A 112586-nucleotide genomic window follows, 5' to 3' on the forward strand; every position below is an offset into this window, starting at 1 on the left:
GGTGCTGGCCACCGCTGTGGCGGTGCACGGGCTGGGGCACTGGCGGTTGCGCCGCGAGGTGGCCGGCCGCCGCGAGCTGGAGCAGCGTCTGGCCGAGGTGACCGACAACCTGCCTGCCATCGTCTACCAGGCCCGCCGCGAAGCGGACGGTACCTTGAGCTTTCCCTTCATTGCCGGCGATGTGCAGTCGATGTTCGGCATCAGCCGGCAGCAGGCGGAGGCGGACGGGCAAGCGCTGCTGGCCTGCATCGATGCCGATGACCGCGAAAAGGTGTTGCGTGCGATGGAACTGGCGGCGCGCAATTTCGCACCGCTTTCCTTCGAGTTCCGTATCCATCGTGACGGAGGCGTGCCTTGCTGGGTGCGCAGCCAGGCCCATCCGTATTCAACCGAAGCGGGCGCGGTGACCTGGAGTGGTTACTGGGTGGACGTGAGCCAGGCGCGCGCGCAGGCCGACGCGCTGGCGGCGGCGATGGTCGAAGCCGAACAGGCAGCGGCAGCGAAGTCGCGCTTCCTGGCCACCATGAGCCATGAAATCCGCACGCCGATGAGTGGTGTGCTGGGCATGCTGGAAGTGCTGGCGCATTCGCCGTTGGACGCCGAACAGCAACGCATCCTCGGCGTGATCGAAGACTCGGCGCAGATGCTGCGGCAGATCCTGGACGACATCCTCGACTATTCGCGAATGGAAGCGGGCGCGCTGCGGCTGGAGCCGGTACCGCTGCCAGTGCGGCCACTGCTGGAGGGGGTCCATCGGTTGTTGTTGCCGCAGGCCACGGCGCGCGGCCTGGACCTGCAGCTGGACATCGACGAGCAGCTGGCCCAGGCCCATGAAGTGGATGGCGTGCGTTTTCGACAGATCGTGTTCAACCTGCTCAGCAATGCCATCAAGTTCACCGTGAAGGGCTCGGTGCGGCTGCAGCTGGAGGTGCTGGGGCCCACTGCGGAGGATGGCAGCCAGCCGCTGCGCCTGAGTGTCACCGATACCGGCATCGGCATCGCTCCAGAGCAGCTGCCGACCCTGTTCGAACCCTTCACCCAAGCCGGTGCTTACATCCAGCGCGACCACGGTGGCACCGGGCTGGGCCTGAGCATCTGCCGGCGCCTGGTGCAGAAGATGGACGGCGAGCTGAAGCTGGAAAGCACGCTGGGCGAAGGGACGCGGGTCGAAGTGCTGCTGTCGCTGGTGGAGGCGCGCAGCGAGGATGTGATGGCACTGCAGGCCGAGCATCAGCAGATCGCGCTGTTGCCCCCTGATCTGCGCCAGGCGCGGGTGATGGTCATTGAGGACCATCCCACCAACCAGGCGATGATGGCATGGCGCCTGCAGCAGCTGGGCGTGCCGCATGTGCTGGTCGATGACGGGCAGCAGGCCCTGGACCGGCTGGCGGAGGAATCCTTCGATCTGGTCATCACCGATTGCCGCATGCCGGTGCTGGATGGATTCGGCTTCACCCGCCTGCTGCGCGAGCGCGAGGGGCGCAACCTCCAGCCGCGGATGCCGGTGCTGGCGCTGACCGCCAGCGTGCTCGACGACGACGCACGCCGGTGCCGCGAAGCCGGCATGGATGACGTGCTGGCCAAGCCGTTGTCGTTGGCGACGCTGCGACAGGCGTTGCTGCGCTGGCTGCCGCGCGCCGACGGCGTGGAGGATGACCAGACCGCCATGGACAGCGAATGTGAGCCCGATGGCGATGAGGGACTACCCGACCTGGCAACCCTGCAACGACGCTTCGGTTCGCGCGAAATCGCCCAGCAGCTGCACGACAGCCTGATCAGGGCCAGCAACGAAGACATCGCGGCCCTGCAGCGCGCGCTGCAGGAAGGCGACCGCGTGACGGCCGCGCTGCATCTGCATCGGCAGGCGGGCGCGCTGGGTGCGGTGGGTGCACGGGGCCTGGCCGATCGCGCCAACGCGCTGGTCGAACGGTTGCAGGCCTCAGGTGATGCCGAGATCGCAGCGGCGATCGCTGATGCCGGACAGTTCGTGGAGCATCTGCAGCACCAGCTGCAGCACCTGGCTCACTGAGCCGCGTATTCCTGCAGGTAGGCGATCACCAGTGCACGACGCTCCGCGCTCGGGAAGGCGTTGTACATGCGCGTACCGGGCACCAGATGGGTGGGCGACTGCAGGAAGGTATCCAGCGTCTGCGCACTCCACACGAAGTCGGCGCGGCGCATGCCTTGCGAGTATCCGTAGTCGGGCAGGCTGCCCGCACGGCGGCCGATCACCCCATGCAGGTTGGGTCCGAAGCGGTGGATGCCGCCGGCCTTGACGGTGTGGCAGCCGGCACACAGTTCGAACGCTTGCTGCATCGCCTGCTGGCGTGCCTGTTCCGGCGTGCTGGGCGCAGCCGGTTGGCGCTGGCACGCGCTGGCGGCCAGGGTCATGGCAACAACAAGAAGCAGATGAAAGGCGCGCATGGCGGGCAGGATAACGGTCGCACGCAACGTGGAGCTGCGACCAGCGGTCGCAGCCCCATCACCGGTCACATGCCGGAGTAGTTCGGTCCGCCGCCGCCCTGCGGGGTCACCCAGACGATGTTCTGGGTCGGGTCCTTGATGTCGCAGGTCTTGCAGTGCACGCAGTTCTGCGCATTGATCTGCAGCCGCGCATCGTTGCCGTCGCCGACGAACTCGTACACGCCCGCCGGGCAGTAGCGTGCTTCCGGGCCAGCGTACTCGGCCAGGTTCACCTTCACCGGGATGCTCGCATCCTTCAGCGTCAGGTGGCTGGGCTGGTTCTCGTCGTGGTTGGTGCTGCTGAGGAACACCGAGCTGAGACGGTCGAAGGTCAGCACGCCATCGGGCTTGGGATAGGCAATGCGCGTGTGCTTCGATGCCGGCTCCAGGCAGGCATGGTCCGGAATGCTGTGGCGCAGGGTCCACGGCGGATTGCGCACGCCCAGCTTCGGCAGCAGCCACTGCTCGATGCCGGTCATCAGCGTGGCCACGGTCTGGCCCTTCTTGAACCACTGCTTGAAGTTCTTCGACAGCTTCAGTTCGTCGTGCAGCCAGCTGGTTTCAAAGGCGGCCGGGTAAGCGCTGAGCTCGTCGTGCTGGCGATCGGCCACCAGCGCGTCGAAGGCGGCATCGGCGCACAGCATGCCGGTCTTGATCGCCGCGTGGCTGCCCTTGATGCGGCTGACGTTGAGGTAGCCGGCCTCGCAGCCGACCAGTGCACCGCCGGGGAACACGGTCTTCGGCAGCGACATCAGGCCGCCGGCGGTGATCGCACGCGCGCCGTAGCCGATGCGGGTGCCACCTTCCAGGTGCTTGCGGATCGACGGATGGGTCTTGAAGCGCTGGAATTCCTCGAACGGGCTCAGCCACGGATTCCTGTAATCCAGGCCGACCACGTAGCCGATGGCGACCTTGCCGCCGTCGGCGTGGTACAGGAACGCACCGCCGTAGGTGTCGGTGTCCAGCGGCCAGCCGGCAGCGTGCACCACCAGGCCCGGCTCGTGCTTGGCCGGGTCGATCTGCCACAGTTCCTTGATGCCGATGCCGTAGGCCTGCGGGTCCTTGCCTTCGTCCAGCTTGAAACGGCTGATCAGCTGGCGGCCGAGGTGGCCGCGCGCGCCTTCGGCGAACACGGTGTACTTCGCCTGCAGCGCCATGCCGCGTTCGAACGCCGGGCCGATGCTGCCGTCCTTTTCGATGCCCATGTCGCCGGTGGCAACGCCGATCACTGCGCCGTCATCGCCGTACAGCACTTCGGCGGCGGCGAAGCCGGGGAAGATCGCCACTTCCAGCGCCTCGGCCTGCTGCGCCAGCCAGCGGGTGACCTCGCCCAGGCTGATGATGTAGTTGCCTTCGTTGTGGAAGCACTCGGGCAGCAGCGCGTGCGGGGTGGTACGCGCGCCGGTCTCGCTGAGGAACAGGAACTCGTCGCGGGTGACCTTCTGCTTCAGCGGTGCGCCGCGCTCGGCCCAGTCCGGGAACAGTTCGGTCAGCGCGCGCGGGTCCATCACCGCACCGGACAGCACGTGCGCGCCGGGCTCGGAACCCTTCTCCAGCACGCAGACCGACAGTTCACGACCGGCTTCGATCGCGCGTTGGCGCAGACGGATCGCGGTGGCCAGGCCGGCCGGGCCGGCACCGACGATGACCACGTCGAATTCCATGACTTCACGCGGGGGAAGGGCGTTGGCTTCAGCACTCATCGATTGCATGACTCGTGGGTAGTGCCGGCATCGGGGCCACCGGCGGTTGCCTGGGAATCGCGCGTGCAGCCACGGGCGAAACGGTTGTTTGAATGTTGTCAGGGTACCGGGCTGCGCGTGATCGAGCTAGATCGGCGATGTTCACACCGCGATTGCTGCAATGCAGCGTGCGTGGCTTCGGTAGCCGCCAACCTTGGTTGGCGTCCACTGAAACCCCAGCGCCGACCAAGGTCGGCCTCTACCGGCACACCAAACCCACCCGGATGACCGACAATGGCCAGGTCCCGACTGCGTGTGAGTGCCATGGCTTTGGATCCGTACGACCTGTTCGATGTCCGTTCCCTGCTCAGCGAGGAAGAGCGCGCGGTACAGGAGAGCGTGGCCCGCTTCACCAACGAGCGCGTGCTGCCGATCATCGGCGATGCCTTCGACCAGGCGCGGTTCCCGTCGGAACTGGTGCCGGAGATCGCTTCGCTGGGTCTGCTCGGCGCCACGCTGCCGGCCGAGTACGGCGGCGGCGACCTTGGCGCGGTCAGTTACGGGCTGATCTGCCAGGAGCTGGAGCGCGGCGATTCGGGCCTGCGCAGCTTCGTGTCGGTGCAGAGCTCGCTGTGCATGTATCCCATCTACGCGTACGGCAGTGAAGAACAGCGCCAGCAGTGGCTGCCGGCAATGGCGCGCGGCGAACTGATCGGCTGCTTCGGCCTGACCGAGGCGCACGGCGGTTCGGACCCGGCCAGCATGAAGACCCGCGCGGTGCGCGATGGCAGCGACTGGCGCATCAGTGGCAGCAAGATGTGGATCACCAGCGGCCCGGTGGCCGACCTGGCCATCATCTGGGCGCAGACCGAAGACGGCATCCAGGGCTTCGTGCTGGAGAAGGGCATGCCCGGTTTCACCACGCAGGAAATCAAGCACAAGATGAGCCTGCGCGCGTCGCTGACCGGCGCGCTGTTCTTCGACGACGTGCGCGTGCCTGACAGCCATCGCCTGCCGAACGTGAAGGGGCTGAAGGGTCCGCTGGGCTGCCTGACCCAGGCGCGTTTCGGCATCAGCTGGGGCCCGATCGGCTCGGCCATCGCCTGCCTGGATGAAGCGCTGGGTTATGCCAAGGAGCGCGTGCTGTTCGGCCGTCCGTTGGCCGCCACGCAGAGCGCGCAGATCAAGCTGGCCGAGATGGCCCGGCGCATCACCATGGCGCAGCTGCTGGCGCTGCAGCTGGGCCGCCTGAAGGAGGCCGGGCAGGTGCAGCCGCAGCAGGTCAGCCTGGCCAAGTGGAACAACTGCCGCATGGCGATCGACATCGCCCGCGAGTGTCGCGATCTGCTGGGTGGCGCCGGCATCACCACCGAGCACGTGGCGATCCGCCATGCGCTGAACCTGGAATCGGTGATTACCTATGAAGGTACCGAAACCGTGCACCAGCTGGTGATCGGGCGTGAGCTGACCGGCATCAACGCGTTCTGACAGCAATCCACGCATGGCGTGGATCTACCGGGATGGCGGTAGTCGCCAACCTTGGTTGGCGCTCCCGTGCCGACCAAGGTCGGCATCTACCAGACGATCATCCACGCGTGGCGTGGATCTACCGGGATGATGGTAGTCGCCAACCTCGGTTGGCGCTCCGGTGCCGACCAAGGTCGGCATCTACCAGACGGTCATCCACGCATGGCGTGGATCTAACCGGGATGGCGGTAGTCGCCAACCTTGGTTGGCGCTCCCGTGCCGACCAAGGTCGGCATCTACCAGACGATCATCCACGCATGGCGTGGATCTACTGGCCGCCGGCAAACCCGTGCTGGCGCCACGCTTCGTACATCACCACCGCAACGGTGTTTGACAGGTTGAGGCTGCGGTTGTCCGGCCGCATCGGCAGGCGCAGGCGCCGACCATCGGGCAGGGCATCGAGCACCTCCTGCGGCAGGCCACGGCTTTCCGGGCCGAACAGGAAGGCATCACCGTCTTCGAACGCCACGCTGTCATAGCGGACGCTGGCACGCGTACTCAGGGCGAACAACCGCTTCGGTGCGATCCGCGCCAGCGCAGTGTCCAGGTCGGGATGCACCTGCAGGCGCGAGTACTCGTGGTAGTCCAGGCCGGCGCGCTTGAGCTGCTTGTCTTCCAGTGCGAAGCCGAGCGGCTCGACCAGGTGCAGCTGCGCGCCGGTGTTGGCGCAGAGCCGGATCACATTGCCCGTGTTGGGCGGGATTTCCGGTTGGAACAGGATCACGTGGAACTGGGGCGCGGCATTCATCGGCGCAGTGTACCTGCGACTGCCGCCGCCTTTACGACGCACGCCCTGCGATGGGCAGGGCGGACGTCGCTTACGGGCGCAGCAGGACCTGGGCGGTTTCGGCAGCGAAGGCCTGCAGCTGGGCGGCGCTCGGACGCACCTGCAGGGCCGGCAGGTTGACGATCACCTGGTTGGCGACGCTGGTGGCGGCGGCGGCCAGGGTGGCGGCGTAGCGCTGGGCTTCGTGCTCGGCAGCCAGGGCGACACGCTGCTCCAGGCTCGGGCGGACTTCAACCGAGGCCAGGGTGGTGATTGGCAGCGCGGCGGCGACCGGGGCAGCGATGAAGCCGTCGCGCTCGCTCAGCTGGTCTGCGCTCGGGCGCACTTCAACGGTGGCCAGGGTGCGGATGCCGCTGGCCTGTTCCCAGGCCTGCTGGACCAGCTGGTCGGCGGCCGGGCGGACCTGCACGGTGGACAGGGTCTTGATGGATTCGGAGGCCTGCACCGACGAAACAACCGCGGTGCCGGCGATCAGGGCGATGGCGATGGCAATGGTCTTGGCGTTCATGACGGGGCCTGTTTAGTGTTGGTGAGCGGTGGTGTGGTAGTAAGGTAGAACACCAGTTCTGGGGATGCAAGCGGAATTTTCGATTTCCTGCTTTTGTTCAGTCTTCAGTCAGGTTTTGTCTGAAGCCCTTGCTGGCGCAGGAAGGACAAAGCAATCCCCGTGCCAACTTTTACTTATTGATTCATAAGGGTTTTATGGCTTCTGAAAAGTGTCCGCTGGGCGGACACCTGTCCATTCGCGGTGCAGCGGACACTGTCCGGACGTGAATCACCGCGGTTCGTGACCCCGAAAAGCCGATCGCGATGGCCGATGTGGCCGATCACCCCCAGTGACTGGTGGCCGATACCGGTGGCCGCACGCCCGCGCTAGGATCGGGATTCACCTATGTGACCAAGGACCCGGATATGTCGCTCACCCTGCGCCCGCGCGCCGCGCTGCTCGCTGTTGCTCTCAGTACTGCTCTCGGCACGCTCGCGCCGACCTACGCGCTGGCGGCCAAGCCGGCTGCGACCAGCAAGGTCGACATCCCGTTCGAGCAGTTCACCCTGCCCAATGGCCTGCGGGTGGTGGTGCATACCGATCGCAAGGCACCGATCGTCGCGGTCAACATCTGGTACCACGTCGGCAGCAAGGACGAGCCCGCCGGCCGTACCGGCTTCGCGCATCTGTTTGAACACCTGATGTTCCAGAGCAGCGAGAACCACGACGGCGAGTACTTCGAGCCCTTCAAGCAGGTGGGCGCCACCGGCCAGAACGGCACCACCAACACCGACCGCACCAATTACTTCGAGAACGTGCCGACCACCGCGCTGGACATGGCGCTATGGATGGAGTCGGACCGAATGGGCCATCTGGTTGGCGCGATCGACCAGGCTGCGCTGGACGAGCAGCGTGGCGTAGTGCAGAACGAGAAGCGCCAGGGCGAAAACCAGCCCTATGGCCAGGTGTGGGAACAGCTCAACCGCGCGCTGTACCCGGTGGGCCATCCGTACCACCACAGCGTGATCGGCTCGATGAACGATCTCAACGCCGCCTCGCTGGATGACGTCAAGACCTGGTTCCGCACCTGGTACGGCCCGAACAACGCAGTGCTGGTGCTGGCCGGTGACATCGATCTGGCCACGGCCAAGGAAAAGGCCGCCAAGTACTTCGGCAGCATCCCGGCTGGCCCGACCATGGCGCAGCCGAAGGTCGACGTGGCCAAGCGGCCAGCCGACACCCGCGAGGTGATGACCGACAAGGTGCCGCAGGCGCGCATCTACCGCGCCTGGAACGTGGCCCAGGTCGGCACCACCGACGTCGACCAGCTGCAGCTGCTGGCCTATGTGCTCGGCGGCGCCAAGTCTTCGCGCCTGAGCCAGCGTCTGCAGCACCAGGACAAGCTGGTGGACAACATCAGCGCCGGCGCCTACGCCTCGCAGCTGGGTTCCAACTTCATGGTGATGGCCACCGTGAAGCAGGGCCAGGACCCGGCCAAGGTCGAGAAGATCATCGATGAGGAAATCGAACGCCTGCTCAAGGATGGCCCGACTGCCGAAGAACTGGCACGCGCCAAGACCGGCTCCCGTGCCGGTTTCATCCGCGGTATCGAGCGCATCGGCGGCTTCGGCGGCAAGGCCGACGCGCTGGCCGAATGCACGGTCTACACCGGCGACCCGGGCTGCTTCCGCACCTCGCTGGCCAACATCGACAAGGCCACTGCTGCCGACCTCAAGCGCCTGGGCACGCAGTGGCTGGACAAGGGCAGCCACACCCTGGTGGTCGAGCCGGGTGAACGCGTCGCGCTGAAGGAAGATCCTTCGCAGGCGCCCAAGCCGTTCAACGTGCCGGCCGTGGACAGCAAGTACAGCACCCTGCCCGAGCAGGTGGACCGCAAGGCCGGCGTGCCGCAGACCCGCGAGTTCCCGCAGTTGAAGTTCCCGGCACTGCAGCGCGCCACGCTGAAGAACGGCACCCAGGTGGTGCTGGCCGAACGCCATGAAATTCCGGTGGTGCAGTTCAGCTACCAGTTCCCAGGCGGCTTCACCGCTGACCAGGGCCGCAAGCCGGGCACCGCCAACTTCACCATGAGCCTGATGACCGAAGGCGCCGGCAAGCTGGGCTCGCTGGCCTTCGCCGATGCGGCCGATGCGCTGGGTGCGAATCTTGACGCTTCCGCGGGCCTGGATTCGGTGGACGTGGAACTGTCCGCGCTGAAGGAGAACCTGGTGCCGTCGCTGGCGCTGTATGCCAGCCTGCTGCGCGAGCCGCGCTTCGAGCAGAGCGAGATCGACCGGGTCAAGGCGACGTGGATCGCCGGCATCCAGCAGGAGAAGGTCAACCCGGGTGCGGTGGCGATGCGCGTGCTGCCGCCCCTGCTGTACGGCAAGGGCCACCCCTACGCGATCCCGTTCACCGGCAGCGGTGACGAAGCGGCGATCAGCAGCCTGGGCCGTGAGGACCTGGTCGACTTCCACCGCGACTGGCTGCGTCCGCAGGACGGCACCCTGATCGTGGTCGGCGATACCAGCCTGGCCGAGATCGTGCCGCTGCTGGACAAGCAGCTGGGCGACTGGAAGGCCACCGGTGATGCGCCGACGATCAAGGCCACCACCGCCGTGGCGCTGCCGAAGAGCCCGCGCGTGTTCCTGATCGACCAGCCGGGCGCGGTGCAGGCCAACCTGTTCGCCGGCCAGGTCGTGCCGCCGTCCAGCGACGCCAGCTCGACCCGCTTCGACATCGCCAACGGTGTGATCGGTGGCGACTTCACGTCGCGCCTGAACATGAACCTGCGCGAGGACAAGCACTGGTCCTACGGCGCCCGCACCAGCGCCAGCAACACCGTGGGCCAGCGCCCGTGGATGGCGATGGCACCGGTGCAGATCGACAAGACCGGCCCGGCCATGGCGGAAATGCGCAAGGAGATCGCCGAGTTCGCCAACGGCAGCAAGCCCGCGACCGACGCTGAAGTGGCGCGCATCCGCAACATCCAGACCCTGAGCCTGCCCGGTGCCTACGAGACCGCCGCCGCGGTGGCCTCGACCATCGGCACGATCGTGCAGTTCAAGCGTCCGGATGACTACGTGCTGCGCCGCAAGGCCGAGATCGAAGCTATGACCCCGGCACAGGTGCAGCAGGCAGCAGCGGAGATCAAGCCGCAGGCGCTGACCTGGGTGGTCGTGGGTGACCTCAAGCAGACCGAAGCGGCCGTGCGCGCCTTGAACCTGGGCGAAGTGACCGTGATCGATGCCGAAGGCAACCCGGTCAAGAAATAAATAAGGCAATACGCCGGCCAGGGGTCGGATCCCTCCCCCAGGGAGGGCTCCGACCCCGTCGTACTCTGGGGTCAGAGCCCCCTGCGGGGGATCCGACCCCGTCCCGGCTATCCCTGATTCAGACGGTTCAGGCACACTCCTGACATTCCCTTCCAGGATCCTGCCCATGCGCGTTCTGCTGCTGTCGTCCCTGTTGCTCACCGTCACCGCCTGTACCTGGGTGCCGATCGAACCGGCCGGCAAGGCGACCCGCGTGCTGCCGGCAGGCCCGGTACCGGCCGGGTGCATCTCCAAGGGCGAAGTGGTGGTGACCGTGAAGAGCAAGGTCGGCTTCTACAACCGCAACCCGCTGCGCGTGCAGGAAGAGCTGGAAACCCTGGCCCGCAATGAAGCCCCGACCACCGGCGCCAACGCCGTGCAGGCCGCTGCGGCCCCCGCCGATGGCAGCCAGCGCTTCGCCGCTTTCCAGTGCCCGCCGCGCTGAATCCTTCACCATACGGCCAAGGCTGAATTCGTAAAGATGCGGTGAAGGCCCGGGGGGTTATAGAATAGCGCCCCCTTTGCCTGAGCCTTGGCGCTAACCTCGATGCTCTTCAAGAATGTCTCGATTGCCGGCCTGGCTCACGTTGATGCGCCGCACACGCTGACGACCAAGGAAATCAACGAACGGCTGCAGCCGACGCTGGATCGCCTTGGTATCCGTACCGATGTCCTCGGCGATATCGCCGGCATCCACGCGCGCCGCCTGTGGGACAACGGCGTACTGGCGTCCGACGCGGCCACCATGGCCGGCCGCAAGGCACTGGAAGACGCAGGCATCGATGCGACGCAGGTGGGCCTGTTGATCAACACCTCGGTCAGCCGTGACTACCTGGAGCCGTCCACCGCGTCCATCGTGTCCGGCAACCTCGGTGTCAGCGACGAGTGCATGACCTTCGACGTCGCCAATGCCTGCCTGGCCTTCATCAACGGCATGGACATCGCGGCGCGCATGCTCGAGCGCGGTGAGATCGACTACGCGCTGGTGGTGGATGGCGAGACCGCCAACCTGGTGTACGAAAAGACCCTGGAGCGGATGACCGCGCCGGACGTCACCGCCGACGACTTCCGCAATGAGCTGGCGGCGCTGACCACCGGTTCCGGTGCGGCCGCGATGGTGATGGCCCGTTCGGAGCTGGTGCCCGACGCGCCGCGCTACAAGGGTGGCGTGACCCGTTCGGCCACCGAGTGGAACCAGCTGTGCCTGGGCAACCTGGACCGCATGGTCACCGACACCCGCATGCTGCTGATCGAGGGCATCAAGCTGGCCCAGAAGACCTTCACCGCCGCCAAGATCGCACTGGGCTGGGCGGTGGAAGAGCTGGACCAGTTCGTCATCCACCAGGTCAGCCAGCCGCACACCGCTGCGTTCATCAAGAATTTCGGCATCGACCCGAAGAAGGTCATGACCATCTTCGGCGAGCACGGCAACATCGGTCCGGCCTCGGTGCCGATCGTGCTGAGCAAGCTCAAGCAGCTGGGCAAGCTGAAGAAGGGCGATCGCATCGCGCTTCTGGGCATCGGCTCGGGCCTGAACTGCTCGATGGCCGAAGTGGTCTGGTAAGACCCTTCTGCCAGACTCCCTGTAGAGCCGAGCCCACGCTCGGCTCACGCGCGCAGCGCGGTTCTTCCGCGGCCTGACCGGAGAGCAGCCGAGCATCGGCTCGGCTCTACACTGCGCCGCGATTCTTCCAAGGTGCTCCGCATGCGCGATCTTCCCGGTTACCCCGCCCACCCGCAGCGTTTCGAGGTTCGCCCCGGCCTGTCGATGAACTATCTCGACGAAGGCCCGCGCGACGGCGAGGTGGTGGTGATGGTGCACGGCAACCCGTCGTGGAGCTATTACTGGCGCACGCTGGTGGCCGGCCTGTCGGACAGGTATCGCTGCATCGTGCCGGACCATATCGGCATGGGCCTGTCGGACAAGCCCGACGACAGCCGCTACGAATACACGCTGCAGTCGCGCGTGGATGATCTGGATGCGCTGCTGAAGCATCTGGGCATCACCGGCCCGGTGACCCTGGCCGTGCACGACTGGGGCGGCATGATCGGCTTTGGCTGGGCGCTGTCGCACCACGATCAGGTCAAGCGCCTGGTGGTGCTCAACACCGCCGCGTTCCCGATGCCGGCGGCGAAGAAGATGCCGTGGCAGATCGCGCTGGGGCGCCACTGGAAGATCGGTGAGTGGATCATCCGCACCTTCAATGCGTTCTCCTCCGGCGCGTCGTGGCTGGGCGTGGAGCGGAAGATGCCGGCCGATGTGCGCCGCGCCTACGTGTCGCCATACAACAGCTACGCCAACCGCATCAGCACCATCCGCTTCATGCAGGACATCCCGCTGTCGCCGGCCGACAAGGCGTGGTCACTGCTGGAGCGCGCCGGCAAGGCGCTGCCGTCCTTCGCCGATCGCCCTGCCTTCCTCGGCTGGGGCCTGCGCGACTTCGTGTTCGACCACCACTTCCTGAAGGGCTTCCAGGCTGCACTGCCGCAGGCGCAGGTACATGCGTTCGAAGATGCCGGTCACTACGTGCTGGAGGACAAGCATGAAGTGCTGGTGCCGGAGATCCGCGCGTTCCTGGACGCGAATCCGATCTGATCGGATCCGGGGTCGGATCCCTCTCGTAGAGAGGGCTCTGACCCCGTCTGTTACGGATCCCTTCGGTAGCGCCGGGCCATGCCCGGCGTTGTTGTATCCGGGGTCAGAGCCGTTCCCGTACCGGAAACGGATCCGGCCCCGCCTGTCATGCCGCGATCGGGGCCTGCGGCGAGGGGCTGTTGCCGTTGTCGTCCGGGTGGTCGTCGTCGTTGCCTGCTTCATCGCGCCAGCGCCAGTCGGCCAGGGTCAGCGGATCCAGGCCATAGGCGATGCGCGCCTTGTCGCACTGCGCGCTGGCCTTGCCGTATTCCCATGACGCATCCACTTCGCGGCACACGCTGGGCCGGTTGGGATGGATCGTGCAGCGCGAATAGACGCCGATCTGCGCATCCAGCGCCACGCAGCGCACCGGCTTGGAATGGGTGCCGCGCATGCACAGGCGGTGCGGGTCGAGCACTTCGGTGAGCTGGTGCGGCACGCCGCCGGGGGTGACCTCGTCCGATTCCATCCAGTGGAAGGCCACGCGGTATTGGGTGCAGCAGGCGCCGCAGGTCATGCAGGGATGTTGCATGGGCAAGCCGCCTCGGGCGGCATCGGGGAAGGGACGAGGATGCGGATTTTCCACGCTGGCGGCCGCCGCGCAAGAAATTCCGTAAGCGGCGACAATGAACGGATGAACCGATCCTGCAACATCGCCGCGCGGCTGCCCGAGCTGGCGCGTGAACGCCCCGACCAGATCGCCATCCGCTGCCCCGGCCGACGCGGCGCCGGCAACGGCATGGCGGCCTACGACGTGACCCTCGATTACCGCCAGCTGGACGCCCGCAGCGATGCGATGGCGGCCGGCCTGGCCGGCTACGGGATCGGCCGCGGGGTGCGTACGGTGGTGATGGTGCGGCCGTCGCCGGAGTTCTTCCTGTTGATGTTCGCCCTGTTCAAGCTGGGCGCGGTGCCGGTGCTGGTCGATCCGGGCATCGACAAGCGCGCGCTGAAGCAGTGCCTGGACGAGGCACAGCCGCAGGCCTTCATCGGTATCCCGCTGGCCCACGTGGCGCGGCTGGCGCTGCGCTGGGCGCCTTCGGCGACCCGCCTGGTCACCGTCGGCCGTCGGCTGGGCTGGGGCGGCACCACCCTGGCCGCACTGGAGCGTGCCGGCGCCAACAGCGGCGCGATGCTGGCCGATACCGATGGCGAGGACACGGCAGCGATCCTGTTCACCAGCGGCTCCACCGGCGTGCCCAAGGGCGTGGTTTACCGGCACCGCCACTTCGTTGGCCAGATCGAGCTGCTGGGCAGCGCCTTTGGCATGGAGGCGGGCGGGGTGGACCTGCCGACCTTCCCGCCGTTTGCCCTGTTCGATCCCGCGCTGGGCCTGACCTCGGTGATTCCGGACATGGACCCGACCCGGCCGGCACAGGCCGACTCGGCGCGCCTGCATGACGCCATCCAGCGGTTCGGCGTGACCCAGCTGTTCGGTTCGCCTGCGCTGATGCGGGTGCTGGCGCGGCATGGGCGGCCGCTGCCATCGGTGACCCGGGTGACCTCCGCCGGTGCACCGGTGCCGCCGGACGTGGTCGCCACCATCCGCAGTCTGCTGCCGGCCGATGCGCAGTTCTGGACACCGTATGGCGCCACCGAGTGCCTGCCGGTGGCAGTGGTCGAGGGGCGCGAGCTGGAGCGTACGCGCGCGGCCACCGAGGGCGGTGCCGGCACCTGCGTCGGCAGCGTGGTCGCTCCGAACGAAGTGCGCATCATCGCCATCGACGACGCGCCGCTGCCGGACTGGTCGCAGGCGCGCGTGCTGGCCGTGGGCGAAGTCGGCGAGATCACCGTGGCCGGGCCAACGGCCACCGACAGTTACTTCAACCGTCCGCAGGCGACGGCGGCGGCGAAGATCAGCGAAACCCTGGCCGATGGCAGCGTCCGCATCGTGCATCGCATGGGCGATGTCGGCTACTTCGATGCGCAGGGGCGGCTGTGGTTCTGTGGCCGCAAGACCCATCGCGTGGAAACCGCGCACGGGCCGCTGTACACCGAACAGGTCGAGCCGGTGTTCAACACCGTGCCCGGGGTGGCACGCACCGCGCTGGTCGGTGTCGGCGCCGCCGGTGCGCAGGAGCCGGTGCTGTGCGTGGAGCTGCAGCGTGGCCAGTCCGACAGCCCTGCCTTGCGCGAGGCGCTGCATGCGACGGCCGCTGCGCGTCTGCCCGAGATGAAGCTGGAACACGTGCTGATGCATCCGGCGTTCCCCGTCGATATCCGTCACAACGCCAAGATCGGCCGCGAGAAGCTCGCCGTCTGGGCACGCGCCGAACTGGAGAAGCGCGCATGAAGATCCTGGTCACCGGTGGTGGTGGTTTCCTTGGCCAGGCGCTGTGCCGTGGCCTGGTCGAACGTGGCCACCAGGTGCTGGCGTTCAACCGCAGCCATTACCCGGAACTGCAGGCGCTGGGCGTGGGCCAGATCCGCGGCGACCTGGCCGACCCGCAGGCGGTGCTGCATGCGGTGGCCGGCGTCGATGCGGTGTTCCACAACGGTGCCAAGGCCGGCGCCTGGGGCAGCTATGACAGCTACCACCAGGCCAACGTGGTCGGCACCGACAACGTCATCGCGGCCTGCCGCGCACATGGCATCGGCAAGCTGGTCTACACCTCAACGCCCAGCGTGACCCATCGCGCCACGCACCCGGTGGAAGGACTGGGTGCGGACGAAGTCCCCTATGGCGAGGATTTCCAGGCGCCGTATGCGGCGACCAAGGCGATTGCCGAACAGCGGGTGCTGGCTGCCAATGACGCCACGCTGGCGACGGTGGCGTTGCGCCCGCGGTTGATCTGGGGCCCGGGTGACCAGCAGCTGGTGCCGCGCCTGGCCGAGCGTGCACGCGCTGGCCGCCTGCGTCTGGTGGGCGATGGCAACAACAAGGTCGACACCACCTACATCGACAACGCCGCGCTGGCGCATTTCCTTGCCTTCGAGGCGCTGGCACCGGGCGCGGCCTGCGCCGGCAAGGCGTACTTCATTTCCAATGGCGAGCCGCTGCCGATGCGTGAGCTGGTCAACAAGCTGCTGCAGGCGGTGGGTGCTCCAACCGTGGACAAGGCGATCAGCTTCAAGACCGCGTATCGCATCGGTGCGATCTGCGAGCGGCTGTGGCCGCTGCTGCGCCTGCGTGGCGAGCCGCCGCTGACGCGCTTCCTGGCCGAGCAGCTGTGCACGCCGCACTGGTACAGCATGGAGCCGGCACGTCGTGATTTCGGCTACGTGCCGCAGGTCAGCATCGAAGAAGGACTGCGACGGCTGAAGGCGGCATCATGACGGCGGCATCACCGCGCTGAAGCCTTCATTACGCGCAGAGATCGCCATCACCGGTTGCACACCGGCAGATGCGCAGGATGGACACAACGCCACCCACGGCCGACCACCTGCGAGGAGCACCATGCTGCATTACGCCGTCATCTTCTTTGTCATCGCCATCATCGCCGCCGTGCTCGGCTTCTCCGGCATTGCCGGTGCCGCCAGCAACATTGCCTGGATCCTGTTCGTGGTGTTCCTGGTGCTGGCCGTGATCTCGATGTTCCGCAAGCGCACATGACCGCTTGAGCGGTAGTGCCGGCCAGCGGCCGGCACTACCGAAGCGCGGTCAACGCACCGCGCTATGCAATCCGCGATCGGCTTCGTGCCGTTGCAGCGCTAGTTCGATCAGGCGTGTGATCAGCGTGGTGTAGTCCACGCCACTGGCACCCCACAGCTTCGGATACATGCTGATGCGGGTGAAGCCGGGCAGCGTGTTCACTTCGTTGATGACGATCCGCCCGTCGGCAGTGAGGAACACATCGACCCGCGCCATGCCAGCGCACTCCAGCGCCTGATAGGCCCGCAACGCGATCTCCCGGATACGCGCCTGCGTTGCCGCATCGATTGCGGCCGGCACCACCACTTCAGCACCGTCTTCGTTGATGTACTTGGTGTCGTAGGCGTAGAACTCGTCGTGCAGTACAACCTCGCCACAGACGCTGGCCTGGGGCCGCTCGTTGCCGAGCACTGCACATTCGATCTCGCGGCCGACCACGGCCGATTCCACCAGGACCTTGTGGTCGTAGCGCAACGCGGTCTGCAATGCCTCGGCGAAACCATCGGCGTCCTTGACCTTGCTCACGCCCACCGATGAGCCCTGGTTGGCCGGTTTCACGAACAACGGCAGGCCAAGCACTTCGATCAGCGCCGCAACATCGATCACATCGGCCTCATGGCGACGGATGCATACCCACGGCGCCACCATCAGGCCCGCATCGCGCAGCAGGCGCTTGGTCACGTCCTTGTCCATGGCCACCGCCGAGCCCAGCACCGGCGAGCCGACGAAAGGCAGGTTGGCCATGCGCAACAGCCCCTGCAGCGCACCGTCCTCGCCCAGCGGGCCGTGCACGATCGGCAACACCACATCGATCTGCCCCAGCGCGCTGCCCGCATCGGTCGGTTGCAGCTGCGCCTGCTCGGTGCCGGGCAGCACCGCCAGCGCGGTACCGGAAGCATGCAGGGCAATGCGCGCCGGATCATCTGCATTGAGCAGGAAGGTGTCCGGCTGGCTCAGGTGCCACTGGCCCTGTTTGTCGATGCCGACCAGCACCGGCTCGAAGCGCTCCCGATCCAGCGCATCGAGAATGTTCTTCGCCGACTGCAGCGAAACTTCGTGTTCGGAAGACCTGCCACCGAAGATGATGCCGACCCGGGTCCGTGCCATGGCGTTGCGATGTCCTGTGCGTTGCGTGGCTCCATAGCATGAACCTTCGTCGGCCTTCCGCGTGAGGCACAGATGAACCAGAAATCCAGTCGCGCGTGTCATCCACGCATGGCGTGGATCTGCGTGTCGACCAAGGTCGACACCCACCTACAGGAGCAGTCGACACCCACCAACAGCAGCAGCCGACCCCGCGCCGTTCCGACAGATCGCGGGGAACTGTCGAAGTCGGGGTGGGAGGGGCAGGCGGGACCGCAGGCGCCATGGATGGCGCCTACGAGCCCCCATGGATGGGTTTACGGCGTGTCCCGCCTGCCCCTCCCACCCCGACTCCCTCAGCAGACTGCTTCTGACGTTGACCTTGCATTTGCGGGTGCCGGGCGGCAGCCCGGCCCAAGCTCACCACCCACGCAGGTAGAATGCGCACATGGCTCTTTCCCTGCTCAAGTCCCTCAAGCCGGTCGCTGGCCGCGCCCTGCAGACCGCCCTGAACCGCGCGCTGGCGCTGGATCCGGATACCCGTCATGCCCTGGCCAGCCTCGACGGCCGCCACATCGACCTGACCCTGGACGCCCCGTCGCTGGCGATGCGCATCAGCGTCGACGGCAACCAGTTGCGGGTTGGCCCGGTGGATGCACAGGAAGCCGACCTGGCCGTGCGCAGCAGCCTGGCCGGCGTGCTGGCGCAGCTGCCGCTGCTGGCGCGTGCCCGCCAAGGCACTGACAACGGCAAGGGCCGCGTACGCGTGGCCGGCGACGCCGAACTGGCGCGTCGCCTGCAGCAGCTGGCCAAGGGCTTCGATCCTGACTGGCAGCAGCCGTTCGTCAGCGTGTTCGGCGAAGTGCTGGGCGTGCAGGTGGCCAATACCCTGCGCAGTGCCCTGCAACACGCCCGCCAGGGCGCGATCGATCTGGCGCACAGCGCCGCTGAATTCATCACCGAGGAATCGCGCGACGTGGTGCCACGTGCCGAACTGGATGCCTTCCACGACGATGTGGACGTGCTGCGCGATGATGTCGAGCGCCTCGGCGCACGCGTGCAGCGCCTGCGGGGTGCCGCATGAAGGCCCTGCTGCGGGCCAGCCGCATCGGCCGGGTGATCCTGCGTTACCGCCTCGACGACCTGCTGCAGGACACGCCGGCCGAGCGCTGGCTGCGCCTGGCCAAGCCGTTCGTACCGCGCGCTTCGGCCGACATCGCCGCACAGTCGCGCGGTGCGCGCCTGCGCCTGGCGCTGCAGGACCTGGGGCCGATCTTCGTCAAGTTCGGGCAGATCCTGTCGACCCGCCGCGATCTGGTGCCGCCGGATGTGGCCAATGAGCTGACCCTGCTGCAGGACCGGGTCAAGCCCTTCGACGGCGACGCCGCGCGCCGCATCGTCGAGGAAGCGCTCGGCCTGCCGGTCAGCGAAGCCTTCGCCAGTTTCGATACCGAACCGCTGGCCTCGGCCTCGATCGCGCAGGTGCACGCGGCCACCCTGGCCGATGGCCGCCAGGTGGTGGTCAAGGTGCTGCGCCCGGGCATCGAGAAGCAGATCGACGCCGACATCGCCCTGCTCAACTCGCTGGCAACGCTGGTCGAGCGCACCCATCCGCGTGCCGACAAGATCCGCCCGCGCGAAGTGGTGGCCGAGGTCGAGAACACCCTGGCCGCCGAGCTGGACCTGCAGCGCGAGGGTGCCAATGCCAGCGTGCTGCGCCGCTTCTGGGAAAACAGCGACGACCTGTACGTGCCGGAAGTGATCTGGAGCCACACCGCCGAGCGTGCGTTGACCCTGGAGCGCGTTTGGGGCATTCCCTCCGATGACGTCGCCGCACTGGACAAGGCCGGCATCGACCGCAAGGCGCTGGCCGCCAAGGGCGTGCGGGTGTTCTACACCCAGGTGTTCCGCGACAACTTCTTCCACGCCGATGCGCACGCCGGCAACATCTGGGTCGACACCGATCCGGCGCGCCGCGACAACCCGCGCTTCATCGCGCTGGACTTCGGCATCATGGGCCAGCTCTCGCAGGAAGATCAGTATTACCTGGCCGAGAATTTCATGGCCATCTTCAACCGCGACTATCGCCGCATCGCCGAACTGCACGTGCAGGCGCGCTGGATGCCCGACAACGTGCGCATCGATGATCTGGAAGCGGCGGTGCGCTCGGTGTGCGAGCCGTACTTCACCCGCCCGCTGTCGCAGATCTCGCTGGCCGAAGTGCTGATGAAGCTGTTCCGCGTGGCCCAGCGCTACCAGCTGACCCTGCAGCCGCAGCTGATCCTGCTGCAGAAGACCCTGCTCAACATCGAAGGCGTCGGTCGCCAGCTCGATCCGCAGATCGACATCTGGGCCGTGGCCAAGCCGGTGCTGGCGAAGATCCTGCGCGAGCGCTACAGCCCGCGCCGTGTGGTGCGCGAGATCGGCAAGCGCCTGCCGGAAATCATGACCCATGCGCCGGACATGCCGCGCCTGGTGCATGCCTGGCTGACCCAGCAGGTGGAAGGTCGCCATGAACTGGCGATGCGTTCGCGCGATCTGGTCGCGCTCGATGCCAGCCTGCAGCGGCTGCAGAAGCGCGCGGTCGGGGCGATCACCGGCGTTGGTCTGCTGGCGATTGCCGCATTGATGTACGTGCTGCAGCCGCCGGGCTGGTACTGGGGCGAGGTACCGGCGTGGAGCTGGGTGTCCGGTGCGGTTGGCGCATTCGCGCTGGCGCGTGCCTGGTGGCGATGACCGCAGCCTGCTGAAACAGCGACGACGGCGGACCGTCGTCGCCGGCTGGATTACCAGCGGTAGCCCAGGCCCACCTGCGTATGCACGCTCTGGAAGCGATCCAGGCGCGTCTTGTGCCAGGTCTTGCCCAGTCCGACGTCGAGTACCAGATGCTCTCCCAGTGGCTGGCTGCGGCGCAGGAACACGCGCTTGGCATCGTGCTCGCGCAGCAGCAGCGGGTCGGCGTCGGCGGTATAGCCCGACGTGCCACTGCCCAGCCACAGCTGCGTCGAGCCATGACCCTGGCGATCCTTCAGGCGCAGCGACACGGTGCTGCCATGGCCATCAGGCCCGTTGGACTGGCGATGGCGCTCATGCTTGACCGATGCCGTGACCCGCGGGAAGTAGTGGGTGGCACCGACCGACCAACCGCTGACGTAGCCGCTGCCGTGGTACTCGGCGTACTTGCCGCCCACGCTCAGCACGGTCTGCCCGGCGACCTTCCACAGGATGTCCTGGTTGATCTGGCGGTTGACGAAGACCGGATCGTCGTTGGACGCAATCACCGACGTACGCGTGGCGACGGTGGCTGACCAGTCGTGATGCAACGAACCCTGCACCCGGTTTCCGCTGTAGCGCGAAGTACCGTAATCGCGCTCACCGTGGGCCAGGCCCAGGTGCCAGCGGCTGGCGCCGGTACGACCTGCCACATCCACTGTCTGCACGTCGCGCTTGCCGAAGCCTTCGTTGTAGTCGGTGTGGTCCAGTTGCAGGGAAACACGATCGACACCGGCATGGGCGCTGGCCGCAGCCAGCAGCAGGGCGCACGGCAGCGCGCCACGATTGATGAATCGCATGGTGATTACTCCAGGGGTTGGGAATGCAGGTGTTGCAGCAGGCGATAGCGGCCTGCCGGGAGGTTCCGTTCCACGGTGATCCGCGGGCCGAACTGGCTACCCGGTGCGACGATGCGACCGGGCAGGATGATCACGCCGACGCCCAGAGCCGCACCTGCGCCGACCCACGCGCCGAGCTTGTCGCGCTGGCTGTCGATGATCTGGCCATCGACATGCACGGCGATCGACGCGCCGTCCAAGCGATGGTTGCTGGTGCGCACAAGGGCGCCAAGATAGGCGTCGTCGTCGATGCGGCTGTCGCCGATGAAGCACTGCGGACCGATGCTGACCCGTTGGCCGACCACGGTGTTCTTGAGCTCGCTGGCAAAGCCGATGCGGGTGCCATCACCGATGCGCAGCGGACCACGCAGCAGCGCATGGTTGCCGATCAGGCAGTCGCGTCCGATCGACACTGGTCCCTGGATATGGGCGCCATCGCAGATTCGGCTGCCGACGCCGACGTGCACCGCACCGCGTATCGTCGCCTGTGGCGATATGTCCGTACGTGGATCGAGGCAGGGCTGCAGCGATGTCAGTTCGCCGGCCATTGCTTCCAGTTCACTCCACCACATGCGGATACCTCGTCGGCTTGTCGCGTGCAGGCTCGCGGCCGGTGAACAACCCCTTCAGTCCGTGGATCAACCAGACCGCATAGGCCAGCAGCACATACAGCACCGAGAACGCTGCGGCCGGCACCAGCCATGGACGCCGGTGATGCACGGCACTGACCACACCCAACGCCATCACGATGCCGATCCAGACCAGCGGCACCACCGCCACTACCAGGCCAGCGGGGCCATGCACCGTAGCGGCGCCAAATCCCACCTGCAGCCCAGCGGCGATCCCCAGCAGCGCCAGCAGGATCATCGGCAGGATGCTGAAGAGGCCGAAGCGGGTCAGCAGTAACCGCCGATGCAGGCGCATGCACACGGCGTAGCCGACGATCCAGCGCCGCCAGCGTCGCCATTCCTCCACCGGCGTGCTGCATTCCTGCGGGTAGACCACGCAGCGGATGCTCTGCCGTACCCGGTAGCCCTGGGCCACCAGCGACCAGGACATGTCCAGGTCCTCGACCCGGGTGCGGTCGGAAAATCCGACCTTGCGCAGTACGCTGGTGCGGAACAGCCCGCAGGAGCCAGAGACGATGAACGGCGCTCCGCCCAGCCACTGCTGGAAGCTGCGCTTGATGACGATCATCGGCAGCTTCAGGCTGGCTCGTACGTGCGGAAGAAAGCCGGCGCCCTGCAGGCATGACGATGGCACGCCCCCCACCGCGTCGGCGCCCTGTTCGATTTCCGCCAGCAGGTGGCCCAGGCCGGTACTGCGCGGATCGACGCGGGTGTCAGCATCGGTCAGGAATACCTGGGCGGTGGTCACATGCTGCAGCCCGTGCATCAGCGCACCGCCCTTGCCGGTGTTGGCCTGGTGCACGGCAAGCAGGCGACCAGGCCACTCCAGCTGCAGCGTGTCCAGCACCTGCGCGGTGGTATCGGTGGAGCCATCGTTCACGCAGATCACCCGCGCGATGTAGGGGTTCTGCAGCAGATCGGTGAGCGAACGTCGCAGACACGGTGCTTCGTTGTAGGCCGGCACGATCGCATCGATGCTGCGCAGCTTCACACTGGGCCTGCGCGTTGCGTGGACCAGCAGACGCACGATGATGAAGGCGCACATTGCCAGGAACAGCAGGGTTTTCATCACAGCACCAGCCGATGGGGCAGGAAGCCCTCGCTGGGGCCGATACCCACCTGTTGGCCGCGGAACTGGGCATGGCAGCGCAGGTGGCTTTCCTGCATGTAATGGCGATCCCCCTGGCTGGCGTGCTCGCGTAGTGCGCGGATCTTCAACTCCAGCTGCACGCTGATGTCTTCAAACACCTGCGGTGCGAACTGCGGCAGCGTGCTTGGGCTTTCGTAGCACAGGATCTGCGGGACGCTGCGGCAGGCAACGATCGAGGCTTCATGGACGGTGCGATGATCCTGGTGATGGTCTTCGCCGCACATCGTGTAGACGCGTTGCGGTTGGATGGCTTCGCACGCCTGTTCCAGCGCGCTGATGATGGCGTTGCGGCAGGACGGAAAACAGGTGTCCGGGAAATCATGCTGCAGCACCTGGCGGGCGCCGAGTTGCCGCAGCGCGCGATGCGATTCGTCGCTGCGGTCAGCGCCATCGTGGCAGCCGCGTCCACCCCGGCTGAGTACCAGGGCGTGGATGCGGGCGCCGGCGAAGGCGAGCTTGGCCAGGCTGCCGCCACAGCCCAGTTCGATGTCATCAGGGTGGGCGCCGATTGCCAGGATGTCGTGGGCCATGGCCATGTCCTTGCGGGAATCCAGAGGGAATGCGGCAGACGCGTTGAACGCACTGCTGCGGGCGCGGACTATCGCAATGGCCAGGTGAAAAAGGACCTAGGAACATTACGAAAATGGGTCGATGCTCCGACCAGGCCTTGCCGCGCAACAACGTGGCGTGACAAGGCATCGACCACCGGCAGTTGGCGAAGGAATCCAGGGAGGCCGATGACGTCAATGTGCAGATACGGACACGCGCTGTGGAAGCAGCGAGAATGGTGCTGGCGCATCGCCATCCGGCGTTTGCCCGTACCGCGGAGATCGAGCCGATGGATCTGGCTGCACTTAAAGATGAACTGGCCCGCTTCGGCACCCACAACGACGCTCGCGAATCCGAGCGCGGCCGGCGCATGCTCAACATCACCGCCGATACCGGGGAACTGCTGTCGGTGCTGGTGCGTTTCGGCAACGCGCGGCGCGTGCTGGAGATCGGCACGTCCAATGGCTATTCCACGCTGTGGCTGGCCGAGGCCGCCGCTGCCATTGATGGCAGGGTGACCACGCTGGAGTTCGCCGCCGACAAGGTGGCGATGGCCCGTGCGAATTTCGCCCGCAGTGGATTGGGTGAACGCATCGAACTGGTCCACGGTGATGCAGGGCAGTGGCTGGCGCACGCCGATGAGGGCTGCATCGACCTGCTGTTCCTGGATTCGGATCGCGGGCAGTACGCAGGCTGGTGGCCTCAGCTGCGCCGCGTACTGCGCCCCGGTGGCCTGCTGGTGGTCGACAACGCCACCTCGCATGCCGCTGAGATGGAGCCGCTGCGCGCCCTGCTGGCCGCCGATGCGGCGTTCACCACCAGCCTGGTGCCGGTGGGCAATGGCGAACTGCTGGCGCTGCGCAGCGCCTGACTGCTTTACAGGTAGGTGCCAACCTTGGTTGGCACGCTATTGCCGGTCGCGCGGAGCAGCCGAGCGTGGGCTCGGCTCTACAGAGGACAGGCCTTTATAATCGCGCGGTGAGCACCGAACCTGACACCCTCGCTGCGGTCGAGATTGAAACCGCGCCCCTGCAGCTGCTGCACCTGGATGAACGCCTGGCCGTGGTCAACAAGCCGGCCGGGCTGATGGTCCACGACAGCAAGCTGGCCCGTGGCGAAGATGATTTCCTCGCCGATCGCCTGCGCGAGCAGCTGGGTCGGCCGATCTTCCTGGTCCACCGCCTGGATCGCGCCACCAGCGGCTGCCTGCTGCTGGCTTTCGACCGTGACGCCGCCAGCATGCTGGGCAAGGCGCTGATGGGCGGCGAAGTGAGCAAGGATTACCTGGCGATCTGTCGCGGTTGGCCGGCCGAGGAGACCTGGCAGGTCGACCATGATCTGGACGGCGGTCCGGGCAAGCCGGTGAAGAAGCCAGCGGTGACCGACTTCCAGCGTCTGGCGGCCGGCGAACTGTCGGTGCCGGTGGGGGAGTTCGCCAGTTCGCGTTACGCGCTGCTGCGCTGCCAGCCGCAGACGGGGCGCTTCCGGCAGATCCGCCGGCATCTGAAACACCTGTCACACCACCTGATCGGCGATACCAGCCATGGTGATGGCCGGCACAACCGCAATTTCCGCATGCAGGGTGTACACCGCATGCTGCTGCATGCCGAGCGGCTGCGCTTCCCGCATCCGGATGGCGGCACGGTGGACGTGCGCGCCCCGGTCGACGGTGAGTTCCAGAAGGCGCTGGACCTGTTCGGCTGGAGCCAGGACCTGTAGAGCCGAGCCCACGCTCGGCTGCGCTTCCCGGCGCTGCGCGCCGCCGCCCGAGCATGGGCTCGGGCGCTACGGAAATCCGGGTTGCCGGCCAGCGGCCGGCGCTACCTCACTTTTTTTCCGGCTCGTTGACGATCGCTTCCAGATCCTTCTGCAGATCGGCGAACAGCGGCTGCATGCGCGTCTGGATCGCCACCATCACGTTCTGCATCAGTGCCGGAGTCTTGTCGAGCAGGCTCTGGCCAGCCGGGCTCTCGTAGAACTCGGCCATGGCCAGCACGTCTTCCTTGCTGAAGGTCTTCTTGTACAGGTCCACGTACATCGGCCGCAGCTGCTGCCACGACAGTGCCTGGCGCAGGGTCTGGCTGGTACGCGCCTGGATGCGCTGCAGCTGTTCCTGCTGCTGGGCGTTGAGCTGGCGCTGTGCGGCCACCTGCTGGAACTGCTGCTGCTGCATCGCTTCGATCTGCGGCAGCATGGTGTCGATCATGCTCTGCGCACGCGAGGCCGACAGCAGGCGGTTGATGTCGCCATCGGTGGGCGCTGCGGCCAGCACCGGCGCGCTTGCTGCGGCCAGCACCAGCAGCAGAGTCGCGCGGCGCAACAGGGAGGGGAGCAAGCGGGTCATGCGGAGCGTCCTGCAGTACACGGGACGGCAAGCATACCCCCGGCAAAGGCGAAGGCGGCGTGTTCGGTGCCTGATCGGCGGCATACGGTGCGCGATGGCAGCCACGGCAACGCGCCTGCCGCTACAATGCGCGGATGGGCAACGGACCGGTCACCATCAGCGCGCAGCTTGAAATCCCCGACGGCGAGATCGTCGAGCGTTTCGTGCGTGCCAGTGGCGCCGGCGGCCAGAACGTCAACAAGGTCTCCACCGCGGTGGAACTGCGTTTCGACGTGGCCGGTTCGCCCTCGTTGCCCGAACCGTTGCGCGAGCGCCTGCTGGCGCGGCGCGACCGGCGCATGACCGGCGAAGGTGTGCTTGTCATCGACGCGCAACGTTTCCGGACCCAGGATCGCAATCGCGAGGATGCGCGCGAGCGGCTGGCGGCCTTCATCCAGGCCGGGCTGAGCGTGCCCAAACCACGCAAGGCCACCAAGCCGACCTTCGGGTCGAAACTGCGTCGTCTGGACGCCAAACGCGGGCGCGCGCAGATCAAGCGCGGGCGCTCATCACGTGACTGGGAGTGATTGCTTGAACAACCCGACGCCGTTGCTGCCGGCCATTCCGCCGAACATGCCGCAGGTCAAGCCCAACCGTTTCCTGCGCTGGCTGGCGCGCTGCACGCTGCGCATGGGCGGCTGGAAAGTGACCGGAACCCTGCCGGATGTGCCGAAAGTGGTCTTCATCATCGCCCCGCATTCGTCCAACTGGGACGGGCTGTGGGGCATGGCCGCGAAGATCGCACTGGGCATGAAAGTGAAGGTGCTGGGCAAGGCCTCGCTGTTCTGGTGGCCACTGGGCCCGCTGCTGCACAGGCTCGGCGTGATCCCGCTGGACCGCAGCTCGCCGCAGGGCACCGTGGGCCAGGCCGTGGACCTGCTGCGCAACAACGAGAAGATGTGGTTCGCGATCACTCCGGAAGGCACCCGCAAGGCCGTCAAGGAATGGAAGGCTGGCTTCCTGAAGATCGCGCGGATGGCGGACGTGCCGATCCTGGCGGCCTATTTCCATTACCCGGAGAAGATCATCGGCATCGGTCCGCTGTTCACGCCGACCGGCGATGATGCCGCCGACATGGCGACCATCCGCGAGTTCTACCGGCCGTGGATCGGCAAGACCCGCGGCACGGTCTGAGCCGGTCGCTGCCCGCAGCGTAGACGCCACGTCCGGCACATGCCGGGCGCCTGCGACAGGAGTAGGGTGGACGGCTGCCATCCCGTACCGTCTGCCCAAGGAGCGTTTTACATGTCGCGTACCGTAGTCCTGGCCGCCGCCATCAGCCTGGCGCTGGCGGCCTGTTCCGGCAAGGAGTCCACCCCCGTGTCCGAAGCCCAGAATGCACCGGCCCAGCAGCCGGCCGAAGCCTCCACCAACCCGCTGCTGGCCGCCAGCAGCCTGCCGTTCCAGGCACCGCCGTTCGACAAGATCAAGGACAGCGATTACCTGCCGGCCTTCGAAGAAGGCATGCGCCTGCATCTGGCCGACGTGCGCAAGATCGCCGACAGCGCCGAACCGGCCACCTTCGACAACACCATCGTGGCGATGGAGCGCAGCGGCGAGACCCTGACCCGCGTGTCGCGCATCTTCTTCGGCCTGGTCCAGGCCGATACCAACGATGCCCGCCAGAAGATCCAGGAAGAAGTAGCGCCGAAGCTGGCCGCGCACCAGGACGAGATCAACCTCGATCCGAAGCTGTTCGCGCGGGTGAAGTCGCTGTACGACCAGCGCGAGACGCTGGGCCTGGATCCGGTGCAGAAGCGCCTGGTCGAGCATTACTACGATGGCCTGGTGCGCTCGGGCGCACAGCTGTCCGACGCCGACAAGGCGAGCCTGCGCAAGCTCAACGTGGAAGAAACCACGCTGTCCACCCAGTTCCACACCCGTCTGGTGGCTGCAACCGCCGCTGCCGCAGTCGTGGTGGACGACAAGGCCAAGCTGGCCGGCCTGGACGACGACGCGGTCAACAATGCCGCCGCCGCCGCCAAGGACCGCAAGCTGGACGGCAAGTTCCTGCTGCCGCTGCAGAACACTACCCAGCAGCCGGTGCTCGGCTCGCTGACCGACCGCGACCAGCGTGCGGCCGTGCTGAAGGCTTCGGAAACCCGTGCCGAGCGCGGCGATGCCAATGACACCCGGCAGACCGTGCAGCGCCTGGCCCAGCTGCGTGCGCAGAAGGCCAAGCTGCTCGGCTTCGACACCTTCGCCGACTACCAGCTGGGCGACCAGATGGCCAAGACCCCGGCGGCCGCGCTGAAGCTGCTGACCGACACCGTGCCTGCCGCCACCGCCAAGGCACGTGCCGAAGCCGGCGAGATCCAGAAGGTGATCGACGCCCAGAAGGGTGGTTTCCAGGTGGCTGCCTCGGATTGGGACTTCTACGCCGAGCAGGTGCGCAAGGCCAAGTACGATCTGGACGAGTCGCAGATCAAGCCGTACTTCGAGCTGGACAACGTGCTGCAGAACGGCGTCTTCTACGCCGCCACCCAGCTGTACGGCATCACCTTCAAGCCGCGCACCGACATTCCGACCTACAACCCGGACATGAAGGTGTACGAAGTGTTCGACAAGGACGGCACCTCGCTGGCCCTGTTCTATACCGACTACTTCAAGCGTGACAGCAAGTCCGGCGGCGCCTGGATGGACGTGTTCGTCGAACAGGACGGCCTGACCGGCGCCAAGCCGGTGGTCTACAACGTCTGCAACTTCACCAAGCCGGCCGCTGGCCAGCCTGCGCTGATCAGCTTCGACGACGTCACCACCCTGTTCCATGAGTTCGGCCATGCACTGCATGGCATGTTCTCGAACGTGAAGTACCCGTCGATCGCCGGCACCGCCACCTCGCGTGACTTTGTCGAGTTCCCGTCGCAGTTCAACGAACACTGGGCGCTGGACCCGAAGGTGTTTGCCAACTACGCCAAGCACTACAAGACCGGCGAAGCGATGCCGCAGGAACTGGTCGACAAGATCCTCAAGGCACGCAGCTTCAACCAGGGTTATGCGACCACCGAGTACCTGTCGGCCGCACTGCTCGACCTGGCCTGGCACACGCAGAAGGCCGATGCGCCGCTGCAGGATGTCGGCGCCTTCGAAGCCAGCGCGCTGAAGAAGTTCAAGGTCGACCTGCCGCAGGTGCCGCCGCGTTACCGCACCACCTACTTCGACCACATCTGGGGTGGCGGTTATTCGGCCGGCTACTACGCCTACTTCTGGGCGGAAGTGCTGGACCATGACGCCTACCAGTGGTTCACCGAACACGGTGGCCTGACCGCCGCCAACGGCCAGGAATTCCGCGACAAGATCCTCTCGCGCGGCAACAGCGTGGAATTGTCGACCCTGTACCGCGATTTCCGCGGCAAGGACCCGTCGGTGGAACCGCTGCTGAAATTCCGCGGCCTGAAGTAAGCGCGGCCTGAAGTACGAAAGAAAAAACGGCGGGGGCAACCCCGCCGTTTTTTTTTGCGTCGATGCCATCGACAGATTCCGCAGTTTGTCGCTCATCCACGCACGGCGTGGACCCATGTGTCGACCAAGGTCGACACCCACCAAGAGCAGACCATGCCATTCCGACAGTTCGCGAAAATCTGTCGAAGGCGGGGTGGGTCCGGTTGTGGGGGCGTGAGCGCCATGGATGGCGCGACCGAGCTTACAGGGACGTACTTGCAGCGTCCCCCGCAACCGGACCCACCGCGCCATCCCCCAGGAAACCGGCTTTGGCTGTCGCTGTTGAGGTTGCCGGCCAGCGGCCGGCACTACCGGGTGCCGGCCGCAGCCCGGCCATCAGGTCCCTACATGCACCCGGTTCGCCTGCTCGGCCAACCCCAGGTGATCCAGCGCGATATCCAGCGCCAGCACGTAGCTCTGCGCGCCATAGCCGGCCGCGATCCCCAATCGCTGGCCCACGCCTGCCGGCAGGCACGGCTCCGCCACTGCGCCGTCGTCATGCACTTCCACATAGGCGTTGTGCAGGTACGGCAGCAGCCGCTGCAGACGCAGGCTGTCGGCGCATGCGCCCGGATCGAGCAGCGTCACTTCGCCACGGCTGTGGTCGGCCACGCGCAGCGCGTCCAGCAGTTCCTGCTCCGAACCGCAGGCGCGGATCGCCACGCTGGTGCCCGCATCGATCGCACGATGCACCAGTGATTTCAGTACCGGCGCCGGCAGCGGCGCGGCAGTACGGATCAACGCGCCAGCCGCTTCCGGGCCACGGATGATGAAGATCGACATGGCTCAGCCCTCCCGTGCCAGGCGGCGGCCGACGATGGCCAACGACAGCGGATAACCCGCCTGCTGGCTGCGCTGGTCGACCACCACGGCGGCCGGGCCATGCTGCAGGCGCAGGCGCGCTTCCAGACCAAGCTGATGGGGTGACTGCAGTTCGATGTACTCCCCCGGCAGACCGTCCAACGCCGCCTGCAACGCACCGCTCTCGGCACACCATTGCGCCTCGTCGGCCGCGCCGACATCAAGCAGCACCCAGTCCGCGCTGCGCGCCTGCGGCTGGCACAGGCACTGGCGCACATCGGCCAGGCTGGCGCAGTCGGTGCACAGCACCGGATGGCCGGACAACTCGGCCGGCAGCAGCGGACGCGGCACCGACGGCGACGCATGCCGGATCACCAGGAGGGTCATACAACACCTTGCGGAAAGCGCCCTGCGGCGCGGTAGGCACACGATGCGCGTGGTGGCCGTAAAGGTGCGATGCCCCGTGCCGTGCCTGGGCGTAAAACCTGCGTAACCCTGCATCGGTAGCGCCGGGCCATGCCCGGCTGCCGTTCCGTAGCGTCGAGCAATCGGCTCTACAGGATGCGGGCGCGGGAACCTCTTCGGGCCGGATGTGGTCTGATGCCGATACCACTGACTCCGGAGCCTGACATGGATGCTGTTGCCCGTCCGCCGTTCGCAGAGCGCGCGCTCATCTGGCTGAAGAAAGAAGCGCTGCCCCTGCTGGTGATGCTGGGCCTGCTCGCCGCCGCCCGCGACACCCTCGCCAACCACTACGTCGTGCCCAGCGGTTCGATGCAGCCGACGCTGCAACCGGGCGACCGGGTGGTGGTGGACATGCGTGCCTATGGCCTGCGCCTGCCGTTCACCAGCAAGGAACTGCTGGGTACCGGCACGCCGCAGCGTGGTGAAGTGGCCGTGTTCGATTCACCGGCCGACGGCACCCGCTTGATCAAGCGCGTCGCTGCCGTGGCAGGCGATCACGTGCAACTGCGCGCTGGCCACCTGAGCATCAACGGCCAGCCGCTGCAGATCGCTGACCTGGCCGACACCGAAGCCTTCGGTGAGCGCCGCGCCAGCCTCGACCTGGACAGGGGCGGTGGCCCGGACATCGCGGATCTGCAGGTGCCCGCCGGCAAGGTACTGGTGCTGGGCGACCATCGCGGCAACAGCTTTGATGGCCGCTTCTTCGGCTTTGTCGATGCGGACAAGATCTACGGCCGCGCAGTGGCGGTCTATTACCGCCGTGGCGACGGCTTCGAGTGGCAGCGGTTGTAAGCTGAATCGATATGCCAGAAGTATCAATCCTGACATATCAGGTTATGGATCGACTGGATGGACGGGCCTAGTCTGAGGCCCGTCCTCTCCATTCCGGCCGCCCCCACGGCCCACCGCCCCCATGACTGGCGAAACTCCGGCGGCCCTCGCCGACCGTCCCCGCACTGACCACGCTGCCGCCGACACCCGCATCCAGCAGGGAACGCCGGCCTTCCGCCGCACCGCGCTGGCGCTGTTCCTGGCCGGCTTTTCGACCTTCGGCCTGCTGTACACGGTGCAGCCGCTGCTGCCCGAGTTCAGCCGCCACTTCGGCGTGTCCGCTGCGGGCAGCGCGATGTCGCTGTCGCTGACCACCGGCACCCTGGCCGTGGCCATGCTGCTGGCCGGCCTGCTGTCCGATGTGGTGGGCCGGCGCCCGCTGATGATCGTTGCGCTGCTGGCCTCGGCCACGTTGTCGCTGTGCACGGCACTGGTTGATGACTGGTCCACCCTGCTGGTGCTGCGCACCCTGCTGGGGCTGGCGCTGAGCGGCGTACCGGCGGTGGCGATGACCTACCTGGTCGAGGAGATGGACAGCCGCGCGCTGGGCCTGGCGATGGGCCTGTACATCGGCGGCAACGCCATCGGCGGCATGAGCGGGCGCCTGCTGGCCGGCATCATTGCCGACCACTGGGGCTGGCGCTGGGGCATCGGCGTGGTCTCGATCATCGCCGTGGCCAGCACCGTGCTGCTGTGGCTGCAGCTGCCGCCGTCGCGCCACTTCCAGGCGAGCCGCAGTGGCCTGCGCCAGCTGCCCGCGCGCTGGCGCACGCTGTTCGCCGACCCTGGCCTGCCGTGGTTGTTCGCCACCTCGTTCGTGCTGATGGGCGTGTTCGTCACCCTCTACAACTACCTCGGCTACCACCTGCTGGCGCCGCCGTACCACCTCAGCCAGACCGTGGTCGGGTTGATCTTCAGCGTGTACCTCGTCGGTACCTTCAGTTCGGCGTGGATGGGCCAGCAGGCTACGCGCTATGGGCGCGGTCGCATCCTGTCGATCTCCTTCGGCCTGATCGCCGCCGGCATCGTGCTGCTGGCGATGCCGTGGCTGTCGGCGATGGCCGTGGGCATCGCGCTGGTGACGTTTGGTTTCTTCGGTGGCCATTCGGTGGCCAGCAGCTGGGTCGGCAGCCGCGCCGGTTCGATGCGAGCGGAAGCGTCGGCGCTGTACCTGTTCGCCTATTACCTGGGTTCAAGCGTGCTGGGCGGCGTGGGCGGCCTGGCCTACGCCGCGTGGGACTGGCTGGGCGTGTGCGCGTTCGCCGCGCTGCTGACCGTGATCGGCGGTGGCATCGTGTGGGCACTGCAGCAGCGCGCCCCGCAGCCGGTGACGGCCTGATCCTGCTCCGGTAGATGCCGACCTTGGTCGGCGTTGTGCCCCTGGGCCAACCAAGGTTGGCCACTACCGGGTGCGATGCACCTCACTCTTCGGCAAACGCCTCGCGCAGCAGCCCGGCGAAATTGCGGATCAACGGTGTCACCCCCTCGCGGCGCCATGCCAGCTGCACTTCCGAATGCGCGCCGGCATCGGCCAGCGGCACGAAGCGCGCACCTTCCACCCGGATGTGGTCGCACGACGAAGGCAGGATCGCTGCACCCAGTCCCGCAGCAGCCAGGCTGATCAACGTCGAAGCCTCACCGGCCTCCTGCACGATGCGCGGCGTGAAGCCCGCCGCAGCGCACAGCGCGATCATGTGGTCATGGATGCCCGCCCCGGCGCTGCGGCGGAACGCCACGAACGGTTCCTGCGCCAGATCCCGCAACGCCAGCGTCCCGCCTTTCGACAGGCGGCGCAGGGCAGGGTGATCGGCATGCACGATCAACGCCAGTGGATCGACGAACAGGCTGTGCGCCACCAGCTCGGCCGGCAGCGTGCGCTTGCGGATGATGCCCACGTCCAGCGAGCCATCGAGCAGCGCATCGATCTGCTGCAGGGTATTCATCTCGCTCAGCTGCAGTCGCACCTGCGGATACTGCTGGCGGTACTGCAGGATCGAACGCGGAATCTGCGGCGACAACGGCGTGGCCCGGGTCAGGCCGATACGCAGCTCACCCTGCTCGCCACGCTGCGCGCGCTGCACCTCATCGACCGCCGATTCCACCTGCTGCACGATGCTGCGCGCACGCTCCTGCAGCAGTTCCCCCGCAGCTGTCAGCTGCACACGCCGATGGCTGCGCACGAACAACCGCGCACCGATCAGTTCCTCCAGCTGCCGGATCTGCTGGCTGAGCGGCGGCTGCGACATCCCCAACCGCTCGGCCGCCTGGCCGAAGTGCAGGGTATCGGCGACGGCGAGGAAGTAACGCAGATGGCGGAGTTCGATGGACATGCCTGCAGTCTATCCAGCCCGGCCCCGGGAATCCCCATCCACGCATGGCGTGGATCTACCGTGTCGACCAAGGTCGACACCCACCAACAGCAGCACAGAACGAGGCAGGGGTCAGAGCCCGTTGCACAGCAACGGGATCCGACCCCCGACAGTTCGCAGAAATCTGACAGAGGCGGGGCGGTGTGGGTGGGCAGGACCGATGGCGCCATGGATGGCGCCATCGAGCCCCCAAGGACGGGTTTACGGCGTGTCCTGCCCACCCACACCGCCCCGCCATCCGATGGATAGCCCGCTGTTGCGATTGCTTTTGATGGTGCCGTTGCCCTGGCCTCCGCAGGTGCAGGGCGCAGCCCTGCCGGCAAACCCTCACCGCTCCGAATGCCCGCTCTGGTCGTAATCGCGCGGACTGAACAGCTCCGGCTGGATCAGCTCGACAAACGCCCGCGCCTGCGCCGACAGCGCCTTGCCGCGGCGCACGATCACCCCATAACTCCGCTCCGGGAACCAACGCTTCATCGAGCGTGCGGCCAACCGCTCGTGGTCGGCATCGTTCAGGCACAGCGCTGGCACGATGGAAATGCCCATGCCCATCGCCACGTACTGCTTGATCACTTCCCAGCCGCCCACTTCCAGCGCAACCGTGTAGGCGATGCGGTGGCGCTGGAACACCTGGTCCACCAGCCGGTAAGTGATCTGCCGCTTCGGCGGCAGCACCAGCGGGTAACGGGCGATGTCGGCCAGTTCCAGCTCGCCACCGCTGGCCAGCGGATGGTCATGCGGGGCGATCAGCACCTGTTCGAAACGGTAGGCCGGGGCGTAGCTGAGGTCGGCCGGCACATCGGTCATCGAGCCGATCGCCAGGTCGGCGGCATCCTCGCGCAGCAGGTCGGTCCCGTCGGCACTGATGGCGTTGTGTAGGGTCAGGCGAACGTCGGGGTAATGCTGGCGGAAGCGCTCGACGATCTTCGGCAGCAGGTACAGGATGGTCGAGCTGTTGGCGGCGATGTTCAGTTCACCCGCGTCCAGTCCGCGCACCTTGTCGCGGAAGCGTGCTTCCAGGCCGTCCAGGCTTTCCACCAGCGGCTGCGCCATTTCATACAGCAGCTGGCCCTCGCGGCTGGGCACCAGGCGCCGGCCGCTGCGCTCGAACAGGGGCACCCCCAGCTCGCGCTCCAGCGCCTGCAACTGCAGGCTGATGGCCGGTTGGCTGACGAAAAGCGCCTCAGCCGCCCGTGAGACCGAGCCCAGACGCACGGTCTGACAGAACGCACGCAGCGGCTTCAGCCGATCGGATTTGTAGGAAAAACGGGGGCTTGGCGAGGGGCGCGTGGTCATGGCGTCATAAGTATTAGCACAACTTATGTAAAGCATTGCAAAAACTGTTTTGCCAAATACAGGGCTGCGGCGGCACGGTGGAGTCGTTTCCCCTCGCTGGAGTCCTCCCATGTCCGCCGTCGCTTCCGCTGTTCCCTCCACCGCCGCCAAGGCCACGCCGGGCATCGCCCTGGCGACCCAGGTGGCGGGCCAGGCCACCGTGCTGCCGGCGCCCTTGCTGGCGCTGCTGGTGTCCCTGCACCGGGCAGTGGAACCCGGCCGGCAGGCGCGGCTGCAGGCCCGCCGCGAGCGTCAGGCGTACTTCGACCAGGGTGGCCTGCCGGACTTCCGCCAGGACACCACCGCGATCCGCAGCGGTGACTGGACCGTGGCGCCGCTTCCGGCCGCGCTGCAGGACCGCCGCGTCGAGATCACCGGGCCGACCGACCCGAAGATGGTCATCAACGCGCTGAACTCCGGCGCCAAAGTGTTCATGGCCGACTTCGAGGATTCGACCTCGCCGACCTGGCGCAACCTGCTGGCCGGTCAGCAATCGCTGGCTGCTGCGGTGCGCGGTGACCTGCAGTACACCGCACCGGCATCCAACGGCAAGGCGGCCAAGCACTACGCGTTGCGCCCCTACGACGAGCAGGCGGTGCTGATCGTGCGCCCGCGCGGCTGGCACCTGGACGAAAAGCATGTGCGCGTCGATGGCCAGTTCCTGGCCGGCGGCCTGTTCGATGCGGCGGTGTTCGCCTTCCACAATGCGCGCTCGCTGCAGTCCAGGGATCGCGGCCCGTACTTCTACCTGCCCAAGCTGCAGAGCATGGAAGAGGCGGCGCTGTGGGAGACCGCGCTGTCGCACATCGAAGGCATGCTCGGCCTGCCGCACGGGCAGATCAAGGTGACCGTGCTGATCGAAACGCTGCCGGCAGTGTTCGAGATGGACGAGATCCTGCATGCCCTGCGCGATCGCATCGTCGGCCTCAACTGCGGGCGCTGGGATTACATCTTCTCGTACCTGAAGACCTTCCGCCGCCACGCTGACCGCGTGCTGCCCGAGCGCGGCCAGGTGACCATGACCCAGCCGTTCCTGAAGGCGTATTCGGAACTGCTGATCCAGACCTGCCATCGCCGCGGCGCACATGCGATGGGTGGCATGGCTGCGCAGATTCCGATCAACAACGACGCTGCTGCCAACGAGCAGGCGATGGCGCGGGTGCGTGCCGACAAGCTGCGCGAAGTGAGCGCCGGCCACGATGGCACGTGGGTCGCGCACCCTGCGCTGATTCCGGTGGCGATGGCGATCTTCGACGAACACATGCCCACGCCCAACCAGCACCACGTGCTGCGCCAGGACGTGCGCGTGGGCCGCGACGAACTGATCGCGCGTCCGCCAGGCACGATCACCCGCGCTGGCTTCGAAGGCAATGTCGAAGTCTGCGTGCGCTACCTGGCAGCGTGGCTGGATGGAAACGGCTGCGTGCCGATCCACCACCTGATGGAGGACGCAGCCACTGCCGAGATCAGCCGCAGCCAGCTGTGGCAGTGGCTGCACACGCCGGGCCAGCAGCTGGACGACGGCACCGCCATCGACCTGGCGCTGCTCGATACCACCCTGGCGCAGCTGCCGGCGCGCCTCGGCGACGCCTCGGCGCTGCCCGGTGGCGGCCGCATCGAAGAAGCCATCACCCTGCTCGCCGAGTTGAGCCGCAGCAACGAACTGACCGATTTCCTGACCCTGCCGGCGTACGCGCGCATCGACTGATCGCTGCACGCCACTTTCCTCGCCGCTTCCTTCCCCGCTGCATCCGCACGAACCGAACTGGAGATAGACATGAGCACGCTGCCCACTGCCGAACAGATCCAGCACGACTGGGACACCAATCCGCGCTGGGAAGGCATCCAGCGCAACTACAGCGCCGCCGACGTGGTGCGCCTGCGTGGCACCGTCCATGTCGAGCATTCGCTGGCCCGGCTGGGTGCGGAAAAGCTGTGGAAATCGCTGCATGAGCGCGACTTCGTCAACGCGCTCGGCGCGCTGACCGGCAACCAGGCCATGCAGCAGGTGAAGGCCGGGCTGAAGGCGATCTACCTGTCCGGCTGGCAGGTGGCGGCCGATGCCAACCTGGCCGGGCAGATGTACCCGGACCAGTCGCTGTATCCGGCCGATTCGGTGCCGGCAGTGGTCAAGCGCATCAACAACACGCTGCTGCGTGCTGACCAGCTGCACCACGCGGAAGGCAAGGATGACATCGACTTCCTGCAGCCGATCGTGGCCGATGCCGAAGCCGGTTTCGGCGGCGTGCTCAACGCCTTCGAACTGATGAAGGCGATGATCGAAGCCGGTGCGGCCGGCGTGCACTTCGAAGACCAGCTGGCTTCGGTGAAGAAGTGCGGCCACATGGGTGGCAAGGTGCTGGTGCCGACCCGCGAGGCGATCGAGAAGCTCAACGCTGCGCGCCTGGCCGCCGACGTGCTGGGTGTGCCGACCCTGCTGGTGGCGCGTACCGATGCCGAAGCCGCCGATCTGCTGACCAGCGACATCGATGCGAACGACACGCCGTTCGCCACCGGTGAGCGCACCGTGGAAGGCTTCTACAAGACCCGCAACGGCCTGGACCAGGCCATCAGCCGTGGCTTGGCATACGCGCCCTATGCCGACCTGGTGTGGTGCGAGACCGGCAAGCCGGATCTGGAATTCGCACGGAAATTCGCCGAGGCGATCCACGCGAAGTTCCCGGGCAAGCTGCTGGCCTACAACTGCTCGCCCAGCTTCAACTGGAAGAAGAATCTGGACGACGCCACCATCGCCAGGTTCCAGAAGGAGCTGGGCAGCTATGGCTACAAGTTCCAGTTCATCACCCTGGCCGGCTTCCATGCACTGAACTACGGCATGTTCAACCTGGCCCACGGCTATGCGCGTCGGCAGATGAGCGCCTTCGTGGAGTTGCAGGAGGCCGAGTTCGAAGCGGCCGAGCGCGGCTTCACCGCGGTCAAGCACCAGCGCGAGGTCGGCACCGGCTACTTCGATGCGGTGACCCAGGCGATCCAGCAGGGGCAGTCCTCGACCACCGCGCTGACCGGCTCGACCGAAGAAGAGCAGTTCCACGGCGGGCGCAGCGAACGCGCCGCGTGATCCGGTAGTGCCGGCCGCTGGCCGGCAACCACACGATGCTCCGGGCGCTGCGTGGCAGCCGGCCAGCGGCCGGCTCTACCAGGGCCGCGGATCCGATCAGGGTGGCCAGGGAAGGGCCAGACGACGCCGGCAGATCGGGGGATCTGCCGGCGTCGTTGTATCTGTGGCCGCTGCGACAATTGGCGTCGCGGCGTCGCCAAGATATTGATATGGCTTGCTTTCCTTCTGCCGCCAATACGGGTGAATGGGGCATTTCCCTGCATATGAGGCTCAGCGCTACGTCTTCACAAAAATGAGAAGCGGCGCACAGTTTGATTCACTGATATGCTCCGCGGCTCACCAGGGGACGCTGGCGGCGGGTGCAGGGAATGACCGGCAGGGGTGCGGCCGAGAACATCGACACGACAACCGGTATCGCCAAGGTGGCGATGGCCGAGATCGTGCACGCGCTGCTTTCTGAAGAAGAGGTCGCCCTGTTCGCCCGGTTCGCCCAGCCCTGCAGGCTGGAAGCGGGCCAGTGGCTGTTCCAGCGCGGTCATCGCGGCGAGTGCATGTATATCATCCTCGAAGGCCTGATCGAGCTGGATTTCGGCGAGGACCTGGTGCTCAAGACGCTCGGCCGGCATGAATTCTTCGGTGAGCTCGGCCTGTTGATGGGCGACCATCTCCGCAGCGCCAGCGCGCGGGTGATGGCCGACTGCCATGTGCTGGAACTGGGGCCGGCTGATTTCCATCGCCTGGTCGAGTCCGACCCTGGCCTGGTGGCCTACTTCCTGCGGCGCACGATCCTGCGCGTGCTGACCAACGAGCAGGCCCTGATCAGCCAGCTGCGGCGGCGCAACCATGACCTGGAAGCTGCACTGGACAACCTGTACATCACCACCCACCAGCTGACCCACACACGTGAGCTGGTGCGCACCGACGAACTGACCGGCCTGCACAACCGCCGCGGCCTGGCCCTGTACCTGCAGGAATGCCACACGCAGGAAGAAGGGCCACCGCAGGCATTGCTGCTGATCGACTGCGACCGGTTCAAGCAGATCAACGACCGCCACGGCCACCAGGCCGGTGACCGGGTGCTGCAGAGCATGGGCAACATCCTGCGCTCGATGGCCGGTGAACATGACCTGGCCTGCCGCCTGGGCGGCGACGAGTTCTGCCTGATCCTGCGCCGGGGCAACACCGAGATCGTGCAGCACGCCGCCGAGTTCATCCTCAGCGCGGTGCACGGCCTGCTCGAGCGCAGCCATGGCACCCCGCACGTAAGCCTGGCCAGCATCGGGGCCAGCCTGCTGGCCCCTGACGCGGACTGGAGCGAGTGGTACGCTCGCGCCGATCGTGCGCTGTACCAAGCCAAGCGCGCAGGCGGCAACTGCCTGCGCTGGACGTTGGATTCCGACGGCGATCGATGAGCAACGGAGGTGGCAATGGATACTGCACAGACACCTTTCCCACTACAGAGCCCGCAACTGCGGGCCCTGCTGTTCACCGACCTGTGCGATTCACTGCAGCTGGTTGAACGCATTGGTGACATTGCTGCGGCTGAGTTCTTCCAACAGCATGACCGCCTGGTTCTGGGACTGCAGCAACACTGGAACGGGCAGCTGATCGATCGCTCCGATGGTCTGTTCGTGTTGTTTGAACGTCCCATCGATGGCGTCGGCTTCGCCCTTGCCTACCAGAGCGCCGTAGATGCGATGGGCCGTGAACGCGGCATCGTATTGCGCGCGCGCGCCGGCCTGCACGTCGGTGATGTGCTGCTGTGGAACAACAGCGCAGAGGCGGTTGCCCATGGAGCAAAGCCGGTCGAGGTCGAGGGCCTGGCCAAGCCGATGGCCGCGCGATTGATGCAGCTGGCCTGGCCTGGGCAGGTGCTGCTGTCTGCCGCTGCCGAGCAGATGGCGCGGCGGGCTGGCAGCGAACTCCCCTGGACAGCCGACGAACTGCGCTGGAAGGAACACGGGCTTTGGCGCTTCAAGGGCATCAGTGAACGCCAGGAGGTCTTTGAAGTCGGCATCGGCGGCACTGCACCTTTGCGCAGGCCGCGTTCGGGCGACAAGGCGTGGCGTGATCTGCCTCTGTGGCGGCGGCCCGCCGCGCTGTTCACCGAAGCGATGCTGGCGGTGGTGCTGGGCGTGGTGTTGTGGACGCTGCTGCGGCCGGCCCCGGCTATTGCCTTCGCCGAGCGCGACTGGGTGATCCTGGCTGCCGTGAGCAACAGTACTGGGTACCCTCAGCTCGATTCCAGCCTGGAACAGGCGCTGTACATCAGCCTGGGGCAATCGCGCTTCGTCAATATCCTCAGCGAATTGAAGGTGCGCGATACCTTGCAGCTGATGCAGCGGCCATCACAGGTGCGACTGGATCGCGCTTTGGCCATCGAGGTCGCACTGCGCGACGGCGTACGTGCGGTGCTGGTACCGAGCGTGCTCGAATTCAACGGCAAGGTGCGGGTAAGCGTGGAGGTGGTTGATCCGCGTAGCGGCCAGACGGTGTATACGCGTTACGCCGACGGTCGCGGCCTTGACTCCATCCTTGCCTCCACCGATCTCGTGGTTGCCGCGTTGCGCACCGACCTGGGCGAGGCGCTGCGTGACGTGGGTCGAGACCAGCGGCCGCTGCCGACCGTGGCGACAGCAAATCTCGATGCCTTGCACGCCTACGCCAAGGGAATCGATGCCACCGCAGCGGCGCGCTTCAACGATGCGTTGATGTTCTTCGAGCAGGCAACCCATCTGGATCCGAACTTCGCCTTCGCCTATGTCGGGCAGATGAACATCCACTACGCGTTGGGTAATCTGGAGCAGGCGGCCGCGCTGTACGGCAAGGCAGTCAGCCTGCGCGCGCACCTGACCGCACGCGACCAGCTCTATCTGGACGCATGGGCCTCGGACTTCGGAGGGGCTTTGCCTGCGCGGACCGCTGATAAATGGCGGATGCTGACCGAGCTTTATCCGGACGATCCCGCGGGATGGATGAACTACGCCAAGGTCCTGTACACCCAGGGCGACTACGACGGAGCGCTGGCGGCAGCGCAACCGCTGCTGGGTCGCCACCATGCCCGGCGTTCGTTGGTACTGGTGTTTGTCGCCCGGGTTCAGATGGCGCGTGGCGAATTGGCCGCTGCTGAAGCGGCACTGCGCGATGCGCGCTCGCACCCTGGTTGGAATGGCGATGGCATGGACTCGGTTCTGGCCGCATTGGAAGGCGATTTCGAGACGGCCAACGCAGGCTATGCAGCGCTGGCATCGCCCGGAATCGGCGCACGCATGGAACGGGCTGCGGTGCTGGCCATGCAGGGCCGCAGCGGAGAAGCTGCAGCCGACATGCAGAAGGCTGCCTTGCAATGCACGCCCCGAGGAGGTTTGTGCGACATCCTTGCCCTGCAGGCGCTCGCCTGGCAGACGGGGCGAGGTGCATCTACCCCGGCACAGGACTACCAGCGCCTGCTCGAGCGGACCCTGGCTGCCGTGGATCGCAGCCAGCCTGCACCGGCCCGCCGCAATGCCTTCATCGCTCTGGCTACCGCATACCATGCGGTGCGTGGTGGGCACGCAGCGGTGGCGCAGCAGTATCACGACGCGTTGCAGGTGCTTCCCGAGCGGGACGCCGACCCACGCCTGCGCGAGCTGTGGGTCCTGCTGCAGGCGCGCATTGCGCTGGACCAGGGTGAGCTGAAGCAGGCACAGATGCTGCTGTCCCAGCATCCTGCGGCGAGCCTTTACCAATGGCGTGTGATGCAGTTGGATCTACTACGCGCCCTTGGCGACCAGGCTGCGGCCCAGCGCCAAGTCCAGTGGCTGCAGCGGCACACGGGCCTGGCGTTCGCCGAAGACATCGGCGACTACGCGCTGATGCCGCTGAACGTGCTGGATGCGCAGCGGCTGGCCCGACCCCGGGCTACCGCCACAGAAAAGGGCGTGCCTGCAGTCCCCTGACGGATTACTTCGACTCCAGACCCGGCAGACCGTCCTCGAACAGAAAAGGCACGGTGAAGGCAGCCCGCGCACCGAGCAGATCGCGCATGCGCGAGGCGGCCTTGGCGAACTCTTCTTTGCCACCCAGCGTGGCAAGTGGCATGCGGCACGCACGCACGGTTTCTTCGTCGGCGCCCAGCGCCAGCAGCGCCTTGCCCGGATCGACGGCGAAGGCCGCACGGAAGGCGTCATCGCTGGACAAGCGCTCCAGCAGCTGCTGGGCGACCTGGGCGGGAAGGGGGGATGTGGACATGAATCACTACCAGAGGGATGGGAAAGAAGAAGTATCGGCTGCGGCGGGTTGGAGTTGATGGCTCGATGTGGGGGGCACGCTATGATCGTCGGCCACGCAACGGGATCCGCCACGCATGAACTTCCGCCGCTGCCGGATGATGATCGTCGAGCCGATCGAGCACCCCAGTTTCGATCTGGCGGGAATCTTCGCTGGCGGCACGGGTGTTGATTTTGAGCGTTCATTGCAGGTAAGGGCGGCACACCTGCCCAGTCCACGCGTGCTCGAAGCGGCCAATTGCATGTGGCTGCTCCAGTGCAGCGCCGAGCAATGGCAGCCGCTGCCGTCCGAGCCGGAGGCACGCGCCCGGGTGCTGTCGCTGCTGGAACAGGGTCTGCTGGTCAGCGATGATCCCGCCCATGCGCAGGCGCGCGCTGCCGAGCAGCTGGTACGCGACAGCCACTGGTGGCCTCTGTCGGCGCTGCACTATCAGCACTCGCGGTGGGATGGTGTGGACAGCCTGGGTGACATGGAACGCAACCAGCTGGTGACGGCACAGGATCTGGTGCGCAGCTTCGGCGATCCCCCGCCGGAAGCGCCGCCACGTCTGGTGGGTGCGCGGGCCCTGCCGCGCTGCGATGATGATCCGATGCAGGCGCGGCTGCAGGCGCGCGCCACCTGCCGAAATTTTGATCGCACACGGCCCTTGCCACTGCCGCTGCTGGCCCGTCTGCTGCAACAGGTGCTGATGGCCCAGGCACAGGTGGAGACTGATCCCGGCGTGCGCTTCCTGAAGAAGAACGTGCCCTCGGCGGGCGGCCTGCATCCGCTGGAGGCCTATGTGGTCGCGCGTAGGGTGGAAGATCTTGTGCCGGGGCTGTACCACTATCATGCCGTCGCACACGAACTGGGACCGATGCCGGTGCAGCCCGGCTGCCTGGATGGCTTCTGCCACCGCCTGCTGGCCGGGCAGCACTGGTTCGCTGATGCCCACGCGCTGCTGATCCTGGTGTGCCGCTTCGAACGCAGTTTCTGGAAGTACCGCAACCACGCCAAGGCCTATCGCGCTATCACCCTCGATGCTGGGCACGTCTCCCAGGCGCTCTACAGCGCGGCAACCGCGCAGGGGCTGGGCGCATTCGTCACCGCAGCGATCAACGAGGCCGAGGCCGAGACGGCGCTGGGCCTGCAGCCGATGGCCGAGGGCGTATTGGCGGTCTGTGGCGTTGGCTGGCGTGCAGCGGAGCGGGTGACGGCCGAACTGGACCCGCTTGGCCAGGTGTGGCCGGTCACGCGTTGAACGACAACGCGTGACCGGACGGCATCACGCCGCTTCGAAATCCACCAGCACCGCACCATCACCCACCTGGTCACCGGCCTTGGCGCGATAACCCTTCACCGTGCCATCGGCCGGTGCCTGCAGGGTGTGTTCCATCTTCATCGCCTCCAGCACCACCAGCGGCGTGCCGCGCTTCACCTGGCTGCCTGCCGCCACCAGTGTCGCCACGATCCTGCCGGGCATCGGTGCCAGCAGGCTGCCGGCGTCGGCGCTGGCCTGTTCCGATTCGCCCACCGGGTCGTGCAGGGTGAAGCGGTGCTGGCCATCATCGCCGAACAGGTACAGCTGGTCGCCGTCGCGCTGCAGCTGCAACCGCCAGCGACGCTCGTCCAGCTGCACCGACAAGGTGTGGCCATCGGCATGGCCGACGACCTGCTTCGGTGCGGCGTCATCGCACTGCACACGCCAGCCATCGGCCGTGGCCCACACCTTCAGCGTGTGCGCCCGCTCTCCCTGCTGCAGCGGCACCACGCGCGCGGCAGGCACGCCCAGCCGCCAGCCGTCCTGTGCCTGCCACGGCGAATGCGGGTCGCGCACATCGGCGGCAGCGGCCGGTGTGCTGGCTACGGCGGCAATCGCTGCCAGTTCCCACAGCGCCTGCTCGCCGTCGCCGGTCACCGCCAGTGCTGCCTGCTCACGCTCGATCAGCGCGGTATCCAGCTTTGCGTTGGCGAACGAATCGGTGTGCAGCAGGCGGCGCAGGAAGCCGGCATTGGTGGTCACGCCCACCACCTGGCAGTCGGCCAGGGCCTGGCTCATGCGCCGCAGCGCGGCGTCGCGGTCCACGTCCCAGACGATCAGCTTGGCGATCATCGGGTCGTAGTACGGGGTGATGCTGTCGCCTTCCTCCACACCGGTGTCCACCCGTACGTTCGCCGACGGGGTCGGCAGGCGCAGGCGGCGCAGGGTGCCGGTGGACGGCAGGAAGCCACGGTCGGCATCTTCGGCGTACAAGCGCGCTTCGAGGGCATGGCCGTGGATGGCCAGTTCGTCCTGGCGCTTGGGCAGCGGCTGGCCGGCGGCCACGCGCAGCTGCCATTCCACCAGGTCGGTACCGGTGATGAACTCGGTGACCGGGTGTTCGACCTGCAGGCGGGTGTTCATTTCCATGAAGTAGAAATCGCCGTCCGGGCCGGCGATGAACTCCACCGTGCCCGCACCGACGTAGCCCACCGCGCGCGCGGCATCGACGGCGGCCTTGCCCATCGCGGCGCGGCGGTCGGCGCTCATGCCCGGGGCCGGCGCCTCTTCCAGCACCTTCTGGTGGCGGCGCTGCACCGAGCAGTCGCGCTCGAACAGATACACCGCCTCGCCATGGCCACCGCCGAACACCTGGATCTCGATATGGCGCGGTCGCTCGACATACTTTTCGACCAGCACATGGTCGTTGCCGAACGCCGAGGCGGCCTCGCGCTGGCAGCTGGCCAGCGCATCGACGAAGTCCTCGCTGCGCTCGACCTTGCGCATGCCCTTGCCGCCGCCGCCGGCGCTGGCCTTGATCAGCACCGGGTAGCCGATGCCATCGGCCTGGGTGCGCAGGAACTCAGGCGCCTGCTGGTCGCCGTGGTAGCCCGGCGTCAGCGGCACGCCGGCCTTGGCCATCAAGGCCTTGGCCGCGCTCTTGTCGCCCATCGCGCGGATCGCACTGGCGGGCGGACCGATGAAGGTGATTCCCGCCGCGTCGCAGGCGTCGGCGAAGTCGGCGTTCTCGGACAGGAAGCCGTAACCGGGATGGATGGCCTGCGCGCCGGTGCGGCGTGCGGCATCGAGGATGGCATCGCTGCGCAGGTAGCTCTCGCGCGCGGCGGCGGGGCCGATGTGGATGGCCTCGTCGGCTAGGCGCACATGGCGTGCATTGCGGTCCGCATCGGAATACACCGCCACGGTGGCGATGCCGAGGCGACGGCAGGTGGCGATGACGCGGCAGGCGATCTCGCCGCGGTTGGCGATCAGGACTTTGCTGAACATGGCAACAGACTCGGTCATGGCACAGGTCACATGCGGAACACGCCGAAGCGCGTCTGCTGCGGGGGAGCGTTGAGACTGGCCGACAGGGCCAGGGCCAGTACCCGGCGGGTATCGACCGGATCGATCACACCGTCGTCCCACAGCCGCGCACTGGCGTAATACGGGTGGCCCTGCTGTTCGAACTGGTCGCGGATCGGTGCCTTGAACGCGTCCTCTTCCTCGCCCGGCCACTGCCCGCCCTTGGCTTCGATGCCATCGCGCTTGACCGTGGCCAGCACGCTGGCCGCCTGTTCGCCGCCCATCACGCCGATGCGTGCGTTCGGCCACATCCACAGGAAGTTGGGCGAGTACGCGCGACCGCACATGCCGTAGTTGCCGGCACCGAACGAGCCGCCGATGACCACGGTGAACTTGGGTACCTTGGCGCAGGCCACCGCCATCACCAGCTTGGCGCCGTCCTTGGCGATGCCGCCCTGTTCGTACTTGCGGCCGACCATGAAGCCGGTGATGTTCTGCAGGAACACCAGCGGGATGTTGCGCTGGGTGCACAGCTCGATGAAGTGCGCGCCCTTCAGTGCGGACTCGGAGAACAGGATGCCGTTGTTGGCGATGATGCCGATCGGATAGCCATGCAGATGGGCGAAGCCGGTCACCAGCGTGGCGCCATAGCGCGGCTTGAACTCGTCGAAACGCGAACCATCGACCAGCCGCGCAATCACCTCACGCACGTCGTACGGCTTGCGCGTATCGGCCGGGATCACCCCGTATAGTTCGTGCGCCGGCAGCAGCGGTTCTTCCACCGGCTGCAGCGCCATCGCTGCCTCGGGCTTGCGCCAGTTGAGCTGGGCGATGATCGCGCGTACCCGTGCCAGTGCCTGCAGGTCGTTGTCGGCCATGTGGTCGGCCACGCCGGAAATACGCGTATGCACGTCGGCACCGCCCAGCTCTTCGGCCGTCACCACTTCACCGGTGGCCGCCTTCACCAGCGGCGGGCCGCCGAGGAAGATGGTGCCCTGCTCGCGCACGATCACCGTCTCGTCGCTCATCGCCGGCACATAGGCGCCACCGGCGGTGCAGCTGCCCATCACGCAGGCGATCTGCGGAATGCCCTGCGCCGACAGGTTGGCCTGGTTGTAGAAGATGCGGCCGAAATGGTCGCGGTCGGGGAACACCTCATCCTGCAGCGGCAGGAAGGCACCACCGGAATCGACCAGGTAGATGCACGGCAGGTGGTTCTGCTCGGCGATCTCCTGCGCACGCAGATGCTTCTTCACCGTCACCGGGTAATAGGTGCCGCCCTTGACCGTGGCATCGTTGGCCACGATCACGCACTCCACACCGCTGACGCGGCCAATGCCGGCGACCACGCCAGCGGCGGGTACCGCGTCGTCATACATGCCGTGCGCGGCCAGCGGCGCGATTTCCAGGAACGCACTGCCCGGGTCGAGCAGGGCATCGATGCGGTCGCGCACCAGCAGCTTGCCGCGTGCGGTGTGCTTGGCGCGCGCCGCTTCGCTGCCGCCAAGTGCGGTGCGGGCGAGGGTGGCGTGCAGGTCGTCGACTACGGCCTGCATCGCCGTGCGGTTGCTTTCAAACGTATCGCTGCCCGGTTGCAGCTGGCTGCCTAGGATGCTCATGGGGTGCCTTACAGGGTGCGCTGGAACAGTTCGCGGCCGATCAGCATGCGGCGGATCTCCGAAGTGCCGGCGCCGATTTCGTACAGCTTGGCGTCGCGCCACAAACGGCCGGTCGGGTACTCGTTGATGTAGCCGTTGCCGCCAAGGATCTGGATCGCCTGGCCGGTCAGCCAGGTCGCCTTCTCGGCGGCGTACAGGATCGCGCCAGCCGCATCCTGGCGGGTGGTGCGGCCCTGGTCGCAGGCGCGCGCCACGGCATACACATAGGCGCGGCAGGCGCCCAGGCCCACGTACATGTCGGCGATCTTGGCCTGGATCAGCTGGAAGCTGCCGATCGGCTCACCGAACTGGTGGCGTTCGTGCACGTACGGCATCACCACGTCCATCGCTGCAGCCATCAGGCCCAGCGGGCCACCGGACAGCACCACGCGCTCGTAGTCCAGGCCGGACATCAGCACGCGCACGCCGCCACCGACCGCGCCCAGCACGTTCTCTTCAGGAATCTCGCAGTCCTGGAACACCAGTTCGCAGGTGGGCGAGGAGCGCATGCCCAGCTTGTCCAGCTTCTGCGCGGTGGAGAAGCCCTTCATGCCCTTCTCGACCAGGAAGGCGGTGATGCCCTTGGCACCGGCCTCGACGTCGGTCTTGGCGTAGACCACCAGCACGTCGGCGTCGGGGCCGTTGGTGATCCACATCTTGTTGCCGTTGAGCACGTAGCGGTCGCCGCGCTTGTCCGCGCGCAGCTTCATCGACACCACGTCCGAACCCGCGCCCGGTTCGCTCATCGCCAGCGCACCGATCTTGGCGCCGCTGCACAGGTCCGGCAGGAAGCGCTGCTTCTGCGCTTCGGTGCCGTTCTTGCGCAGCTGGTTCACGCACAGGTTCGAGTGCGCACCGTAGGACAGGCCGATGCCGCCGGAAGCACGCGACACTTCTTCCATCGCCACCACGTGGGCCAGGTAGCCCATGCCGGTGCCGCCGTATTCTTCTTCCACGGTCAGGCCCAGCAGGCCCTGCTCGCCCAGCTTGGGCCATAGTGCCAACGGGAACTGGTTGGTCGCATCGGTCTCGGCCGCGAGCGGCGCGATCTCGGCAGCGGCAAAATGGGCCACGCTCTGGCGCAGCAGGTCGATATCTTCGCCGAGGTCGAAGTTCAGGGATGGCACGTGCATTGCGATGGCTCCACGAGGGAAGGTGGGGAATGGACGCACCCGGAAGGGGAAGCGGGGAGCTGTTCACAGCAGCAGCCCGCGCGGGCGATTGGACCCCAGCGTAGCGGGGTTCGGGTAAGAAGTGAATACAAATTCAAAAATTGAAACTAGACTCAGAACATGGCCTATAAACGCTCAGCATTGATGGAAGAACGCCTGGCCGGGGCCCGTGAACGGATCCTGCTGGCCACCCGCGAACTGGTCGCCACCGGCGGCTGGCGCAACGCGCCGGTAACGGCGGTGGCAACCCAGGCTGGGGTCTCCACCGGCTTGATCTACCGCCACTTCCCGTCCAAGGCCGAGCTGTTCGTGGAAGTGCTCAATGCCGCCGTGGCCCATGAGGTGGCGATCATGGAGCGCATCGCCAGTGCGCCCGAGCCGGCCAGCGTGCGCCTGCGCCAGGCCATCACCGCCTTCGTCCGCCGTGCCCTTGCCGGCCCTGGCCTGGCCCACGCCTTCATCGTCGAGCCGGTGGATCCGGACGTGGAAGCCGAGCGCATGCGCGGCCGCCGTGCCTTCGGCGACGTCTTCCTGCGCCTGGTGGAAGAGGGTGTGGCGGCCGGTGAACTGCCGGCGCAGGACGCGCACGCTGCCGCCGCCTGCCTGGTGGGTGCCTTCACCGAAGCGATGGTCGGGCCGACCGCGCCCAGCCGCGAAGCGCACCGCGACGAGGACGCGCTGGTCGAGGCCATCTGCAGTTTCTGCCTGCGGGCTGTTGGCGCAGGGTGATGCCGCTGTTGCGGGTGCCGGGCGGCTTCTGCCGCGCTTCGCGCTCGCCGGGCGCGGCCCGGCACTACCCGCATGCTGCCACGGCCGCATGCTGCGCCGCACCAGCCCTGACGCCTGTTGTCGGGCGCGGCGTGCGTTCTATACTCGGCCCATCACGCAGTCGCTCAGCCGTGGTCCAACGACTATCAGCCAGGGGTAACGAAGAGTGCGGAATTACGATCTGGAGTTCCTGAAACGCTTCTCCATGGTGATCGCGCTGTTGATGGCCATCACCCTCGGTCTGATCCTCCTGGCCGCGTTCATCCACACCCGGATTCCGCCCGAGGTGTCGCCTACCGCCGCCAAACGCACCGAACAGCGCATTTCGCCCACCGGCGCGGTGTACGCAGGCAGTACCGGCGCGGCCGCACAGGCTGCAGCGCATGCCGCCGCGCTGGCCAAGGCCGCCTCGCAGGTGGCCTACGGCGGTACCAAGGACGGCAAGGTGATCTTCGACAACCTGTGCACCGCCTGCCATACCACTGGTGTGGGCATGGCACCGACGCTGGACCACTCGCACTGGGACAAGCGCCTGGCGCAGGGCAAGGACACCCTCTACAAGCACGCCATCGAGGGCTACACCGGCCCCGACGGCGGCATCATGCCGCCCAAGGGCGGCAACCCGGCGCTCACCGAGGAGCAGATCCACGCCACCGTGGACTGGATGCTGGGCAATCTGAAATAACGGGCGGCCGCATCCACGCATGGCGTGGATCTACTACGGATACGCGTGCCCGCTCAGGTGGTCGGCGGCCGGCACGGTCCAACGGAAATACCCGGCTTTGCCCACCAAGGCCGAAACCCCGCTGCGCAGGCGGGGTTTCGCATTTCAGGGTTAGTCTGTGCGCCTCTTCCGTGGAGTCGTCTGTCGATGCGTCGCCGTTCCCTCGCCCTTGCCCTGTCCCTGTTGATGCCGGCATCCGCTTTCGCCCAGGCCCAGCCGCAGGTTGCGCCGACCCCGGCGCCCGCGCCGCGCAGCCCGGCCACCGTCACCCTGGCCGCCGCGCCGGCCGACTGGCGTGCACTGGAGGGCCAGCACGTGCGCATCGCCGCGCCGCTCACCCTGGCCGGCACCGATGGCCTGGAACGCTTCGGCCAGCTCACCGTCGCCTTCGATGGCCGCCTCTGGCAGCCGACCGAAGTGGCCGTGCCCGGCAGCGCCGGTATCGAACAGGTGATGGCCGACAACCAGCGCCGCCGCCTGCTGCTGGACGACGGCAGCGATGCACGTGACCCGGCCAGCGTCGCCTACCTGCCGGGCAATCCGGTACTGCGTACCGGCATGCAGCTGCGCAACGTGGAAGGCACCGTGCGCGTGGATGCGCAGGGTCGCCCGAGCCTGCAGGTCGACGGCACAGTGAAGCTGCCGGAACTGCAGCGGCCGGCCGTGCCGAGCGTACCCGGCAGCCTGCATATCGCCGCCTTCAACCTGGAGAACTTCTTCAACGGTGACGGCCAGGGCGGCGGATTCCCGACCCTGCGCGGCGCGCGCACGCTGGACGAGCACAAGGCGCAGGTCGGCAAGCTGGTCGCCACCGTCAACGCGCTGGGCGCCGATATCGCCGCGCTGATGGAACTGGAGAACGACGGCTACGGCCCGCAGTCGGCCATCGCTGAACTGGTGGACGCACTCAATGTCGGTCTCGCGGCCGACAAGCAGTGGGCGTTCGTCGATGCCGGTGAAGGTCCCGGCAGCAATCCGATCCGCGTCGGCATCATCTACCGCAGGAGCGAATTCAAGCCGCTCGGCACGCCGCTGACCAAGCTCGACGGTCCCTTCGTCGAACACAGCCGTGCGCCGCTGGCACAGGCGTTCCAGGGCAAGGGCGCACCATTCATGGTGGTCGCCAACCACTTCAAGTCCAAGGGCTGCCGTGATGCCAGTGGCGTCGACGCCGACCGCAATGACGGGCAGGGCTGCTGGAACGCGACCCGTGTGGAATCGGCCAGGCAGCTCAACACCTGGGTGCAGGCCGAAGCCGCGCGCCTGAAGGTGAAGGACGTGGTGCTGATGGGCGACTTCAACGCCTACGCCATGGAAGATCCGATCCGCACCCTGCACGACCTGGGCTGGCAGGATGCCTTCAAGGTAGCGAAGGTCGAACAGCCCTACAGCTACGTCTACAACGGCTATACCGGCCGCCTCGATCACGCGCTGCTCAGCCCGGGCATGGCCAAACGCCTGCGAGGTGCAGCCGAATGGCACAGCAACGCCGACGAACAGGACGCCAGCGGCTACCAGGGCCGCAACGTGCAGGGCCCATGGCGCAGCTCCGACCACGACCCGCTGCTGCTCGGCTTCGATCGCTGAGAGGGTGTCCGGCCGGACCCAGTGGGCCCCGGCCGGGCTGCCGGCTGCTCATCGCCAGTAATAGCGCTCGATGCGGAAGGTTGCACGGCAGCCGTTGTCGACCCAGATCGTGCCGCGGTCCACGCCCCAGTCGCGTCCCTGCAGGCAGGAGGCATGTGACTCGCGGTTGATCAGGTGCACGCTGTCCTTCTGTGAGACCTGTACCTGGCAATGCGCGCGACGCTGGTCGCGGCTGCTGCAGCTCACCACTTCCGAGCTTGAATCGCCGCGATGGGTTTGTACGGGGGGCGGATAGGCGGGATAGCGCGGATAGGCCGGTTCATGTGATGGATAGCCGAGTCCGCCGCTGAAATCGGGGTAGCCTCCGATGCTGCTGCAACCGGTCAGGGTTGCGGCCAGCAGCATGAGAGCGCACACGTGTTTCATCACATTCTCTCCAGATGCAGGTCCGTTCGAGTCTAGGCAGCGGGATGCCCATCACGGCGGAACTGCACTGTGAGCGGCGTCAACGTATCAATCGAAATGTGCAGCAGGATAGGAATCTTCTGCACCGGCTATCGGCAACGGCGCGAACTGTGCGCATCACCCCAGTGCGATCAGGGTGATCGCGACTACCGCCAGCGCCAATCCGAGGCGGTTCCACCGGCTCATAGGCTCGCCGAAGGCGAATACGCCAACCAGCGCGCCCAGCACCACCACGCCGATGTTCATGCCGGCGAACACTGTGGCCGGGCTGTCCGGCATCGACTGGTGCGCATGCACGTAGAACAGGATGTTGCCGCCGTTGAGCAGGCCCAGCAGCGCGCCGGCACCGAGGTTGCGCCAAGCCAGGCGGCTGCGCCCACTGAAATGCCGCCACAACTGCAGCGCCAGCATCAGTACGAAGGCCACGCTGAAACTGGCCAGCACCGCCGCCATCGACGGCGTGCCCGACAGCGCCACCTGCTTCAGCAGCACATCCACCACTGCAAAGCCGGCCCACACGCCCAGCAACCAGCCCCAGCCGCCGGCGGAAGTGGCCACTGCCGGGCCGCGTGGACGCAGGCTGATAGCCACCATCGCCAGCAGACCCAGGCCCAGCCCGACCAGCTTCCACGGCGTGGCGGTCTGCCCGAAGAACAGGAACGCCGCCGCCAGCGACAGCAGCAGCGACAACCGCTGCGCCACATCACTGCGCACGATGCCGGCCACCGCCACCGCGCGGCCGAGTACCAGGAAGATCGAGGGCAGCACCACCGCCAGTGCCAGCAGCGAAACCCACGGCGCATGCGGTGCGCGCAAGGCATCCAGTGGCGGCTGCAGCACCACCGACGTCATCGTCGCGGCGACCAGATAGTTCCAGGTCACCATCTGCGCAACATCCAGCTGGCGACGGCCAGCGAGCTTCAACAACACCGAAACCAGCACACTGCAGATCACGGCCAGGGACAGGTAGAGCATGGGCGGGCACAGGGCAGCGGCGGGGGACGCTATCATGGTGCCATGCACAAGCCCTCGTTCCCCGTCGCCCCCGGCGAAACCGCCTGCATCTCACTGGAAGGCCCGGTTGGCCCGCTGGAAGTGCTCATCGACCTGCCCAAGGCCGATGTGCCGGTGCAGCCGATCGTGGCCGTCATCTGCCATCCGCTGTCCACCGAAGGCGGCACCCTGCACAACAAGGTGGTCACCATGACCGCCACCACCCTGCGCGAGCTGGGCATCGCCACGGTGCGCTTCAACTTCCGCAGCGTCGGTGGTTCTGCCGGTGAATTCGACCATGGCGTCGGTGAGCAGGAGGACCTGAAGGCCGTTACCGCCTGGGTCCGCCAGCAGCGTCCCGACGACCGCCTGTGGCTGGCCGGCTTCAGCTTCGGCGCGTTCGTTTCGCTGAAGACCGCCGCCGAACTGCAGCCCGAAGCGCTGATCTCGATCGCGCCGCCGGCGGGCCGTTGGGACTTCGGCGGCATCACGCCGCCGGCGCGCTGGCTGGTGATCCAGGGCGAGCAGGATGAAATCGTCGACCCGCAGGCCGTCTACCAGTGGCTGGACACCCTCGATGCGCCGCATGAGCTGGTGCGCATGCCGGACACCAGCCACTTCTTCCACCGCAAGCTGATCGACCTGCGCGGCGCGCTTACCCACGGCGTCAAGCATTGGCTGGGCACGGCGGCATGAGCGAGGTGGAACTGACCCCGACGCAGCGCTATGCGGCCGGGGTGGAACGTGGCGATTGGCAGAACGACCCGGCCCAGCATGCGGCCCTGGCCGAGCTGGACCGGATCCACCTGGCGCTGGTGGACAGCGCCGAGGATGGCTGGCTGGACCGCCTGTCCTCGTTCTGGAAGAAACCCGAGCCGGTCAAGGGCCTGTACTTCTGGGGCGGCGTCGGCCGCGGCAAGACTTTCCTGGTGGACCTGTTCTACGACGGCCTGCCGATCAAGCAGAAGTACCGCACCCACTTCCATCGCTTCATGCGCAGCGTCCACGAGCGCCTGCGCGAGCACCAGGGCCAGAGCGACCCGCTGGCGAAGATCGCCCAGGAATGGCGCAGCAACCTGCGCGTGCTGGTGCTGGATGAATTCTTCGTCACTGACATCGGCGATGCCATGCTGCTGGCGCGCCTGCTGGAGCGGATGTTCGCCGAGGGCGTGACCCTGGTCACCACCTCCAACACGGCGGTGGAGAACCTGTACCTCAACGGCCTGCAGCGCGAGAGCTTCATGCCGGCCATCGGCCTGCTGCAGCGCTACTGCGTGGAGCTGTACGCCGAGGGCACCGAGGACTACCGGATGCGCGCGCTGACCCGTTCGCCGGTGTATCGCGCGCCGCTGGCCGCTGACAGCGACAGCTGGCTGGCCACGCGTTGGGGCGAACTGAGCGGCGGCCAACCGGCCAAGGCCGGCAACATCGAGATCGAGAGCCGCAAGATCCCGGTGCGCGCGCGTGGCAAGAGCATTGCCTGGTTCGACTTCGCCGCCCTGTGTGAAGGCCCGCGTGGGCCGTCGGATTACATCGAGATCGCGCACGAGTTCAACACCGTGCTGCTGGGCGGCATTCCGGCCTTCGATCGCCTGAACGAGGATGCCGCGCGCCGCTTCGTCAACCTGATCGACGAGCTGTACGACCGCCACGTCAACCTGGTCTGCACCGCCAGCACCTCGCCGGTCGAGCTGTACACCGGTACCCGCCTGCAGGGCGCGTTCGAGCGTACGGCCTCGCGCCTGATCGAAATGCAGAGCGCCGAGTACCTGGGTACCCCGCACCGGGCGTGACAACGCCGTCCCCTGGACTCCGGGGGTGGTAGTGCCGGCCGCTGGCCGGCATCCGCACGATGCATCCGCAGGTCACGGGCTGCCGGCCAGCGGCCGGCACTACCCGGTGCCGCCCGTCCACCGGCTGCCCACTGGCTGCCCACCACCTATCCACAGAGTTGTCCCTCGCCTGCATGGCCCTGTCATGTGAAGCTGTCATTGTTCCGCTGGTGGGGCGCTGATTACCGCCACCACGACGCTTTTCGGGCTTGACTGCGCAGCCCGATCCAGCAGGTCCAAAGCGTCCAAACCGGGCGCCGATGGCACGATCCTTGCGGCGCAAGGGATTGACGAATTTCACTACATTTGGCGTTGACGGACCCAACTACCCCCACTATCTTGTGGCTGTCGGTTGTGGGGACCCCAAGCCGCCGGGTCCATGGAATGGATCGCCGGACCCTCCGGTGATACGCCCTCCATGCCCGCAGCGGCACCGGTCAGCACTGCCAGCAGCAGCCACAGGCGCAGGTCTCAATTCCTGCGACACCGGTCTGCCACCCTGGGGTGTCACGTCCCGGGCCGCGTCATCCGATGCACCGAGCCACCATCCATCACGCCAAGAGGACACACGCCGTGACCACCGAGACCAGCGCCACCATCGAGAAGGAAAGCGAGTTCCTGTTGACGTCGCCGCCGACGTCCAACGCGATGAGTGTGACCAAGCGCAATGGCACGACCGAGCTGGTGGATCTGAACAAGATCGTCCGCGCGGTGCAGCGTTCCTCTGAAGGCCTGCACGCCGTCGATCCGATGCGCGTGGCCACCCGCACCATTTCCGGCCTGTACAACGGCGCCACCACCCAGGAGCTGGACGAACTGTCCATCCGCACCGCGGCGCTGCTGATCGGCGAAGAACCCGAGTACGGCCGCCTGGCCGCGCGCCTGCTGGCCAACTTCATCGCCAAGGAAGTGTCCAACCAGGAAATCCACGCGTTCTCGCAGTCGGTGGGTCGTGGCCACGAAGTGGGCCTGATCAACGACCGCCTGTTGAACTTCGTGCAGACCAACGCACGCAAGCTCAACGATGCCATCGACATCTCGCTGGACCTGAACTTCGATTACTTCGGCCTGCGTACCCTGTACGACCGCTACCTGCTGCGCCATCCGCACACCCGCAAGGTAATCGAGACCCCGCAGCAGTTCTTCCTGCGCATCGCCAGCGCGCTGAGCGAAGACGTGCCGGAAACCCTGGCGCTGTACAAGCGCATGGGCAACCTGGACTACCTGCCGTCCAGCCCGACCCTGTTCAACTCCGGCACCACCCACGAGCAGCTGTCCTCGTGCTTCCTGCTGGACTCGCCGCAGGATTCGCTGGAATCGATCTATTCCAAGTACGGCGACATCGCCCAGCTGTCCAAGTTCTCCGGCGGCATCGGCGTCAGCTACACCCGCGTGCGTTCGCGTGGCTCGCTCATCAAGTCGACCAACGGCCATTCCAACGGCATCGTGCCGTGGCTGAAGACCATGGATTCGTCGGTGGCTGCGGTGAACCAGGGTGGCAAGCGCAAGGGCGCGGCCTGTGTGTACCTGGAAACCTGGCACGCCGACATCGAGGACTTCCTCGAGCTGCGTGACAACACCGGCGACGAATCGCGCCGTGCGCACAACCTGAACCTGGCCAACTGGATCCCGGACCTGTTCATGAAGCGTGTCGAATCGGACCAGGAATGGTCGCTGTTCGATCCGCGCGTGGTGCCCGAGTTCACCGACCTGTTCGGTGAAGCCTTCGAGGCCGCCTACCTGCAGGCCGAAGCACAGGGCAAGGCCAACCGCACCATTTCCGCACGCAAGCTGTACTCGCGGATGATGCGCACCCTGGCCGAGACCGGCAACGGCTGGATGACCTTCAAGGACAAGTGCAACCGCGCCAGCAACCAGACCCTGCGCGCCGGCAACGTGATCCACCTGTCCAACCTGTGCACCGAAATCCTGGAAGTCACCTCGGCCGAAGAGACCGCGGTGTGCAACCTGGGTTCGATCAACCTGGGCAACCACTTCGACGGCAACGGCGAGTTCGATTTCGACAAGCTGGCCGACACCGTGCGCCTGGCTGTGCGCCAGCTGGACCGCGTGATCGACCTGAACTTCTACCCGATCGAATCGGCACGTCGCGGCAACCTGCGCTGGCGCCCGGTCGGCCTGGGCTGCATGGGCCTGCAGGACGTGTTCTTCCGCAAGCGCCTGCCGTTCGATGGCGCCGAAGCCCGCGCGCTGTCGAAGAAGATTGCCGAGACCATCTACTTCCACGCGCTGGAAACTTCGGTGGAACTGGCCCAGGAACGTGGCAAGCACCCGTCCTTCGCCGACACCCGTGCGGCCAGCGGCGAGCTGCAGTTCGATGCCTGGAACGTGGTGCCGGAAGATGCCGCACGCTGGGATGCCCTGCGTGAGCGCATCAAGGAACACGGCCTGCGCAACTCGCTGATGATCGCGATTGCCCCGACCGCGACCATCGCCTCCATCGCCGGCTGCTACGAGTGCGTGGAACCGCAGGTGTCCAACCTGTTCAAGCGCGAGACCCTGTCCGGTGACTTCCTGCAGGTGAACCGTTATCTGGTGAACGAGCTGAAGAAGCTGGGCCACTGGACCCCGGAAATGCGCGATGCGATCAAGCTGGCCGACGGCTCGATCCAGGGCATCAGCCAGATCCCGGAAACGCTGCGCCACGTCTATCGCACCGCATGGGAACTACCGATGCGTTCGCTGATCGACATGGCCGCCGATCGTGGTGCCTTCATCGACCAGTCCGCCTCGCTCAACCTGTTCATGGAAAGCCCGAGCATCGGCGCGATGTCGTCCATGTACATGTACGCCTGGAAGCAGGGCATCAAGACCACCTACTACCTGCGTTCGCGTCCGGCCACCAAGATCGCCAAGACCACCGTCAGCCACGTGGCCACCGCTGACCCGGAGAAGGTGTTCAGCCCGGAAGAAGCCATCGCCTGCTCGCTGGAGAACCCGGAAGCCTGCGAGGCCTGCCAATAAGACGCGCCGTGCCGGCGATCGCCGGCACCTCATACCTGTAGAGCCGAGCCATGCTCGGCTGCAGAGAGACACCCACGGTAGCGCCGGGCCATGCCCGGCCGCTCACCCAGGAATTCAAGGAAACACCCATGGCCGACAAGCCCAAGCAGATGCTGCTCGATCCCGGTTTTGAACTGACCCTGCGCCCGATGCGCTACCCGCAGTTCTATGACATGTACCGGAACGCGATCAAGAACACCTGGACGGTGGAAGAGATCAACTTCCAGATCGACATCAGCGACCTGCACAGCAAGATGTCGCCGGGCGAGCGCCACCTGATCCACCGCCTGGTCGCGTTCTTCGCTACCGGCGATTCGATCGTGTCCAACAACCTGGTGCTGAACCTGTACCAGCACTTGAACGCGCCCGAAGCGCGCATGTACCTGTCGCGCCAGCTGTATGAAGAAGCGCTGCACGTGCAGTTCTACCTGACCCTGCTGGACAACTACCTGCCGGATCCGGACGAGCGCGTCAAAGCCTTCGCCGCGGTGGAAAACATCGACTCGATCAAGAAGAAGGCCGATTTCTGCTTCAAGTGGATCGACTCGATCCAGGACCTGAAGCGCATCGAGACACGCGACGAGCGCCGCCAGTTCCTGCTCAACCAGATCTGCTTCGCTGCGTGCATCGAGGGCCTGTTCTTCTTCGCTGCGTTCGCCTACGTGTACTACTTCCGTTCGCGCGGCCTGCTCAACGGCCTGGCCTCGGGCACGAACTGGGTGTTCCGCGACGAAAGCGCGCACATGGAATTCGCCTTCGAGTGCGTGGACGTGATCCGCGAGGAAGAGCCGGACCTGTTCGACGACAAGATGAAGCAGGATGTCTACGACATGCTGGCCGAAGCCATCGAGTGCGAAGTGCAGTTCGCCGAGGACGTGCTGTCCGGTGGCGTGGCGGGCATTTCCACTCGTGACATGCGCCAGTACCTGCAGCACTGCGCCGACAACCATTTCCATCGCCTGGGCATGGAGCGCAAGTACAACGTGCGCAACCCGCTGAGCTTCATGGAACTGCAGGACGTGCAGGAACTGACCAACTTCTTCGAACGCCGCGCTTCGGCCTACCAGGTGGGCGTGAAGGGCGAAGTCGCCTTCGACATGAACTTCTGATCGATCCAATCAGGCCTGTCGCGAAAACCCCGGCCAACGCCGGGGTTTTTCGTTATTGCGGTAGCGCCGGGCCATGCCCGGCGAGCGCGCAGTGCGGAAGGTTTTCAGGGTGCCGTGCGCACCGCCAACCCGGCCAGCACCATGCCCGGATGTCGGTCATCCATCTCCGAGCCGTTGCCACCGGGCGCGTGGATGATGGATTCACATACCGCTTTCGCCAGCGGTGAAGACCGTGGATCGACTTACCGAGCCGACTTGCCACATCGGCGACTGAGTGCCCACGGCCAGTGACCTGCTTGACTCCGACGTCGTGCTAGATTCGCGAAAGTGGGACTCCCGCGAGAGGTACTTTCATGGATGCATGGGTCGAGAAATGCGCTTCTTCATCAAAAGGTGGACTTCGGCGCCGCCCCTGGGTAGCAGGGTATCGCTGCCTCACAATCATTATTGCAGCGTTGGTACTGTCAGCGTGCTCGAGCGGCGCACCACCAGCCCTCTCGCATCATTTGAATCAAAGACAGTCCGTCAAATCAGGGAGTGAAACTGGTATGGAGCGATTCAAGAACGACATCGAGCGTTTGGCCGGCGTGCGTTTTGATGATGTCGATGCATTGAGTGAGCAGCTTCACACGCACCTGGGTGCGCCGACGCGACAGGGCCTGAGGGACGAGCGGACCGCAGAACGCGGAATGTTGGGCGACCTTGAGGTCCGGAACATCACGCTGAGAAGTGATGTCGACAATCCTGCGCTTGCAAAGCTGACCTTCGATGTCGCGCCACCAAGCATTGCGCTCGAGGAGATCATCTGGGAGGACTCCACCATAGAGCCACCTCACCCCGATGCGCCTGGCTCCCGCGCTTACTGGTCCGCTCAGGTGAACGGAGTCAAGGTCGTGCTCCAGCTCGCCCCTGACCAAAAAACGCTTACCCATGTACTGATCAGTCAGCGCTGACCGCCCTGTCATGGCGCAGGAGCCACACCGTGGAACGTACTGAAGACTTTGCACTGCCACAGCAGCAGGAGGCCAGTCGCCCAGGAGCTGCACGCCGTCCGGCTTCGCCATTGGTTGACCCATCGTTGGCGCCGTTTCTGGCTAAATCCCCAACACTTCGAGCGGGTCTCGCGCAGGCCGAACGCGACGATCTGGAGGTCATCTGGGGGCAAGCCGGTAAAGGCACCTATCTTGTACCTGCTGAGAAGATCGTTATTGACGAGAACGCGATCGGGCAAGGCGCCAGAATCGCACGTTCCCTTTCTCACGAAGTTGGGCACCATCTCTTCACCGAACCATCAGATCCGACGACTAAGCAATCCTATGTAAACAGCAAGTTGCGAGGAGAAGCAGCTGCGACTCTCAGCAATGTCCAGGTCCAGCGCGAAATTGTTGCGGCTGGAGGACCGGACATTGGCGTGTCGGGCACAGGCAATCGGCCACAGCAGTATGGAGCCATTGCGGTGGAACTCCAGGCTGGACGGATCAATCGCAGCCAAGCGATTGAACAGATCGCTGAGGTTTTCAAGACGGAGACTCCATCTGTTGGTCCTCATGCGAATTACGAGCTTTACTACGGCGCGTTCTATGACCAGCACATAGCGCCCTCGCAGCGACGACGCAGGCCAGAGCCAGAACTTGACGCCGAGCGCACCGCAGTTGCGGAGAGAGTTGGCACTCCCGCCGACGACTCACCGTCGCTACATCGAGTGCCTTCTTCAACAGCTGAACTTGGCGATGCAGACCGTGCTCTCTATATGCAGATCAGGGCTGGTGTGGAACGCTTGGACACCGAGCATGGGAAGCCGTGGGACGAGTCGAGTCAGCGCATGTCCGCAAGTCTGCTGGTACTGGCGAAGGAGCAGGGGCTTTCGCGGGTTGACCATGTTGTGTTGAACAACCCGACAGAAAGCCTGGCTCGTGGGGAGAGGGTCTTCATAGTGGAGGGAGCAATGGATGATCCAGCCCATCGCCGAGGACACATGAATACGATGGATACGCTTCGTGCGCCTGAAGCGGAGTCGCTTCATCGTGCTGATGCATTGAGTCAATCGCAAGCAGCGATCCTTGAACTACAGCCGGCACAGCATGTTCATACGCAGGACGGCCCATCGATCTTGAGATAGGAGTATCGCTGCAGCATCGGAAGGGTCATCACCGCCGCCCATCCACCGCCATGCGCACGGCCAGGCCGGCCAGCACCGTGCCCATGAACCACCGCTGCACCGCCTGCCAGGTGGGACGCGCAGCCAGGAAGCCGGCGATGCTGCCGGCCATCATCGCGATGATGCCGTTCACGCTCACGCTGACCAGCAGCTGGGTGGAGCCCAGCACCAGCGACTGCATCAGTACGCCGCCTTCGCTGTCCGGGTGCAGGAACTGCGGCAGCAGGGACAGGTACATCACCGCGACCTTGGGGTTCAGTACGTTGGTCAGGAAGCCCATCGCAAACAGCTTGCGCGGGCCATCCACCGGCAGGTCACGCACCGCGAACGGCGAGCGGCCGCCCGGCTTCAGTGCCTGCCAGGCCAGATACAGCAGGTACAGCGCGCCGCCGATGCGCAGCGCGTCGTAGGCGAACGGCACGGTCATCAGCAGCGCGGTGATGCCCAGCGCCGCGCACAGCATGTAGAACACGAAGCCCAGCGCCACCCCGCCCAGCGAGATCAGCCCGGCCACGCGGCCCTGGCAGATCGAGCGCGAGATCACGTAGATCATGTTCGGCCCGGGTGTCAGCACCATGGCCAGCGAGACAAGGGCGAAGGCCAGCAGGTCGGACGTGGCGGGCATGGCGGGTTCACGCAGTGGGGGTGTCGAAGTGTAGCGCCGCCTGCACGCCGCCTGCCTTAAAATCCGTCTTACCCCACACCCGAACCGCCCCCATGACCCCCATCCCCGAGACCGTGCCGCCGACCGAAGTGCGCATGGCCGAAATCGTCTTCCCCAATCACACCAATCACATGGGCACCCTGTTCGGTGGCCAGGCGCTGGCATGGATGGACAAGGCCGCCTTCCTGGCCGCCGCCCGTTACTCGCGCCGCACCGTGGTGACCGCGCGCAGCGACCAGGTCGATTTCAAGCTGCCGATCCGCATCGGCCAGATGGTGGAGACCATCGGCCGCATCGTCGAGGTCGGCCGCAGCTCGATGAAGGTCGAGGTGGAGCTGATCGCCGAGGACCTGCACAGCGGCGAGCGCAAGCTGTGCACCCGCGGCCACTTCGTGATGATCGCCCTGGGTGAGGATGGCCACCCGGTGACCGTGCCGCAGCTGCCCGGCGCGCCGGCGGCCTGAGCCCGTGCTTGCGGGGGCGCCCGCGCGCCCCCATCTGGCTGCCATGACCCTGCCGCTCACCGACTTCATCGACCGTGCCCAACGCCTGTTCGTGCTGACCGGCGCCGGCTGCAGCACCGCTTCGGGCATTCCCGATTACCGCGATGCCGATGGCCAGTGGAAGCGCACGCCGCCGGTGACCTACCAGGCCTTCATGGGCGAGGCCGCCACCCGCCAGCGGTACTGGGCGCGCAGCCTGCTGGGCTGGCCGCGCTTCGGCCAGGCCCGGCCCAACGGCACGCATCAGGCGCTGGCCGCACTGGAGGACAGTGGCAAGCTGCAGGTGCTGCTGACCCAGAACGTGGATGGCCTGCACCAGCGTGCCGGCAGTCGCAACGTGATCGACCTGCACGGCCGCTTGGATCTGGTGCGCTGCATGGGCTGCGAACGTCGCAGCGAGCGTGAGGCTTTCCAGCAGCAGCTGCTGGATGCCAACCCCGGCTGGGAGTCGCTGGAGGCCGGTATCGCGCCCGACGGCGACGCCGACTTGGAAACCGACTTCTCCGCGTTCGCGGTGCCGGACTGCCCGCACTGCGGCGGCCTGCTGAAGCCGGACGTGGTGTTCTTCGGCGAGAACGTGCCACGTGAGCGCGTGGATGCGGTGCATGAGCACCTGCAGCAGGCGGATGCGGTGCTGGTGGTGGGCTCCTCGCTGATGGTCTATTCCGGCTTCCGCTTCGTGCAGGCTGCGGCCAAGGCCGGCCTGCCGGTGGCCGCGCTGAACCGTGGCCGCACCCGTGCCGACGATCTGCTGCAGTTCAAGGACGAGCGCGACTGCGCCGAGGCGCTGGCTGGCTGGACCACGCGCTGAGCCAAGCATGGGCTCGGCTGCGCCTTCCCACGAAACAGCGATCTACCCACACGGTTGATCTATCGGCCGCACAGCGGTGCAATACGCACCCCCTTTGATACACCCCCACTGCCGTGAGCCAGCTGTTTTCGCCGATCTCCTTCGGCCCCCTGACCCTGTCCAACCGCATCGTCGTCGCGCCGATGTGCCAGTACTCCGCCGAAGACGGCCGCGCCAGCGACTGGCACGCCATGCATCTGGGCAACCTGGCGCAGTCCGGCGCGGGCCTGCTGATCCTGGAGGCCACCGCGGTCGAAGCGCGCGGCCGCATCAGCTGGGCCGACCTGGGCCTGTGGGACGACGGCACCGAAGCGGCACTGGCGCAGGTGCTGGCCAGCGTTCGCCGCTGGTCGCCGATGCCATTGGGTGTGCAGCTGGCCCATGCCGGCCGCAAGGCCTCTACGGCGCGCCCGTGGGATGGCGGTGGTCAGCTGCCGGCCGATGATGCGCGCGGTTGGGCCACGGTCGCACCGTCGCCGCTGCCGTTCCATGCGGCAGACCCGGCGCCGCAGGAACTGGACGAGGCCGGCATCGCCGAAGTCGTTGCTGCCTTCGCCGCCAGCGCGGTGCGCGCCGAGCGCCTGGGCTTTGAGCTGATCGAGATCCATGCCGCGCACGGCTATCTGCTGCACCAGTTCCTGTCGCCGCTGAGCAACCGCCGCACCGATGGCTACGGCGGCTCGCTGCCGAACCGTCTGCGGATGCTGGTGGAAGTATTCGACGCGGTGCGTGCAGCGGTGTCGGACAAGGTCGCCGTGGGCGTGCGCATCTCCGCCAGTGACTGGGTCGAGGGTGGCTGGGACATCGTGCAGAGCGAGGCGCTGGCACAGGTGCTGGACGCACGTGGCTGCAACTTCCTGCATGTTTCCAGCGGCGGCCTGCATGAGCGCCAGAAGATCAGCGTCGGCCCCGGCTACCAGGTGCCGTTCGCGGCGGCGATCAAGGCCAAGAAGGTGCGGATGCCGGTGGTCGCGGTGGGCATGATCACCGAGCCGGAGCAGGCCGAATCGATCCTGCGCCACAACCAGGCCGATGCCATCGCGCTGGCCCGCGGCATCCTGTACGACCCGCGTTGGCCGTGGCACGCCGCTGCTGCGCTGGGTGACAGCGTGGTGCCGGCGCCGCAGTACCTGCGCTGCGAGCCGCGCGACGCACGCGGCGTGTTCAGTCCGCGCTGAGCATTACACCTGCCAGGCCGGCGGCAGGCCGGCCTGCAGGTGCTCGAACAGCGCGCGGATCTTGGCGGTGAAATCGCGGCGGTCGCTGACGCAGAAATAGACGTCCATCGGTTCCGGCTGCCAGTCGGTGCCGCAACCGAACATCGCCTGCAGGCGCCCGTCACGCAGGTACGGCTCGGCCACGAACGCTGCCAGCCGGGTGACACCGGCACCGGCAGCGGCCAGTTCGGCCAGCGCATCGATGTCATCGCAGACCATGCTCGGCGGCAATGCCGCGTCCACGCGTTGACCATCTTTCAGCAGGCCCCAGCGCAGCGGTCGGCCGTCGGTGGGGAAGCGATGCAGAAGGCCGCGATGGGCGGCCAGCTGCGCCGGTTCCAGTGGCATGCCGTGTGCCTGCAGGTACGCCGGCGATGCGCAGAACACGAACGGAATACGTGCCAGAGGACGCGCCACCAGCCCGTCCTCCAGCTGCGCGCCGATGCGGATGCTTGCATCCACCGCCTCGGCACCGTGCTGCACGGCGCGATCGGTCAGGCGCAGTTCCAGCTGCAGCTGCGGGTAGCGCTGCTGCAGTGAGGGCAGCAGCGGTGCCAGCACGTGCCGGCCGAACGCGCTGCTGCTGGCGATGCGAAGGGGCCCGGCCGGTTCCACGTCGCCGGTGACCATGGCCTGCGCGCGTGCCAGATCGGCTTCGAGATGCCGCACCTGTGCCAGGTACACCGTGCCGGCCTCGCTCAGCGCCAGCTGGCGCGTACTTCGGTTCAGCAGGCGCACGCCCAGGTGGGCTTCCAGGCGGTTGATGTTCTGGCCCACGGCGGTGGCGCTGATGCCAAGGGTGCGTGCCGCAGCGGCAATGCTGCCGGTCTCTGCGGTGCGGGTGAAGCTGCGGATGAGCTGCAACAGGTTCATGACCGACCAGCTTGCCATGCGGAAGGCCAAGTATCGCTTGGGTCTGTACCAAGCGCCGCTTTGCCCGCGAACCCCGGCGGCCGGTGGCATGGGAATTGTTGCAATGCAGGCGTTGCGAGACCGCACGCACAATCCTGCCGCAACGCCCCGCACTACGCTGACCTTGGCACGTCCGCCGCATACAGGAGTGCATCATGCAGAACCGCACGCGCGTCTCTTTACTTATACTGGTGCTTGCCTACTCCACTGCCACTGCCACTGCCACTGCCGCCCAGACGGACGATGGTGTGCGGGAATCAGTACGTGAGCAGGTGCTCGTCGCGCAGAAGAACGCGCAGATTTCCAGCGCAGCGCGCCTGGACAGCTACCTCGCCGTGATCCCCGTGGATTCGCCGCTGGCGCTCCTGTCCGTGCACGGGCTGGAGCAGTTCCTGACCTCGCTGTCGTTCAACGAGAACGGCCTGGTTGGCTACTCGACGGAAGCCATCGCCAGCGAGCTGAGCTACAGTCAAGCCCACCGGCTGCTGTCGCTGTTCGGTGCCGAACGCACACTCCGGCTGATGCCAGGGTTGCGTGTCGAGAATGAGGTTGATCGCGATATCCACCGCTCATATGTCCAATCCGGTGAGCTCGTGGAGGATCACATGGGATATCGATGTGTCGCCCGTGCCACGTGCAGAGAGGCCACAGAGTTCGTCTGCATGTCGGGTTGTTGAGCGCGCATGCTGCTCCCCGGATGGATGCTTGTTCTAGGAGCTGCGTCCAGTATCAGCCCTGTATCCATGTGCAAGGCCGATACCTACACACAGCTGTTGAAGGCGGAGGCGACAACGCTGGATGCATCTGCACGTGATCGCATCGAGGCGCTGTCGCACATCTACGTTGCGGGTCGCAGGTCATCACGTGCAGTCGGCTGCAGAAACAAGGACCGCATCATCGAGGACCAGTTCAAGGCTGCGGCGCTGTTCGCCAACTACGTACCGGATGCCGAACCGCTGCGCAATGCGTTGGCACAGTACGGCCTGTTGGTCGAGCGCGGCACCGCCGGCGCTGAGCATCATCGCAGGCTGATAGGACTACACGTGGCAAGGGGCGATTTTGCCCAAGCAGAACGGTTGCGTCGCCAGTGGCTCAGTAACGTCCCGGCGCTTCCGCGGGTCCTTCCGGGCCGCTTTCCGCCCGGCCTGCCCGTGTACGCTGTCCAGGCTGACGGTTCCCTCGCTCGTGATTCGATACGGCTGAGCGGAGACCGGGTTGTTGCCATCGTTCATCCGCGTTGTGGCTACTCACGAAGAGCCCTGCAGAACATTGTCGCCCAGCCTGCCTATGAGGGGCTCCGCACTAAGCTGGTGTTGGTAGTGCCCAATGGCCCGCACTGGGCCGGCGATAGCATCGCCGAATGGAATGGACTTCATCCTGAGCTGCCGATGAGCGTGATGTACGTAGACAAGAGGTGGGCGGCTTTCGACCGTCAGCAGACTCCGGTCTTTCACCTTGTTCGCGAGGGTCGGGTCATTGAAACTGGAACCGGTTGGCGAGGTGCGGGGGAGGAACTTGCTCCAATCATGCGCGCTCCGCGCCTCGTCTCTAACTGATGGTTGCATTTGACAGCATCGTGCACCACGGGAGTGTGCTGCCCTACACTCGGGCGATGCGCCCCGATTCCATCCTCACCCTCTCCTGTCCCGACCGCACCGGCATCGTCTACCGCGTGTCGGGCCTGTTGTTCGACCACGGCTGCAACATCCTCGACGCCCAGCAGTTCGGCGACGAGGAGAGCGGTCGCTTCTTCCTGCGCGTGCATTTCGACTGCGATGCGGGCCTGCCGCTGGATACCGTGCACGCCGCGATGGCCGCACTGGCAGCGGACTTCGGCATGGACTGGCAGCTGCATGATGGGCGCCGCCGGCCGCGCCTGCTGGTGCTGGTCAGCAAGCAGGGCCACTGCCTGAACGACCTGCTGTTCCGTGCGCACAGCGGCCAGTTGAAGGTGGACATCGCTGCGGTGGCCTCCAACCATGCCGACTTCGCAGCGCTGGCGGCGTCCTACCAGGTGCCGTTCCACCACCTGCCGGTGAACGCGGACACGCGCGCGGCGCAGGAACAGCAGATCATCGACCTGGTCGAACGCGAGCGCATCGACCTGGTGGTGCTGGCGCGCTACATGCAGATTCTTTCACCCACGCTGTGCCGTGCGCTGGCGGGCAGAGCAATCAACATCCACCACAGCTTCCTGCCCAGCTTCAAGGGCGCGCAGCCGTACCACCAGGCGCACGCGCGCGGGGTCAAGATCATCGGCGCCACCGCGCACTACGTCACCGAAGACCTGGACGAAGGCCCGATCATCGAACAGGACGTGGCCCGCGTGGACCACGCGATGACTCCCCGCGAGCTGGTGCGGTTGGGCAGCGATACCGAATCGCAGGTGCTGGCGCGCGCGGTACGCCGGCACGTGGAGCACCGCATCCTGCTCAACGGGCACCGCACGGTCGTATTCCGGTAGTGCCGGCCGCTGGCCTGCAACTGCGGGGATCCAGGGGTTGCCGGCCAGCGGCCGGCACTACCGCCACGCGTCAGGCGACCGCAATCCTCGCCTTCGCCAGGGCCTCGCGCACCATGCCGTCGTTGGCATCGGTCACCGGGCGGGTCAGCTCCCACAGGAACTTCACCCGGAAGCCGGACTTGACCGCGTCCTGCGCACTCCACAGCACACAGTAATCGCGCGCCAACCCGCACACGTGCACCTCGCGGATCCCTCGTTCGTGCAGCCAGCCGGCCAGTCCGGTCGCCGGGCGCGTGCCGTCGGGGCCGTGGTTTTCGCGGAAGGCGCTGTACGAATCCACCTGCTGGCGGCTGCCCTTGCGCAGGATCAGGTCGGCCACGGTCCAGTCCACGCCCGGGTGCAGTGCGGCGCCCCCGCTGCCCTGCACGCAGTGGTCCGGCCACAGGGTCTGCGGCTGTGCGTGCAGCAGGATCGCTTCAAAGGGCAGATGCCCCGGATGCTGGCTGGCAAACGAGGCATGGTCGGCCGGGTGCCAGTCCTGGGTCGCCACCACGGTGCGGTAGCGTCGCTCGGCCAACAGTGCCGTGATCGGCGCCACCAGCGCATCGCCCTGTTCGCAGGCGAGGGCGCCACCGGGCATGAAGTCCGGCTGCAGGTCGATCACCAGCAGGGCGACATCAGCGGGCAGGGCAGTCATGGCAGATCCGGCACAACGGAAGAAGGGCGACCAGCGTGGCCGCCCCTTGCGCGCACGTCAATCGCTGCTGGCGGCGTCATTGTCCTGGCTGGCGGCGTCATTGTCCTGCCCGTAATACAGCAGGCCGATCTTGATGCGCTCGCGGCCGTTCTCGCGGCGGTGGCGGTTGGCATCGCGTAGCGAGTACACGCAGCCACAGTATTCCTGCTGGTAGAACTGCTCGCGTTTGCTGATCTCGACCATGCGGCTGGCACCACCACCCTTACGCCAGTTGTAGTCCCAGTACTGCAGGCCTTCGTAACGCGAGGCGGCGCGCACGCCACAGTCGTTGATCTGCGCCATGTTCTTCCAGCGCGAGATGCCCAGCGAGGAGCTGATGGTGTCGTAGCCGTGTTCGTGCGCGTACAGCGCGGTGCGCTCGAAACGCATGTCGAAGCACATCGTGCAGCGGATGCCGCGCTCGGGTTCGTTCTCCATGCCACGCGCACGGCTGAACCAGTTGTCGGTGTCGTAGTCGCAGTCGATGAAGGGAATGTTGTGCTGCTCGGCGAAGCGGATGTTCTCCTGCTTGCGCAGCTCGTATTCCTTCACCGGGTGGATGTTAGGGTTGTAGAAGAAGATCGCGTAGTCGATCCCGGAGGCGGTGATCGCCTCCATCACTTCGCCCGAGCACGGCGCGCAGCACGAGTGCAGCAGCAGTCGCTGGCCGTTGTCGGGAAGAGTCAGGGTGGGGCGTTGGAGCTCGGTCATCGTAGGGTGCGTGTGGGCGTGGGCAGCAGGTCTGGCCGGAAACCGTGAACAGGACGCGCGCGACCACACCGCCTGCACGTGCAGGACGACGATGGCCCCGGCAACCTCCCCGCGGAGATTCCAGGTCGAATCAGGGGACGGTCGTGTCCCCCGGCCGGGGCCGGTATTCGGGCTGATGGACACGGGTCGCGGCCCACCTACTACCTGCCGCTTCCCAGGCGCGAGCCCAGTGCTGTTGGCAGGATTCGTTTCCATTCACCGCTGCGGGGCAGCTCCGGAATGGGCGCGCGAGGCGCCTTCACCGGATTCCCGTTTAAATCCCTGTCGTCATCCAGACCACGGCAGGGATACCTTCGGCGCGCCCACGGTGGACGTGTTGACGGCGCCGGTCAAGGCCCAGGGGCCGGATCCCGCCGCCCCGCAACAGGCTCTGACCCCCAGCTGGATCCACGCCATGCGTGGATGGGTCCTCAACGCTGGGCAGCGGCCCGCGCGCGGATGTCATCCAGGCGCTGGTCGTGCAGCAGGCGGCCGTTCTCCCACACGGTCACCATCGCGTCCTCGAAGCCGACCGGCAGGGTGTCATCGCCATCGGCCGGCAGCGGCAGCGTGTGCAGGCTGCCGTCGTCCAAGCGGCGCAGCAGGCGCATACGGCCGCGCTTGCTGGCCTTGCCGGCATCGGTGACCGGATCCTTGTAGACGTCGATCCAGTCACCGTCCACCCGCGCTGCCGAGCACTTCAGTGCGAACTTCTGGGTATCGCGGTCCAGCCGCTGCAGCAGCGCGCCGCCCATGCCGAAGGCCACGTTGTCAGCCGAGTAGCCATCATCGGTGGTGCGCTGCAGGATCGCGCGGATCGTGTCCGGGTTGATGCCATCGCCCTGGATGACGCGGACGTGGTTGAGCACTTTGTAGCCCTTGCGGTTGATCGTGTGACCGAACGCGGCATCCAACCGCAGCAGGCTCTCGGCGACCACCTCGACCGGGTCGCCAGAATCCGGGCGGATGACCAGGGTGGCGCCGGAAGCGATCACTTCCTCGCGCAGGGTGGTACCCCAGTGTTCGCTGATGGCGCGGTAGATGTCATAGCTGTCCGACACCACCGCAACGATCGCACCGGGCGTGCCGAACTGGCGCAGCATGTTGCGGTACGCATCCACTTCGCGCTCGCGGCCCCAGCTGGTGATGGTGCTGTGTTCGGCGGCCGGAATCGAATAGCCCGCCATCGGCGCGTGATAGTGCGCACGTGCAAGGCACAGCGCCGACACCGTATCGGTGCCGAGGAAGTTGACCAGGTGCGCGGCACCACCCAGTGCGGCAGATTCCAGGCTGGAGACGCCGCGTGCGCCGAAGTCGTGCAGCTTGAACGGCAGTTGCCCCTGCGGGTCATCGCTGGTCTGCTGCAGGAAGCCGGCGATGGTCTGCCGTGCATGCCAGCTGATGGTCGCCACGGTGACCGGGTACCACACGCGCAGCAGCAGGGTTTCCAGGTAGGACGGCACCCAGAAGGCGGCGGGGTCGGTCGACTCGATGGTCATCAGTGCCTGCTGCGTGGGCACCACGCTGCCTTCGGGTACGGCGCGGATGCGTACCGGCAGATGGCCGCCGAGACGTTCGACGATATCGCGCCAGCCGGCTTCGTTGAACGGTTCGCCATGCGCGGCGAACAGTGCTGAGGCGTCGTCGATGTCGGCATGGGTGATGGGCCGTGCCAAGGCATCCTTGAGGATCGCCTGCAAGCCGAAGAACACCGTGCGATCGTGCAGGCCGCCGCGCGATTCCACGTAGAAGAACGTGGCGTCGGTACCCGGCGGGTACTGCAGCCAGTGGCTGGCCTTGTAGCTGTCGGTGTTGAGGAGAAGGTTATCGAGGTAATGCATGACGGAAGCTCCTTCGCGTCGAGTGGCACCGGCGGTCTGTCCGCCGGTGGGGGAAACGGGGTCTGCAGGGTCCGGACGGATCAGCCCCGGCCCAGGAAGTACTCCAGGATGTGCAGGTGGTCTTCAAACAGCTGCGGGCCCATGTCCAGCGCCTCGCTGACCGGAATCCAGCGCGCCTTGTCGGCGTCGTCGCCACCGCGCACCGCCGGCAGTTCGCCAGCGGGGAATTCGAAGTGGAAGGCATGGGTGATGGTGCGGCCGCGCTGGCTGCGCTCGGGGTGGTCGAACACCTGCTGGCCCTTCAGCGAGCCTTTCAGCACCGGCAGTGGAATCTTCAGCCGGGTTTCCTCGCGCAGTTCGCGCAGGCAGCTGGCGAGCAGGCTCTGTTCCTGGCCGACGAAGCCGCCGGGCAGCGCCCACAGGCCCTTGCCCGGTGCCGAACGACGGCGGACCAGCAGTACGTGGCCCGAGTGCACGACCACCGCATCGGTGGTGACGAAGGTCGGTGCGTATGGCGCATCCTTCCAGGCGGCCTTGTACTGCTCGATGAAACGGTACTCGGTCACCAGCTGCGCGTAGGCCGGTGAGCTTCTGCGGAACGCCTCAAGCATGTCGTACACCGGTGCCGGTACATTGCCGCGCAGCATCAGCAGTGCACCGTGGAAATCCACGTCGCCGGCTTCGAACAGGTAACGGCGCAGCTCGGTAGCCGACAAGGTAGCGGTGTGCTGCACGTCGACCAGCGGCCATTGCGGGAACTCCCGCAGGTAGTAGCTGGAAGCATCCTTGTCCATGCCGATCAGGCCGACCTTCGCATCGGGTGCGGCGCCATCGTTGCGCAGGGCCTCGGCTACATGACGCTGCACGCTGGCGATCCACTGGGCTTCGTTGTACAGGTGGTCACGCAGTGGCTGGATCAGCAGGCGATCGGCGTTGCCATCGAGGGCGGCCTGGATCATCACGGCGCGTTCGGCCACGGTCCAGGGATTGCGCAGGCTGCGGGGGGTATCGGCAGAGCCGACCAGGAAGATCAGCTTGCGGGCCCTGCTCAGGGCAAGGCGGGCAACGGCGGCATGGCCGTTGTGGAAGGGCTCGAAACGCCCGATGAAGACGAGATAGTCGAATTCCATGAGAATCCCTCATGTCGTTGTGGCAGCCACGGGTCTGTCCCTTGGCTTGATGCAGATGCTACGCCTTCGGTGCGGCCGGTCAAGTATCCGCCAGTGGCGCCAGACAGCTGCCAGCACGGTGTGGTGGCTGCCTGCCGGCGACGTGCCTGCACAACTGCGGCGGTGGTCTCAGGCGGTGAGAGGGCTCCACGTCATACTGCATTCCTGGCGTTGGATGGGAGCCTTTCACACGTTCCCGTGCCCCGCGTCCAAGCGCTATGGCAATGACAGGCAGGTCTCACCGGTCCAGGGATGGCAATACGCGCTGCGGCGCGCCGTTGGCAAGCGGAGGAAGGGTAGTGGCGGACAAGTACTGCGATCTGGTCATGAAAGGCGGTATCACCAGCGGCATCGTGTATCCCAACGCGGTGCTCGCACTGGCCCGCGAATACCGTTTCAAGAGCATCGGTGGTACCTCGGCCGGTGCCATCGCCGCTGCCGTGGCCGCCGCTGCGGCATATGGCGACCGCCGCCAGCAACTGGGCGAACACCTGCCTGGCGACGCCGGCTATGGCGGCCTTTCAGCGGTGTCGGCACAGCTGTCGCGGCGTGGATTCATCTACAGCCTGTTCCAGCCCGCCGCTGGCGCGCGCGCGGCGTATCGGCTGCTGGTGGTGCTGACCGGCAATGCAGGTTGGCCGCGCAAGCTGCTGTGCCTGGCCATCGCGGTGTTTCAGATCGCGCCGCTGGAAGTGCTGGTGTCGCTGGCACTGCTGCTTGGCCTGGGATGGTGGGGCGGTGGCTGGAGCGGCGTGGCGGCGACCCTGCTGCCGTCGCTGTTGTGTGCCTATGGTGCAGGTGTAGCCGGGGCCGCGCTGCGCGTGGCACGGGTGGCGCGACGCAACCTGCTGGGGCTGTGCAGTGGACTGAGCCGGGACGCAGGCACGCCGGCGCTGACCGAGTGGCTGCATGAAAGCCTGCAGCAGTTGTCAGGCAAACCGATGGATGCACCGCTGACCTTCGCCGATCTGCACGACGCGCCGCGTTATGCAGGCGAGCCGCACAGTCCGCATGCGATCACCCTGCAGATGATCACCACCTGCGTGTCGCACAATGAACCGCGCACATTGCCGCTGGGCGGCGCGCAGTTCTGGTTCCTGCGCGAGGAATTCGAGCAGCTGTTTCCGGCCAGCGTGGTGCAGTGGATGGTCGACCATGCTGGTCCGCCGCGCGAGGTTGAAGGCCGCAACTATTACCACCTGCCGCAGGGCGCATCGCTGCCGGTACTGGTGGCCACGCGCATGAGCCTCAGCTTCCCGCTGCTGATCAGCGCGGTGCCGCTGCATGAGCCCTCGCGTCGCGAACGTCGCTGCGAGCCGACATCGACGGCTACAGGTGAGGCCGGGCACAACGTGGCCGACAGCATGGAAGGCCTGACCAGCGCAGGCCAGGCCTGCGGTCCGGTGATCACCGCGTTCCGGGTGTGCTGGTTCTCCGATGGCGGCATCAGCAGCAACTTCCCGATCCACCTGTTCGATGCGGCGCTGCCGCGCTGGCCGACCTTCGCCATCAACCTGGTCTATCCGCAACGCCCCGAGCCGGTGGTGCGCGAGAGCGACAGCCGCCAGGCGCTGGAACGCTCGGTGTTCCTGCCCACCGAGAACCGTCATGGATGGCAGCGGCATTACCAGTCCATTGCCACGCCACTGGCTGCCGGCGAACTGGGCCGCTTCCTGTTTGCGGTGGTGGCCACCATGCAGAACTGGCGCGACCTGCTGCAGGCGCGTGCGCCCGGTTATCGCGACCGCATCGTGCATGTGAGCCTGCAGGGCGACGAGGGCGGCATGAACCTGGACATGCCACAGGAGGTGCTGACCCGCATCGCCGACAAGGGCAGCCTGGCCGGCGCACGTTTCTGTTCGTTCTCGTTCGAGAACCATTACTGGATCCGTTGGCGCAACCTGGCCTCGGCCTACCAGCGCTACACGCTGGAGATATCGCGCACCGACGATCCGGCGCAGCAGGTGCTGGCCTATCGCGCGGCCTATGCGATGGTGGCCACAGGCACGCCGCCACCACCGTCCTACAAGCTGGGTTCGGAAGACAAGCGGATGGCGTCGCAGCAGCTGTGGGGGTTGATGGTGGAGCAGGGGCGCAGCTGGGATGATCTTGGCCCCGACCTCACCGACGGCTCGCCACGGCCGTTGCCGCAGATGAAGGTGACGCCGATCTATTGATCGTTGTCCGGTAGCGCCGGGCCATGCCCCGCGGCCTTTCGTACCGCTGCGCTCGCCGGGCATGGCCCGGCGCTACCGGCTATCGCCACGGCTCCACCACCGCATCGCCCTGCAACGGCGCATACAGCGGCAGCGCCAGTTCCTGCTTCACCCACCCGGGGTTGAGCGCGCGCAATCCCGCCAAGTACTCGCGGGCCAATGCGGCTTCACCGTGCGACATCGCCAATCGCGCGGCACGCGCCCACGTGCGGTCCCAGCCATGCGCGAGCGCCAGCGATGTGGCCAGCGATGCGCGCGCAGCCGCAACGTCACCGCGTTGCCACTGCTGCTCAGCGCGGATGATCGCGTCGTTGGACAGGCGCATGTCGTACAACTCGCGCAAACGCGCCACGGCGCGCGGGTCGGCATCCACGCGCAGGTCGGTGTCCTGCCAGTCGCCGCCGGGTGTGCGCGCCAGCAGCGCCGCCGACCATTGCCCGCTGCGTTGCCCGCCTGCCGCTTGTCCTGCTTCCAGCGCGGCCAACAGCCGCGCGGCAAGCTCACCGTGTGTGGCCGCAAACGCGCGTTGCATCGCCGCCAGCACGTCCGGCCCGGCCAGCCCGTTGCCTTGCACGCTCACCTTGCCCTCGCCAACGGCACCCGCCCAATCGGCCTGCTGTGCGGTGGCGCCGGTGTACTGCGCGTTGCCGCCACGCGCACTGACCAGCCCGACCTGGCGCTCGGCGATGGTGGTGCCATCGAAGTCGCCATCCTCGTCCAGCAGCTGCTTGAGCACCTGCGCCGGCGTGCGCCCTTTGGCCAGCAGCGCCAGCCCCTTCGAGCCATAGGTCGGATTGGTTTCGAACTGGCTGGCGACCGCGCCGACCTTCGCCTGCGCCCACAGCACACCGACACCGCCGACGGCGAGGTTGTGGGTGGCCACCGCCACGCCGCAGTCGCCGGCGTCGTTACAGGCGGCAATCGAAAAGGTCGCCCATGCCGGTGCAGCGACAGCAGCGAGCAGCAAGGCCAGGCAAGAACGCAACAGGCACATGGGGCATCTCCAGGGCAGGCATTGCAATGGGATGCAGCCTACGCGCGGAAGGTTTAGTAGATCCACGCCATGCGTGGATGAATCTCCATCGAAATCGAATAGTCGACAATTCATCGAAGAGCATCCACGCATGGCGTGGATCTACCGTGTCGACCAAGGTCGACACCCACCAAAAGCAGGCCATCCCACGGAATGCCCGCTGTTGCTGTTGAGGTTGCCGGCCAGCGGCCGGCACTACCGCTTCGGCGGGTGCAGGGCGCAGCCCTGCCGAACCAACCCCTACCTTCCCGGCAACTGGGTAAACGCGCGCTGCATGCAGTCCTCGCGCGGGCACACCCGGCAGCCCGGCCCGATCGACACTGAATTACCCGGGCTCTGCACGTCCAACCCCAGCGAATACACCAGCCTGTCGGCATGCTGCAGGTCGCAGCCCAGTGCCACCGCGAAGGTCTTGCGTGGCCGGCCGTGGCCCACCGGGCCGCTGCTTACCTGCCGTGCCAGCCAGAAATGGCGGCGGCCATCGGGCATGCGCGCGGTCTGGGTGAGGATGCGTCCGGGCTGGTTGAACGCCTCGTAGACGATCCACAACGGGCACGAACCACCCACCTGCGAGAAGTGGAAATCGGTGGCCGAGTGGCGCTTGGACACGTTGCCGGCGCGGTCCACGCGGATGAAGAAGAACGGCAGGCCGGGTGCGCTGCGGCGTGCCAGCGTACTCAAGCGATGGCAGACCGCCTCGAATCCCACGCCGAACTGGTGCGCCAGCAGCTCGATGTCATAGCTGCTGACCTCGGACGCGCGCAGAAAGCGCATGTACGGCATCACCAGCGCGCCGGCGAAATAGTTGGACAGGCCGATGCGCGCCTGTGCGATGCGCGCATCGTCGCTGAAGCCGGCGCGCGCGATCACCGCATCGATCTGCGGCAGATAACCGCGCAGTGCCAGCTCGACCGCCATCTGGAACGCCTGTTGGCCCGGCTCCAGGTAATCGGGCAGCCACAACGTACGGCTGCCGGCATCGTACTGGCGCTTCTCGCGCCCGGCCTGCAGCGCGGCCACTTCCACCAGCACCCCGTGGCGGTCGGCCAGCAACTGGCGCAGCCGTGGTGCCACGTGTCCCGGCGCCAGCCCCCATTCGGCGAACAGCTGCTCGGCCAGTTCATCCAGTTCGGGGATGTGGTTGTGCATGCGGTTGAAGAACTCGCGCACCTGGTCACCGGCCGGCAGCGTGCTGCCCACGCCCGGCTCGCCCAGCTGGAACTCCAGCGCGGCGGCATGTTCGCGCAGCGCCAAGTGGCGGCGGTGCAGGTCCAGCAGCGCGCGGCTGACCTGCGGCAGGTTGCCGGCCAGCGCGCGCAGTTCGGTGGCGCTGACGTCGGCCAGGCCCAGGTCGCGGAGGGTCTCGCCCAGTGACTCCTGCAGCGCGGCGGGCTCATTGTCGTCGAACAGGATGGAAACATCGCCCAACACCTCGCCCAGCTTCTTCTGCACCGCAGGCGTCAGCGGGCGCTTGTTGCGCTCGATCTGGTTCAGGTAGCTGGGCGACAGCCCCAGTGCGCGGGCAAGGTCGGCCTGGCTGTAGCCGCGCTGCTCGCGCAGGCGCAGTAGACGCAGACCGAGTTGGCGCTGGGGGGCTGAATAATTCACAGAATTAACAGGAATCGTGGCGGGCATTGGCCAGATTAAGCGGATTCAGCCCGGAAATCGAGGTGCATGCTGTGAATAATGCCAAGCATCTTTCGCACCCCGTGGATTGTCGTCATGACTGTTGCAGCGCCCCGTATCCGCATGCTGATCGATGGCCAGTTCGTTGAATCGGCCACCTCCCACTGGCAGGACGTGATCAATCCGGCCACCCAGGACGTGCTGGCCCAGGTGCCGTTCGCCACCACGGGTGAAGTCGACGCCGCCGTGGCCGCCGCCAAGGAAGCCTTCAAGACCTGGCGCAAGACCCCGATTGGTACCCGCGCGCGCATCTTCCTGAAGTACCAGCAGCTGATCCGCGAAAACATGAGCGAGCTGGCGCACATCCTCACCGCCGAACAGGGCAAGACCCTGCCGGACGCCGAAGGCGATGTGTTCCGCGGCCTGGAAGTGGTCGAGCACGCAGCCGCCATCGGCAACCTGCAGTTGGGCGAACTGGCCAACAACGTGGCCAACGGTGTCGACACCTACTCGATCATGCAGCCGCTGGGCGTGTGCGCAGGCATCACCCCGTTCAACTTCCCGGCGATGATCCCGCTGTGGATGTTCCCGATGGCCATTGCCACCGGCAACACCTTCATCCTCAAGCCGTCCGAGCAGGACCCGATGGTCACCATGCGCCTGGTCGAGCTTGCCCTGGAAGCGGGCATTCCGAAGGGCGTACTGAATGTCGTCCACGGTGGCGAAGAAGTGGTCAACGCGATCTGCGACCACCCGGACATCAAGGCCGTTTCGTTTGTGGGTTCCACCCGCGTCGGCACCCACGTGTACAACCGCGCCTCGCTGGCCGGCAAGCGCGTGCAGTGCATGATGGGCGCCAAGAACCACGCCGTGGTGCTGCCGGACGCCAACAAGGAGCAGACCCTCAACGCGATGGTCGGTGCTGCCTTCGGTGCGGCCGGCCAGCGCTGCATGGCCGCCTCGACCCTGGTGCTGGTCGGTGAAGCGCGCGGTTGGGTACAGGGCCTGGTCGAAAAGGCCAAGACCCTGAAGGTCAGCGGCGGCACGGTCGCCGGCACCGACGTCGGCCCGGTCATTTCCTGCAGCGCCCGCGATCGCGTCGAAGGCCTGATCGCCTCGGGTGTGGAGCAGGGCGCCAAGCTGGTGCTCGACGGCCGCAAGCCGCAGGTCGATGGGTTCGAGAAGGGTAACTTCGTCGGCCCGACCATCTTTGCCGGTGTCACCACCGACATGCGCATCTACCAGGAAGAAATCTTCGGGCCGGTGCTGGTCATCCTCGAAGCGGAAACGCTGGATGAGGCCATCGCGATGGTCAACAGCAACCCGAACGGCAACGGCACCGCGCTGTTCACCCAGTCCGGCGCCGCTGCACGTCGCTTCCAGGAGGACATCGACGTCGGCCAGGTCGGCATCAACGTGCCGATCCCGGTGCCGGTGCCGCTGTTCTCGTTCACCGGTTCGCGCGCTTCCAAGCTCGGCGACCTGGGTCCGTACGGCAAGCAGGTAGTGCTGTTCTACACGCAGACCAAGACCGTCACCGCGCGCTGGTTCGACGACGAGACGCTGAGCCACGGCGTCAACACCACCATCAGCCTGAAGTAAGGGCAGGAGCAGCCATGAGCCACTCGATGACGACGGAGCAGGAAGAAGCGCAGCAGGCCTATCGTGAGGCTGCGCGTGACTTCGCACAGGCCGAACTGGCGCCGCACGCCGCGCGATGGGATGCGGAGGGCATCTTTCCGCGCGAGGCGATCGCCAAGGCCGGTGAACTGGGCTTCTGCGGTCTGTACATGGACCCGGAAGTGGGCGGCAGCGGCCTGAGCCGACTGGACGCCGCCGTCGTCATCGAGGAGCTCGCCAACGTCGACCCGTCGACCGCGGCCTACATCAGCATCCACAACATGGCCTCGTGGATGGTGTCCAAGTGGGGCCAGCCGGCCCTGCGCGATGCATGGGGCAATGACCTGTCATCGGGCAGCAAGCTGGCCTCGTATTGCCTGACCGAGCCGGGTGCCGGCTCGGATGCGGCCTCGCTGAAGACCAGCGCCGTGCGCGATGGCGATTTCTACGTGTTGAATGGCTCCAAGGCCTTCATTTCCGGCGCCGGTGCCACCGAACTGCTGGTGGTGATGGCACGCACCGGCGGTGCTGGTGCAGGCGGGGTCAGCGCGATCGCGGTGCCGGCCGACCTGCCGGGCATCAGCTACGGCCGCAAGGAAGAGAAGATGGGCTGGAACAGCCAGCCCACCCGCGGCATCACCTTCGAAAACGTCCGCGTGCCGGTCAGCCACCTTCTGGGAGAGGAAGGCGGCGGCTTCAAGCTGGCGATGAAGGGGCTCGATGGCGGCCGCATCAACATCGCCGCCTGTTCGCTGGGCGCTGCACAGGGTGCGCTGGATGCCGCACGCCGCTACATGGGCGAGCGCCGCCAGTTCGGCAAGGCGTTGTCCGAGTTCCAGTCACTGCAGTTCAAGCTGGCCGACATGGCCATCGAGCTGGTCGCGGCACGGCAGATGGTGCATACCGCCGCCTGCAAGCTCGATGCCGGTGCCAGCGATGCCAACGTGTGGTGCGCGATGGCCAAGCGTTTCGCTACCGATGCCGGCTTCAACATCTGCAACGAAGCCCTGCAGATCCACGGTGGCTACGGCTACATCCGCGAATATCCGATCGAGCGCCTGCTGCGCGACAGCCGCGTGCACCAGATCCTGGAAGGCACCAACGAGATCATGCGGGTGATCGTTGCCCGTCACCTGCTCAATACCGAAGAGGAACTGCGATGAAGGATTGGCGTACCCAGGAGCACGTGGGCCTGAAGGTCGAGACCGATGGCCACACCGCCGTGGTCACCCTGAACAACCCGCCAGCGCATACCTGGACCGCGCACAGCCTGTCGGCGCTGCGCGACCTGGTGGGCGCGCTCAACGCAGACCGCGACATCTACGCGCTGGTGATCACCGGTGACGGCGAGAAGTTCTTCTCCGCCGGTGCCGACCTCAACCAGTTTGCCTCCGGCGACAAGGCTGCCGCTCGCGAAGCGGCGCGCCGTTTCGGTGAAGCCTTCGAGGCGCTGTCCGCGTTCCGTGGTGTGTCGATCGCCGCCATCAACGGCTACGCCATGGGCGGCGGCCTGGAATGCGCGCTGGCCTGCGACCTGCGCATCATCGAAGACCACGCCCAGGTCGCGCTGCCGGAGGCCACCGTCGGCCTGCTGCCGTGCGCCGGTGGCACCCAGAACCTGCCGCGCCTGGTTGGCGAGGGCTGGGCCAAGCGCATGATCCTGCTCGGCGAGCGCATCAACGCCGAGACGGCGGTGCGGATTGGTCTTGCCGAAGAAAAGGTCGGCAAGGGCGAATCCAAGGCGCTGGCACTGGAATGGGCGAAGAAGGCTGGCAAGCAGAGCCCGACCAGCATCGCCGCCTGCAAGACCCTGGTGCAGTCCACCCGCACCGGTACCCATGCATCGGCATTGGTGGCCGAGCGCGAGGCCTTCGTCGATCTGTTCGACACCGCCGATCAGGTCGAGGGCGTGAGTGCCTTCCTTGAAAAGCGCGCCGCGCAGTGGAAGAACGCATGACTGCGGTCGACACGAACGTTGCCGAAGCACCGGTACTGTTCGAAGAACGCGCCGCCGGCAACGGCACGCGCATCGGCATCGCCACGCTCAACGCACCGCGCACGCTCAATGGCTTCTCGCTGCCGATGGCACATCTGCTGTTGAAGCAGCTCAACGCCTGGGCCGACGACGACGGCATCGCCATGGTGGTGCTGCAGGGCGCGGGTGAAAAGGCATTCTGTGCCGGCGGTGATCTGCACAGCCTGTACCAGAGCATGCTCGCCTACCGCGAGGCCGGCCACACGGACATCCGCGAGAACGACTACGCCGCCGAGTTCTTCGACGTCGAGTACCGCGTCGACTACCTGATCCATACCTACGCCAAGCCGATCCTGTGCTGGGGTCATGGCATCGTGATGGGCGGCGGCATCGGCCTGATGTCCGGCGCCAGCCATCGCGTGGTTAGCGAGCGTTCCAAGCTGGCCTTCCCGGAAATCACTGTCGGCCTGTTCCCTGACGTGGGTGGCAGCTGGCTGCTGCCGCGCGTACCGGGCAACGGTGGCCTGTTCCTGGCCCTGACCGGTGCGCTGCTCAACCCCGGCGATGCGATCTATGCCGGTCTGGCCGACGTGCATGTGGCCGAGGAGCGCCGCAGCGCGGTGTTCGATGCGCTGCTGCAGGTCGCGTGGTCGGCCGATGCCGCACGCAACCACGAGCGCCTGTCGCAGCTGCTGCTGTCGTTCGCCAGCGATGCAGCTACCGGCCCGCTGTTGGCCAATGCCGCGCAGGTCGGTGCGCTGTGCGAAGGCGATGATCTCGCCGCCATCGTCGAACGCATCAGCACCCTGCAGACCGATGATGCCTGGTTGCAGGCCGCACAGAAGACGCTGGCTGCCGGTGCGCCGGGTTCGGCACGGCTGGCCTTCGAACTGCAGCGCCGCAGTGCTGGCCAGGACCTGGCGAGCGTGTACCGGCTGGAATACATCACGGCCCTGCATTGTGCTGCGCATGGCGATTTTGCCGAAGGCATCCGCGCGCTGCTGATCGACAAGGACCGCACTCCATCGTGGAACCCGGCCACGCTGACCGAGGCCAGCCGCGCTTGGGCCGATACGTTCTTCGCTTCTCCCTGGGCCGATGCCGCGCATCCGCTGGCCGACCTGGGCACCCCTGTCGCTGAAAGGAGCCTGGCATGAGCCGCATTGCATTCATTGGGTTGGGCAACATGGGTGGCCCGATGGCCGCCAATCTGGTCAAGAACGGCCACACCGTGCGCGTGTTCGATCTGGTGCCGGCCGCTGTACAGGCCGCTGTCGATGCAGGCGCCAGTGCTTCTGCATCGGCACGCGAGACCCTGGCTGACGCCGAGGTGGTGATCTCGATGCTGCCGGCCAGCCGCCACGTCGAAGGCGTGTACCTGGGCGACGACGGCATCCTTGCCGCGATTCCCGCCGGTGCGCTGGTCATCGACTGCAGCACGATCGCGCCCGCCAGCGCGCGCAAGGTTTCCGAAGCGGCCGCCGCACGGGGCCTGCAGATGATCGATGCACCGGTGTCTGGTGGTACTGCCGGTGCACAGGCCGGCACGCTGACCTTCATCGTCGGTGGTGAAGAGGACGCGCTGGAACGCGCCCGCCCGGTGCTGCAGGCGATGGGCAAGAACATCTTCCATGTGGGCGCCAGTGGCGCCGGCCAGGTTGCCAAGCTGTGCAACAACATGGCGCTGGGCGTGATCATGGCCGTCACCGGCGAAGCCATCGCGCTTGGTGTGGCGCACGGGCTGGATCCGAAGGTGCTGTCGCAGATGATGGCGGTCAGCACCGGCCGCAGCTGGGCCACCGAAGTGTGCAACCCGTGGCCGGGCGTGCTGGAAAACGCACCGGCGTCGCGCGGCTACAGCGGTGGCTTCGGCAGCGACCTGATGCTGAAGGACATGGGCCTGGCGGTGGAAGCGGCGATGAGCGTCGGCGCCTCGATCCCGCTGGGCGAAGTGGCCCGTAACCTGTACTCGATGAACCACCAGGCCGGTCGCGGCAAGCTGGATTTCTCCAGCGTCGTGCAGCTGATCACCAGCGAAAAATAGGGCTTGGACGTGTAGAGCCGAGCCCATGCTCGGCTGCCTTTCCACCGCGCATCGCGGCGCCGGATGGATCAGCCGAGCATGGGCTCGGCTCTACGCAAGCGAATGCGCCCCCGGCCACGTGCCGGGGCCCACCCGAGGTGGGATGGGCGGATGCACGGTTTCGACCGGCATCCGCCCATTTTTTTGGGTCAGATCCCTGGGGTCGGATCCCTTTCGCAACGCGAAAGGGCTCTGACCCTGATGCTCCGCGATGGCCCGCAACGGGGTCAGAGCCCTTTGCCGGTGGCAAAGGGGCCCGACCCCGGCCGCATCAGGCAACGATCAGCGTCACGTCGATGTTGCCGCGGGTAGCGTTGGAGTACGGGCAGACGATGTGCGCCTTCTGCACCAGCTCTTCCACCTGCTCGCGCGGCACGCCCGGCACGTTGATGGTGAGCTCGGCTTCGATGCCGAAACCGGTCGGGATCTGGCCGATGCCGACCTTGCCGGTCACGGTGGTGTCGGCCGGCAGTGCGACCTTGGCCTGGCCGGCGACGAACTTCAGTGCGCCGAGGAAGCAGGCCGAATAGCCCGCAGCGAACAGCTGTTCCGGATTGGTACCCGGGCCGCCAGCGCCGCCCAGCTCGCGCGGGGTCGACAGCTGGATGTCCAGCACGTTGTCGGAGGACACGGAACGGCCTTCGCGGCCGCCGGTGGAGGTGGCCTGGGCGGTGTACAGAACCTTTTCGATGGACATCGGGATGCTCCTGGTCAGTGGGTGGGTGGTGCGTTGGAGCCTACTTTGCCCGGATTCTCCGCACGTTGGGTTACAACACGTCCGAAAAACTTGATTGAACGTCCTGTCAGCCTAGATCGTCCATTCCCGGTCAGTGGTGAACATGATGGTCAGCCAGCGGTCCGGCGATGATTCGCCCAGCGCATCGCCGATCTCGTCACGCAGGTGATCCCACTCCAGCAGGGGACGCGGCGGATCGTCTTCACGCACCACGAAGAACAGCTCGATCTGCTCGCCACGGCCCACCTGGGCCACGTAGCTGCGGTGTTCGACGAAGCCGTGCTTTGCAACGATCGCCCGCGCCACCGCATCCACGTGCGCCTGCAGTTCCGGCGGCGTGACCAGCAGGATGCCGGCCAGCGCGCGCCGCACCGTGCCCAGCGGCGCGATCATGACCAGCACGCAGACGAACGCCAGGATGGCCGGATCGATGTATGGCCCGACCCAGGCCAACGACGTACCGTGGACCAGCACACCGCCGAGGAAGGCCGCCAGGTAGCAGGCCGACATGCTCGCGGCAATCACCCAGTTCTTCGCGTCCAGCGCGATGAACTCCGAGCCGATGCGCCGGTTCGCACGCAGCACGAACCAGGCCAGCGCGCTCTCGGCCACGATCGACAGTGCGGCGAAGATGATCGCGGGGCCAAGCGCGATCTGCCGCCCACCCGACATCAGCGCATCGACCGCATTGACCAGCGCGTACAGCGCTGCGCCGATCATCAACGTGCCGCTCACTCCCAGCACGATCGGTTCCAGGTGCCAGAATCCCATGGTGAAGCGCTGGTTGAGGCGCGACTGCACGGCATCGGTCTGCGTGGACAGGGCGATCAGCCGCGCGACCAGCAGCGACAACCAGGTCATCACCACGTCGATCAGCCCGTAGATGCCATCGAAGATGATCAGCGAAGAATTGGCCAGCAGGCCGAACACCACCGCCACTGCAGCCAACAGCAGCGAGCCGACGATGGACAGGCGCAGCACGCCCTGTTCGGTGCGTGGATCGAAGTAGCGGGGCGGGGCCGTGACCATGCAGCATTGTAGAGCGGAGCCATGCTCCGCCGCCTTTCACGCAGTCTGGCCTACCTCCGGGTCATCGGCTGCAGTAAACTCCGCCCCTCCCACGCTCCCCGACGACGCACTGCAGTGATCACGCCACCCTGACCCTTGCCGCCCATCGGCAGCCGGCCCATCCGGCTCAGGAACCCGTGCCTTTCCACTGCAGCGCCACGTGGCCCCGCCCGCGTGTGCGCGGAGCTTTTCCATGCAAACGTCCTATCCCCTGCGCCAGCAATGGCTCGGCAACCTCCGTGGTGATCTGCTGTCCGGCGCCGTTGTTGCCCTGGCGCTGATTCCCGAAGCCATCGCGTTCTCGCTGATCGCTGGCGTCGACCCCAAGGTCGGCCTGTATGCCGCGTTCTCCATCGCCGTGATCACCGCCATCGCCGGTGGCCGGCCGGGCATGATCTCCGCCGCCACCGGCGCGATGGCGCTGGTGATGGTCGATCTCGTTCGTGATCACGGCCTGCAGTACCTGTTCGCCGCCAGCATCCTGGCCGGCCTGCTGCAGGTAGTGGCCGGCCTGTTCAAGCTCGGTTCGTTGATGCGGTTTGTTTCGCGCTCGGTCATCACCGGTTTCGTCAATGCGCTGGCGATCCTGATCTTCCTGGCGCAGTTGCCGGAGCTGGTCGGGCGAGGGCCCGCGGTCTACGTACTGTGTGCCGCCGGTCTGGCGATCATCTACCTGCTGCCACGCCTCACCCGTGCGGTGCCGTCTCCGCTGGTGGCCATCGGCCTGCTCACCGCTGTGGTGGTGGGGTTCGGCATCGACGTGCGCACGGTTGGCGACATGGGGCAGCTGCCCGACAGCCTGCCGCATTTCCTCATTCCCGATGTGCCCTTCACCTGGGAAACGCTGCGCATCCTGCTGCCGGTGTCGGCCACGCTGGCGGTGGTTGGCCTGCTCGAATCGATGATGACTCTGCAGATTGTCGAGGACATCACCGAGACGCCCAGCGAGCGCAACCGCGAGTGCGCCGGCCAGGGCCTGGCCAACACGGTCACCGGTTTCCTCGGTGGCATGGCCGGCTGCGCGATGATCGGCCAGTCGGTCATCAACGTGACCTCCGGTGGCCGCGGCCGCCTGTCCTGCCTGGTGGCCGGCGTGCTGTTGCTGGTGCTGGTGGTGTATGGCAGCGACCTGGTGCGGCAGATTCCGATGGCGGCGTTGGTGGCGGTGATGATCATGGTCAGCATCGGTACCTTCAGCTGGCGCTCGCTGCGTGACCTGCGCACGCATCCGCGCAGTTCGTCGGCGGTGATGCTGCTGACCGTGGTGGTCACCGTGGCCACTCACGACCTGGCGAAGGGTGTGCTCAGCGGCGTGCTGTTGTCCGCCCTGTTCTTCGCCCGCAAGGTGGGCCGCATGCTGGACGTGCAACTCGAAGACGTTGCGGACATGCAGGTCTACCGCGTGCGCGGCCAGGTGTTCTTTGCCTCCGCCGGGCAGCTGGGTGCGGCGTTTGATTACCAACGCGTGGCGGCGAAGGTCGAGATCGATCTGCGCGAGGCCCACCTGTGGGATCTGACCGCGGTCGCAGCGCTGCAACGCGCGCAGGAAAAGCTCGCCGCGCACGGTGCCGAGGTCAGCGTTGTCGGCCTCAATGCCGCCAGCCAGACGCTGATCGAACGGGTGGGGGGCAGGGGCGGTGCGCACTAACAACCTCCTTGCCGTTCTCATCTGCAAGCTTTCTTATTGAGGCATGCTTTCGCCAAATGCACTGTGATCGCGTGCACTCGGCACAGATCAGAAAAGGACGACAGATGAGCGCAGCACGCGTGCTTCCGTTATTTCTGTATTTCGCACTGGGGCTTGGTTTGACGGCGCTATCGCCCATTGCGGTTGCGACCTCGCCCCGCATCGTTATCGAACATGTTTCCCACCATCGCGCGGGAACCGCTGAGGCGGCGGCGATCGCACGGTGGCTGGACAGCATCCCGGATGCGGATCGGCGGACGATGGAGCTGGGCACGATTACGGTGCGGCAGCGCCGGCTCCCCACCGATGCGCGGGCCTCTGCTGCAGTGGCCCCTCCCGTTCCGCTTCCGGCCTCGGGTGCTGCCGGTGAGAAGATCACCATCACCAATGAGCTTCCCGGTGGCTTCGTGGAAACCTGGACGTTCCAGTGGGTTGGGGGAGAGGGTGGGGGCGGTTGGAAGCAGACCGATTACGAAACGCACGCGCCGATCGTGCAACCTGATCGGCCCAACGAACTGTGATGGAGCGGTGGTGGCCGGTCGCAGCAGGTCACCGCCCGCGAAGGTTGGTCGCGTCAAGTTTCTGCGACACCGGCCAGGAAAACGGAATCCGGTCAGCCATCTGAAACCGCACCTGTCGTAGGATCTGCACCATGATCGGGGCAGATGGACGGCCCCTCCCCGCCGGTGCCCGCTGGCGACACGCAAGGGAGATTCAAGCAATGCAGGCAATGGATGCCCGTCGGGGCAATGAGCAGATCGCCTTCGGGCGTCGGTACTGGGAGGTGCTGGCCCTGTGCCTGGCGCTTGCCGCCTGCCAGGCACCTTCTTCCCCTGCATCGGCCGAAGCCGCGGCCACCCCCGCACCGCTTGTCGCGGCATCGCCGACAGCCTCGCCCGGCCCAGCGTCTGGTGATTCCTCCGGGTACCCCGATGCGTCCTACACGGACGGTCGCCTGCGCCCGGCTTATGGCTGGTGCGTGGATGGCGTGGAGGATGCGGGCAAGCTGCAGGCCTGCGGCAAGGACGAACTGGCCTATCAGGAAGGGCGCCTGCAGGAGGCTGCCGGCAAGGTCGCCGCCGGGCTTGATGCGGCGGCTAAGAATGCGTTCCTGGCCACGCAGGCGACCTGGCGCAGCGATACCGATCGCCATTGCGTCGCTGCGGTCACTGCCGGGGTGGATGACCTGCAGAAGGCACAGGAGTGCCGCCTGTTCCGCGTGGCCAACCGCGCTGACGCATTGCTGGCGCAGAGTGGCCCGCCCGATACCTCCTATACCCAGGCGCCGCTGCGGCCGGAGTACACCCGTTGCGTGCAGGACGCGCGTGGCATGAACGACCAGCTTGAAGCGTGTGACGCCACCGAGTTGGCCTACCACCGCACGCAGATGGAGGAGGTGGTCGCGCGCATCATGGACGGCCCCGACGGCCCGGCCAAGGACCGATGGATGGACGAGCAGGCTACCTGGGCCGAGGACACCGGCAAACGCTGCAGTCCGGCCGCCGAGAGCGTGGGCCAGGTGCTGGACGCGCAGTCGTGCCTCATCAACCGTTATGCCAACCGGACGGTGGAACTGCAGACGCGCGAACGTCGTTGATGTCGGCTGAAACCTGAACTCAGTCAGGCATCGGCATTCTGCGCTGGAGTAGCATCCTCACCGTGATGGGGCCGATGGACGGCTCCTCTTTGCCGACCCACCCGGCGACTCACCAGGGAGAAGCAAGCAATGCAAGCCGTGAGCGCGCCTGCGCGCATTGATCGATCCGCCTTTGAAATCCGACGTGGAATTGCGCTGGCGCTGTGCCTGTTGCTGGGCGCCTGCCAGGCACCTTCGGCCGACAGTTCCACGGTTGTCGCTGCCACAGGCGCAGATAAGCCAGCGCCGGCAGCCACATCGATACCGGCCAGCGTGACTCCTGCGTCTACAGCCGTCGATGCCGACGTGGATTCCGATGACTTTCCCGCGCCGCTGCCCGATGCGTCCTACACCCAGGCCAATCTGCGTCCTGCCTACACCCGTTGCGTGGACGCCAGCGAAGCGGTGACAGCGCGCCTGCAGGCATGTGGCGACGAGGAATTGAGTTACCAGGAAAACCGCTTGGCCGAGATCGTTGCCGGCGTCGTGGCAAGTCCTGACAGCAAGGCCAAGGATGACTGGATGGATGCGCAGGCTGCCTGGTGGTCGGACACCAATCGCCATTGCCGCTGGGATCCCAAAACCGATGGCCAGGGCCAGATGCTGGATGCCCAGTCGTGCCGCCTCAACCGCGTGGCCAACCGCGTTGACCAGCTGCAGGCCGCTGCACAGAACAAGTGAACCAAATCCACAGCACTGCCAACTGAGAGGAGTCCTTCGACATGGATGTAGTGACCGACGCAAGGAAGGCGATGGAACACTGGCATCGCGGCCAGACCTCCGCCCGTTTTGAAACCGACAACCGTGGCCCAGGCTGGATTTCCTCGGGCAAGGGTGATCATGGCGGCGTGTCCTATGGCAGCTACCAGTTCGCCAGCGCAGTTGGCGGGGTGGACGAATACCTGAAGTCGTCCCGCTATGCGGACCAGTTCCACGGCCTGAAGCCCGCGACGGAAGCGTTCAGTGAGCGCTGGAAAGCCGTGGCCGCGCGCGACGAGAAGGGCTTTGCCCAGGAGCAGCACGATTTCATCCAGCACAAGTATTACGACGTGCAGATGGATCGCTTGAAGAAGGCTGGCGTGGACCTGGAAGGTCGCGGCCCGGCGGTGCAGGACGCGCTGTGGAGCACCTCGGTGCAGTATCGCAACATGACCCGTGGTGTATTCCAGAATGGTCTGAAGCAGGCCTATGGTGATGATTACAAGCTGTCCGAGCTGAGCGACGAGCAGATTGTGCGGGCCGTGCAGGATTACAAACACGCCAACGTCCAGCGCCACTTCGAGAGTTCACCCAAACAATGGGATTCGCTGCGCGAACGCACGCTCAACGAGAAATCCGAGCTGGTTGCACTGGCACGCTACGAGAAAATCAATCACGGCCCGCAGCCCTACCAGGGCAAGACCTACGAGCAGGCGTTCGGTGAGCCGGCGCATCGTCAGCCTCCCGCACGCGCAGCGCGTGCACCGATGGCCGATGGTGTGCTGGTGCAGGGCGAACGCGGCAATGAAGTGCACGCGCTGCAGCAGAAGCTGGCCCAGGCCGGCTACACCGGTGTGGATGGCAAGGTGTTGAAGCCCGACGGCGATTTCGGCAGCGACACCCATCATGCAGTGCGTCAGTTCCAGAAGGCGCACGGGCTGGAAGAAGACGGCAAGGCGGGGCGTGACACGTTGTCTGCACTGAACGCCGGGGTTCGCCAACCCGCACAGACACCGGCACCGGCATCGGCATCTGCATCGGTACCTTCGCCGGAACGCCACGAGCCGAAGCTGCCCTCTGCGAGTGGTGCGCCGGTTGCCGCCGCCCCCGGTGGCGGCCGCATCACGGTGATCGAGCCCTACGGCAATGTCACCAGCAACCGCACGCTTGCTCACGGCATCAGTGGCGAAACGGCCTATCGCGAACTGAAGATCCATCACCCCAACACCAACGCCGAAGCCGTGCGTACCGGCGATGCCCGCAAGGCCGACCGCCAATCGGGCATGGTCGAAGGCGAGATGGAGAACATCCGCACACGCGAGGACAAGAATGACATTCCCCTGGTACGCAAGGACCTGATCCTGACCGATCGCCTGGGCAGCCGCGATGTGATGATTCCGAACCCGGTGGCCGGCTACGCGCAGTTCAACAAGGATGCGACCAATTCGATCAGCCTCTACAGCCACCAGGTCGGCGATCCGCGCCGTGAACTGGTAGGCCAGGTGCTGCACGGCGCCGCCGGCACATCGCCCTACAAGAACGGCGACTTCGTCGAGTACGGGGCGCCGCTGATCCAGCAGTCGAACGCAGGCAGCAAGCCGGTGCACGCACATATCGAAGTGGAGCCGGCGCAGTTCCGGCGCTACCTCGGCGACATGCTCAACGACCGCATCACCCTCGGTGGCAAGGTGCACGCGCAGGGGCCCGAAGCGGCGCAGGCTGCACGCGCCACGCAGCAGGCGCCGATGGCCGATGGCATGCTGGTGAAGGGCGAACGCGGTGACGAGGTCAAGGCGCTGCAGGGCAAGCTGGCAGCACTGGGCCATGTGGGCGCCGACGGCAAGCCGCTGGCGACCGATGGCATCTACGGCAAGGACACCTTTGCGGCGGTCAAGCAGTTCCAGGCCAACAACGGCCTGGAGCAGGATGGCAAGGCCGGCCGCCAGACTCTGGGCCGATTGGACGACCCGGCCGCAGTGAAGGCCGCAGGTCAGCCTGCTGCGCCGGCAAAAGCGGAGCCGACCGCGCCGGCAGCTTCCAGCATGCGCGACCCTTCGCATGCCGAGAATCCGCGCTTCAACCAGGCGCTGGAGAAACTGCAGGTGCTGCAACAGCAGCGCGTGCAGGCCGGGCTCTGCCCGCTGTTCGCCAACGCGCAGGAGACCGAACGTGCTGCTGGCCAGCTGGCCTACGAGAGCAAGGTCGCCGGCATGCGCCAGATCGACCACGTGGTCGCGCGCCCGGATGGCAGTGGTCTGTTCGCCGTGCAGGGCAACGTCGGTGACCCGGCCGCGCAGCGCACCTTCGTCGACAGCCGACAGGCCGTGTCGCAGTCGGTCGAGGCCAGCACCCGCCAGACCGAGGAACTGGATATCCAGTTCAACCAGCGCGTGCAGGAACAGCAGCAGGAGCAGGTGAAGGGGCGCGCGCAGTAGGGTCGCCGCGGTGGGTTCCCGGGGCCGGTGGTACGCCGGCTCCGGGCAGTACTCCGGGCCCCGCCATCGCCGTTCAGCCCGGCGGTGTAAACTATTGATCTCACTGGCAATGCCAGTCTCCACGATCAACCGCCCGATGACGTCCGCCACCGCCCGTTACGCTGATTCCCTGCGCCTGTCCGTCGCCCCGATGATGGACTGGACTGACCGCCATTGCCGGGTGTTCCACCGCCTGCTGGCGCCGGGTGCGCGGCTCTACACCGAAATGGTGCACGCCAACGCGGTGATCCACGGTGATCGCCAGCGCCTGCTTGGTTTCGATGCCAGCGAACAACCGCTGGCGCTGCAGCTTGGTGGCAGCGATCCGGCCCTGTTGGCACAGGCCGCGCGCATCGCCGCCGAGTGGGGCTACGACGAGGTCAACCTCAACTGCGGCTGCCCGTCCGACCGCGTGCAGGCCGGGCGTTTCGGTGCCTGCCTGATGCGCGAGCCGGTGCTGGTGGCCGAGTGCGTATCGGCCATGGTCGAGGCGGTGGACATCCCGGTGACGGTGAAGTGCCGCCTGGGCGTGGACGAGGACGACAACTACGACGTATTCGCCAGCTTCGTCGACCGCCAGGTCGATGCCGGTGCCGCGATGGTGGTGGTGCACGCGCGCAATGCCTGGCTGAAGGGCTTGTCGCCGAAGGAGAACCGCGAGGTTCCGCCGCTGAAGTACGACTGGGCCTATCGCCTGAAGCAGGAGCGCCCCGGACTGCCAGTGGTGCTCAATGGCGGCCTGGCCAGCGTCGAGGCGGTACAGGCGCAGGCCGCGCACGTCGATGGCGTGATGCTCGGCCGCGCGGCTTACCACGACCCCTACCTGCTGCATCAGCTGGAGGTCCTGCACACCGGCGCGCCGCTGCGACCGCGCGGTGAACTTCTGCGCGCCCTGCGTCCGTACATCGACGCCCGTCTGGGCGAGGGCCTGGCCCTGAAGCACATCACCCGCCACATCCTCGGCCTGTTCCACGGCCAGCCGGGCGGCCGCGCATTCCGCCAGGTGCTGAGCGAGGGCGCACACCGCCCAGGCGCCGGCTGGGCCCTGATCGAGCAGGCGCTGGAAGTGACCGATCGTGGCGCTGATCGCGCTGCAGCGTGACAGTCGTCACATTCCTGACTTGACAAGCGGAGCGGATTCGTTCCGAATGTTCACTTAGCTGAACGACGCGACGGAGCCTCCCGAAAAGTTCAGACCGGATTCACCGCCCGAAACCAAGAATTTGCAAAAGATTTGTAAAACGCCGGGTTCCATTCCGGTGCCCGGATTTACGACTTTTGAACGAATCGCCGTGCTCGGCTAGGATCGCATCGATGTCTTCCGCTCCCTTCCACCGCTGTTTTGCCCTGGCCACCTGCGTGGTCCTGGCGGCTGCCCCGCTGTCTTCGGCGCTGGCGCAGGACCCGCAGCGGGAGCAGGGGCGCGCTGAAATGATGGAGCGTGGTGGCCGTGCGGCCAACAACGAGCGTTCGCTGTCCGATGCCGTGCGCCGCGTGCAGCGCACCACCGGTGGCCACATCCTGGGCGCCGAGCGGGTGCCGTTCGATGGTCGTGACATCAACCGGGTCAAATACATGGACGACCGCGGTCGGGTCCGCTACATGGACGACCCCGCCCCGGCACGTTCACAACCGCGCACGCCGCGGTCGGATATGTCATCACTACGCGGCGATAACCCCTGAACAGGGATAGTTGTCGCTATCAACCCGTACCCACAGGCCTCCGGGCCGCACCCAGCACACTAGGGAGAGTTCATGCGTATCCTTCTGGTCGAAGACGAAGCCCCGCTGCGTGAGACCCTGGCAGCCCGGCTCAAGCGCGAAGGTTTTGCCGTCGATGCAGCGCAGGACGGCGAAGAAGGCCTGTACATGGGCCGCGAAGTACCGTTCGACGTCGGCATCATCGACCTTGGCCTGCCCAAGATGTCGGGCATGGAGCTGATCAAGGCCCTGCGCGACGAAGGCAAGAAGTTCCCGGTGCTGATCCTGACCGCGCGTTCGAGCTGGCAGGACAAGGTCGAGGGCCTGAAGCAGGGCGCCGACGATTACCTGGTCAAGCCGTTCCATGTGGAAGAGCTGCTGGCCCGCGTCAACGCGCTGCTGCGCCGCGCTGCAGGCTGGAGCAAGCCGACCCTGGAATGCGGCCCGGTCGCCCTGGACCTGGCAGCGCAGACCGTCAGCGTGGCCGGCAGCAATGTCGACCTCACCAGCTACGAGTACAAGGTGCTGGAGTACCTGATGATGCATGCCGGTGAACTGGTCTCCAAGGCCGACCTCACCGAGCACATCTACCAGCAGGACTTCGATCGTGACTCGAACGTGCTGGAAGTGTTCATCGGCCGCCTGCGCAAGAAGCTGGACCCGGATGGTGAACTGAAGCCGATCGAGACCGTGCGCGGTCGTGGCTACCGTTTCGCGATTCCGCGCAACGAGGGCTGAGGCCTTCAGCAGGCGATAAACGATGTCCGGCCGTCTGTGGTTCTTCCGACGCTGGCGGCCGCGCTCTCTGCAGGCGCGCCAGATGTTCGCCGCGTCCGTGGGTCTGGTCGCGTTCCTGGCCCTGGCCGGTTACGCGCTCGATGCCGCCTTCGCCGATACGGCGAAGGCGAACCTGCGTGAGCGCCTGAAGAACTACGCCACCTCCTACGCGGCCGGCATCGACTTCACCCGCGACCGCTCGCTGTACATCCGCGAGCAGCCGCCGGATCCGCGTTTCGACGTGCCCGGCAGCGGCCTGTACCTGCAGGTGGTGATGCCCGACGGCAAGGGCAATTCAATGTCCGCCGAAGGCCCGATGCTGCCCACCGTCGGCGGCGGCCTGCTGGCCCCGCGCCAGGAAGTGTTCGAAGGCCCGCTGCCGATGATCCAGATCGACGGCAGCCAGGGCTCGGTGTACCGCTATGGCCTGGGCCTGGTGTGGGATGCCGACGCCGACCCGGCGACCGAATTCCCGTACACCATCTACGTGATGGAAGACTCGCGCGCGCTGGGTGCGCAGCTGCGCGTGTTCCGCAGCCGGGTCTGGTTCTACCTGGGCGGCATCGGCCTGATCCTGCTGCTGCTGCAGACGGTCATCCTGCAGTGGAGCCTGCGTCCGTTGCGGCGGGTGATCACCGAGCTGACCAAGGTCCAGCGCGGCGAGACCGAGCGCATGAGCGAGCGCCACCCGCGCGAGCTGGAGCCGTTGACCGACAGCATCAATGCCTTCATCGAGGGCGAGCGTGAGAACCTCGAGCGCCAGCGCAATACCCTGGCGGACCTGGCGCACAGCCTGAAGACGCCGATCGCGGTGCTGCGCACGCAGATGGACAGTGGAGCCGGTGATGGCGCGCTGCGCGAAGAACTGGACGTGCAGCTGCAGCGCATGAACAACCTGGTGTCCTACCAGCTGGCACGTGCGGCTTCGTCGGGCCACAAGCTGTTCTCGGCACCGCTGCCGATCGAATCCAATGCCGAGGAAATCGTGCGCGGCCTGGAGAAGGTCTATGCGTCGAAGGGCGTGCTGTGCGAATTCGACATCGACCCGGCCGCGCGCTTCCACGGCGAACCGGGTGACCTGCAGGAACTGCTGGGCAACCTGCTGGAGAACGCATTCAAGTGGGCTAAGCGCCGCGTGCTGCTGACCGCGCAGCCGCTGCCAGCGCCGAACGCGCGTCGCGCCGGTCTGCTGCTGGCGGTGGATGACGATGGCCCGGGCATCGCCCCGGAAGACATCGGCAAGGTGCTGCAGCGTGGCGTGCGCGGCGACGAGCGCGTGCAGGGCCACGGCATCGGTCTGTCGATCGTGCAGGACCTGATCAAGGATTACCGCGGCGAGCTGCAGGTGTCCCGTTCCAGTGAACTGGGCGGCGCCCGTTTCGAAGTGCAGCTGCCGCCGGGGCCGTAAGCCTCCGCAATCGGTAGTGCCGGCCGCTGGCCGGCAACCTCATGATCTTCGGTGGCATCGCCAGGCTGCCGGCCAGCGGCCGGCACTACCGTATTTCGATCTTCGGCGGCTCGCCGTAGAACCGCTTGAGATGCGCAGCCACTTCCGGCAACGCTTCGGCCAGCAGATCCGGCGCAGAGAAGTGGTACTCGCTGGCCACCGCGAAGAACTCTTCTGGTGCTTCCGCCGCATACGGATCGATCAGCGTTTCCACGCCTGCATCCACCTGCGCACAGAACGCGTCGTACGATTTCTGGAAGTCCGCAGCCCACTCGCGTTGCCACGCACGCGGCAACGGCGGCGTGCCGTCCATCGCACCGTCCAGCCCATCCAGCTTGTGCACCATCTCATGCACGGCCACGCAGTAACCCTCATGCGGTGCAGCCAGGTCGGCCTGCACATCGGCCCACGAAAGAATCAACGGACCGCTGTCCCACGACTCGCCGATCAGCTCGTCATCCCACTCATGCAGTACGCCGGCGGCATCCATGTGGCTGCGATGCACGCGGAACGCATCGGGGTAGACGATCAGCTGCGACCAGCCCTCCAACCCTACTTCGCCGAACTCCAGCAGCGGCAGGCAGCACAGTGCGGCCAGCAGCACGCCATCGGCCGGCTGCAGCTGCAGTTCGCCGATCGGGGAGATGGTCTTCTCATGCAGGAAGCGCGTGGTCAGCGCGCGCAGGCGTGTACGCCGTTCGTCGTCCAGGCCGCGCAACCACGCTGCGCGGTGGCAGGCGTCATTCCAGTGTGCGTCTTCAATCGGCCGCGGCACGGGCCGCAACCACTGCAGCAACGTCTTGATCAGCGGAACATACCCGGCAGGTAGCTGTGCCACTTCGGCGCGCGGATGCGCTGCAGTACATCGTCGTCACCGCCGCCACCGCTGCTGGTGGTGGCGGCAGGGCGTACCGGTGCCGGCTTGGCGGCAGCTGCGGCCGGCGTGCTGGTCGGTGTGCGCTGCGAAGCCGCATCGCTCGCCGAGTAGACGCAGGCGCCACGGCTGTCATCAAGCGCTGCTGTGGCAGACGCCGCGAAGGGCATCGTCAGCAGGATCAGGCAATGGGCGTAACGGCGCATTGACGACATCCACGTTAAGGGAGGGTGAGCTCTCGATTCTAGCCCGAACCCGGCGCCAGATTGGAAGCCCGCCGGAACCGGGCCTGGCGGGCGTCGCTGGCGGCTTTCCCGCATAATTCCGTTCTGACCTTGTGGAAGCTGCCGTGGACGATCGCCAACTGCTGGCCAAACTCGCTGCCGGTCGCCTGTCCGGCGACGCCCTGGCCCGTGAGCTGGGCCAGACCCGGGCCGCCATTTGGAAGCGTATTCAAGGGCTTAGGGCCGCCGGTGTCGAGGTGGAAGGGCGCGCGGGCGAGGGCTACGGGCTGACCCGGCCGGTCGACCTGCTGGAGGCCAAGACCATCCGCGCCGGCCTGCCCAAGGACGCCGCCGCGCTGCTGCACGACCTGCAGGTGGCCTGGACGGTGGACTCCACCAACGCCGAATTGCTGCGGTGCAGCGCGCCCCAGCGCGGTGTCAGCGTCCTGCTGGCCGAGCGCCAGACCGGTGGCCGTGGCCGTCGTGGCCGCACCTGGGCCTCGCCGTTGGCCGCGCATGTGTATCTGTCGGTGCTGCGTCTGTTCGAGGGTGGCCTGGGCCGACTGGCCGGCCTGAGCCTGGTCGCCGGCGTCGCCGTGGCCGAAGCGCTGCACGACCTGGGCTACGCGCAGGCACAGCTGAAATGGCCAAACGACGTGCTGGTGGATGGCCGCAAGCTGGTCGGCCTGCTGGCCGAGGGCGGTGGCGAGTACGCCGGCCCGGCGCGCGCAGTGATCGGTATCGGCATCAACGTACACATGCCGCCGGCCTTCGCCGAACAGATCACCCAGCCCTGGGTGGACCTGGACACGCTGGCCGGCGCATCGGTGGATCGCAACACGGTGGTGGCCGCGGTGCTGGCACGCCTGCTGCCGGCGCTGGAAGAATTCGATCGCGAGGGGCTGGCGCCGTTCCTGCCGCGCTATGCAGCGTTCGACATGCTGGCCGGTCGCGAAGTGCGCGTGCAGCTGGATGGACAGTGGCAGCACGGTACCGCGCTCGGCCTGGCCGACGATGGCGCGCTGCGCGTTGACATCGATGGCCGCGAGCGCCTGCTGCATGCCGGCGAAGTCAGTGTGAGAAAAGCATGAGCGACTGGTTGTTCGACCTGGGCAATTCGCGTTTCAAGTTTGCCCCCTTGCATGGCGACCGCGCCGGCGACGTACAGGCCTGGGCACATGGCGCCGAAGGCATGGCCGGGCAACCGCCGCACAGCCTGCCCAGTGGTGAAACCGCGTTTGTCGCCAGCGTCGCCGCGCCGTCGCTGACCAGCGCAATGCTGGATCAGCTGCAGCGCCGCTTCGAGCACGTGCATGTGGTGCGCACCAGCGCCCAGTGTGCAGGCGTACGCATTGCCTACGCCAAGCCGGAAAAATTCGGTGTCGACCGTTTCCTGGCCCTGCTTGCCGCCGCAAAGGCGCAACGGCCGGTGCTGGTGGTCGGTGTCGGCACCGCCCTGACCATCGACCTGCTTGATGCCGATGGTCAGCATCACGGCGGACGCATTTCCGCCTCGCCGACCACCATGCGCGAGGCATTGCACGCGCGCGCGGTGCAGTTGCCGGCCAGCGGTGGTGACTACAGCGAATTCGCCAACGACACCGCTGATGCGTTGGCGTCCGGCTGCGATGGTGCCGCCGTTGCATTGGTCGAACGCAGTGCCCGCCAAGCGCAGGCGCTGCTGGGCGTGATGCCGTCGCTGCTGGTGCATGGCGGTGGCGCGCCGGCATTGATGCCGCTGCTGGACGGCGCCGACTACCACCCGTCGCTGGTGCTGGATGGCCTCGCCCGCTGGGCGGTGCACCAGCCCGCAGGCTAGTATCGGCGCATGCTGACCCGTGCCCTGATCGTCGTGCTGGCGATCCTCAATCTTGGTGTCGCCACCTGGTGGCTGCTGCGCGATGAGCCCGCGCGCGCGCCGTTGCCACCGCACCCGACCGGCGTGGCCGAACTGCGTTGGCTGCCCGGCGGGACCGATGCGGCCGTGGCCGCGCAGGTCTCTGCAGCGGCACCCACAGAAGCATTGGTGGAGCGTGAGGCCGCGCCGGCTACCGCAGTGGCTGCTGCACCTGCGCCGGCAGCGGCGACTCCGACTCCGACATCGGTCAGCAAACCCGCCGAACCGGCGAAGGCGCCCGAACCGGTCGCCGCCATCGCCAAGCCAGCGCCGGGACCGGTGGCCGAGAAGCCCGCAGCCCCGCCTGCACCGCCGCGCTGCCTGGCACTGGGCCCGTTCCCCGACCGTGCCGCCGCCACCGCCGCACAAAGCCGTGCGGGCAACCTGCTGAGCCAGGTGCGCCTGCGCGAGCAGCCCGCCGCCAGCGGCAGCGCCCGTTACCGCGTGCTGCTGCCCGCCGCCGCCAGCCGCGATGACGCGCAGGCCACAGTCAAGCGCATCGTCGCCGCCGGCCTCAGCGACTACTACATCATCAGCCAGGGCGACGAGACCAACGCCATTGCGCTGGGCCAGTACCGCAACCGCGAGGGCGCCGAACGGCGCATGGCCGCAGTACAGGCCGCCGGCTTCCAGCCGCGTCTGGTGGCCAGTGGTGATGCGGGCCAATGGTGGCTGGAAGGGCAGCTGTCGGCTGCCGCCGAACCGGCCCAGGCGCAGCAGCGCAGCGGTGCCGCGCAGCAACGGTCGCTGGAATGCACGCGACTGCGCTAGAATTCCCAAACCACGGCGCTGCCGTCGGCGTTTCACCCCATGCCGCTTTAGCTCAGTTGGTAGAGCAACTGTCTTGTAAACAGTAGGTCATCCGTTCGATTCGGATAAGCGGCACCATCCACTGACCACGATCAGTGCAAGCAGTCCAGTGGCGTTCCCCACATGAGTTGCGATCATCGCATGTGTCCATTATAGTGGACATGTGGCGAGAATTCAGACAACCACTGAGTTCAACAGTTGGCTCAACGGTCTGCGTGACAAGCAGGGCCGTCAGCGCGTCGCTGTACGCATTACACGGCTGGCGCTGGGTAATCCCGGCAAGCACCGGGTGCTCGCCGGCGGTATCGCCGAACTGAAAATCGACTCCGGCCCGGGATACCGCATCTATTACACGCAGCGCGCTGGAATTACCTACATCCTGCTGTGCGGCGGCGACAAAGACAGCCAGTCACGCGACATCGAGCAGGCCCGCAAGCTCGCCAGCCTGCTTTGACCAAGTAGCCGCAGCGTATACGCGACAGAAGATGAGGCAGACCGTCATGAACAACAAAGTACAGCTGCACGATTGGGACGCTGCTGAACACCTGCGCGATGAAGAAGACATCGCTTTTTTCATCGAAGCCGCGCTGGAAGAGGCTCCCGATGACTCGGCCTTCATCGCGTCCGTACTGGGTATCGTGGCGAGAGCACGAAACATCTCAGATCTTGCACGCACTACGGGGATCGCCCGCGAAACGCTCTACAAGATGCTGCGTGGAGAAGGAAACCCAACCATGGGCAACCTCAGCAAGCTGGCCAGATCGCTTGGGTTCCGTCTCAGCCTGGTGCCGGTCGACAGCAACGGCAAGCCAGTCAAGGCGAAGCCCAAAGCCAATTCAGGCAAGACCACTTCGAAGAAGGTGAAGAAGGTGGCGTGAATTGGCACTGTTCGTGTCCGATCAACGCTGCCCCGGATCACCCGGCACCAGGTGCCGCCACGGAAACCCATCCTTGGCGAAATGACTGACATAGCCCCCCGTTGCTGCCTGGATGACCATGAACGACAACCGTGGGCGCATAACCTGCAGTGACTGCAGCTGTTCCAGCGCCAGCGCGCTGTTGCGCAGCCGGAAGGTGTGCAGCGCATCGAAGGCGTCGCTGGCGAACAAGCGCTCATAGACCGCGAAAGGCGTGACCGCATCAGGCTCGCGCGCGTCGGCCCAGGTGAACTGCAGCTCCGTCGATTCGCTGAAATCCAGCAGGCCCAACGCAGGCAGGTTGCGTGATGCGACGAGGTTGTCGATGAAGCGCTGGGTGTCAGAGCCACCGCCGATGCGCAGGCTGTGCAGGTGTGGCAGCGGCACCTCGAAGAACGCGGCGTCAGGTGCATTCGGCACCACCAGTTCGCTCAGATACGGGGCTTTGGAAACGAAGCGGGCGATCTCGCCGTCTTCTTCCATGATGGTGCCCGCGCGCTGCACCAGCGACATGTTGTGGTCGGCCGGTTCGGTGGGGGAGATCGACAACGAGCGCAGGCGCGGGAAACGCACATCGCTGTCCAGCAGGGCAGTGAACTCCCACTCACGCGTGCCGTTGGCTCCTTCATCCGGGCCGGTGAACGACAGCGACATGATCGCATCGGCCACGCGCTGATCGGACAGGCAGGCCAGCGTCCACGCGAACGGCTCCTCCCATGGGTTGCCGAAGAACTCCACGTGCAGGCCGCCGTACAACGGCGCCACGGTCACCCGTTCCTGCAGCGCCGCCCACAGCGGGTCTGCCGGATCCTGGATGTCCAGTTCATGCTCGGCCGCGCTGTCCAGGGTGAAGGCATGGATGCGTTGCTGCAGCGCCAGCAGCAGCTGTTGCGCGTGGTCGAAGGGCAGGGCGGTCATGCGTGTGTACCGGACGTCCGTGTGATACCCCGATGATAGCGCTGGCCCGCTGGCGGCGGTCTGCAGCCGGTGATCGGTGGCTTGATGTTCCTCACGACAGAGCGACTCCGGCAGCCCCCATACTGGTGCCCACCGCACATCTTTTGCCAGGAAGCCGACCATGCGCCGCCACCGCCTGTCGTTGACCGTCGCGCTGCTCGCCAGCGCCTTCGCAGCACCGGCGATGGCCGCCGTGCCGTTCTTCAACGCCAGTTGCCCGGGTGGCATCGACGTGCACGCCGACGAAGGCGGGCCGGTCTACGTGCAGGGCCGCGAGGCCACACTCAAGCGCTTCAACGATCGCTACTTCGAGGCGCGCGATGCCAACAGCGGCACCACGCTTTCGATCAGCACCGGCGATGACGGTGCGCCGCAGGTCAGCTACACCGGGCGCGGTGGTGCCAACGGCATCTGCCAGGTCAGCGGCGGCGGTACGCCTGCGGCCGCAGAAGGGGGCAGGCACCACCGGGATCAGGATCGCAATGACAATGCGGCGCTGCCACGGGAAGTGACCTGCGAATCCACCGACCAGCGCCAGGTGTCCTGTGACATGGACACGCGTGGCACTGTGGAGGTCGTGCGCCAGCTCAGCCGTACCCGTTGCGAGCAGGGCAGCAACTGGGGCCTGTCGCGGCATTCGGTGTGGGTCAACGGTGGCTGCCGTGCGACGTTCCGCAACATGTCCAAGGCCGCAGCCAACGCGCCAGCGGGTGATACCGCGCTCGGTGCGTGCAACGCAAGCAAAGGCGCGCAGGGCACGCTCGTGACCCAAGTACCGGTCGGAACCGATTACCAGGAACTGATCATCGATTATCCCGAGGGCCGCTTCCTGTGCATGATGCGCAACAACGGCCAGGTGCAGAGCCTGACGCCGATACGTCATCGTTGATCACGATGGGGTGGTGCCGGCTGTTGGCCGGCAAACTCCGCGAACCCTGAAGGCAGAATGGTTGCCGGCCAGCGGCCGGCACAGCCCGTGGGTGATCCTGCTGCACCGCCGCGAGTGGTGTCACATGCGTCTGGCTAGACTGTGCTTCTTTTTCGTTCGCAGGAGGCACCCATGGCCCATCATCCCGCCGTTACCCTGATCGGCGTCCCCACCGACATCGGGGCGGGCCATCGCGGCGCCCGGCTGGGGCCGGAAGCCCTGCGCGTGGCTGGCCTGCCTGAAGCACTGGAAGCGCGTGGCGTGGACGTGCGCGACCTCGGCAACCTGGACGGCCCACGCAACCCGTGGACCGCGCCGGTGCAGGGCTATCGTCACCTGGACGAAGTGGTGGCGTGGAACCACGCGTTGATGGAAGCCAGCTATGCCGAGCTGCAGGCCGGGCGCATGCCGATCATGCTCGGTGGCGACCACTGCCTGGGCATCGGTTCGATCACTGCAGTCGCGCGCTGGTGCCGCGAGCAGGGCAAGGACCTGCGCGTGCTGTGGCTGGATGCGCACTCGGATTTCAACACCAGCGATGTGACCCCGTCGGGCAACATCCACGGCATGCCGGTGGCCTGCCTGTGCGGCCTTGGCCCGGATGCGCTGACCAAGCTGGGTGGCACCTCGCCGGCCATCAAGCCCTCGCAGATGCACCAGATCGGCATCCGTTCGGTGGACCCGGAAGAGAAGCGCCTGATCAAGACCCACAAGGTCGATGTCTACGACATGCGCTACATCGATGAGAACGGCATGAAGCGCACCGTGGAAGCGGCGCTGGCCGGCATCGATGAGAACACCCACCTGCACGTCAGCTTCGATGTCGATTTCCTCGACCCGAGCATCGCCCCGGGTGTGGGCACCACGGTGCCGGGCGGGGTGAACTACCGCGAAGCGCAGCTGGTGATGGAGATGATCGCCGACAGTGGCCGCATGGGCTCGCTGGATATCGTCGAACTCAATCCGCTGCTGGACAACCACAACAGCACCGCCGAACTGGCCGTGGATCTGGTGGAAAGCCTGTTCGGAAAGTCGACCCTGATGCGCGATTGAGAGGGTCTTGCCTGAACGGTTGGACGAACCGTTCACACGCGCTCCACGCCCCTGCCGCCAGATTGCACCTCACGCGGCAGTGTTGGCTTCAACCAGCCTGCCGCCCCGATCAATACAACCGAACCCCGTGATTGAGCGGTGTAGCGGCAAACCCAAGGAGAAGCCCATGAAGCGCGTAGTTGCCCTGATGCTGTTGTCGATGTTCTCGGTGGCCCTGCTGGCCGGTTGCAACACCGTTGCCGGTGCCGGCAAGGACGTGCAGAAGGCTGGTGAGAAGGTTGAGGATGCCGCCAAGGGCAACTGAGCCTGAGGTGGTGCGCAGTACGGAAAAGGCCGGGATCTTCCCGGCCTTTTTTGTGCGCAGGTGATGTGAGGTGCCGTCAGTGAAGTGGGGATGACCGTCTGTTGTGGATATCAGTGAAAACGAAATTGTGGAGTTTTCCGTAAATTGCGGTGAGAACCAGATACAGCAGTTCGCTCTCAGTCAGCGCGTCCCCAGAGGCAATCGACTTCCCATTGGAGAGACGAAGTTCGGCAAGCTTCGACCCCGGGCTGCCAAGCTTGTCGGCTTGCTCGCCCAGCTTCATTAGATCCTTTGTGGCCCAAGGCTTCCTGTCGATCTTGTGGGCAAGCTGATTGCGCTCGTTGTTGATCTGATCAAGGATCTGGAAAAGATCCTTGGGGAATCCCAGATTCTTGGCGAGATAGAGCTTGTTGTGGAAACCAATTTTCTCTATTCCGCGGAACACCGAATTTCCGTCATTGACCGCATAGTCAATCCACTTTTCGATGAGGAACTCAAAGATCAGGTGATATGCGATGACTTGGAGCAAAGGCCTGGATGCCTCATCGACCTGCTGCAGAGGTTGGCTGCGCACCATCGTCGCAAGTTCGTCGTTGAATTTCTTCAGGACAGCAGAATCCTTTTCGGCAACGCTCCGCATCAGTCTCTCCATGGGGGTGATTTCATCTGAAGATGAGTTCATGAATTATATGGAAACGCGCGGAGCATGGGGTTGAGTGAACCATTCAAGCAGGTGAGCAGCGTTTTCATGGCCGGTTGACCGTGCTTCAACGTCCACTGCGCGATGCTGCAGCCACGGTAACAACGCCGTTGCATTCCAAGGAAGCCTCAGCAATGAACAAAGACATCATTTCCGGCAAGTGGTCCCAGCTCAAGGGCAAGGCCCAGGCGAAGTGGGGCGATCTGACCAACGACGATTTCGATGTGGCCGAGGGCAATGCCGAATATCTGGCGGGTCGCCTGCAGGAACGCTATGGCTGGGCCAAGGACCGCGCTGAGAAAGAAGTCCGCGACTTCCAGGACAGCGTGAGCAAGGACTATCCGGACTACAAGTAACCGGGCGACGCACGCCCACGTTCTGCCCCCACAGACAACGCCCGCGCCGGGAGGTGCGGGCGTTGTGCTGTGCGGCGATCAACGTGCCGGCGGGTCGGGCACGTAGCGGTTGGGGAACGCCTGCGGCTGGCGGTCCAGGCGCGAGGGCGAATCGAGCAGGATGCCGCGTGCGCGCAGGTTGCGGGCGCTGTCGTAGCGCAGCTGCAGCACCTGTGCCGGGCTGCGGGTGGCGCGTTCGAAATCGGTATCGCGCACCGAGGAACTCTCACGTGCACCGTGGCCGGTGCCCAGCGCAGGTGCCTGCGACTTGGCCGAGTAACCTTCGATGCGGCTGGCACTGGCATCGGCGGCCGCCGAGGCTTCGGCCGCCTCCGGCGCCGGCCCGGCGCGATCACGCAGGATCGGCTGCGGACGCGGGTACCAGCGGCGCGCCTCTTCGAACACCGCTACGCCAACCACGCCGACGTTGTCGGGGCGGCCGGTGCGGCTGGCGTAGCTGCCGCTGGGGCTGCTGAAGACGAACTGCGCCACTTCGTCCTGGGTCTTGCGCCAGCCGGTGATGTCCGCGCGCTGGCCGGGGTTGAGCACGTAGCCGGTCTGCGAGGGATCGGCATCTTCGCCGGAGATGGCGTTGACCCCGTCCACCGACAGCACCACCAGCACCCGGCGCGGGCTGTCGTTGTACAGGCGCACTGCATAGCGGTGGCCGCGCTCACCGGCCACCCAGCGCTGGCCATCGGCCGGGTAGCTGCGCAGCTCGGTGCCGCGGTCGCGGTCGACCAGGGCCACGCGCACCGGGCCGTCCTGCGGCATCGGCGGGGGCAGCGGGGCCGGGCGGAAGCCGGCCAGGGGCAGGATCAGCAGCAGGGGCAGCAGGCGTTTCATTGGGCGTCTCCAGCGGGGTTGGGTGAATGAACGTGCCGGGGGCCCTGACGGGGTTGACCGTGTGCACGGTAAACTGGCTCCGTTCATAGAAGGTTTCCGTACGCAGTCATGACGACCCGAGTCCTTACCGGCATCACCCCCTCCGGCACGCCCCACCTGGGCAACTACGTTGGCGCCATCCGCCCGGCCATCGCGGCCAGCCGCGCGCCGGATATCGAGAGCTTCTTCTTCCTGGCCGATCTGCACAGCCTGATCAAGTCGCAGGACCCGCAGCGCACCCAGCGCGCGACCCTGGAGATCGCCGCCAGCTGGCTGGCCTGTGGCCTGGACCCGGAACACGTGTGGTTCTACCGCCAGAGCGACATCCGCGAGACCACCGAGCTGATGTGGTTCCTGACCGCCATCGCCAGCAAGGGCATCCTCAACCGCGCCCATGCCTACAAGGCGGCGGTGGACAAGAACCGTGAGGAAGGCCAGGACGAGGACGCAGGTGTCAGCGCCGGCCTGTTCATGTACCCGGTGCTGATGGCCGCCGACATCCTGATCTTCAAGGCCAACCAGGTGCCGGTGGGCCGTGACCAGATCCAGCACATCGAGATGGCGCGCGACTTCGCCCAGCGCTTCAACCATGTGTACGGCAAGGAGTATTTCCCGCTGCCGGACGTGGTGATCGACGAGCAGGTGGCAACGCTGGCGGGCCTGGATGGCCGCAAGATGAGCAAGAGTTACCACAACACCATTCCGCTGTTCGTGCCGCGCGAAGAGCTGAAGAAACTGGTGTTCTCGATCCTGACCGACTCGCGTGCACCGGGCGAGCCGAAGGACACCGAAGGTTCGGCGCTGTTCCAGATGTACCAGGCGTTCGCCACCCCGGAACAGACCGCCGCATTCGCCAAGGCCTTCGCCGACGGCATCAGCTGGGGCGATGCCAAGCAGCAGCTGTTCGAGCGCATCGACAGCGAACTGTCGCCGCTGCGCGAGCGCTACAACGCGCTGATGGCCGAGCCGGAAAAGATCGAAGCGCTGCTCAAGCGCCGTGGCCAGCAGCTGCGTGAGCAGCTGGCGGCACCGCTGCTTGAAGAGCTGCGCCATGCGGTCGGCCTGCGTGATCTGTCCGATGCCGGTGACATCGCCAGCGAAGATGCCGGTGAAGCCCGCGCCGCGCCGCCGCTGTTCAAGCAGTACCGCGAGAAGGATGGCCGTTTCTACTTCAAGCTGACCGCAGGCGACGGCACGCTGCTGATCCAGAGCGAAGGCTTCGACTCGCCGCGCGATGCCGGCCAGCTGATCGCGGTGCTGAAGCAGGCCGAGCAGGGCGACCAGCTGCAGAGCGAGCTGTTCAAGCTGGAAGCCGAGGTCGATGCGGTGCTGGCGGCGCTGGCCGTGCTGCGCGAAGCGGCCTGACCTGCACCACCTTTGTAGAGCCGAGCCCACGCTCGGCTTGGCGGAAAAGCAGCCGAGCATCGGCTCGGCTCTACAGTGCATTGCGGCCATGGCATGATGTCCGCGCGCCTCAGGCGCGATGACATGGAGTCTGCGATGGCCTGGTTGTCGCTGCTGCTGTTCCTGCCCTGGTTCATTCTGCTGGGCAGCCTGTACTGGCTGTTCCCGCGCCAGCCGCGTACCGCGCGGCGGCGCCTGTTCGATGGCACTACCCTGGCGCTGGCGCTCGCGCTGAGCATCGTGGCGATGCTGTGGGGCCACCACATCGGTCTGGTACAGCCGGGCGCCGGACCGATCTGGCCGCAGGTGCTGGCGGTGCTGTATGCCTATGGCGCGTTCCTGGCGGTGCTGGTTATGGCCCTGTTGCTGCGCCCGCGCTGGTTGCGCCTCTGATGTAGCGCCCCGCGTGTGCCCTATGTAGAGCCGAGCCCATGCTCGGCTGATGTCTGGCAGAAGGGCGGCCGAGCGTGGGCTCGGCTCTACAGAATTGCCCCCTCCGACCAAAGCCGCATCGATCACGCCATGCCGGCGCGCCTACCATGGGCCTCTGTTCCCGATCCTGCCAGGTGCGCGTCAATGACCGCCGATCCCAGCATCCACACCATCGATACCGATTTCCAACGGCCTGATTTCGATGCCGCTTACCTGATCATCGAAAATGGCCGTGCCGCGTTCGTCGACTGCGGTACCGGCCTGTCGGTGCCGGCGATGCTGCAGGCCTTGACCGACAACGGGCTGGGCGTGGAGGCGGTGGACTGGCTGCTGCTGACCCATGTGCATCTGGATCATGCCGGCGGCGCTGGCCTGCTGATGCAGCAGCTGCCGAATGCGCGTGCGGTGCTGCATCCGCGCGGCGCGCCGCACATGATCGATCCGACCCGGCTGATCGCCGGTGCCACCGCCGTCTATGGGGCCGAGGAAATCGCGCGCAGCTATGGCCGCATCGAAGCGATTCCCGAGCATCGCGTGCTGGTGGCTGACGACGGCCAGCGCATCGACCTGGCAGGCCGCGAGCTGGTGCTGCTGCATACCCCGGGCCATGCGCTGCACCACTACTGCGTGTGGGATGCGCGCAGCCGCAGCTGGTTCACCGGCGATACCTTTGGCATCTCCTACCGCGAACTGGACAGTGCGCAGGGCGCTTTCATCTTCCCCACCTCATCGCCGGTGCAGTTCGACCCGGACGCGATGAGGGCGTCGATCCAACGCATGCTCGGCTACGCACCACAGGCGATGTACCTGACCCACTACGGTCGTGTCGAACAGGTCGAAAAGCTGGCCGAGGATCTGTTCGAACAGATCGATGCGATGGCGGCAATCGGCCGCCAGTGCGACGGCCGCCCCGACCGTCATCGCTGCCTGCTGGCCGCGCTGCAGGCGCTGTACCTGGAGCGTGCACAGCAGCATGGCTGCGCGCTGGACCAGGCCGCAGTGACCGAGGTGCTGGCGATGGATATCGAACTCAACGCACAGGGCCTGGCCTGCTGGCTGGACCGCGCGTCGCGGTAGATCCACGCCACGCGTGAATGACGCCGGGCGCGACCCGCGCCGTCATTGCACTGTCACGTTACACTCTGGCTATTCCCAAGCTAGCCGTGGTACTGCCGTGAACCCGATGCGCGTGTTGCTGCTGTCGTCCTGCCTGTTCGTCGGTGGCCTGGCCCATGCGGCCAATGACCTGCCCGGCGGCGGCATCGATCCGCAGGCGCTGTCGCGTCATGTGCGCGTACTGGCATCGGACGAATTCGAAGGCCGTGCACCGGCCACCGAAGGCGAAGAACGCACCGTGCAGTACCTGATCGAGCAGTTCCGCAGCTACGGGCTGCAGCCGGGTGGTGTGGACGGCAGCTGGGTGCAGCCGGTGCCGCTGGTGCGCGCGCAGCTGGATGGCCCGGCCAAGGCCAGTCTTGCCCTGAAGGGCGGCAAGCGGGCGCTGGCCAATGGCGTGGACGTGACCCTGCAGAGCCTGCAGCCGCGCAAGCGCGTGCAGATCAAGGATGCGCCGCTGGTGTTCGTCGGCTACGGCATCGACGCGCCCGAGCGCCACTGGAACGACTACAAGGACGTGGACCTGCACGGCAAGATCGCCGTGATGTTGATCAACGACGCCGATTTTGAAGCGGATGCGCCGGGTGCATTCGATGGCAAGGCGGTGACCTACTACGGCCGCTGGACCTACAAGTTCGAGGAAGCCGCACGCCGAGGTGCTGAAGGCGTGCTGATCGTGCACGAGACCGCACCGGCCGCCTATGGCTGGGCTACGGTGAAGAGTTCGGGCACCTCGCCGCTGTTCGATATCGAGCGCGGCCAGGCTGAAGCGATGGCCCAGCACACGCCGCTGCGCGGTTGGATGCAGCGGGAGCTGGCCGAACAGATCTTCGCCGACGCCGGCCTGGATTTCGATGCCGAGAAGCGCAAGGCGATGAGCGCGGACTTCCGTCCGGTCGCGCTGGACAACGCCAAGCTGAGCGTCGATTTCGCGCTCAAGCGCGAGCAGGTGGTGACCCGCAACGTGGTGGCCAAGCTGCCCGGCGGCGAGCACGCCGATGAGGCGGTGATCTTCTCGGCGCACTGGGATGCCTTCGGTATTGGCCAGGCCGACGCCAAGGGCGACCGCATCCGCCGCGGTGCGATCGACAACGCCACCGGTGTGGCCACCGTACTGGAACTGGGCCGAGTGTTCGCCGCTGGCCCGCAGCCGCAGCGCACCCTGTACTTCGTCGCGCTGACCGCTGAAGAGAAGGGCCTGCTGGGCGCCAGCTACTACGCTGCGCACCCGCTGGCGCCGCTGGACAAGACCGCTGCGGTACTGAACATCGAGATGTTCAGCCCGGATGGTGCCACCCGTGACATCGCGTCGTGGGGCAAGGGCCGGGTGTCGCTGGAAGGCGACCTGGAACGCGTGGCCAAGGCCCGTGGCCGCAGCTACAGCCCGGACCCGAATCTGGAAGCCGGCTTCTTCTACCGTGCCGACCACTTCGCCTTCGCCCGCCTGGGCGTGCCGGCGATCACCATCGGCCCGGGCCTGGACAAGCTGGACGGCGGTGTCGAAGCTGGCCGCGCGCTGCGCGAGAAGTACTTCGCCGACTGCTACCACCAGGCCTGCGATGCGTGGACGCCGAGCTGGGATCCGGCGGGTCACGCGGCCGATACCCTGCTGGTCTACGACCTGGGCGCAGAGCTGGCCAACAGCCGTCGCTGGCCGCAGTGGGAAAAGGAATCGGAATTCCACGGCACCCGCGAGAAGAGCGAAGCCGCCCGCCGGTAAACGATAGTGCCGGCCGTTGGTCGGCAACTTCTAAGCGCAAGGCAATGCTGGCCGCTGGCGGGCAACCTCTGAACGCGCGGTAATGCCGCCGCTGGCCGGCAACCTCATGAACCTTCCGAAGGGATGCGCAGATGCCGGCCAGCGGCCGGCATTACCACGTCTTCCGCAGCAGCTTCCAAGAACCCCAGCCGGCGGCCACAAGCGCGGCCACGTAACACACCGCCATCGTGCGCAGGCCGGCCCCCGGTGCAGGATTGCTACCCCGGCTCAGACGCAGATGCAGGGTGCTGGTACCGCTGCCCAGATCCACTGCCAGCTGCAACACCAGCGCAGCGCAGAACGCCAGCAATGCAATACCGAAGCCGATACGTGGCCAACTCGCCTGGGCGCCGGGCCGGCGGATCAGCCATGCCAGCAGGGTTGCTGCGCCCAGACCCAGTGCAAGCCACACCAGCGGCGTGGCAGGAGAAGCGGCGGCCACCGGCATTGCACCGGTGGCCGCGATCACTACGGCGCGCTTACTTGCGGGTGCCGTCGAGCCAGTTGGGGCCCTTGTTGGTGAGGAAGAACACATAGACCACCAACGATACCGCGATCGTCGCGGTGACGTAGATGGCAAACCAGTCCACGTGGCCGGTCTTCAATGCGCCCTGGTACAGCAGCGGCGCGGTGCCGCCGAACAGCGAGTTGGCCAATGCATAGCCGAAGCCCACGCCCAGCGCACGGATGTGGGTGGGGAACAGTTCTGCCTTCACCACGGCATTGATGGAGGTGTAGCCGGTGAGGATGACAAAGCCCAGTGCCAGGGTAAGGAAGGCGAAGGTGGCATCGTGCTGGTGCGGCAGCTGGGTGATCAGGTACCAGCTGTACAGCACGCCGCCCACGCCGAAGAACACCAGCAGGCTCTTGCGGCCGATGATGTCAGACAGCCAGCCGCCCACCGGCTGCAACACCATCAGGAAGGCCAGCACACCCAGGTTGATCAGCGTGCCGGTCATCGGATCGTTGCCGGCGAACGCACTCTGGATCATCTTCGGGCCGTTCACCGAGTAGGTGTAGAAGGCGATGGTGCCACCGGCGGTGATCAGGAAGCACAGCAGCAGCGGACGCCACTGGTGCACGAACAGTTCGTACATCGAGCCGGACTTCTTGTCCTTGCCCTCGCGCGCGGCTTCGATGGAGGATTCCGACAGCGATTCGTCCATGCCACGGCGCAGCCAGAACACCACCACGGCGGCGATGCCACCGATGCCGAAGGCGATGCGCCAGCCCCACTCGGAGATTTCCGGCTTGGCCCAGAACGTCAGCATCACGAACAGGGTCAGCTGGGCCAGCACGTGGCCGCCCACCAGGGTGACGTAGTGGAAGGAGGACAGGAAGCCGCGGCGGCCGGGGATGGCGGCCTCGGACATGTACGTGGCGCTGGCACCGTACTCGCCACCGGTGGCGAAGCCCTGCAGCAGACGCGCGAACAGCAGGATGATCGCCGCCCAGATGCCGATGCTGGCAGCGGTGGGGGTGATGGCGATGATGAACGAGCAGAAGGCCATCAGCGTGACCGACACGGTCAACGCCAGGCGACGGCCATGGCGGTCGGCGAAGCGGCCGAAGAACCATGCGCCGATCGGGCGCATCAGGAAGGTCGCGGCGAAGATCGCCCACACGTACATGGTGGAGTTCTTGTCTTCAGGCGAGAAGAACTGCGATTCGAAGTACACGGCGAACACCGAGTACACGTAGACGTCGTACCACTCCACCAGGTTGCCGGCGGAGCCTTTGAGGGTGTTGGAGATGGAACGCCGCAGGGCGGCGCCATCGCTGGCGGGTACGGCGGGTTGGGACGTGGTGCTCATCTGGGTGGGAATCCTCGATGCGGTGCGTCCATGCGGGAAAGATCGGTGCCAGGGGCGCGCAGTGCGCTGCCGGCCAGCCTCCTGGGTACTGCATCCCACGTCAACGCCGGGTGCCGGAGGGGCGGGCGGGACATGGATGGATGACAGCGTGCCACCACATGGGCTGCCGGACCATAACCAAAACGTCCTAAAATCGGTTTCCCCCGGCTCCCTGGTGTGTCATGTCGGCTCCCCCCGTTCCGTCTGCGGCTGCTCCCCGGGGTGGCCTTGTCGCGTTGGCGCTGCTGCTGGTCTACGTGGTCTGGGGCTCGACCTACCTGGGTATCGCCAAGGCCCTGCATGGCGGCGCGCTGCCGCTGACGATGGTCTCCGGCAGCCGGTTCATCATTGCCGGCGGCGTGATGTACCTGGCGCTGCGCCTGTTCTGGAAGATGCCGAAGCCGAGCCTGCGGCAGTGGCGCAACCTGGCCATCATGGGCGTGACCATGCTGGTGCTGGGCAACGGCATGGTGGTGCTGGCCGAGCGCGAGGTGTCATCCGGCCTGGCCGCCACGGCGGTGGCCTCGGTGCCGCTGTGGATGGCGTTGTTCTCGGCCCTGCGTGGCCAGCACGCCAGCAAGGGCGAATGGCTGGGCATCGCCGTCGGCTTCGTCGGCGTGGTCTGGCTCAACGCCGGCAGCAGCCTGACTGCATCGCCCACCGGGCTGGTGCTGCTGCTGATCGCACCGGTCGGCTGGGCGTTCGGCTCGGTGTGGGCACGCGGGCAGGACCTGCCGGGCCCGTTCATGACCGCCGCCGGGCAGATGATCTGCGGGGGTGTGCTGCTGGTGCTGATCGGCCTGATCGTCGGCGAGCGCCCCACCACCCTGCCCGATGCCGGTGGCCTGCTGGCGATGGCCTATCTGTGCGTGTTCGGTTCGATCGTGGCATTCACCGCCTACGTCTGGCTGCTGCAGAACGTACGCCCGGCGCTGGCCGGCAGCTATGCCTACGTCA

At 66.3% G+C, this 112586-nt stretch carries 105 protein-coding genes, 1 tRNA gene and 1 riboswitch (2 of these 107 running past the window's edge); of the genes, 68 read left to right on the forward strand and 38 right to left on the reverse strand.

Features of this window, described 5'->3' with window-relative positions:
- Nucleotides 1-2029: the 3' portion of a transporter substrate-binding domain-containing protein gene (locus tag QOL57_RS20520; RefSeq protein ID WP_089241598.1), read on the forward strand. The gene continues 1580 nt to the left of window position 1, outside the view; 2029 of the gene's 3609 nt are visible here — the last part of the coding sequence; its start codon lies off the left edge, out of view; its stop codon occupies nt 2027-2029.
- Here QOL57_RS20520 and QOL57_RS20525 read toward each other — a convergent pair.
- Together QOL57_RS20525 and QOL57_RS20530 are read right to left on the reverse strand one after the other, a co-directional pair.
- Nucleotides 2023-2424: a c-type cytochrome gene (locus QOL57_RS20525; protein WP_089241596.1), complete on the reverse strand. Its 402-nt coding sequence runs from the start codon at nt 2422-2424 to the stop codon at nt 2023-2025. The two genes, QOL57_RS20520 and QOL57_RS20525, sit on opposite strands and share 7 nt — an antisense overlap.
- Before the next feature lie 65 nt (nt 2425-2489).
- On the reverse strand, nt 2490-4166 hold the full coding sequence (locus QOL57_RS20530; RefSeq protein WP_089241594.1) for an electron transfer flavoprotein-ubiquinone oxidoreductase: 1677 nt from the start codon (nt 4164-4166) through the stop codon (nt 2490-2492).
- Between the two features lie 303 nt (nt 4167-4469).
- On the opposite strand from QOL57_RS20530, the gene QOL57_RS20535 reads away from it, so the two are divergent.
- Nucleotides 4470-5633 carry an acyl-CoA dehydrogenase family protein gene (locus tag QOL57_RS20535; RefSeq protein WP_089241592.1) on the forward strand — a complete coding sequence of 388 codons (1164 nt, stop codon included), beginning with the start codon at nt 4470-4472 and terminating at the stop codon, nt 5631-5633.
- 307 nt (nt 5634-5940) lie between these two features.
- Here QOL57_RS20535 and QOL57_RS20540 read toward each other — a convergent pair whose 3' ends face one another.
- Entirely contained in the window at nt 5941-6420 is a 480-nt protein-coding gene (locus QOL57_RS20540; RefSeq protein ID WP_089241590.1) for a tRNA (cytidine(34)-2'-O)-methyltransferase, read from the reverse strand.
- Between the two features lie 70 nt (nt 6421-6490).
- Entirely contained in the window at nt 6491-6967 is a 477-nt protein-coding gene (locus QOL57_RS20545) for a hypothetical protein (protein ID WP_089241588.1), read from the reverse strand.
- Between the two features lie 404 nt (nt 6968-7371).
- Between QOL57_RS20545 and QOL57_RS20550 the strand changes: the two genes are divergently transcribed.
- The 4 genes from QOL57_RS20550 (at nt 7372) to QOL57_RS20565 (ending at nt 12856) form a co-directional block, all read left to right on the forward strand.
- On the forward strand, nt 7372-10221 hold the full coding sequence (locus QOL57_RS20550) for a pitrilysin family protein (protein WP_089241586.1): 2850 nt from the start codon (nt 7372-7374) through the stop codon (nt 10219-10221).
- Nucleotides 10222-10387: 166 nt separating this feature from the next.
- The gene (locus QOL57_RS20555; RefSeq protein WP_025875855.1) at nt 10388-10705 is read left to right on the forward strand and encodes a DUF4156 domain-containing protein; all 318 of its coding nucleotides are present in this window, start codon (nt 10388-10390) and stop codon (nt 10703-10705) included.
- A 102-nt stretch (nt 10706-10807) separates the two neighbouring features.
- Nucleotides 10808-11824, forward strand: coding sequence for a 3-oxoacyl-ACP synthase III (locus QOL57_RS20560; RefSeq protein ID WP_025875853.1), 1017 nt, complete (start codon nt 10808-10810; stop codon nt 11822-11824).
- Nucleotides 11825-11965: 141 nt separating this feature from the next.
- A complete protein-coding gene (locus tag QOL57_RS20565; RefSeq protein WP_089241584.1) occupies nt 11966-12856 on the forward strand; it encodes an alpha/beta fold hydrolase in 891 nt (296 codons plus the stop codon).
- Nucleotides 12857-13001: 145 nt separating this feature from the next.
- Here QOL57_RS20565 and QOL57_RS20570 read toward each other — a convergent pair whose 3' ends face one another.
- The gene (locus tag QOL57_RS20570; protein WP_089241582.1) at nt 13002-13427 is read right to left on the reverse strand and encodes a YkgJ family cysteine cluster protein; all 426 of its coding nucleotides are present in this window, start codon (nt 13425-13427) and stop codon (nt 13002-13004) included.
- Between the two features lie 102 nt (nt 13428-13529).
- On the opposite strand from QOL57_RS20570, the gene oleC reads away from it, so the two are divergent.
- The 3 genes from oleC to QOL57_RS20585 all read left to right on the forward strand — a co-directional run bounded on the left by oleC (nt 13530) and on the right by QOL57_RS20585 (nt 16448).
- Nucleotides 13530-15188 carry an olefin beta-lactone synthetase gene (gene oleC / locus QOL57_RS20575; protein ID WP_089241580.1) on the forward strand — a complete coding sequence of 553 codons (1659 nt, stop codon included), beginning with the start codon at nt 13530-13532 and terminating at the stop codon, nt 15186-15188.
- Nucleotides 15185-16171 (forward strand): 2-alkyl-3-oxoalkanoate reductase, encoded by a 987-nt coding sequence (gene oleD, locus QOL57_RS20580; RefSeq protein WP_089241578.1) that lies wholly within the window; start codon nt 15185-15187, stop codon nt 16169-16171. The genes oleC and oleD overlap by 4 nt, the downstream gene beginning before the upstream one ends.
- Before the next feature lie 121 nt (nt 16172-16292).
- A complete protein-coding gene (locus QOL57_RS20585; protein WP_025875842.1) occupies nt 16293-16448 on the forward strand; it encodes a DUF1328 domain-containing protein in 156 nt (51 codons plus the stop codon).
- Between the two features lie 48 nt (nt 16449-16496).
- On the opposite strand, the gene ddlA is transcribed toward QOL57_RS20585, so the two are convergent.
- Nucleotides 16497-17594, reverse strand: coding sequence for a D-alanine--D-alanine ligase (gene ddlA / locus QOL57_RS20590; protein WP_089241576.1), 1098 nt, complete (start codon nt 17592-17594; stop codon nt 16497-16499).
- A gap of 424 nt (nt 17595-18018) precedes the next feature.
- Between ddlA and QOL57_RS20595 the strand changes: the two genes are divergently transcribed.
- Together QOL57_RS20595 and ubiB are read left to right on the forward strand one after the other, a co-directional pair.
- Nucleotides 18019-18654, forward strand: coding sequence for an SCP2 sterol-binding domain-containing protein (locus QOL57_RS20595; RefSeq protein WP_089241574.1), 636 nt, complete (start codon nt 18019-18021; stop codon nt 18652-18654).
- Nucleotides 18651-20306: a ubiquinone biosynthesis regulatory protein kinase UbiB gene (gene ubiB / locus QOL57_RS20600; RefSeq protein WP_089241572.1), complete on the forward strand. Its 1656-nt coding sequence runs from the start codon at nt 18651-18653 to the stop codon at nt 20304-20306. The genes QOL57_RS20595 and ubiB overlap by 4 nt, the downstream gene beginning before the upstream one ends.
- Before the next feature lie 50 nt (nt 20307-20356).
- Here ubiB and QOL57_RS20605 read toward each other — a convergent pair whose 3' ends face one another.
- From QOL57_RS20605 to QOL57_RS20620, 4 genes are read right to left on the reverse strand one after another with little or no spacing between them, the layout of a single operon-like run.
- Nucleotides 20357-21142, reverse strand: coding sequence for a YaiO family outer membrane beta-barrel protein (locus QOL57_RS20605; RefSeq protein WP_089241570.1), 786 nt, complete (start codon nt 21140-21142; stop codon nt 20357-20359).
- Between the two features lie 5 nt (nt 21143-21147).
- Complete coding sequence (locus tag QOL57_RS20610) at nt 21148-21753, reverse strand: acetyltransferase (protein WP_089241568.1); 606 nt, start codon at nt 21751-21753, stop codon at nt 21148-21150.
- Nucleotides 21740-22879 carry a glycosyltransferase family 2 protein gene (locus tag QOL57_RS20615; protein ID WP_089241566.1) on the reverse strand — a complete coding sequence of 380 codons (1140 nt, stop codon included), beginning with the start codon at nt 22877-22879 and terminating at the stop codon, nt 21740-21742. The genes QOL57_RS20610 and QOL57_RS20615 overlap by 14 nt, the downstream gene beginning before the upstream one ends.
- A complete protein-coding gene (locus QOL57_RS20620) occupies nt 22879-23490 on the reverse strand; it encodes a PIG-L deacetylase family protein (RefSeq protein WP_089242010.1) in 612 nt (203 codons plus the stop codon). The genes QOL57_RS20615 and QOL57_RS20620 overlap by 1 nt, the downstream gene beginning before the upstream one ends.
- 308 nt (nt 23491-23798) lie before the next feature.
- Between QOL57_RS20620 and QOL57_RS20625 the strand changes: the two genes are divergently transcribed.
- Together QOL57_RS20625 and QOL57_RS20630 are read left to right on the forward strand one after the other, a co-directional pair.
- Nucleotides 23799-24380: an O-methyltransferase gene (locus QOL57_RS20625; protein ID WP_089242008.1), complete on the forward strand. Its 582-nt coding sequence runs from the start codon at nt 23799-23801 to the stop codon at nt 24378-24380.
- 107 nt (nt 24381-24487) lie between these two features.
- The gene (locus QOL57_RS20630; RefSeq protein ID WP_089241564.1) at nt 24488-25228 is read left to right on the forward strand and encodes a pseudouridine synthase; all 741 of its coding nucleotides are present in this window, start codon (nt 24488-24490) and stop codon (nt 25226-25228) included.
- 106 nt (nt 25229-25334) lie between these two features.
- On the opposite strand, the gene QOL57_RS20635 is transcribed toward QOL57_RS20630, so the two are convergent.
- Nucleotides 25335-25853 carry a DUF2059 domain-containing protein gene (locus QOL57_RS20635; protein WP_089241562.1) on the reverse strand — a complete coding sequence of 173 codons (519 nt, stop codon included), beginning with the start codon at nt 25851-25853 and terminating at the stop codon, nt 25335-25337.
- Between the two features lie 134 nt (nt 25854-25987).
- Between QOL57_RS20635 and arfB the strand changes: the two genes are divergently transcribed.
- From arfB to dcp, 3 genes are all read left to right on the forward strand, one after another.
- Complete coding sequence (arfB, locus tag QOL57_RS20640; protein WP_089241560.1) at nt 25988-26419, forward strand: alternative ribosome rescue aminoacyl-tRNA hydrolase ArfB; 432 nt, start codon at nt 25988-25990, stop codon at nt 26417-26419.
- A gap of 4 nt (nt 26420-26423) precedes the next feature.
- On the forward strand, nt 26424-27026 hold the full coding sequence (locus QOL57_RS20645) for a lysophospholipid acyltransferase family protein (protein WP_089241558.1): 603 nt from the start codon (nt 26424-26426) through the stop codon (nt 27024-27026).
- A gap of 111 nt (nt 27027-27137) precedes the next feature.
- The gene (dcp, locus tag QOL57_RS20650; protein WP_089241556.1) at nt 27138-29294 is read left to right on the forward strand and encodes a peptidyl-dipeptidase Dcp; all 2157 of its coding nucleotides are present in this window, start codon (nt 27138-27140) and stop codon (nt 29292-29294) included.
- 375 nt (nt 29295-29669) lie between these two features.
- Here dcp and QOL57_RS20655 read toward each other — a convergent pair whose 3' ends face one another.
- Nucleotides 29670-30116, reverse strand: coding sequence for a hypothetical protein (locus QOL57_RS20655; protein ID WP_025875822.1), 447 nt, complete (start codon nt 30114-30116; stop codon nt 29670-29672).
- Nucleotides 30117-30119: 3 nt separating this feature from the next.
- Nucleotides 30120-30521 carry a hypothetical protein gene (locus QOL57_RS20660; protein WP_089241554.1) on the reverse strand — a complete coding sequence of 134 codons (402 nt, stop codon included), beginning with the start codon at nt 30519-30521 and terminating at the stop codon, nt 30120-30122.
- A 243-nt stretch (nt 30522-30764) separates the two neighbouring features.
- Between QOL57_RS20660 and lepB the strand changes: the two genes are divergently transcribed.
- Nucleotides 30765-31391 (forward strand): signal peptidase I, encoded by a 627-nt coding sequence (gene lepB / locus QOL57_RS20665; RefSeq protein ID WP_089241552.1) that lies wholly within the window; start codon nt 30765-30767, stop codon nt 31389-31391.
- Nucleotides 31392-31512: 121 nt separating this feature from the next.
- Nucleotides 31513-32769, forward strand: coding sequence for an MFS transporter (locus QOL57_RS20670; RefSeq protein WP_089241550.1), 1257 nt, complete (start codon nt 31513-31515; stop codon nt 32767-32769).
- An 82-nt stretch (nt 32770-32851) separates the two neighbouring features.
- Here QOL57_RS20670 and QOL57_RS20675 read toward each other — a convergent pair whose 3' ends face one another.
- On the reverse strand, nt 32852-33760 hold the full coding sequence (locus QOL57_RS20675; RefSeq protein WP_089241548.1) for a LysR family transcriptional regulator: 909 nt from the start codon (nt 33758-33760) through the stop codon (nt 32852-32854).
- Between the two features lie 366 nt (nt 33761-34126).
- Nucleotides 34127-35095, reverse strand: coding sequence for a LysR family transcriptional regulator (locus QOL57_RS20680; RefSeq protein WP_089241546.1), 969 nt, complete (start codon nt 35093-35095; stop codon nt 34127-34129).
- Between the two features lie 109 nt (nt 35096-35204).
- Between QOL57_RS20680 and aceB the strand changes: the two genes are divergently transcribed.
- The 4 genes from aceB to QOL57_RS20700 all read left to right on the forward strand — a co-directional run bounded on the left by aceB (nt 35205) and on the right by QOL57_RS20700 (nt 42151).
- Nucleotides 35205-36842 (forward strand): malate synthase A, encoded by a 1638-nt coding sequence (gene aceB, locus QOL57_RS20685; RefSeq protein ID WP_089241544.1) that lies wholly within the window; start codon nt 35205-35207, stop codon nt 36840-36842.
- 69 nt (nt 36843-36911) lie between these two features.
- Entirely contained in the window at nt 36912-38213 is a 1302-nt protein-coding gene (gene aceA, locus QOL57_RS20690; RefSeq protein WP_089241542.1) for an isocitrate lyase, read from the forward strand.
- Between the two features lie 368 nt (nt 38214-38581).
- Nucleotides 38582-39625 carry a GGDEF domain-containing protein gene (locus tag QOL57_RS20695; protein WP_089241540.1) on the forward strand — a complete coding sequence of 348 codons (1044 nt, stop codon included), beginning with the start codon at nt 38582-38584 and terminating at the stop codon, nt 39623-39625.
- A 15-nt stretch (nt 39626-39640) separates the two neighbouring features.
- Nucleotides 39641-42151, forward strand: a complete 2511-nt coding sequence (locus QOL57_RS20700; protein WP_089241538.1) for a putative peptide modification system cyclase — start codon at nt 39641-39643, stop codon at nt 42149-42151.
- A gap of 4 nt (nt 42152-42155) precedes the next feature.
- On the opposite strand, the gene QOL57_RS20705 is transcribed toward QOL57_RS20700, so the two are convergent.
- A complete protein-coding gene (locus QOL57_RS20705) occupies nt 42156-42443 on the reverse strand; it encodes an NHLP-related RiPP peptide (RefSeq protein WP_089241536.1) in 288 nt (95 codons plus the stop codon).
- 115 nt (nt 42444-42558) lie between these two features.
- On the opposite strand from QOL57_RS20705, the gene QOL57_RS20710 reads away from it, so the two are divergent.
- The gene (locus tag QOL57_RS20710) at nt 42559-43722 is read left to right on the forward strand and encodes a putative peptide maturation dehydrogenase (RefSeq protein WP_089241534.1); all 1164 of its coding nucleotides are present in this window, start codon (nt 42559-42561) and stop codon (nt 43720-43722) included.
- A gap of 24 nt (nt 43723-43746) precedes the next feature.
- Here the strand turns inward: QOL57_RS20710 and QOL57_RS20715 are convergent, their stop codons facing one another.
- From QOL57_RS20715 to QOL57_RS20725, 3 genes are read right to left on the reverse strand one after another with little or no spacing between them, the layout of a single operon-like run.
- Nucleotides 43747-45729 (reverse strand): acetyl/propionyl/methylcrotonyl-CoA carboxylase subunit alpha, encoded by a 1983-nt coding sequence (locus QOL57_RS20715; protein WP_089241531.1) that lies wholly within the window; start codon nt 45727-45729, stop codon nt 43747-43749.
- A 26-nt stretch (nt 45730-45755) separates the two neighbouring features.
- A complete protein-coding gene (locus QOL57_RS20720; protein ID WP_089241529.1) occupies nt 45756-47366 on the reverse strand; it encodes a carboxyl transferase domain-containing protein in 1611 nt (536 codons plus the stop codon).
- Nucleotides 47367-47374: 8 nt separating this feature from the next.
- Complete coding sequence (locus tag QOL57_RS20725; protein ID WP_089241527.1) at nt 47375-48538, reverse strand: isovaleryl-CoA dehydrogenase; 1164 nt, start codon at nt 48536-48538, stop codon at nt 47375-47377.
- Between the two features lie 159 nt (nt 48539-48697).
- Here QOL57_RS20725 and QOL57_RS20730 point away from each other — a divergent pair, with 159 nt between their 5' ends.
- From QOL57_RS20730 to QOL57_RS20740, 3 genes are all read left to right on the forward strand, one after another.
- Nucleotides 48698-49306, forward strand: coding sequence for a TetR/AcrR family transcriptional regulator (locus tag QOL57_RS20730; protein ID WP_089241525.1), 609 nt, complete (start codon nt 48698-48700; stop codon nt 49304-49306).
- Between the two features lie 205 nt (nt 49307-49511).
- A complete protein-coding gene (locus tag QOL57_RS20735) occupies nt 49512-50030 on the forward strand; it encodes a c-type cytochrome (RefSeq protein WP_088100772.1) in 519 nt (172 codons plus the stop codon).
- A gap of 186 nt (nt 50031-50216) precedes the next feature.
- A complete protein-coding gene (locus tag QOL57_RS20740; protein WP_089241523.1) occupies nt 50217-51656 on the forward strand; it encodes an ExeM/NucH family extracellular endonuclease in 1440 nt (479 codons plus the stop codon).
- 48 nt (nt 51657-51704) lie between these two features.
- Here QOL57_RS20740 and QOL57_RS20745 read toward each other — a convergent pair whose 3' ends face one another.
- Entirely contained in the window at nt 51705-52082 is a 378-nt protein-coding gene (locus tag QOL57_RS20745) for a DUF3011 domain-containing protein (protein ID WP_089241521.1), read from the reverse strand.
- Between the two features lie 156 nt (nt 52083-52238).
- Nucleotides 52239-53096 carry an EamA family transporter gene (locus QOL57_RS20750; protein ID WP_089241519.1) on the reverse strand — a complete coding sequence of 286 codons (858 nt, stop codon included), beginning with the start codon at nt 53094-53096 and terminating at the stop codon, nt 52239-52241.
- Between the two features lie 42 nt (nt 53097-53138).
- Here QOL57_RS20750 and QOL57_RS20755 point away from each other — a divergent pair, with 42 nt between their 5' ends.
- The 6 genes from QOL57_RS20755 to QOL57_RS20780 all read left to right on the forward strand — a co-directional run bounded on the left by QOL57_RS20755 (nt 53139) and on the right by QOL57_RS20780 (nt 61198).
- Complete coding sequence (locus tag QOL57_RS20755) at nt 53139-53810, forward strand: CocE/NonD family hydrolase (RefSeq protein ID WP_089241517.1); 672 nt, start codon at nt 53139-53141, stop codon at nt 53808-53810.
- Complete coding sequence (gene zapE, locus QOL57_RS20760; RefSeq protein WP_089241515.1) at nt 53807-54907, forward strand: cell division protein ZapE; 1101 nt, start codon at nt 53807-53809, stop codon at nt 54905-54907. Before QOL57_RS20755 ends, zapE begins: the two co-directional genes overlap by 4 nt.
- A 612-nt stretch (nt 54908-55519) precedes the next feature.
- Nucleotides 55520-57931 (forward strand): ribonucleoside-diphosphate reductase subunit alpha, encoded by a 2412-nt coding sequence (locus QOL57_RS20765; RefSeq protein ID WP_089241513.1) that lies wholly within the window; start codon nt 55520-55522, stop codon nt 57929-57931.
- 128 nt (nt 57932-58059) lie between these two features.
- Nucleotides 58060-59079 carry a ribonucleotide-diphosphate reductase subunit beta gene (locus QOL57_RS20770; RefSeq protein WP_089241511.1) on the forward strand — a complete coding sequence of 340 codons (1020 nt, stop codon included), beginning with the start codon at nt 58060-58062 and terminating at the stop codon, nt 59077-59079.
- A gap of 548 nt (nt 59080-59627) precedes the next feature.
- Nucleotides 59628-60032, forward strand: coding sequence for a hypothetical protein (locus tag QOL57_RS20775; RefSeq protein ID WP_089241509.1), 405 nt, complete (start codon nt 59628-59630; stop codon nt 60030-60032).
- Nucleotides 60033-60061: 29 nt separating this feature from the next.
- Nucleotides 60062-61198 (forward strand): XVIPCD domain-containing protein, encoded by a 1137-nt coding sequence (locus QOL57_RS20780; RefSeq protein WP_089241507.1) that lies wholly within the window; start codon nt 60062-60064, stop codon nt 61196-61198.
- Nucleotides 61199-61226: 28 nt separating this feature from the next.
- Here QOL57_RS20780 and QOL57_RS20785 read toward each other — a convergent pair whose 3' ends face one another.
- Nucleotides 61227-61862, reverse strand: coding sequence for a LysE family translocator (locus tag QOL57_RS20785; protein WP_089241505.1), 636 nt, complete (start codon nt 61860-61862; stop codon nt 61227-61229).
- 92 nt (nt 61863-61954) lie between these two features.
- Here QOL57_RS20785 and QOL57_RS20790 point away from each other — a divergent pair, with 92 nt between their 5' ends.
- From QOL57_RS20790 to QOL57_RS20800, 3 genes are all read left to right on the forward strand, one after another.
- Entirely contained in the window at nt 61955-62365 is a 411-nt protein-coding gene (locus QOL57_RS20790) for an acyl-CoA thioesterase (RefSeq protein WP_089241503.1), read from the forward strand.
- 43 nt (nt 62366-62408) lie between these two features.
- The gene (locus QOL57_RS20795; protein WP_089241501.1) at nt 62409-63215 is read left to right on the forward strand and encodes an NAD-dependent protein deacetylase; all 807 of its coding nucleotides are present in this window, start codon (nt 62409-62411) and stop codon (nt 63213-63215) included.
- Nucleotides 63216-63328: 113 nt separating this feature from the next.
- Complete coding sequence (locus tag QOL57_RS20800; RefSeq protein ID WP_089241499.1) at nt 63329-64432, forward strand: NADH:flavin oxidoreductase/NADH oxidase; 1104 nt, start codon at nt 63329-63331, stop codon at nt 64430-64432.
- Between the two features lie 3 nt (nt 64433-64435).
- Here QOL57_RS20800 and QOL57_RS20805 read toward each other — a convergent pair whose 3' ends face one another.
- Nucleotides 64436-65344, reverse strand: a complete 909-nt coding sequence (locus tag QOL57_RS20805) for a LysR family transcriptional regulator (RefSeq protein ID WP_089241497.1) — start codon at nt 65342-65344, stop codon at nt 64436-64438.
- A gap of 194 nt (nt 65345-65538) precedes the next feature.
- Here QOL57_RS20805 and QOL57_RS20810 point away from each other — a divergent pair, with 194 nt between their 5' ends.
- The 3 genes from QOL57_RS20810 to purU are packed head-to-tail and all read left to right on the forward strand — an operon-like array spanning nt 65539 to nt 67847.
- A complete protein-coding gene (locus tag QOL57_RS20810) occupies nt 65539-66060 on the forward strand; it encodes a hypothetical protein (protein WP_089241495.1) in 522 nt (173 codons plus the stop codon).
- Between the two features lie 6 nt (nt 66061-66066).
- Nucleotides 66067-66939 carry a hypothetical protein gene (locus QOL57_RS20815; RefSeq protein WP_089241493.1) on the forward strand — a complete coding sequence of 291 codons (873 nt, stop codon included), beginning with the start codon at nt 66067-66069 and terminating at the stop codon, nt 66937-66939.
- A gap of 56 nt (nt 66940-66995) precedes the next feature.
- On the forward strand, nt 66996-67847 hold the full coding sequence (gene purU, locus QOL57_RS20820; protein ID WP_089242006.1) for a formyltetrahydrofolate deformylase: 852 nt from the start codon (nt 66996-66998) through the stop codon (nt 67845-67847).
- A 70-nt stretch (nt 67848-67917) separates the two neighbouring features.
- On the opposite strand, the gene pncA is transcribed toward purU, so the two are convergent.
- From pncA to QOL57_RS20840, 4 genes are all read right to left on the reverse strand, one after another.
- Nucleotides 67918-68544, reverse strand: coding sequence for a bifunctional nicotinamidase/pyrazinamidase (gene pncA, locus QOL57_RS20825; RefSeq protein WP_089241491.1), 627 nt, complete (start codon nt 68542-68544; stop codon nt 67918-67920).
- Nucleotides 68545-68601: 57 nt separating this feature from the next.
- A complete protein-coding gene (locus tag QOL57_RS20830; RefSeq protein WP_089241489.1) occupies nt 68602-69294 on the reverse strand; it encodes an epoxyqueuosine reductase QueH in 693 nt (230 codons plus the stop codon).
- Nucleotides 69295-69434: 140 nt separating this feature from the next.
- A riboswitch (cobalamin riboswitch) is annotated at nt 69435-69650 on the reverse strand.
- Nucleotides 69651-69764: 114 nt separating this feature from the next.
- Nucleotides 69765-71174 carry a nicotinate phosphoribosyltransferase gene (locus QOL57_RS20835; protein WP_089241487.1) on the reverse strand — a complete coding sequence of 470 codons (1410 nt, stop codon included), beginning with the start codon at nt 71172-71174 and terminating at the stop codon, nt 69765-69767.
- An 80-nt stretch (nt 71175-71254) separates the two neighbouring features.
- Nucleotides 71255-72310 (reverse strand): bifunctional nicotinamide-nucleotide adenylyltransferase/Nudix hydroxylase, encoded by a 1056-nt coding sequence (locus tag QOL57_RS20840; protein WP_089241485.1) that lies wholly within the window; start codon nt 72308-72310, stop codon nt 71255-71257.
- A 359-nt stretch (nt 72311-72669) separates the two neighbouring features.
- Here QOL57_RS20840 and QOL57_RS20845 point away from each other — a divergent pair, with 359 nt between their 5' ends.
- On the forward strand, nt 72670-74520 hold the full coding sequence (locus tag QOL57_RS20845) for a patatin-like phospholipase family protein (protein ID WP_176429893.1): 1851 nt from the start codon (nt 72670-72672) through the stop codon (nt 74518-74520).
- A gap of 79 nt (nt 74521-74599) precedes the next feature.
- Here QOL57_RS20845 and QOL57_RS20850 read toward each other — a convergent pair whose 3' ends face one another.
- Entirely contained in the window at nt 74600-75553 is a 954-nt protein-coding gene (locus QOL57_RS20850; RefSeq protein WP_089241481.1) for a DUF1028 domain-containing protein, read from the reverse strand.
- Between the two features lie 279 nt (nt 75554-75832).
- Entirely contained in the window at nt 75833-77200 is a 1368-nt protein-coding gene (locus tag QOL57_RS20855) for a short-chain fatty acyl-CoA regulator family protein (protein WP_089241478.1), read from the reverse strand.
- 114 nt (nt 77201-77314) lie between these two features.
- On the opposite strand from QOL57_RS20855, the gene QOL57_RS20860 reads away from it, so the two are divergent.
- The 5 genes from QOL57_RS20860 to mmsB are packed head-to-tail and all read left to right on the forward strand — an operon-like array spanning nt 77315 to nt 82857.
- A complete protein-coding gene (locus QOL57_RS20860; protein ID WP_089241476.1) occupies nt 77315-78820 on the forward strand; it encodes a CoA-acylating methylmalonate-semialdehyde dehydrogenase in 1506 nt (501 codons plus the stop codon).
- 14 nt (nt 78821-78834) lie between these two features.
- Entirely contained in the window at nt 78835-80001 is a 1167-nt protein-coding gene (locus QOL57_RS20865) for an acyl-CoA dehydrogenase family protein (RefSeq protein ID WP_089241474.1), read from the forward strand.
- Nucleotides 79998-80795, forward strand: coding sequence for an enoyl-CoA hydratase (locus QOL57_RS20870; RefSeq protein ID WP_089241472.1), 798 nt, complete (start codon nt 79998-80000; stop codon nt 80793-80795). Before QOL57_RS20865 ends, QOL57_RS20870 begins: the two co-directional genes overlap by 4 nt.
- Nucleotides 80792-81970, forward strand: coding sequence for an enoyl-CoA hydratase/isomerase family protein (locus QOL57_RS20875; RefSeq protein ID WP_089241470.1), 1179 nt, complete (start codon nt 80792-80794; stop codon nt 81968-81970). Before QOL57_RS20870 ends, QOL57_RS20875 begins: the two co-directional genes overlap by 4 nt.
- Complete coding sequence (mmsB, locus tag QOL57_RS20880) at nt 81967-82857, forward strand: 3-hydroxyisobutyrate dehydrogenase (protein ID WP_089241468.1); 891 nt, start codon at nt 81967-81969, stop codon at nt 82855-82857. The genes QOL57_RS20875 and mmsB overlap by 4 nt, the downstream gene beginning before the upstream one ends.
- Before the next feature lie 310 nt (nt 82858-83167).
- Here the strand turns inward: mmsB and QOL57_RS20885 are convergent, their stop codons facing one another.
- A complete protein-coding gene (locus tag QOL57_RS20885) occupies nt 83168-83593 on the reverse strand; it encodes an organic hydroperoxide resistance protein (RefSeq protein ID WP_004153735.1) in 426 nt (141 codons plus the stop codon).
- Nucleotides 83594-83704: 111 nt separating this feature from the next.
- The gene (locus QOL57_RS20890) at nt 83705-84661 is read right to left on the reverse strand and encodes a cation transporter (protein ID WP_089241466.1); all 957 of its coding nucleotides are present in this window, start codon (nt 84659-84661) and stop codon (nt 83705-83707) included.
- Between the two features lie 232 nt (nt 84662-84893).
- Between QOL57_RS20890 and QOL57_RS20895 the strand changes: the two genes are divergently transcribed.
- The 9 genes from QOL57_RS20895 to QOL57_RS20935 all read left to right on the forward strand — a co-directional run bounded on the left by QOL57_RS20895 (nt 84894) and on the right by QOL57_RS20935 (nt 95082).
- Nucleotides 84894-86348, forward strand: coding sequence for a SulP family inorganic anion transporter (locus QOL57_RS20895; protein ID WP_089241464.1), 1455 nt, complete (start codon nt 84894-84896; stop codon nt 86346-86348).
- Between the two features lie 104 nt (nt 86349-86452).
- Nucleotides 86453-86908: a hypothetical protein gene (locus QOL57_RS20900; RefSeq protein ID WP_089241462.1), complete on the forward strand. Its 456-nt coding sequence runs from the start codon at nt 86453-86455 to the stop codon at nt 86906-86908.
- A gap of 209 nt (nt 86909-87117) precedes the next feature.
- On the forward strand, nt 87118-87984 hold the full coding sequence (locus tag QOL57_RS20905) for a lysozyme inhibitor LprI family protein (RefSeq protein ID WP_089241460.1): 867 nt from the start codon (nt 87118-87120) through the stop codon (nt 87982-87984).
- Between the two features lie 312 nt (nt 87985-88296).
- A complete protein-coding gene (locus tag QOL57_RS20910; RefSeq protein WP_242629949.1) occupies nt 88297-88704 on the forward strand; it encodes a lysozyme inhibitor LprI family protein in 408 nt (135 codons plus the stop codon).
- Nucleotides 88705-88745: 41 nt separating this feature from the next.
- A complete protein-coding gene (locus tag QOL57_RS20915) occupies nt 88746-91157 on the forward strand; it encodes a peptidoglycan-binding protein (protein WP_089241456.1) in 2412 nt (803 codons plus the stop codon).
- A gap of 109 nt (nt 91158-91266) precedes the next feature.
- Entirely contained in the window at nt 91267-92298 is a 1032-nt protein-coding gene (gene dusA, locus QOL57_RS20920; protein ID WP_089241454.1) for a tRNA dihydrouridine(20/20a) synthase DusA, read from the forward strand.
- 212 nt (nt 92299-92510) lie between these two features.
- Nucleotides 92511-92879, forward strand: a complete 369-nt coding sequence (locus QOL57_RS20925) for a hypothetical protein (protein WP_089241452.1) — start codon at nt 92511-92513, stop codon at nt 92877-92879.
- Nucleotides 92880-92951: 72 nt separating this feature from the next.
- On the forward strand, nt 92952-93635 hold the full coding sequence (locus QOL57_RS20930) for a response regulator transcription factor (RefSeq protein ID WP_004136763.1): 684 nt from the start codon (nt 92952-92954) through the stop codon (nt 93633-93635).
- Nucleotides 93636-93657: 22 nt separating this feature from the next.
- Nucleotides 93658-95082 (forward strand): sensor histidine kinase, encoded by a 1425-nt coding sequence (locus tag QOL57_RS20935; RefSeq protein ID WP_089241450.1) that lies wholly within the window; start codon nt 93658-93660, stop codon nt 95080-95082.
- Nucleotides 95083-95167: 85 nt separating this feature from the next.
- On the opposite strand, the gene QOL57_RS20940 is transcribed toward QOL57_RS20935, so the two are convergent.
- Nucleotides 95168-95959, reverse strand: coding sequence for a M90 family metallopeptidase (locus tag QOL57_RS20940; protein WP_165376019.1), 792 nt, complete (start codon nt 95957-95959; stop codon nt 95168-95170).
- Nucleotides 95926-96201 carry a hypothetical protein gene (locus tag QOL57_RS20945; RefSeq protein ID WP_089241446.1) on the reverse strand — a complete coding sequence of 92 codons (276 nt, stop codon included), beginning with the start codon at nt 96199-96201 and terminating at the stop codon, nt 95926-95928. The genes QOL57_RS20940 and QOL57_RS20945 overlap by 34 nt, the downstream gene beginning before the upstream one ends.
- 143 nt (nt 96202-96344) lie before the next feature.
- Here QOL57_RS20945 and birA point away from each other — a divergent pair, with 143 nt between their 5' ends.
- The 6 genes from birA to QOL57_RS20975 all read left to right on the forward strand — a co-directional run bounded on the left by birA (nt 96345) and on the right by QOL57_RS20975 (nt 99804).
- Nucleotides 96345-97310 carry a bifunctional biotin--[acetyl-CoA-carboxylase] ligase/biotin operon repressor BirA gene (gene birA, locus QOL57_RS20950; RefSeq protein WP_089242004.1) on the forward strand — a complete coding sequence of 322 codons (966 nt, stop codon included), beginning with the start codon at nt 96345-96347 and terminating at the stop codon, nt 97308-97310.
- Nucleotides 97307-98038 carry a type III pantothenate kinase gene (locus QOL57_RS20955; RefSeq protein ID WP_089241444.1) on the forward strand — a complete coding sequence of 244 codons (732 nt, stop codon included), beginning with the start codon at nt 97307-97309 and terminating at the stop codon, nt 98036-98038. The genes birA and QOL57_RS20955 overlap by 4 nt, the downstream gene beginning before the upstream one ends.
- A gap of 9 nt (nt 98039-98047) precedes the next feature.
- Nucleotides 98048-98887 (forward strand): SPOR domain-containing protein, encoded by an 840-nt coding sequence (locus QOL57_RS20960; protein ID WP_089241442.1) that lies wholly within the window; start codon nt 98048-98050, stop codon nt 98885-98887.
- Nucleotides 98888-98928: 41 nt separating this feature from the next.
- Nucleotides 98929-99004, forward strand: a tRNA-Thr gene (locus QOL57_RS20965).
- Nucleotides 99005-99089: 85 nt separating this feature from the next.
- A complete protein-coding gene (locus QOL57_RS20970; RefSeq protein ID WP_089241440.1) occupies nt 99090-99380 on the forward strand; it encodes a type II toxin-antitoxin system RelE/ParE family toxin in 291 nt (96 codons plus the stop codon).
- Nucleotides 99381-99426: 46 nt separating this feature from the next.
- A complete protein-coding gene (locus QOL57_RS20975; protein WP_089241438.1) occupies nt 99427-99804 on the forward strand; it encodes an addiction module antidote protein in 378 nt (125 codons plus the stop codon).
- 21 nt (nt 99805-99825) lie between these two features.
- Here the strand turns inward: QOL57_RS20975 and QOL57_RS20980 are convergent, their stop codons facing one another.
- Nucleotides 99826-100761 (reverse strand): hypothetical protein, encoded by a 936-nt coding sequence (locus tag QOL57_RS20980; RefSeq protein ID WP_089241436.1) that lies wholly within the window; start codon nt 100759-100761, stop codon nt 99826-99828.
- A gap of 160 nt (nt 100762-100921) precedes the next feature.
- Here QOL57_RS20980 and QOL57_RS20985 point away from each other — a divergent pair, with 160 nt between their 5' ends.
- The 3 genes from QOL57_RS20985 (at nt 100922) to QOL57_RS20995 (ending at nt 103085) form a co-directional block, all read left to right on the forward strand.
- Nucleotides 100922-101689: a DUF3011 domain-containing protein gene (locus tag QOL57_RS20985; protein WP_089241434.1), complete on the forward strand. Its 768-nt coding sequence runs from the start codon at nt 100922-100924 to the stop codon at nt 101687-101689.
- A 171-nt stretch (nt 101690-101860) separates the two neighbouring features.
- A complete protein-coding gene (rocF, locus tag QOL57_RS20990) occupies nt 101861-102781 on the forward strand; it encodes an arginase (protein ID WP_089241432.1) in 921 nt (306 codons plus the stop codon).
- Nucleotides 102782-102947: 166 nt separating this feature from the next.
- The gene (locus tag QOL57_RS20995) at nt 102948-103085 is read left to right on the forward strand and encodes an entericidin A/B family lipoprotein (protein ID WP_019661832.1); all 138 of its coding nucleotides are present in this window, start codon (nt 102948-102950) and stop codon (nt 103083-103085) included.
- Between the two features lie 76 nt (nt 103086-103161).
- Here the strand turns inward: QOL57_RS20995 and QOL57_RS21000 are convergent, their stop codons facing one another.
- Nucleotides 103162-103725 carry a hypothetical protein gene (locus QOL57_RS21000; protein WP_141134271.1) on the reverse strand — a complete coding sequence of 188 codons (564 nt, stop codon included), beginning with the start codon at nt 103723-103725 and terminating at the stop codon, nt 103162-103164.
- A 194-nt stretch (nt 103726-103919) separates the two neighbouring features.
- Here QOL57_RS21000 and QOL57_RS21005 point away from each other — a divergent pair, with 194 nt between their 5' ends.
- Entirely contained in the window at nt 103920-104141 is a 222-nt protein-coding gene (locus tag QOL57_RS21005) for a CsbD family protein (RefSeq protein ID WP_089241428.1), read from the forward strand.
- Nucleotides 104142-104219: 78 nt separating this feature from the next.
- Here QOL57_RS21005 and QOL57_RS21010 read toward each other — a convergent pair whose 3' ends face one another.
- Entirely contained in the window at nt 104220-105026 is an 807-nt protein-coding gene (locus QOL57_RS21010) for a hypothetical protein (protein WP_089241426.1), read from the reverse strand.
- A gap of 108 nt (nt 105027-105134) precedes the next feature.
- On the opposite strand from QOL57_RS21010, the gene QOL57_RS21015 reads away from it, so the two are divergent.
- The 4 genes from QOL57_RS21015 (at nt 105135) to QOL57_RS21030 (ending at nt 109737) form a co-directional block, all read left to right on the forward strand.
- Nucleotides 105135-106430, forward strand: coding sequence for a tryptophan--tRNA ligase (locus QOL57_RS21015; protein WP_089241424.1), 1296 nt, complete (start codon nt 105135-105137; stop codon nt 106428-106430).
- 135 nt (nt 106431-106565) lie between these two features.
- Nucleotides 106566-106862 carry a hypothetical protein gene (locus tag QOL57_RS21020; RefSeq protein WP_089241421.1) on the forward strand — a complete coding sequence of 99 codons (297 nt, stop codon included), beginning with the start codon at nt 106566-106568 and terminating at the stop codon, nt 106860-106862.
- A 183-nt stretch (nt 106863-107045) separates the two neighbouring features.
- Nucleotides 107046-107978, forward strand: a complete 933-nt coding sequence (locus QOL57_RS21025; protein ID WP_089241419.1) for an MBL fold metallo-hydrolase — start codon at nt 107046-107048, stop codon at nt 107976-107978.
- A 106-nt stretch (nt 107979-108084) separates the two neighbouring features.
- Nucleotides 108085-109737: a M28 family metallopeptidase gene (locus QOL57_RS21030; protein ID WP_089241417.1), complete on the forward strand. Its 1653-nt coding sequence runs from the start codon at nt 108085-108087 to the stop codon at nt 109735-109737.
- Between the two features lie 151 nt (nt 109738-109888).
- On the opposite strand, the gene QOL57_RS21035 is transcribed toward QOL57_RS21030, so the two are convergent.
- Both QOL57_RS21035 and QOL57_RS21040 read right to left on the reverse strand, forming a co-directional pair.
- On the reverse strand, nt 109889-110224 hold the full coding sequence (locus tag QOL57_RS21035) for a hypothetical protein (protein WP_089242002.1): 336 nt from the start codon (nt 110222-110224) through the stop codon (nt 109889-109891).
- 31 nt (nt 110225-110255) lie between these two features.
- Nucleotides 110256-111590 (reverse strand): MFS transporter, encoded by a 1335-nt coding sequence (locus tag QOL57_RS21040; RefSeq protein WP_089241415.1) that lies wholly within the window; start codon nt 111588-111590, stop codon nt 110256-110258.
- Nucleotides 111591-111811: 221 nt separating this feature from the next.
- On the opposite strand from QOL57_RS21040, the gene yedA reads away from it, so the two are divergent.
- A protein-coding gene (yedA, locus tag QOL57_RS21045) for a drug/metabolite exporter YedA (RefSeq protein WP_089241413.1) crosses the window boundary here: on the forward strand, nt 111812-112586 show its 5' portion. It continues 131 nt past the right edge of the window; the window shows 775 of its 906 coding nt (coding positions 1-775); its start codon is at nt 111812-111814; its stop codon lies off the right edge, out of view.

This window comes from Stenotrophomonas sp. yr243, from assembly GCF_900184195.1.
Classification (GTDB): Bacteria; Pseudomonadota; Gammaproteobacteria; order Xanthomonadales; family Xanthomonadaceae; genus Stenotrophomonas; species Stenotrophomonas lactitubi.

Excerpts from the sequence above, each read along its gene's own strand:
- QOL57_RS20710 (WP_089241534.1), top strand. The coding sequence starts at position 42,559 with ATGAACTTCCGCCGCTGCCGGATGATGATCGTCGAGCCGATCGAGCAC.
- QOL57_RS20815 (WP_089241493.1), top strand. The coding sequence starts at position 66,067 with ATGCTGCTCCCCGGATGGATGCTTGTTCTAGGAGCTGCGTCCAGTATC.
- QOL57_RS20930 (WP_004136763.1), top strand. The coding sequence starts at position 92,952 with ATGCGTATCCTTCTGGTCGAAGACGAAGCCCCGCTGCGTGAGACCCTG.
- QOL57_RS20620 (WP_089242010.1), bottom strand. The coding sequence starts at position 23,490 with ATGGCCCACGACATCCTGGCAATCGGCGCCCACCCTGATGACATCGAA.
- aceA (WP_089241542.1), top strand. The coding sequence starts at position 36,912 with ATGAGCACGCTGCCCACTGCCGAACAGATCCAGCACGACTGGGACACC.
- QOL57_RS20975 (WP_089241438.1), top strand. The coding sequence starts at position 99,427 with ATGAACAACAAAGTACAGCTGCACGATTGGGACGCTGCTGAACACCTG.
- dusA (WP_089241454.1), top strand. The coding sequence starts at position 91,267 with ATGCCAGTCTCCACGATCAACCGCCCGATGACGTCCGCCACCGCCCGT.
- QOL57_RS21020 (WP_089241421.1), top strand. The coding sequence starts at position 106,566 with ATGGCCTGGTTGTCGCTGCTGCTGTTCCTGCCCTGGTTCATTCTGCTG.
- QOL57_RS20555 (WP_025875855.1), top strand. The coding sequence starts at position 10,388 with ATGCGCGTTCTGCTGCTGTCGTCCCTGTTGCTCACCGTCACCGCCTGT.
- QOL57_RS20675 (WP_089241548.1), bottom strand. The coding sequence starts at position 33,760 with ATGTCCATCGAACTCCGCCATCTGCGTTACTTCCTCGCCGTCGCCGAT.
- QOL57_RS20570 (WP_089241582.1), bottom strand. The coding sequence starts at position 13,427 with ATGCAACATCCCTGCATGACCTGCGGCGCCTGCTGCACCCAATACCGC.
- QOL57_RS20670 (WP_089241550.1), top strand. The coding sequence starts at position 31,513 with ATGACTGGCGAAACTCCGGCGGCCCTCGCCGACCGTCCCCGCACTGAC.
- QOL57_RS20810 (WP_089241495.1), top strand. The coding sequence starts at position 65,539 with ATGCAGAACCGCACGCGCGTCTCTTTACTTATACTGGTGCTTGCCTAC.
- QOL57_RS21005 (WP_089241428.1), top strand. The coding sequence starts at position 103,920 with ATGAACAAAGACATCATTTCCGGCAAGTGGTCCCAGCTCAAGGGCAAG.
- QOL57_RS21035 (WP_089242002.1), bottom strand. The coding sequence starts at position 110,224 with ATGCCGGTGGCCGCCGCTTCTCCTGCCACGCCGCTGGTGTGGCTTGCA.
- QOL57_RS20530 (WP_089241594.1), bottom strand. The coding sequence starts at position 4,166 with ATGAGTGCTGAAGCCAACGCCCTTCCCCCGCGTGAAGTCATGGAATTC.
- QOL57_RS20720 (WP_089241529.1), bottom strand. The coding sequence starts at position 47,366 with ATGAGCATCCTAGGCAGCCAGCTGCAACCGGGCAGCGATACGTTTGAA.
- QOL57_RS20890 (WP_089241466.1), bottom strand. The coding sequence starts at position 84,661 with ATGGTCACGGCCCCGCCCCGCTACTTCGATCCACGCACCGAACAGGGC.
- QOL57_RS20755 (WP_089241517.1), top strand. The coding sequence starts at position 53,139 with ATGCACAAGCCCTCGTTCCCCGTCGCCCCCGGCGAAACCGCCTGCATC.
- QOL57_RS20745 (WP_089241521.1), bottom strand. The coding sequence starts at position 52,082 with ATGAAACACGTGTGCGCTCTCATGCTGCTGGCCGCAACCCTGACCGGT.
- QOL57_RS20955 (WP_089241444.1), top strand. The coding sequence starts at position 97,307 with ATGAGCGACTGGTTGTTCGACCTGGGCAATTCGCGTTTCAAGTTTGCC.
- QOL57_RS20900 (WP_089241462.1), top strand. The coding sequence starts at position 86,453 with ATGAGCGCAGCACGCGTGCTTCCGTTATTTCTGTATTTCGCACTGGGG.
- pncA (WP_089241491.1), bottom strand. The coding sequence starts at position 68,544 with ATGACTGCCCTGCCCGCTGATGTCGCCCTGCTGGTGATCGACCTGCAG.
- QOL57_RS21010 (WP_089241426.1), bottom strand. The coding sequence starts at position 105,026 with ATGAAACGCCTGCTGCCCCTGCTGCTGATCCTGCCCCTGGCCGGCTTC.
- QOL57_RS20595 (WP_089241574.1), top strand. The coding sequence starts at position 18,019 with ATGGCTCTTTCCCTGCTCAAGTCCCTCAAGCCGGTCGCTGGCCGCGCC.
- QOL57_RS20705 (WP_089241536.1), bottom strand. The coding sequence starts at position 42,443 with ATGTCCACATCCCCCCTTCCCGCCCAGGTCGCCCAGCAGCTGCTGGAG.
- dcp (WP_089241556.1), top strand. The coding sequence starts at position 27,138 with ATGTCGCGTACCGTAGTCCTGGCCGCCGCCATCAGCCTGGCGCTGGCG.
- QOL57_RS20835 (WP_089241487.1), bottom strand. The coding sequence starts at position 71,174 with ATGCATTACCTCGATAACCTTCTCCTCAACACCGACAGCTACAAGGCC.
- rocF (WP_089241432.1), top strand. The coding sequence starts at position 101,861 with ATGGCCCATCATCCCGCCGTTACCCTGATCGGCGTCCCCACCGACATC.
- QOL57_RS20535 (WP_089241592.1), top strand. The coding sequence starts at position 4,470 with ATGGCTTTGGATCCGTACGACCTGTTCGATGTCCGTTCCCTGCTCAGC.
- QOL57_RS20790 (WP_089241503.1), top strand. The coding sequence starts at position 61,955 with ATGACCCCCATCCCCGAGACCGTGCCGCCGACCGAAGTGCGCATGGCC.
- QOL57_RS20960 (WP_089241442.1), top strand. The coding sequence starts at position 98,048 with ATGCTGACCCGTGCCCTGATCGTCGTGCTGGCGATCCTCAATCTTGGT.
- QOL57_RS20725 (WP_089241527.1), bottom strand. The coding sequence starts at position 48,538 with ATGCACGTGCCATCCCTGAACTTCGACCTCGGCGAAGATATCGACCTG.
- QOL57_RS20610 (WP_089241568.1), bottom strand. The coding sequence starts at position 21,753 with ATGTGGTGGAGTGAACTGGAAGCAATGGCCGGCGAACTGACATCGCTG.
- QOL57_RS20740 (WP_089241523.1), top strand. The coding sequence starts at position 50,217 with ATGCGTCGCCGTTCCCTCGCCCTTGCCCTGTCCCTGTTGATGCCGGCA.
- QOL57_RS20785 (WP_089241505.1), bottom strand. The coding sequence starts at position 61,862 with ATGCCCGCCACGTCCGACCTGCTGGCCTTCGCCCTTGTCTCGCTGGCC.
- QOL57_RS20805 (WP_089241497.1), bottom strand. The coding sequence starts at position 65,344 with ATGAACCTGTTGCAGCTCATCCGCAGCTTCACCCGCACCGCAGAGACC.
- QOL57_RS21025 (WP_089241419.1), top strand. The coding sequence starts at position 107,046 with ATGACCGCCGATCCCAGCATCCACACCATCGATACCGATTTCCAACGG.
- QOL57_RS20925 (WP_089241452.1), top strand. The coding sequence starts at position 92,511 with ATGTCTTCCGCTCCCTTCCACCGCTGTTTTGCCCTGGCCACCTGCGTG.
- QOL57_RS20565 (WP_089241584.1), top strand. The coding sequence starts at position 11,966 with ATGCGCGATCTTCCCGGTTACCCCGCCCACCCGCAGCGTTTCGAGGTT.
- QOL57_RS20850 (WP_089241481.1), bottom strand. The coding sequence starts at position 75,553 with ATGTGCCTGTTGCGTTCTTGCCTGGCCTTGCTGCTCGCTGCTGTCGCT.
- oleC (WP_089241580.1), top strand. The coding sequence starts at position 13,530 with ATGAACCGATCCTGCAACATCGCCGCGCGGCTGCCCGAGCTGGCGCGT.
- QOL57_RS20905 (WP_089241460.1), top strand. The coding sequence starts at position 87,118 with ATGGATGCCCGTCGGGGCAATGAGCAGATCGCCTTCGGGCGTCGGTAC.
- QOL57_RS20885 (WP_004153735.1), bottom strand. The coding sequence starts at position 83,593 with ATGTCCATCGAAAAGGTTCTGTACACCGCCCAGGCCACCTCCACCGGC.
- mmsB (WP_089241468.1), top strand. The coding sequence starts at position 81,967 with ATGAGCCGCATTGCATTCATTGGGTTGGGCAACATGGGTGGCCCGATG.
- QOL57_RS20945 (WP_089241446.1), bottom strand. The coding sequence starts at position 96,201 with ATGCGCCGTTACGCCCATTGCCTGATCCTGCTGACGATGCCCTTCGCG.
- QOL57_RS20750 (WP_089241519.1), bottom strand. The coding sequence starts at position 53,096 with ATGCTCTACCTGTCCCTGGCCGTGATCTGCAGTGTGCTGGTTTCGGTG.
- oleD (WP_089241578.1), top strand. The coding sequence starts at position 15,185 with ATGAAGATCCTGGTCACCGGTGGTGGTGGTTTCCTTGGCCAGGCGCTG.
- QOL57_RS20605 (WP_089241570.1), bottom strand. The coding sequence starts at position 21,142 with ATGCGATTCATCAATCGTGGCGCGCTGCCGTGCGCCCTGCTGCTGGCT.
- QOL57_RS20870 (WP_089241472.1), top strand. The coding sequence starts at position 79,998 with ATGAAGGATTGGCGTACCCAGGAGCACGTGGGCCTGAAGGTCGAGACC.
- aceB (WP_089241544.1), top strand. The coding sequence starts at position 35,205 with ATGTCCGCCGTCGCTTCCGCTGTTCCCTCCACCGCCGCCAAGGCCACG.
- QOL57_RS20980 (WP_089241436.1), bottom strand. The coding sequence starts at position 100,761 with ATGACCGCCCTGCCCTTCGACCACGCGCAACAGCTGCTGCTGGCGCTG.
- QOL57_RS20770 (WP_089241511.1), top strand. The coding sequence starts at position 58,060 with ATGGCCGACAAGCCCAAGCAGATGCTGCTCGATCCCGGTTTTGAACTG.
- zapE (WP_089241515.1), top strand. The coding sequence starts at position 53,807 with ATGAGCGAGGTGGAACTGACCCCGACGCAGCGCTATGCGGCCGGGGTG.
- QOL57_RS20795 (WP_089241501.1), top strand. The coding sequence starts at position 62,409 with ATGACCCTGCCGCTCACCGACTTCATCGACCGTGCCCAACGCCTGTTC.
- QOL57_RS20560 (WP_025875853.1), top strand. The coding sequence starts at position 10,808 with ATGCTCTTCAAGAATGTCTCGATTGCCGGCCTGGCTCACGTTGATGCG.
- lepB (WP_089241552.1), top strand. The coding sequence starts at position 30,765 with ATGGATGCTGTTGCCCGTCCGCCGTTCGCAGAGCGCGCGCTCATCTGG.
- QOL57_RS20545 (WP_089241588.1), bottom strand. The coding sequence starts at position 6,967 with ATGAACGCCAAGACCATTGCCATCGCCATCGCCCTGATCGCCGGCACC.
- QOL57_RS20985 (WP_089241434.1), top strand. The coding sequence starts at position 100,922 with ATGCGCCGCCACCGCCTGTCGTTGACCGTCGCGCTGCTCGCCAGCGCC.
- QOL57_RS20935 (WP_089241450.1), top strand. The coding sequence starts at position 93,658 with ATGTCCGGCCGTCTGTGGTTCTTCCGACGCTGGCGGCCGCGCTCTCTG.
- arfB (WP_089241560.1), top strand. The coding sequence starts at position 25,988 with ATGGGCAACGGACCGGTCACCATCAGCGCGCAGCTTGAAATCCCCGAC.
- QOL57_RS20680 (WP_089241546.1), bottom strand. The coding sequence starts at position 35,095 with ATGACCACGCGCCCCTCGCCAAGCCCCCGTTTTTCCTACAAATCCGAT.
- QOL57_RS20660 (WP_089241554.1), bottom strand. The coding sequence starts at position 30,521 with ATGACCCTCCTGGTGATCCGGCATGCGTCGCCGTCGGTGCCGCGTCCG.
- QOL57_RS20865 (WP_089241474.1), top strand. The coding sequence starts at position 78,835 with ATGAGCCACTCGATGACGACGGAGCAGGAAGAAGCGCAGCAGGCCTAT.
- QOL57_RS20655 (WP_025875822.1), bottom strand. The coding sequence starts at position 30,116 with ATGTCGATCTTCATCATCCGTGGCCCGGAAGCGGCTGGCGCGTTGATC.
- QOL57_RS20625 (WP_089242008.1), top strand. The coding sequence starts at position 23,799 with ATGGATCTGGCTGCACTTAAAGATGAACTGGCCCGCTTCGGCACCCAC.
- purU (WP_089242006.1), top strand. The coding sequence starts at position 66,996 with ATGCGCCCCGATTCCATCCTCACCCTCTCCTGTCCCGACCGCACCGGC.
- QOL57_RS20830 (WP_089241489.1), bottom strand. The coding sequence starts at position 69,294 with ATGACCGAGCTCCAACGCCCCACCCTGACTCTTCCCGACAACGGCCAG.
- QOL57_RS20730 (WP_089241525.1), top strand. The coding sequence starts at position 48,698 with ATGGCCTATAAACGCTCAGCATTGATGGAAGAACGCCTGGCCGGGGCC.
- QOL57_RS21030 (WP_089241417.1), top strand. The coding sequence starts at position 108,085 with ATGCGCGTGTTGCTGCTGTCGTCCTGCCTGTTCGTCGGTGGCCTGGCC.
- QOL57_RS20875 (WP_089241470.1), top strand. The coding sequence starts at position 80,792 with ATGACTGCGGTCGACACGAACGTTGCCGAAGCACCGGTACTGTTCGAA.
- QOL57_RS20525 (WP_089241596.1), bottom strand. The coding sequence starts at position 2,424 with ATGCGCGCCTTTCATCTGCTTCTTGTTGTTGCCATGACCCTGGCCGCC.
- QOL57_RS21000 (WP_141134271.1), bottom strand. The coding sequence starts at position 103,725 with ATGCGGAGCGTTGCCGAAAAGGATTCTGCTGTCCTGAAGAAATTCAAC.
- QOL57_RS20550 (WP_089241586.1), top strand. The coding sequence starts at position 7,372 with ATGTCGCTCACCCTGCGCCCGCGCGCCGCGCTGCTCGCTGTTGCTCTC.
- QOL57_RS20845 (WP_176429893.1), top strand. The coding sequence starts at position 72,670 with ATGAAAGGCGGTATCACCAGCGGCATCGTGTATCCCAACGCGGTGCTC.
- QOL57_RS20995 (WP_019661832.1), top strand. The coding sequence starts at position 102,948 with ATGAAGCGCGTAGTTGCCCTGATGCTGTTGTCGATGTTCTCGGTGGCC.
- ddlA (WP_089241576.1), bottom strand. The coding sequence starts at position 17,594 with ATGGCACGGACCCGGGTCGGCATCATCTTCGGTGGCAGGTCTTCCGAA.
- QOL57_RS20585 (WP_025875842.1), top strand. The coding sequence starts at position 16,293 with ATGCTGCATTACGCCGTCATCTTCTTTGTCATCGCCATCATCGCCGCC.
- QOL57_RS20860 (WP_089241476.1), top strand. The coding sequence starts at position 77,315 with ATGACTGTTGCAGCGCCCCGTATCCGCATGCTGATCGATGGCCAGTTC.
- QOL57_RS21040 (WP_089241415.1), bottom strand. The coding sequence starts at position 111,590 with ATGAGCACCACGTCCCAACCCGCCGTACCCGCCAGCGATGGCGCCGCC.
- QOL57_RS20540 (WP_089241590.1), bottom strand. The coding sequence starts at position 6,420 with ATGAATGCCGCGCCCCAGTTCCACGTGATCCTGTTCCAACCGGAAATC.
- QOL57_RS20635 (WP_089241562.1), bottom strand. The coding sequence starts at position 25,853 with ATGACCCGCTTGCTCCCCTCCCTGTTGCGCCGCGCGACTCTGCTGCTG.
- QOL57_RS20700 (WP_089241538.1), top strand. The coding sequence starts at position 39,641 with ATGGATACTGCACAGACACCTTTCCCACTACAGAGCCCGCAACTGCGG.
- QOL57_RS20695 (WP_089241540.1), top strand. The coding sequence starts at position 38,582 with ATGACCGGCAGGGGTGCGGCCGAGAACATCGACACGACAACCGGTATC.
- QOL57_RS20895 (WP_089241464.1), top strand. The coding sequence starts at position 84,894 with ATGCAAACGTCCTATCCCCTGCGCCAGCAATGGCTCGGCAACCTCCGT.
- ubiB (WP_089241572.1), top strand. The coding sequence starts at position 18,651 with ATGAAGGCCCTGCTGCGGGCCAGCCGCATCGGCCGGGTGATCCTGCGT.
- QOL57_RS21015 (WP_089241424.1), top strand. The coding sequence starts at position 105,135 with ATGACGACCCGAGTCCTTACCGGCATCACCCCCTCCGGCACGCCCCAC.
- QOL57_RS20915 (WP_089241456.1), top strand. The coding sequence starts at position 88,746 with ATGGATGTAGTGACCGACGCAAGGAAGGCGATGGAACACTGGCATCGC.
- QOL57_RS20715 (WP_089241531.1), bottom strand. The coding sequence starts at position 45,729 with ATGTTCAGCAAAGTCCTGATCGCCAACCGCGGCGAGATCGCCTGCCGC.
- QOL57_RS20775 (WP_089241509.1), top strand. The coding sequence starts at position 59,628 with ATGGAGCGATTCAAGAACGACATCGAGCGTTTGGCCGGCGTGCGTTTT.
- QOL57_RS20615 (WP_089241566.1), bottom strand. The coding sequence starts at position 22,879 with ATGAAAACCCTGCTGTTCCTGGCAATGTGCGCCTTCATCATCGTGCGT.